The organism is Chitinophaga filiformis, assembly GCF_900102545.1.
Classification (GTDB): Bacteria; Bacteroidota; Bacteroidia; order Chitinophagales; family Chitinophagaceae; genus Chitinophaga; species Chitinophaga filiformis.
Genome location: NZ_FNBN01000001.1, coordinates 544641 through 659983 on the forward strand (window position 1 = coordinate 544641; position 115343 = coordinate 659983).

88 protein-coding genes (1 of these 88 only partly in view) are annotated in these 115343 nt (G+C 44.1%); 51 read left to right on the forward strand and 37 right to left on the reverse strand.

Annotation, left to right across the window (positions count from 1 at the left end; translation table 11 throughout):
• The first annotated feature begins 185 nt into the window (after nucleotides 1-185).
• Together tnpA (BLR32_RS02260) and BLR32_RS02265 are read left to right on the forward strand one after the other, a co-directional pair.
• Nucleotides 186-650 (forward strand): IS200/IS605 family transposase, encoded by a 465-nt coding sequence (tnpA, locus tag BLR32_RS02260; protein WP_089828612.1) that lies wholly within the window; start codon nucleotides 186-188, stop codon nucleotides 648-650.
• 243 nt (nucleotides 651-893) lie between these two features.
• Complete coding sequence (locus BLR32_RS02265) at nucleotides 894-1829, forward strand: NAD(P)H-dependent flavin oxidoreductase (RefSeq protein WP_089828613.1); 936 nt, start codon at nucleotides 894-896, stop codon at nucleotides 1827-1829.
• Nucleotides 1830-1832: 3 nt separating this feature from the next.
• On the opposite strand, the gene BLR32_RS02270 is transcribed toward BLR32_RS02265, so the two are convergent.
• The 6 genes from BLR32_RS02270 to BLR32_RS02295 all read right to left on the reverse strand — a co-directional run bounded on the left by BLR32_RS02270 (nucleotide 1833) and on the right by BLR32_RS02295 (nucleotide 8513).
• Nucleotides 1833-3110: an ABC transporter permease gene (locus BLR32_RS02270; RefSeq protein ID WP_176842135.1), complete on the reverse strand. Its 1278-nt coding sequence runs from the start codon at nucleotides 3108-3110 to the stop codon at nucleotides 1833-1835.
• Between the two features lie 92 nt (nucleotides 3111-3202).
• Complete coding sequence (locus tag BLR32_RS02275) at nucleotides 3203-4156, reverse strand: ABC transporter ATP-binding protein (protein WP_089828615.1); 954 nt, start codon at nucleotides 4154-4156, stop codon at nucleotides 3203-3205.
• A 40-nt stretch (nucleotides 4157-4196) separates the two neighbouring features.
• A complete protein-coding gene (locus BLR32_RS02280; protein ID WP_089828616.1) occupies nucleotides 4197-4889 on the reverse strand; it encodes a LytR/AlgR family response regulator transcription factor in 693 nt (230 codons plus the stop codon).
• A complete protein-coding gene (locus tag BLR32_RS02285; RefSeq protein ID WP_089828617.1) occupies nucleotides 4886-6394 on the reverse strand; it encodes a sensor histidine kinase in 1509 nt (502 codons plus the stop codon). Before BLR32_RS02285 ends, BLR32_RS02280 begins: the two co-directional genes overlap by 4 nt.
• 69 nt (nucleotides 6395-6463) lie before the next feature.
• On the reverse strand, nucleotides 6464-8026 hold the full coding sequence (locus BLR32_RS02290) for an NAD(P)/FAD-dependent oxidoreductase (RefSeq protein WP_089828618.1): 1563 nt from the start codon (nucleotides 8024-8026) through the stop codon (nucleotides 6464-6466).
• 103 nt (nucleotides 8027-8129) lie between these two features.
• Nucleotides 8130-8513, reverse strand: a complete 384-nt coding sequence (locus tag BLR32_RS02295; protein ID WP_089828619.1) for a DUF3127 domain-containing protein — start codon at nucleotides 8511-8513, stop codon at nucleotides 8130-8132.
• 589 nt (nucleotides 8514-9102) lie between these two features.
• Between BLR32_RS02295 and dnaA the strand changes: the two genes are divergently transcribed.
• The 6 genes from dnaA to BLR32_RS02325 all read left to right on the forward strand — a co-directional run bounded on the left by dnaA (nucleotide 9103) and on the right by BLR32_RS02325 (nucleotide 19257).
• Entirely contained in the window at nucleotides 9103-10536 is a 1434-nt protein-coding gene (dnaA, locus tag BLR32_RS02300) for a chromosomal replication initiator protein DnaA (RefSeq protein ID WP_089828620.1), read from the forward strand.
• Nucleotides 10537-10678: 142 nt separating this feature from the next.
• Entirely contained in the window at nucleotides 10679-11227 is a 549-nt protein-coding gene (locus BLR32_RS02305) for an RNA polymerase sigma factor (protein WP_089828621.1), read from the forward strand.
• An 86-nt stretch (nucleotides 11228-11313) separates the two neighbouring features.
• Nucleotides 11314-12273: a FecR family protein gene (locus BLR32_RS02310; protein ID WP_089828622.1), complete on the forward strand. Its 960-nt coding sequence runs from the start codon at nucleotides 11314-11316 to the stop codon at nucleotides 12271-12273.
• Between the two features lie 121 nt (nucleotides 12274-12394).
• Nucleotides 12395-15796 carry a SusC/RagA family TonB-linked outer membrane protein gene (locus tag BLR32_RS02315; RefSeq protein ID WP_089828623.1) on the forward strand — a complete coding sequence of 1134 codons (3402 nt, stop codon included), beginning with the start codon at nucleotides 12395-12397 and terminating at the stop codon, nucleotides 15794-15796.
• A 21-nt stretch (nucleotides 15797-15817) separates the two neighbouring features.
• Nucleotides 15818-17332 (forward strand): RagB/SusD family nutrient uptake outer membrane protein, encoded by a 1515-nt coding sequence (locus tag BLR32_RS02320; RefSeq protein WP_089828624.1) that lies wholly within the window; start codon nucleotides 15818-15820, stop codon nucleotides 17330-17332.
• A gap of 101 nt (nucleotides 17333-17433) precedes the next feature.
• On the forward strand, nucleotides 17434-19257 hold the full coding sequence (locus tag BLR32_RS02325) for an alkaline phosphatase (protein WP_089828625.1): 1824 nt from the start codon (nucleotides 17434-17436) through the stop codon (nucleotides 19255-19257).
• A 646-nt stretch (nucleotides 19258-19903) separates the two neighbouring features.
• On the opposite strand, the gene BLR32_RS02330 is transcribed toward BLR32_RS02325, so the two are convergent.
• From BLR32_RS02330 to BLR32_RS02350, 5 genes are read right to left on the reverse strand one after another with little or no spacing between them, the layout of a single operon-like run.
• Complete coding sequence (locus BLR32_RS02330; protein WP_089828626.1) at nucleotides 19904-20959, reverse strand: DNA topoisomerase subunit B; 1056 nt, start codon at nucleotides 20957-20959, stop codon at nucleotides 19904-19906.
• A gap of 34 nt (nucleotides 20960-20993) precedes the next feature.
• Nucleotides 20994-21653, reverse strand: coding sequence for a response regulator transcription factor (locus tag BLR32_RS02335; protein ID WP_089828627.1), 660 nt, complete (start codon nucleotides 21651-21653; stop codon nucleotides 20994-20996).
• A 16-nt stretch (nucleotides 21654-21669) separates the two neighbouring features.
• On the reverse strand, nucleotides 21670-22455 hold the full coding sequence (locus BLR32_RS02340) for a sensor histidine kinase (protein WP_089828628.1): 786 nt from the start codon (nucleotides 22453-22455) through the stop codon (nucleotides 21670-21672).
• Nucleotides 22410-23084, reverse strand: coding sequence for a hypothetical protein (locus tag BLR32_RS02345; RefSeq protein ID WP_089828629.1), 675 nt, complete (start codon nucleotides 23082-23084; stop codon nucleotides 22410-22412). The genes BLR32_RS02340 and BLR32_RS02345 overlap by 46 nt, the downstream gene beginning before the upstream one ends.
• 6 nt (nucleotides 23085-23090) lie before the next feature.
• A complete protein-coding gene (locus BLR32_RS02350; RefSeq protein WP_089828630.1) occupies nucleotides 23091-23636 on the reverse strand; it encodes a hypothetical protein in 546 nt (181 codons plus the stop codon).
• Nucleotides 23637-24579: 943 nt separating this feature from the next.
• Here BLR32_RS02350 and BLR32_RS02355 point away from each other — a divergent pair.
• From BLR32_RS02355 to BLR32_RS02365, 3 genes are read left to right on the forward strand one after another with little or no spacing between them, the layout of a single operon-like run.
• Nucleotides 24580-25677, forward strand: coding sequence for a caspase family protein (locus BLR32_RS02355; RefSeq protein ID WP_089828631.1), 1098 nt, complete (start codon nucleotides 24580-24582; stop codon nucleotides 25675-25677).
• Nucleotides 25667-27223 (forward strand): hypothetical protein, encoded by a 1557-nt coding sequence (locus tag BLR32_RS02360; RefSeq protein ID WP_089828632.1) that lies wholly within the window; start codon nucleotides 25667-25669, stop codon nucleotides 27221-27223. The genes BLR32_RS02355 and BLR32_RS02360 overlap by 11 nt, the downstream gene beginning before the upstream one ends.
• Complete coding sequence (locus BLR32_RS02365) at nucleotides 27223-28077, forward strand: caspase family protein (RefSeq protein WP_089828633.1); 855 nt, start codon at nucleotides 27223-27225, stop codon at nucleotides 28075-28077. Before BLR32_RS02360 ends, BLR32_RS02365 begins: the two co-directional genes overlap by 1 nt.
• A gap of 90 nt (nucleotides 28078-28167) precedes the next feature.
• Here BLR32_RS02365 and BLR32_RS02370 read toward each other — a convergent pair whose 3' ends face one another.
• Nucleotides 28168-29811 carry a M28 family metallopeptidase gene (locus BLR32_RS02370; RefSeq protein WP_089828634.1) on the reverse strand — a complete coding sequence of 548 codons (1644 nt, stop codon included), beginning with the start codon at nucleotides 29809-29811 and terminating at the stop codon, nucleotides 28168-28170.
• A gap of 214 nt (nucleotides 29812-30025) precedes the next feature.
• Between BLR32_RS02370 and BLR32_RS02375 the strand changes: the two genes are divergently transcribed.
• Nucleotides 30026-31102: an XRE family transcriptional regulator gene (locus tag BLR32_RS02375; RefSeq protein WP_089828635.1), complete on the forward strand. Its 1077-nt coding sequence runs from the start codon at nucleotides 30026-30028 to the stop codon at nucleotides 31100-31102.
• A 342-nt stretch (nucleotides 31103-31444) separates the two neighbouring features.
• On the opposite strand, the gene BLR32_RS02380 is transcribed toward BLR32_RS02375, so the two are convergent.
• Both BLR32_RS02380 and BLR32_RS02385 read right to left on the reverse strand, forming a co-directional pair.
• On the reverse strand, nucleotides 31445-32074 hold the full coding sequence (locus tag BLR32_RS02380) for a hypothetical protein (RefSeq protein WP_089828636.1): 630 nt from the start codon (nucleotides 32072-32074) through the stop codon (nucleotides 31445-31447).
• A gap of 421 nt (nucleotides 32075-32495) precedes the next feature.
• Entirely contained in the window at nucleotides 32496-33791 is a 1296-nt protein-coding gene (locus tag BLR32_RS02385) for a PepSY-associated TM helix domain-containing protein (RefSeq protein ID WP_089828637.1), read from the reverse strand.
• Between the two features lie 208 nt (nucleotides 33792-33999).
• On the opposite strand from BLR32_RS02385, the gene BLR32_RS02390 reads away from it, so the two are divergent.
• Together BLR32_RS02390 and BLR32_RS02395 are read left to right on the forward strand one after the other, a co-directional pair.
• Nucleotides 34000-35004, forward strand: a complete 1005-nt coding sequence (locus BLR32_RS02390) for a helix-turn-helix domain-containing protein (protein WP_089828638.1) — start codon at nucleotides 34000-34002, stop codon at nucleotides 35002-35004.
• A gap of 302 nt (nucleotides 35005-35306) precedes the next feature.
• Entirely contained in the window at nucleotides 35307-37112 is a 1806-nt protein-coding gene (locus BLR32_RS02395) for a glycoside hydrolase family 2 protein (protein WP_089828639.1), read from the forward strand.
• Nucleotides 37113-37167: 55 nt separating this feature from the next.
• Here the strand turns inward: BLR32_RS02395 and BLR32_RS02400 are convergent, their stop codons facing one another.
• The gene (locus BLR32_RS02400) at nucleotides 37168-37512 is read right to left on the reverse strand and encodes a hypothetical protein (protein ID WP_143011333.1); all 345 of its coding nucleotides are present in this window, start codon (nucleotides 37510-37512) and stop codon (nucleotides 37168-37170) included.
• 288 nt (nucleotides 37513-37800) lie between these two features.
• Nucleotides 37801-38142, reverse strand: a complete 342-nt coding sequence (locus BLR32_RS02405; RefSeq protein WP_089828641.1) for a hypothetical protein — start codon at nucleotides 38140-38142, stop codon at nucleotides 37801-37803.
• 326 nt (nucleotides 38143-38468) lie between these two features.
• Here BLR32_RS02405 and BLR32_RS02410 point away from each other — a divergent pair, with 326 nt between their 5' ends.
• From BLR32_RS02410 to BLR32_RS02420, 3 genes are all read left to right on the forward strand, one after another.
• The gene (locus BLR32_RS02410) at nucleotides 38469-40988 is read left to right on the forward strand and encodes an alpha/beta hydrolase family protein (protein ID WP_089828642.1); all 2520 of its coding nucleotides are present in this window, start codon (nucleotides 38469-38471) and stop codon (nucleotides 40986-40988) included.
• Nucleotides 40989-42004: 1016 nt separating this feature from the next.
• Nucleotides 42005-43174: a hypothetical protein gene (locus tag BLR32_RS02415; protein ID WP_143011334.1), complete on the forward strand. Its 1170-nt coding sequence runs from the start codon at nucleotides 42005-42007 to the stop codon at nucleotides 43172-43174.
• Nucleotides 43175-43277: 103 nt separating this feature from the next.
• Nucleotides 43278-45896, forward strand: coding sequence for a CHAT domain-containing protein (locus tag BLR32_RS02420; RefSeq protein WP_089828644.1), 2619 nt, complete (start codon nucleotides 43278-43280; stop codon nucleotides 45894-45896).
• A 166-nt stretch (nucleotides 45897-46062) separates the two neighbouring features.
• Here the strand turns inward: BLR32_RS02420 and BLR32_RS02425 are convergent, their stop codons facing one another.
• The 4 genes from BLR32_RS02425 to BLR32_RS02440 form a co-directional block, all read right to left on the reverse strand.
• Nucleotides 46063-46347 (reverse strand): hypothetical protein, encoded by a 285-nt coding sequence (locus BLR32_RS02425; protein ID WP_089828645.1) that lies wholly within the window; start codon nucleotides 46345-46347, stop codon nucleotides 46063-46065.
• A 17-nt stretch (nucleotides 46348-46364) separates the two neighbouring features.
• The gene (locus BLR32_RS02430) at nucleotides 46365-46862 is read right to left on the reverse strand and encodes a TlpA family protein disulfide reductase (protein WP_089828646.1); all 498 of its coding nucleotides are present in this window, start codon (nucleotides 46860-46862) and stop codon (nucleotides 46365-46367) included.
• Entirely contained in the window at nucleotides 46862-49972 is a 3111-nt protein-coding gene (locus tag BLR32_RS02435; RefSeq protein ID WP_089828647.1) for an NAD(P)/FAD-dependent oxidoreductase, read from the reverse strand. The genes BLR32_RS02430 and BLR32_RS02435 overlap by 1 nt, the downstream gene beginning before the upstream one ends.
• Before the next feature lie 102 nt (nucleotides 49973-50074).
• Entirely contained in the window at nucleotides 50075-51604 is a 1530-nt protein-coding gene (locus tag BLR32_RS02440) for a hypothetical protein (RefSeq protein ID WP_089828648.1), read from the reverse strand.
• A gap of 1830 nt (nucleotides 51605-53434) precedes the next feature.
• Between BLR32_RS02440 and BLR32_RS02450 the strand changes: the two genes are divergently transcribed.
• The 7 genes from BLR32_RS02450 (at nucleotide 53435) to tnpC (ending at nucleotide 66742) form a co-directional block, all read left to right on the forward strand.
• Complete coding sequence (locus tag BLR32_RS02450; protein WP_089828650.1) at nucleotides 53435-55903, forward strand: alpha/beta hydrolase family protein; 2469 nt, start codon at nucleotides 53435-53437, stop codon at nucleotides 55901-55903.
• A gap of 2065 nt (nucleotides 55904-57968) precedes the next feature.
• The gene (locus BLR32_RS02460) at nucleotides 57969-61298 is read left to right on the forward strand and encodes a SusC/RagA family TonB-linked outer membrane protein (protein ID WP_089828652.1); all 3330 of its coding nucleotides are present in this window, start codon (nucleotides 57969-57971) and stop codon (nucleotides 61296-61298) included.
• Between the two features lie 317 nt (nucleotides 61299-61615).
• Nucleotides 61616-63286: a RagB/SusD family nutrient uptake outer membrane protein gene (locus BLR32_RS02465; RefSeq protein ID WP_089828653.1), complete on the forward strand. Its 1671-nt coding sequence runs from the start codon at nucleotides 61616-61618 to the stop codon at nucleotides 63284-63286.
• 296 nt (nucleotides 63287-63582) lie between these two features.
• The gene (locus BLR32_RS02470; protein ID WP_089828654.1) at nucleotides 63583-64176 is read left to right on the forward strand and encodes a tetratricopeptide repeat protein; all 594 of its coding nucleotides are present in this window, start codon (nucleotides 63583-63585) and stop codon (nucleotides 64174-64176) included.
• Nucleotides 64177-64477: 301 nt separating this feature from the next.
• A complete protein-coding gene (tnpA, locus tag BLR32_RS02475; protein ID WP_089828655.1) occupies nucleotides 64478-64825 on the forward strand; it encodes an IS66 family insertion sequence element accessory protein TnpA in 348 nt (115 codons plus the stop codon).
• The gene (gene tnpB / locus BLR32_RS34575) at nucleotides 64822-65184 is read left to right on the forward strand and encodes an IS66 family insertion sequence element accessory protein TnpB (protein ID WP_089828656.1); all 363 of its coding nucleotides are present in this window, start codon (nucleotides 64822-64824) and stop codon (nucleotides 65182-65184) included. Before tnpA (BLR32_RS02475) ends, tnpB begins: the two co-directional genes overlap by 4 nt.
• 46 nt (nucleotides 65185-65230) lie before the next feature.
• On the forward strand, nucleotides 65231-66742 hold the full coding sequence (gene tnpC / locus BLR32_RS02485; protein ID WP_176842137.1) for an IS66 family transposase: 1512 nt from the start codon (nucleotides 65231-65233) through the stop codon (nucleotides 66740-66742).
• Nucleotides 66743-68671: 1929 nt separating this feature from the next.
• Here the strand turns inward: tnpC and BLR32_RS02495 are convergent.
• A complete protein-coding gene (locus BLR32_RS02495; protein WP_089828659.1) occupies nucleotides 68672-69235 on the reverse strand; it encodes an RNA polymerase sigma factor in 564 nt (187 codons plus the stop codon).
• Between the two features lie 558 nt (nucleotides 69236-69793).
• Here BLR32_RS02495 and BLR32_RS02500 point away from each other — a divergent pair.
• From BLR32_RS02500 to BLR32_RS02515, 4 genes are read left to right on the forward strand one after another with little or no spacing between them, the layout of a single operon-like run.
• Nucleotides 69794-70342 carry an RNA polymerase sigma factor gene (locus BLR32_RS02500; protein ID WP_089828660.1) on the forward strand — a complete coding sequence of 183 codons (549 nt, stop codon included), beginning with the start codon at nucleotides 69794-69796 and terminating at the stop codon, nucleotides 70340-70342.
• A 33-nt stretch (nucleotides 70343-70375) separates the two neighbouring features.
• Nucleotides 70376-71506: a FecR family protein gene (locus tag BLR32_RS02505; protein WP_089828661.1), complete on the forward strand. Its 1131-nt coding sequence runs from the start codon at nucleotides 70376-70378 to the stop codon at nucleotides 71504-71506.
• 44 nt (nucleotides 71507-71550) lie between these two features.
• Nucleotides 71551-72099 carry an RNA polymerase sigma factor gene (locus BLR32_RS02510; RefSeq protein WP_089828662.1) on the forward strand — a complete coding sequence of 183 codons (549 nt, stop codon included), beginning with the start codon at nucleotides 71551-71553 and terminating at the stop codon, nucleotides 72097-72099.
• A gap of 37 nt (nucleotides 72100-72136) precedes the next feature.
• Nucleotides 72137-73132, forward strand: a complete 996-nt coding sequence (locus BLR32_RS02515; protein WP_089828663.1) for a helix-turn-helix domain-containing protein — start codon at nucleotides 72137-72139, stop codon at nucleotides 73130-73132.
• Here the strand turns inward: BLR32_RS02515 and BLR32_RS02520 are convergent.
• Nucleotides 73119-73610: a TlpA family protein disulfide reductase gene (locus tag BLR32_RS02520; RefSeq protein WP_089828664.1), complete on the reverse strand. Its 492-nt coding sequence runs from the start codon at nucleotides 73608-73610 to the stop codon at nucleotides 73119-73121. The genes BLR32_RS02515 and BLR32_RS02520 overlap by 14 nt on opposite strands.
• An 80-nt stretch (nucleotides 73611-73690) precedes the next feature.
• Nucleotides 73691-74212 (reverse strand): hypothetical protein, encoded by a 522-nt coding sequence (locus BLR32_RS02525; RefSeq protein WP_143011335.1) that lies wholly within the window; start codon nucleotides 74210-74212, stop codon nucleotides 73691-73693.
• A gap of 198 nt (nucleotides 74213-74410) precedes the next feature.
• On the opposite strand from BLR32_RS02525, the gene BLR32_RS02530 reads away from it, so the two are divergent.
• A complete protein-coding gene (locus BLR32_RS02530) occupies nucleotides 74411-75883 on the forward strand; it encodes a hypothetical protein (RefSeq protein ID WP_089828666.1) in 1473 nt (490 codons plus the stop codon).
• Here BLR32_RS02530 and BLR32_RS02535 read toward each other — a convergent pair whose 3' ends face one another.
• The 3 genes from BLR32_RS02535 to BLR32_RS02545 all read right to left on the reverse strand — a co-directional run bounded on the left by BLR32_RS02535 (nucleotide 75884) and on the right by BLR32_RS02545 (nucleotide 80923).
• On the reverse strand, nucleotides 75884-76222 hold the full coding sequence (locus BLR32_RS02535) for a hypothetical protein (protein WP_089828667.1): 339 nt from the start codon (nucleotides 76220-76222) through the stop codon (nucleotides 75884-75886).
• An 81-nt stretch (nucleotides 76223-76303) separates the two neighbouring features.
• Complete coding sequence (locus tag BLR32_RS02540) at nucleotides 76304-77695, reverse strand: RagB/SusD family nutrient uptake outer membrane protein (RefSeq protein WP_089828668.1); 1392 nt, start codon at nucleotides 77693-77695, stop codon at nucleotides 76304-76306.
• Between the two features lie 6 nt (nucleotides 77696-77701).
• Entirely contained in the window at nucleotides 77702-80923 is a 3222-nt protein-coding gene (locus tag BLR32_RS02545; RefSeq protein WP_089828669.1) for a SusC/RagA family TonB-linked outer membrane protein, read from the reverse strand.
• Between the two features lie 193 nt (nucleotides 80924-81116).
• On the opposite strand from BLR32_RS02545, the gene BLR32_RS02550 reads away from it, so the two are divergent.
• The 4 genes from BLR32_RS02550 to BLR32_RS02565 are packed head-to-tail and all read left to right on the forward strand — an operon-like array spanning nucleotide 81117 to nucleotide 84158.
• Nucleotides 81117-81671, forward strand: coding sequence for an RNA polymerase sigma factor (locus BLR32_RS02550; RefSeq protein ID WP_089828670.1), 555 nt, complete (start codon nucleotides 81117-81119; stop codon nucleotides 81669-81671).
• Nucleotides 81672-81719: 48 nt separating this feature from the next.
• Nucleotides 81720-82877 (forward strand): FecR family protein, encoded by a 1158-nt coding sequence (locus BLR32_RS02555; RefSeq protein ID WP_089828671.1) that lies wholly within the window; start codon nucleotides 81720-81722, stop codon nucleotides 82875-82877.
• Nucleotides 82867-83139: a hypothetical protein gene (locus tag BLR32_RS02560; protein ID WP_089828672.1), complete on the forward strand. Its 273-nt coding sequence runs from the start codon at nucleotides 82867-82869 to the stop codon at nucleotides 83137-83139. Before BLR32_RS02555 ends, BLR32_RS02560 begins: the two co-directional genes overlap by 11 nt.
• Before the next feature lie 26 nt (nucleotides 83140-83165).
• A complete protein-coding gene (locus tag BLR32_RS02565) occupies nucleotides 83166-84158 on the forward strand; it encodes a hypothetical protein (RefSeq protein WP_089828673.1) in 993 nt (330 codons plus the stop codon).
• Here BLR32_RS02565 and BLR32_RS02570 read toward each other — a convergent pair.
• Nucleotides 84155-84553, reverse strand: coding sequence for a hypothetical protein (locus BLR32_RS02570; protein WP_143011337.1), 399 nt, complete (start codon nucleotides 84551-84553; stop codon nucleotides 84155-84157). The two genes, BLR32_RS02565 and BLR32_RS02570, sit on opposite strands and share 4 nt — an antisense overlap.
• 272 nt (nucleotides 84554-84825) lie before the next feature.
• The gene (locus BLR32_RS02575; protein WP_089828675.1) at nucleotides 84826-85389 is read right to left on the reverse strand and encodes a hypothetical protein; all 564 of its coding nucleotides are present in this window, start codon (nucleotides 85387-85389) and stop codon (nucleotides 84826-84828) included.
• A gap of 617 nt (nucleotides 85390-86006) precedes the next feature.
• On the opposite strand from BLR32_RS02575, the gene BLR32_RS02580 reads away from it, so the two are divergent.
• The 3 genes from BLR32_RS02580 to BLR32_RS02590 are packed head-to-tail and all read left to right on the forward strand — an operon-like array spanning nucleotide 86007 to nucleotide 88049.
• The gene (locus BLR32_RS02580; RefSeq protein WP_089828676.1) at nucleotides 86007-86675 is read left to right on the forward strand and encodes a hypothetical protein; all 669 of its coding nucleotides are present in this window, start codon (nucleotides 86007-86009) and stop codon (nucleotides 86673-86675) included.
• Complete coding sequence (locus BLR32_RS02585; RefSeq protein WP_143011338.1) at nucleotides 86638-87282, forward strand: ATPase; 645 nt, start codon at nucleotides 86638-86640, stop codon at nucleotides 87280-87282. The genes BLR32_RS02580 and BLR32_RS02585 overlap by 38 nt, the downstream gene beginning before the upstream one ends.
• Before the next feature lie 26 nt (nucleotides 87283-87308).
• Nucleotides 87309-88049, forward strand: coding sequence for a hypothetical protein (locus tag BLR32_RS02590; RefSeq protein ID WP_089828678.1), 741 nt, complete (start codon nucleotides 87309-87311; stop codon nucleotides 88047-88049).
• Nucleotides 88050-88057: 8 nt separating this feature from the next.
• Here the strand turns inward: BLR32_RS02590 and BLR32_RS02595 are convergent, their stop codons facing one another.
• A complete protein-coding gene (locus tag BLR32_RS02595; RefSeq protein WP_143011339.1) occupies nucleotides 88058-89503 on the reverse strand; it encodes a hypothetical protein in 1446 nt (481 codons plus the stop codon).
• 168 nt (nucleotides 89504-89671) lie between these two features.
• On the opposite strand from BLR32_RS02595, the gene BLR32_RS02600 reads away from it, so the two are divergent.
• Nucleotides 89672-91846, forward strand: a complete 2175-nt coding sequence (locus BLR32_RS02600) for an alpha/beta hydrolase family protein (RefSeq protein WP_089828680.1) — start codon at nucleotides 89672-89674, stop codon at nucleotides 91844-91846.
• Here the strand turns inward: BLR32_RS02600 and BLR32_RS02605 are convergent.
• Genes BLR32_RS02605 through BLR32_RS02615 form a run of 3 tightly spaced genes read right to left on the reverse strand, consistent with a single transcriptional unit; the run spans nucleotide 91840 to nucleotide 96654 of the window.
• Entirely contained in the window at nucleotides 91840-92184 is a 345-nt protein-coding gene (locus BLR32_RS02605; protein WP_089828681.1) for a hypothetical protein, read from the reverse strand. The two genes, BLR32_RS02600 and BLR32_RS02605, sit on opposite strands and share 7 nt — an antisense overlap.
• Before the next feature lie 59 nt (nucleotides 92185-92243).
• Entirely contained in the window at nucleotides 92244-93596 is a 1353-nt protein-coding gene (locus BLR32_RS02610; RefSeq protein ID WP_089828682.1) for a RagB/SusD family nutrient uptake outer membrane protein, read from the reverse strand.
• Between the two features lie 10 nt (nucleotides 93597-93606).
• Nucleotides 93607-96654 carry a SusC/RagA family TonB-linked outer membrane protein gene (locus BLR32_RS02615; RefSeq protein WP_176842139.1) on the reverse strand — a complete coding sequence of 1016 codons (3048 nt, stop codon included), beginning with the start codon at nucleotides 96652-96654 and terminating at the stop codon, nucleotides 93607-93609.
• Nucleotides 96655-96799: 145 nt separating this feature from the next.
• Between BLR32_RS02615 and BLR32_RS02620 the strand changes: the two genes are divergently transcribed.
• From BLR32_RS02620 to BLR32_RS02655, 8 genes are all read left to right on the forward strand, one after another.
• Nucleotides 96800-97348, forward strand: a complete 549-nt coding sequence (locus BLR32_RS02620; protein ID WP_089828684.1) for an RNA polymerase sigma factor — start codon at nucleotides 96800-96802, stop codon at nucleotides 97346-97348.
• Between the two features lie 70 nt (nucleotides 97349-97418).
• Nucleotides 97419-98552 carry a FecR family protein gene (locus BLR32_RS02625; RefSeq protein ID WP_089828685.1) on the forward strand — a complete coding sequence of 378 codons (1134 nt, stop codon included), beginning with the start codon at nucleotides 97419-97421 and terminating at the stop codon, nucleotides 98550-98552.
• A gap of 12 nt (nucleotides 98553-98564) precedes the next feature.
• The gene (locus BLR32_RS02630; RefSeq protein WP_089828686.1) at nucleotides 98565-99554 is read left to right on the forward strand and encodes a helix-turn-helix domain-containing protein; all 990 of its coding nucleotides are present in this window, start codon (nucleotides 98565-98567) and stop codon (nucleotides 99552-99554) included.
• A 130-nt stretch (nucleotides 99555-99684) separates the two neighbouring features.
• On the forward strand, nucleotides 99685-102327 hold the full coding sequence (locus tag BLR32_RS02635; protein ID WP_089828687.1) for a glycoside hydrolase family 2 protein: 2643 nt from the start codon (nucleotides 99685-99687) through the stop codon (nucleotides 102325-102327).
• Nucleotides 102328-102451: 124 nt separating this feature from the next.
• On the forward strand, nucleotides 102452-102991 hold the full coding sequence (locus tag BLR32_RS02640; RefSeq protein ID WP_089828688.1) for a hypothetical protein: 540 nt from the start codon (nucleotides 102452-102454) through the stop codon (nucleotides 102989-102991).
• A 203-nt stretch (nucleotides 102992-103194) separates the two neighbouring features.
• Nucleotides 103195-104196: a helix-turn-helix domain-containing protein gene (locus tag BLR32_RS02645; protein ID WP_089828689.1), complete on the forward strand. Its 1002-nt coding sequence runs from the start codon at nucleotides 103195-103197 to the stop codon at nucleotides 104194-104196.
• A 176-nt stretch (nucleotides 104197-104372) separates the two neighbouring features.
• Complete coding sequence (locus BLR32_RS02650; RefSeq protein WP_089828690.1) at nucleotides 104373-106019, forward strand: NAD(P)/FAD-dependent oxidoreductase; 1647 nt, start codon at nucleotides 104373-104375, stop codon at nucleotides 106017-106019.
• A 359-nt stretch (nucleotides 106020-106378) separates the two neighbouring features.
• Nucleotides 106379-107578: a hypothetical protein gene (locus tag BLR32_RS02655; protein WP_143011340.1), complete on the forward strand. Its 1200-nt coding sequence runs from the start codon at nucleotides 106379-106381 to the stop codon at nucleotides 107576-107578.
• Between the two features lie 15 nt (nucleotides 107579-107593).
• Here the strand turns inward: BLR32_RS02655 and BLR32_RS02660 are convergent, their stop codons facing one another.
• Nucleotides 107594-108838 (reverse strand): DEAD/DEAH box helicase, encoded by a 1245-nt coding sequence (locus BLR32_RS02660; RefSeq protein ID WP_089828692.1) that lies wholly within the window; start codon nucleotides 108836-108838, stop codon nucleotides 107594-107596.
• Nucleotides 108839-108973: 135 nt separating this feature from the next.
• Between BLR32_RS02660 and BLR32_RS02665 the strand changes: the two genes are divergently transcribed.
• Nucleotides 108974-109642, forward strand: coding sequence for a DUF1345 domain-containing protein (locus BLR32_RS02665; protein WP_089828693.1), 669 nt, complete (start codon nucleotides 108974-108976; stop codon nucleotides 109640-109642).
• A gap of 24 nt (nucleotides 109643-109666) precedes the next feature.
• Here BLR32_RS02665 and BLR32_RS02670 read toward each other — a convergent pair whose 3' ends face one another.
• Both BLR32_RS02670 and BLR32_RS02675 read right to left on the reverse strand, forming a co-directional pair.
• Nucleotides 109667-110632 carry an HTTM domain-containing protein gene (locus tag BLR32_RS02670; RefSeq protein ID WP_089828694.1) on the reverse strand — a complete coding sequence of 322 codons (966 nt, stop codon included), beginning with the start codon at nucleotides 110630-110632 and terminating at the stop codon, nucleotides 109667-109669.
• 12 nt (nucleotides 110633-110644) lie between these two features.
• Entirely contained in the window at nucleotides 110645-111142 is a 498-nt protein-coding gene (locus tag BLR32_RS02675; protein WP_089828695.1) for a hypothetical protein, read from the reverse strand.
• A 100-nt stretch (nucleotides 111143-111242) separates the two neighbouring features.
• Between BLR32_RS02675 and BLR32_RS33925 the strand changes: the two genes are divergently transcribed.
• A complete protein-coding gene (locus BLR32_RS33925; protein WP_176842140.1) occupies nucleotides 111243-111407 on the forward strand; it encodes a hypothetical protein in 165 nt (54 codons plus the stop codon).
• 6 nt (nucleotides 111408-111413) lie between these two features.
• On the opposite strand, the gene BLR32_RS02680 is transcribed toward BLR32_RS33925, so the two are convergent.
• Nucleotides 111414-112250, reverse strand: a complete 837-nt coding sequence (locus tag BLR32_RS02680) for a hypothetical protein (RefSeq protein WP_089828696.1) — start codon at nucleotides 112248-112250, stop codon at nucleotides 111414-111416.
• 177 nt (nucleotides 112251-112427) lie between these two features.
• Entirely contained in the window at nucleotides 112428-112691 is a 264-nt protein-coding gene (locus BLR32_RS02685) for a hypothetical protein (protein ID WP_245705336.1), read from the reverse strand.
• Between the two features lie 348 nt (nucleotides 112692-113039).
• Between BLR32_RS02685 and BLR32_RS02690 the strand changes: the two genes are divergently transcribed.
• The 4 genes in view from BLR32_RS02690 to BLR32_RS02705 are tightly spaced (at most 10 nt apart) and all read left to right on the forward strand, a layout consistent with a single transcriptional unit that may run on beyond the window.
• Entirely contained in the window at nucleotides 113040-113717 is a 678-nt protein-coding gene (locus tag BLR32_RS02690; RefSeq protein ID WP_089828697.1) for an NUDIX hydrolase, read from the forward strand.
• Between the two features lie 3 nt (nucleotides 113718-113720).
• The gene (locus BLR32_RS02695; RefSeq protein WP_089828698.1) at nucleotides 113721-114266 is read left to right on the forward strand and encodes an NADAR family protein; all 546 of its coding nucleotides are present in this window, start codon (nucleotides 113721-113723) and stop codon (nucleotides 114264-114266) included.
• Nucleotides 114267-114270: 4 nt separating this feature from the next.
• On the forward strand, nucleotides 114271-114813 hold the full coding sequence (locus tag BLR32_RS02700; RefSeq protein ID WP_089828699.1) for an RNA 2'-phosphotransferase: 543 nt from the start codon (nucleotides 114271-114273) through the stop codon (nucleotides 114811-114813).
• Between the two features lie 10 nt (nucleotides 114814-114823).
• Nucleotides 114824-115343, forward strand: partial view of an ADP-ribosylglycohydrolase family protein gene (locus BLR32_RS02705; RefSeq protein WP_089829889.1) — the 5' portion only. Its footprint extends 410 nt past the window's final position; the window shows 520 of its 930 coding nt (coding positions 1-520); its start codon is at nucleotides 114824-114826; its stop codon lies beyond the right edge, outside the window.

The window sequence follows — 115343 nt, forward strand, 5'->3', positions numbered from 1 at the left end:
ATAGGCTCCGTTAGGAGCCTCGTGTTTGTAGCGCGGGGTGAAACCCCGGGACGCATATGGTCCTCCGGAGGGTCCCCCATGTTATGTTCATTTTGTTCATTTTCATTACACATGTATACGTTCCCGTTTATATCAATACATTTATATCCCAAAATGCTCAAATACTGTTTGCTAACCAACCGTTTATGGCTAATACATATTCACAAATCTATTTGCATTTCGTATTTGCGGTAAAACACAGGGAGAATTTAATCAACCGCAAGCACAAAGAAGAATTACACAAATACATTACATCCCTTGTGCATGCCAGGAACGCTAAAATGCTGGCAGTACATTGTATGCCTGATCATTTACATTTATTTATAGGTTTCAGACCGGATATTCATATTTCGAATTTTGTCAGAGATATTAAATCAAAGACAAATCAGTTTATTAATATGAAAAAATGGGTCAGAGGCAAATTTAGCTGGCAGGAAGGCTATGGTGTATTTTCATATTCTCATTCCCATATTGACAATGTCGTTAAATATGTTTTAAACCAGGAAGATCATCATAAGAAAGTCACATTTCAGGAAGAATATCGTCAGTTCCTGGAAAAGTTTGCAGTTCCATATGAACCTAAATTCATGTTTGAATTTATTGATGGGTAATGATGGGTTCGAGGGGGGCGCCCTGTGTTACAAATACGGGTTGCACCACCGGTTTCCCGGATTGCGTCGCCGATCAGGGGGGTGCATCACCGATCTGGGATCGCATCGCCCGATCCCTGGGGTTACCCTCCTATTCCCGGGGTTGCACCCCGCGCTACAAACACTGAGACTCCTAACGGAGTCTATTGTGTTTTGTTAATTAACATTTGCTCAATTTCAGGGAAACATCCTATTTTCACTTCCATGAACCGCGTCACCCAATTATTCCACATACAATATCCGATTATCCAGGCCGGCATGATCTGGGCCAGTGGCTGGCGATTAGCCAGCGCAGTGAGCAATGCCGGTGGATTGGGCCTGCTTGGTGCTGGCAGCATGTATCCTGACGTATTAAGAGAACACATTCAGAAATGCAAACAGGCGACAACACAACCATTTGGTGTCAATATCCCGCTGTTATATCCGGACATTAATAAACTGATCGATATTGTTATCGAAGAACAGGTTCCTGTTGTATTCACTTCCGCGGGCAATCCTAAAACCTGGACGCCTGCACTGAAGGCCGCAGGTATCACCGTGGTACATGTGGTATCCAGTGCCTTGTTTGCAGCCAAAAGTGAAGCCGCCGGAGTGGATGCAGTAGTAGCAGAAGGCTTCGAAGCTGGTGGACACAACGGCCGCGAAGAAACGACTACTATGGTGTTGATCCCTGCTGTATGTGAGAAGGTCCAGATACCTGTTATTGCTGCAGGCGGTATTGGATCAGGGAAGGCGATGACCGCAGCATTTGCATTGGGAGCGGAAGGCGTGCAGGTAGGTAGCAGGTTCGTTGCCTCTCCGGAGGCCTCTTCTCATCCTCAATTTAAACAAGCCATACTGGATGCGAAAGAGGGAGATACCATGTTGGCTATGAAAAAGCTTACTCCTGTAAGACTGCTGAAGAATACCTTTTTTGAAGCAGTGAAAGCAGCTGAAGATAATGGCGCTGATCCGGAGGTGTTAAAAGCATTGCTGGGACGTGCCCGCGCAAAAACGGGTATGTTTGAAGGCAACCTCGAAGAAGGGGAACTCGAAATCGGGCAGGTAAGTGCATTGATACATACACTTAAACCTGCCGGTGATATCGTTAGAGAAATATGGGATGAGTTTAATGCGACGAGAAGTAAGTTGTGTCTGTAAGGGCTACGCCTTCCTCCCAATCCACTTAATCGCCTCTTTCCACGTAATCTTCTTACCATACAGCAATATACCCGTACGGTATATCTTTCCTGCCATCCATGTAGTAAACAGGAAACCTGCTATCAACAAACCTATTGACAATCCAAGCTGCCAGTAAGGCACTGTGCCGGGTACACCGTAAGGTATCCGTGCCATCATCACCATAGGGGATGTAAACGGAATAATACTGCCCCAGAATGCCAGTGGTCCTGTGGGATTTTGTACCGAGGATATCATCACCATAATACCAATGATGATGGGCAATGTGATCGGAAATGTCAATGCCTGCGCATCTGTAGGATCTTCATTTACGAGACTGCCTACAGCCGCAAATAAAGCGGAATAGAACAGGTATCCACCCAGGAAGTAGAATATGAAACAGGTGATAACAACTGTCCAGTTGATACTACCTACTACGAACTGGATCTTCTCCATTGCTTCCATGGCAGCTGCACTGCTGCTGCTTTGCATCATGGCGCCACCTTCACTTATTGCGCTTACAGTATCGCCGGAGAGGAATAATGGCAATACCAGCTGTACACAAATGATAAGCACGACCCAGATCAGGAATTGTAACAATCCAACTGCAGCAATACCAATGATCTTTCCCATCATCAGCTGGAAAGGTTTCACACTGGAGATCATCACTTCTGCGATACGGCTCACCTTTTCTTCCATCACACCACGCATCACAGACATACCAAAAAACATCAGGATAATATAAATGATAAATCCACTGGCATAGCCGACGCCGTAGGCTACGGCGGAGCTTCCTTTCTTGCCCTCCTCTCCTGTTTTGAAATCAATGCTGATATCAGACTTCACTGCTTTCAGTTGTGCAGCATCTATGTTAGCTTTTTTCAGGCGCTCCTCCTCAATCAGATCATTCACACGGCGGGTAAGGCGACTTTCCACAGCCAGGCCTGGTTGTGCATTGCTGTAGTAAGTGATACCTGCGGGCCGGTCGATGTTCAGTTCAGGAATATATAGCAGTCCGGAATAACCATAGTCAGCATATTTATGCTGGAAGGAATCCACACCGGTATTTAGCAGGTATTTATAGTATACACCTTTATCGTCGGGGAAACGGTTCATGAAAAGATGACTGTCATCTATCACGGCAATACGTTTCTCTTCTTTTGAATTTGTTGCAATCAGGATAGGAATGACCACCATCGCAGCAAAGAACAGCGGCACCAGTAGCGTTACTACCAGGAAAGAGCGCTTTCTTACGCGGGTCATAAATTCTCTCTTTATAATCAGCCAGATTTTGTTCATAGCATTCAGGAATGACGGGTTAGAAATAACGAATTTAACAAGTACGGGAATGAAGATCAGGAATAAACAGGCTGACCTTCATTGGAAGTTTCCACCGTTGCATTCGTCATGGAAGTGACCTGTTGAATAAATACTTCATTGATGGAAGGTAGTATTTCCTGGAAATAGGTTACCGGAATGTCCTGCCTGATGAAATGCATCAGAATATCATTGGTTGTGCTGCCTTCACTGAGCTTGACAGTATAAGCAAGTCCCTCCTGTTTGATGATTGAAAAATGATAGGTAGCCATCTGTGCGAAGTTCGGCATTACACCTACGCCAATGCGGAACAGGTGTTGCTTGAAATCCTGCTTGATCTGTTTCACTTCGCCGTCCAGCAATTTCTTGCCCTGGTTCACCAGTACGATGCGATCACAGATCTCTTCCACCTGTTCCATTCTGTGGGTAGAAAAAATAATAGTGGTACCGCTTTTACTAAGGTCAAATATTTCCTGCTTGATAAGATTGGCGTTGATAGGATCAAGACCTGAAAACGGTTCGTCGAGGATCAGTAACTCCGGACTATGCATAATAGTGGAAATAAACTGCACTTTCTGCTGCATTCCTTTACTCAATTCTTCCACTTTTTTATTATACCAGCTGTTGATCTCGAACTTATCGAACCAGTATTTGATCTTGTCTTTTGCATTCTTCTCCGACATCCCTTTCAGCTGTGCCAGGTATAAAGCCTGCTCTCCCACTTTCATCTTCTTGTACAGTCCTCTTTCTTCCGGCATATAACCGATGGAATGGATATCTGTGTGGGGATTGAATGGACGCTCGTTAAACAATATTTCCCCCTGATCAGGATAAAAGATGCCCGTGATCATACGCAGTAATGTTGTCTTACCCGCGCCATTAGGCCCCAGCAATCCAAATATGCTGCCTTTTGGAATAACAAAACTGATGTCGTCTACTGCCTTGTGAGTGGCATAGTATTTACGCAGATGTTTTATTTCTATGAGGTTCATAGAATAAATGTAAAAAAATAATATGAGAGAAAGGAGGAAATTACCTCAATATGTTCTCTGCTGCGTGGGCGTAAGCGGCGCCGATGCTGACAGGCACCTGGCCGATGTAAAGACAGTTCCTGTCTGCTTTTTCAATTTTGTTGTTGGCTACGATGAATGACCGGTGTACACGGGTAAACTTATCTGGTGGCAGAAGGGCCAGGGCTTCCTGCATGGACAGGCGGGAAAGAATGCGTTTGTCTTTCAACACAAAACTGATATAGTTGCCGGCGCTCTCCAGGTACAGGATATCATCAAACGGCACCTTGTATTGCTCATACCCGCTTTTGATCATGATATGAGCAGGCACATCTGATTTCTGACGTTGTTGTATCAGTTCTTTTAATCCTTTTGCTTTGTTGCATGCTTTGAGGAAACGTTCAAAAGAAAAGGGTTTCAGTAAATAATCCAGCGCATCGAGTTCAAAGCTCTGTACCGCATGCTCAGAATAGGCGGTGGTAAATATCACCATTGGTCCGCCGGGTAAGGTGGTCATCAGTTCCAGTCCGGAGATATCGGGCATACGTATGTCAAGAAATAGCAGGTCTACTTGTTCCTGCTGCAGGTATTCCAGTGCTTTGAAGGGATCAGTGAAATAACCTTTGATTTCCAGGAAGGGGACTTCTGCAGCATGTGTACGTATTACGGACAAAGCCACCTGTTCATCATCTATGGCAATAGCAGTTAACTTCATACTATTTCAATGGTGAGATGTACAAAATATTCTGTAGCTGTTTCCCGGATGTTTAACTCATGCTTGTTGGGATACAACAATGCCAGGCGCTGCCGTACATTATGCAATCCGATACCCATGCTATCCTTTTCTACTTCAACGGCTCTGTTGGCGTGTACAGTATTATAAACATCAAAATAGATCTTGTCTGGTGCACATGATAAAGATATGGTAATACGTGATCTGCTACGCAGACTGATACCATGTTTAAATGCGTTCTCCACGAAAGGGATCAGCAGCATGGGTGCTATTTCATGTTCACAATGTGTATCATTTATATTGACTTCGATCTGTATATCCGATGTTCCCTGTACACGCAGACGTTGTAGTGCGATATAGTTTTCCAGATAAGCTATTTCTTTGGTGAGAGATATACGTTCCAGCAAATTGTCATGCAACATGAAGCGCATCATATCACCCAGTTTCTGAATGCCTTCACTCGTAGAAGATGCTTTTTCCATCAACGCTGTACCATATAAAGTATTCAATGCGTTAAAGAGAAAATGCGGATTGATCTGCCAGCGTAAAAAGTCAAGTCCTGTTTCAGATTTATCAAGCGCTTTACGTAGTCCGAGAATGGTATTATTGCGTGACTGCCGCATACTGAAGATCCATATTGATAACGGCAATATCAGCAGCAGCGCGCCTGCATATAAAGAAAAGCAAAATGCCAGTAGTGCCGGTGGTTCCACATGGTGATCCATGATCCAGAATAGCGGGAGTAATCCTAAAACTGTCAGGCAGACGAATGCTGTATCTCTTATCAGTATACGCATATTCTGATGCAGGCGGTACCGGGGAAGCAGGCGATACTGTAATATGAGGTAAGTACTACCGAAGTACAAACCAACGAAAAACATAAATACACCTTTTTCCATAGTTCTTCTTCCCGGCAATATCAGCGTGATTGCTGCAATGAGAAGCAACATAGTGATCAGCTCAACGATCACCTGGTTGAACCATGGTTTCTTAACGATCTTCGGATGCAGTTGCTGAAAGTATAAATACCTGACAGCATAATACAATGCATATAAAGTGGCATAAAATATTGTAATGATAAAAGCTGATTTTGCGCAATGCATATGTACACCACGCACAGTTTTGTATACACCAAACAAGTAGCCGTTATACCATGTGGAAGCTATCAATATAGTCAGGAACACAACTCCGCAGGTGATCAGTAATAATGGTACTCCTATCTTCCAACGGCCACTCTCAAAAAAAGAAGGAATGATCCAGGTGTTTACACTCAGGAAAGCAAGGTATACAACTGTAATATGCGCAAGCAATGGTAACAGGTAATGTTTATAATAATCAAATACCTGGTCATACCTGGCGAACTTATAACCATACTCATGTTGCAGATCAAATACGTTATAAGAAACACTCTTATATAAAAGAGAGAATATGATCAACAGGAAAAGCCCTGTTGCAACACCTAGTTCTGTTTTTCGTAGCTGGTTCATAAGGATAAAACTTTCAGCAATGATAGTTATCCCTTTTACACTTTTTAAAAAAGTGTGATAAAACGGATATTATGCGTGATAGAAAGCCACGATCCGCTCTGCTACCCGTTCTCCATCCATGGCAGCAGATACGATACCACCAGCATATCCGGCGCCTTCACCGCAAGGGTACAAGCCGCTGATCTGTGGATGTGTGAGTGTATCGTCTTCACGGGGTATACGTACGGGAGAAGAAGTGCGGGACTCAGTGGCTACTAGAATAGCATCGGCAGTATAGTATCCCTTCATTTTACGGCCAAACGCTTTAAAGGCTGCTGCCAGTCTTTGGTGCACACTAACGGGCAGGACTTCACGGAGATCAGCACTGTTTACACCCGGCAGATAAGAGCAGGGAGGCAAGGTTGTGGAAGTCTTATTGTGTACAAAATCCGTCATCCGTTGAGCGGGCGCTACAAATTGTCCGCCCCCGACTGTAAAGGCATCGCGCTCTACCATCTGTTGATAATACATCGCTGCCAAAGGGCCTTTATCTGCAAAAGGAAGGAAGTCTGTTTCATCAACGGTGACTACCATTCCGGAGTTAGCATAAGGGTTATCACGTTTTGAAGGAGACCATCCATTCACCACCAGTTCTCCCGGATCTGTTGACGCTGGCGCAATGATGCCGCCCGGACACATACAGAAAGAGAATACGCCCCGACCTTCTACCTGTTCTACAAGACTGTAGCTGGCTGGGGGTAAATACTCATTTCTCGTCGGGCAATGATATTGTGCACTATCAATTAATGCCTGCGGATGTTCTACGCGAACACCGAGTGCAAATGGTTTGGCAGCGATGAGAATATTTTTCTGATGTAGCAGGCGGAAGATGTCTCTGGCGGAGTGGCCGGTAGCCAGGACTACCTGGGAAGCAGAGAAGGTTTGTCCGCCGGCAGTCTGTACACCTGTTACCTGATTATTCTTAGTTAAAATATCAGTGACTTTCTGTTCAAATAATACCATACCACCACTATTGATGATCTGCTCGCGCATGGCGACAATAATATGTGGTAATTTATTGGTACCTATATGGGGATGTGCATCATACATGATCTTTTCGGTAGCGCCGAAATGAACAAAGATGCTGAGTATGCGGTTGATGTCGCCGCGCTTGTTGGAGCGTGTATATAATTTACCGTCAGAATAAGTACCGGCGCCACCTTCACCAAAGCAGTAGTTGGAGTCAGGATTAACGATACCTGTTTTATTCAATGCGGCCAGATCTCTCCGTCTTGCCCGTACATCCTTGCCACGCTCGAGTACAATGGGTCTGATACCTGATTCGATAAGACGCAGTGCGGCGAACAAGCCTGCCGGGCCTGCACCTACGATAATCGCCTGAGGAGCATCAGCCGGCAATGAGTCATATATCGGTATGATCCGTTCTCTTTCCTGGAATGGTTCATTCACGAACACTTTAATGGTGAGCATGAAATAAACCTGTCTGGAACGTGCGTCAATAGAGCGTTTGAGCAGATGGAAGCCGGTGATGGCGGAAGACTTTATACCAAGAGCAGCAGCTGCCTCCCCGATAATGGTGATGTCGGAAGCCGCCTGGGACGGCAGCAATTTGAGAGAGAGTTGTTGAATCATATGCACAATGGTTAGGTAGTTATCCTAACAATTGAAAACGGATACCCGTATTTCAGGTATCCGTTTCCAGTTATTTTGTTAACGAGTTGTTATTGTCAGGGCATTAAAATGGCAGATCATCAGCCTGACCACCTCCGGAAGATACTTCCTGAGAAGTATTATAATTAGGCATTGAGTCTGTAGAAGATCCGCCTGCCACAACAGATTCCATGCGCCATGCATCAAGGTTTGTGATGTAATTCACCCTGCCGTCTTTTTCCCAGCGGGTTCCTTTGATGTTGAAGTAAACCTTCACGGTTTCTCCTTCGTTGAAGCGATCTACGATAGCAGTTCTGTCCTGCACCGCCTGGAACTTGATGTAGTTATTTATAACGCGGCCATTGATATCATCAGACTTTTCGATAACGAACTCCCTGGTTTTAAAGGTTTCGCTACGCTGCATCGTATTATACTTCACGATCAGTTTTCCGGTTATTTCAAAACTCATATAAAAATTTTTAGCTGTTCAGAGGGCCAAAGATAGGTTTTTTAGCAGAAGTCCGACGCAATAAAATTTAAAACAGGCAGTTATAGAAGAAGCCACCTAACGTGCGGGCGCGTATATAATAATTTTGCATGGTATTTGCTAACCTAAAGGACATTTTTTTAAATGCAATTACTAACATAGTTTTGCACCCCCGCAATGGAATTATCAACATTCGGAGCGATCATTTTTAATGATCAAAATGTAGCTTGTAATTGCGTACAATAGTATTTTATCAGTAAGTACACATATCTATGACAAACAAGTTAATGTCAACTGGAAAAGCCTGTCTATCAAAGCAGTGCAGTACTGACTTTCATCGTATTAAAATGGCAAAAAAACAAGCTCAAAAAAGAGAATAAAAACAGCGAAAAACAGAGTCGGCAAACTGTTATCAGAGAAATAAAAACAAGGGGAGATAAATTTTTTTTTTCAACATTTTCTACTGATATTCGTCGTCCTGTCTGAAAATCTATCAACCCCCCACGTTGATAAGATTTGCAATTCGAGAACAATCCTTAATTTAAGAACAACATTAATTTACAATAGCTCAATGAATAAAACTTGCGAACAAGTTTGGGAAAGGTGTCTTAATATAATTAGGGATATTGTGGAATGGCAGCCATTTAAAACCTGGTTTGAACCAATTAAACCCATCCAGCTTGAAAACAATGTTTTAACCATTCAAGTGCCCAGCCAGTTTTTTTATGAATACCTGGAGGAGCACTATGTGGGGTTGCTGGGAAAAACAATCAAACGCGAACTGGGAAAAGAGGCAAGACTTGAGTATCGTATTGTGGTGGAAAACGGTACTCCACACCAGCATCCGAAAACAGTAAACATGCCTGGACAGTTCACAAACAGCAAGAAGGACAGCGAGGTAGATTTTCCTTTAACTATACAGAACCCTGTAAAGAACCCCTTTGTCATTCCAGGCATCAAGCGCGTACAGATCGATTCACAACTGAACCCTCACTATACGCTGGAATCTTTTATTGAAGGTGACTGCAACCGTGTGGCACGCAGAGCAGGTAAAACTGTATCTGAAAAGCCAGGTGGTACATCATTCAATCCTTTAGTGATATATGGTAGCGTTGGTCTTGGTAAAACACACCTTGCTCAGGCAATAGGTAATGAAGTAAAACGCATTCATCCTAACAAGGCAGTATTATATGTAAGTGCAGAGAAATTCATCAATCAGTTTATTGATCACTCCAAGAATAGTATCATCAATGACTTTATTCACTTCTATCAGTTAATAGATGTATTGATCGTAGATGATATACAATTTTTTGCGCGTGCAGAAAAAACTCAGGATGCATTCTTTGCCATCTTCAACCATCTGCATCAATCCGGTAAACAACTTATCTTAACTTCAGATAAACCACCAAAAGATCTGGACGGTTTACAGGAAAGGCTGCTGAGCCGTTTCCGCTGGGGACTAAGCGCCGACATGCAGATGCCCGACTTTGAAACACGCATGGAAATTCTTGAAATGAAAATGCGTAATGATGGTCTGGAGATGCCAAAAGAAGTAGTGAAGTATGTTGCATATAATATTCAGAACAACGTACGTGAACTGGAAGGCGCACTGATCTCCCTGCTGGCCCAGTCCTCTTTGAACAGAAAAGAGATCGATCTGGAACTGGCAAAACGTGTACTGAAATCTTTCGTAAAGACCTCTTCCAAAGAGATCACCATCGAAAGCATACAGAAAATGGTATGCGAGTATTTCGATGTGCCTTACGATAAGTTATTGCAGAAAACACGTAAACGTGAAATAGTACAGGCACGACAGATCACTATGTACCTGGCTAAATCTTTTACCAAGAATTCGCTTAAGACTATCGGAGAACATTTCGGCGGACGGGATCACACCACTGTTATCCACTCCTGCCAGACTGTAAAAGACCTGATGGATACTGACAATGCATTCCGTGACAATGTAATTGAACTGCAGCAGAAAGTACAACTGGCTGCCATGTAATACTTCCCTATATACAACCTTATTCGTCCCGGGCAGACAGCCCGGGATTTTTTTTATTGTATTACAACCTGTTTAACAATTTCATAATTTAGAGCAGCTACAGGGGTACATAACAACCAATAACTTTGCACCACGTTTTTTTATGTCAAAAGAAGGTAAATACACTTTGTGGAGCTCTATCCGGACAGGTAATGAAACTGCCTTCCGCCAGTTGTTCGAAGAATACTGGGCACCTCTCTTCACCTATGCCTGTAAAATTACCAGGGATCATTCCCTGGCACAGGATAGTGTACAAGCCCTTTTTATCCATCTATGGGAAAAACATGACGCACTGCCTGAAGTAACTGCCATCCTGCCATATCTCCGTAGCGCCCTCAAAAACAGGCTGCTGAACGCCCTCCGCGATGAACATGTTTATCAGAAACATGTCGACATCTTCACCCAGGTACTTGACACCAATGCCCCTTCTTCCTCCGAACAGCTACAGCTTAAAGAAACCGAACAGCAACTGATGCATTCCATCAACCGTCTGCCCGACAAAATGAAAGACGTATTTTATCTCCACCGGATAGAAGACCTCTCCGTTGCCGAGATCGCTGGCAGACTGGGCACTTCCCCCCAAACCATCCGGAACCAGCTCAGTACAGCCATGCAGCGACTGCGGAATGGCTGGAAAACCATCGCCAGCTGATTTTTCATATTACCGAATTGTTAAGACGGATCATCCAATAGTTAAAACTCCCGTTTCCCGTGTCTTATTATAAATCACGGAACAGTTTGGACAAAGGGACACTATTAGCACTACTGGAAAAATTCCGCCAGGGCGGCTGCTCACCGGAAGAAGAAGCACTTTTATCTAAATGGCTGGATGCACTGGAACAGGACGACTCCGTACCTGAACTATCTGCTATTGAAATGCAGCAGATCAAAAAGAATATGCAGCAGCAGATATGGCCCGACCTGACTGTCCGCCCCCGCCGCATAGGCCTGCGCATAGCCAGGGTTGCAGCAGTAGTGGCCCCACTGATCATTGGAGGATATTTCGCACAACAATATTTCAGACATCCGTCCCGGCAGTTATCACACTCCGCCACGGGTTGGGAGACAGTAAAAAATACCAGCAGGCAATTACAGCGCGTCGTGTTACCGGATAATACAGTGGTATTATTAGGTCCGTACAGCACTATTCAATATCCATCTCATTTTCCGGACAATGCAAGGCCTGTTAAACTAACTGAGGGCAAAGCATTCTTTGATGTAATAAAAGACACACGACCATTCAGCGTAGAAGACAACAGCGGTGTACGCACCACTGTACTGGGCACTTCTTTTACGATTGAGGCCAGCAACGCCTTACATATATCAAGAGTAGCAGTCGCTACCGGTAAGGTACAGGTAGAGCGTCAGGGTACTCAGCCAGCTACCCTGGGACCGTCAGAACGAGTAACATTCAGTGAACAATCTGTAAAGCAGGACAGCGTTGCTGCTACCGATCTCCTCGCATGGACAAAAGGAGAGATCATACTACGCAATGCCACTTTACAGGATCTATTACTAACCATAAAAAATCAGTACGGCATTACAGCTACCACAGCATTGGACGTACATCAGGGCAATTACACATTACACATTCCGGCTACAATGACTTTGCAGGAAGTCCTGGACATTATTGAAAAAATCAGTTACAGACCAAAAATTCATTTTAGCATGCAAAACGATCAACTACAAGTCAATTAGGGCAACAGGAATTGACCACTGTGGTTTAATTCTTCATTCTTAATGCCAATCCATTATTCAGCATACTGCTTCCATTCCGGTGGAACAGCCATACTCATGCCTTTACCTTAATCTTTAATATATGCAAAAAAACACTCTACAATTCTCTCTGCGGCTTCGCTCAGTATTCCTCGCAGGACTGGCGTTGCTCGTATTGGCGTCTACCGCCTTCGCCTCGCCTTCCAGCGCGCAGGCACTACAAAAGATCCTGCAGCGTTTCCAGGTACAGCAAGGCAGCCTTTCTGCTGCGTTGAAACAACTGGAATCAAAAGCACAGATCAGCCTTGCTTACGATGAAGCTGCACTGCAGAAGATTCAGGTGCATGCAAACACTTATCAGAAGAAAACAGTGATCAGCATCCTGCAGGACCTGCTTAGCCAGTCTTCGCTGAAGTTTGAAGAAAAGTATAACACCGTATTGATCTATGACAGCGCATCTCTTGCTGCCATTAATACGTTGCAGCCAACAGAAGAAAAGATCACCCTCACCGGTGCAGTGTATGATAATAATGGTCCGCTGATCGGCGCTACCGTGATGATCAAAGGAACCAATATTGGTACAGGTACGGATGCATCCGGACATTTCAAATTGTCTGCAACAGCCAGTGACAACCTTGTACTGGTAGTAAGCATGATTGGTTTTAAAACACAGGAGATCGCAGTTGGTGGACAACGCAATTTTCAGATCGTACTGGCAGAGAACAGTCTTAACCTGAATCAGCTGGTAGTCGTTGGTTACGGTACACAACGTAAAGCCACTGTATCAGGCGCTGTTGCTGATGTGCAACTGGATAAACTGACTTCCCGCTCACTGAACAACGCAGCTGAAGCATTGCAGGGTAAAGCACCCGGTGTGATCATTCAGAACAATGGTGGTGATCCGACCTCCAATCCTACCGTTTACATCCGCGGTTTGGGTGGTATCAATGGCGAATCTGCCCTGTACATCGTTGACGGATCTATCTATAACGGCGGTCCTATCAATCCAAATGACATTGAATCTATCAACGTACTGAAAGATGCGTCTGCCGCTATCTATGGTGCGAGAGCTTCCGGCGGTGTGATCCTGATCACTACCAAAAAAGGCAAGGAAGGTACTGCTACTGTCACCCTGGATGCTAAAACCGGCTGGCAGTTTGCCGCTAAAAAACTCGACCTGCTGAATGCAAAACAATTCGCAGATGTTGAGAACATCGCATATACCGCAGCAGGTGTAGCTCCGGCGGATGCTTTTAATGCTACTAAGTATCCCGACGGACAAGTTACACGTACAGACTGGCAGGACGAGATCTTCCGCACGGGAAAGATCCAGGACTACAACGTAGGTGTAAAAGGTGGTACTGACAAAAGCAGGTATTATATGAGCTTTGGCTACCGTCGTAATGAAGGTATCCTGCTGAATACACATGCTGAACGTTATACTTTCCGCATGAACTCAGATGCTCAGATAAAACCATGGCTGAAAATAGGTGAGAACATGTCATTTACCTACAACAACGGTAATGGCGCAAACACCACCAGCCCTTATACCGGCGCTATCTTCACCGCCCTGGGTTATCCACGTAATATTACGCCATATACTTCTACCGGTGCCTTCAGCGGCATGCCGATCGCATATGCAGGTTCATACGGTGACCTCGCCAACCCTGTGGCGATCCTGACCAGGATGGACAATAAAACACCGGTGAGCAACATTAACATCAACCCTTACGCTGAGGTAAAACTGACAAAAGACCTGGTATTCCGTTCCAACTTCTCATTTACCAAATCTTTCAGCGATCAGAAAAACTTCACCACCCGTGCACTGGAGATCGGTAAGATTAATACCAGCAATGGACTGACTGAAGATGTAAAAAACGGGACCAACATTCTGTCTGAGCAGACATTAACATACACCAAACAAATTGCGGGTGTGCATAACATCACTGCTGTAGCTGGCTATACTTATCAGCACGATGACAACACCTATCTGTCTGTATCTGCCAGCAACTTTGGTGATGAGCGGGATGTTTACCGCTATTTTGATAATGCAGGCGCCTGGGCAAAACCATCCAGCGGCAGAAGCCAGACTGCAATTGAAGCCATGCTGGGCCGTATTAACTACGACTATAAAGGTAAATATCTGCTGACAGTATTGGGTCGCCGTGATGGTAGCTCTATCGTTGCACCACAGAACCGCTATCAGAATTACTACTCTGTTTCCGGTGGATGGGTACTGACAGAAGAAGACTTCCTTCATAAGAATGATGTGCTCAGCTTCATGAAAATCCGTGCCAGCTATGGTCTGTTAGGTAACCTGGCTAGTCTTCCTGCCAACGTTATCAACATTAACCTTAAACCAGTGAATATCTACACCGGCGCTAACGGTACACAAACTACAGGTCTGGCACAAGACGCTTTATCGAATCCCAACCTGACATGGGCCAATTCCCGTCAGCTGAACTTCGGTACAGACCTCGCTTTCTTCAAAAACAGCCTGTCTATCACTGCCGACTACTTCATTAAGACCACTGAGAAGATGCTCATGCAGGTAGATCCGCCAAGTACAGCAGGTGTTAGCTCAGGCATGTACAAGAACATGGGCAAAGCACGTGACAAGGGCATTGAACTGGGCATTAACTACAACGGTAAAATAGGAAAAGACTTCACATTCGGTGTTGGCGCCACAGCTACAGCTATCAAAAATAAACTGATATCGCTGCAATCAGGCCTGAGCGAAGTTGTATCTTCTTCAAACATCAACGTACGTAGTACATTGAACCCGATCGTAACACGTGTAGGTCATGAGATCTATGCTTATAACGTGATCAGAACTGCCGGTATCTTCCAGACACAGGAAGAGATCAATAACTACGTAAACAAAGATGGTCAGCTGATCCAGCCAAATGCAAAACCAGGCGACCGTAAATTCATCGACCAACCTGACGCAAATGGTGTTCGTGATGGTGTGATCAACAACAACGACAGACAAGTGGTAGGTAGCCCATTCCCTGATTTCACTTATGGCCTCAGTCTGAATGCCAGCTACAAAGGTTTTGACCTGAACGTATTTGCACAGGGTGTACAGGGTAATAAACTGTTCAATGCCCTGAAATACACCAACATGAACCCTAGCATCGGTACTAACTACAACATGCTGACCGGTATCCTGAATGCATGGACGCCAACGAATACCAACACAGATGTTACCCGTATCATTTCTACCGATAAGAATGGTAACTACGGTAATACTTCCGACTGGTATATTGAGAATGGTTCTTACCTGCGTATCAAGAATATCACCCTGGGTTATACATTACCAGCCAGCCTGACCAACCAGGCGCATATCGGTGCGGTAAGATTATATGTTACTACTACCAACCTGTTCACCATCACCAAATACACTGGTTACGATCCGGAAGTAGGTATGGACGAACTGGGTATCGACAAAGGCCGTTATCCACAGGCTAAGAATGTGCTGATCGGATTGAACGTTAATTTCTAATACACACAAATGACGATTATAATGAAGCAACTAATAAAAAATATCACCCTCTCCCTGGCAGGTCTTTCCCTGCTGGCGGCCTGCAATAAAAAGCTGGACATTACGCCCGAAGGAGCGCCTACTACTGGTAACTTCTGGCAAACCGAAACAGACGCTATCGCCGGCGCCAATGCTATGTATAACCTGTTTGATGATGAGAACTTCTACGGCCGTGGCTACTGGTGGTTCATCAATGCCAGTGATGATATGGTAACCGGTCGTGTGAAAGCAGAAGGTGATAACATCAAAAACTTCAACAGCAATTTCATTGGTGGTTCTTATACCGAAGGTCAATGGAAAATGAGATACATCGTGATCAAACGCGCTAATGATGTGATCATGCATGTGCCTTCCATTAACATGGATCAAAACCTGAAGAACCGTATTCTCGGTGAAGCATATTTCTTCAGTGGTCTGATGTACTTCGAACTGGCTTACACTTATGGTGACGCCCGTGCGGGTGTGCCTATTGTAAAACGCGACAGCCTCACCGGCGACCAGCCAATTCCGCGTGCTGCGAACGTGAACCTGGTATATGACTACGTAGAAAAGGAATTGCTGAAAGCTACCTCTCTGTTGCCTTATTTCGATGAATACACCAGCGACCTGTATGGCCGTCCGCATAAAACCGCTGCCTATGCATTCCTCAGCAAAATGTTCCTGTACAAAAAGGATTATGCTAATGCTGAGAAATATGCAGATTCAGTGATCCTGAGCGGCAAACATAAACTGCTAGACAACTTCGCAGATGTATTCACCATTGCCAACAACTGGACCAGCGAATATATCTGGTCAGTATACTCCAACTCACAAGGCCCAAGCGGCTGGGGAAGCATCCTGCCAGGCGTAATGCTGGAAAACAAAGGCTGGGGTAAATACAATGGCTGGGGATATTATATGCCTACCAAAGAACTGTATGACTCTTACGAAGCCGGCGATAAAAGAAGGGAAGCCACTATCCTGAAACCAGGCGACGCATTCACCTTCTATGGAGAAGCAAGGACATACGCTTCTACCAACAGCCTTTCAGGCTACCAGTTCCGCAAGTATATGGAGCCATTCTCCTATGCTGCCGGCGCACACCTGAGCCCTAACGGAGACCATCCTACTACTGACCTGAACCTGCCACTGATCCGTTATGCGGAAGTGCTGCTCATCAAAGCGGAAGCAGAATTAATGCAGGGTAAGAATGCGGATAAAGAGATCAATATGATCAGACATCGCGCTGGTCTGACTGATGTGACCAATGCAGACATGACTGAGCTGAAAAAACAACGCCGTTCCGAGCTGGCCGGCGAATGGGCTAACCACCACTTCGACCTGGTACGCTGGGGTGATGCACAGGCTGCATATGCAAAACCATTACATGGTTTCAGCGGCGCTGAAATATGGCCTGCACGTAACTTCAATCCTGCTATCCACAACGTATGGCCGGTGCCAAGAAGTGAAGTGACCAGCAGCAACGGTGTTGTAAAACAGAATGCCGGCTGGGAATAATATCTTTTCAATTTAATAATTAGGAATTAAGAACCAGGAGTATTAATATTCCGGAACTTAATTCCTAATTTTTTGTCTAATGCTTAAATATTCGAGAACACATGCTTAGGTCGACCTTTCTTTCCCTCTCTCTTCTCGTGGCCCTGACCGCGGGAGCGCAGACCAGCGCCTATACCACGCTGAGTGCGCATGCCCACAATGATTATGAGCATCCTATTCCTTTTCTGACAGCTTATTACCGTCATTATGGTTCTATAGAGGCAGATGTTTACGAGCGGAACGGACAATTGCTGGTGGCACATAATGAAGAAGATATCCGTCCGGAACGTACACTGGAGAAGTTATATCTGCAGCCTTTACAGGAGCAGGTCCGTAAAAACGGCGGTACTGCTTTTAAAAATAGTAAGGATACTTTACAGCTGATGATCGATTTTAAGACTGTCGGCGTACCTACAATAAAAGCCCTGGTGAATATACTGGAACGCTATCCTGAGATCACTAAAGCACCGACTATCGTTATCACCATCAGTGGTGATCAGCCGGTTCCTGCGCTGTGGGACCAATATCCTTCTTATATTCATTTTGATGGTAAAAGGGAATTGAAATACACTGCGGCACAGGTAAAACGCATTCCTATGTATAGTGTTGACGTGAAAGTCTTCACTAACTGGAATGGCAAAGGACTGATCGTGAAAGCTGAGCGGGAGAAAATGCAGCACTGGATCGACAGCGCTCACCAGGCTGGCAAGAAAGTGCGTTTCTGGGGCACGGCAGATAATGTGAATACCTGGAAGACGCTGATGAACATGGGCGTTAATTACATCGGTACTGATTTCGTAGAAGATCTGGCTACGTTCCTTACTAACAGGAAAAGTCTCGAATACGATGGCTCTGCTGCTCCGCATACACTTTATCCTGCCCGTTATGTGAATAATGACAGCCTTACCCAGGTGAATAATGTTATTCTCCTGATCGGTGATGGTATGGGACTGGCGCAGATCTATGCTGGATTCACGGGTAACCGCGGTCAGCTGAACCTCTTGCAGATGCGTAATATTGGTTTTTCGAAGACTTATTCTTCTGATAGTTATATCACGGATTCAGCGGCTGGCGGTACTGCCATGGCTACTGGGCAGAAGACTAACAACCGTTACATTGGTGTGGATAATACTGGTGTACGCCTCAATCCTATCCCGGATGTTATTGCGCCTAAGGGTTATAAGAGTGCTCTTATCAGCGCCGGAGATATTACGGATGCTACACCTGCTGCCTTCTATGGCCACGTACCGGAGAGATCCCTGGAAGATACTATTGCTGCCAATTTCCTTTCCAGTCCTGTCAGCATTATGATCGGTGGTGGTGCTAAACATTTCAACCAGCGTAAAGATGGTTTGAATATGCCTGCGCTGCTGCAGGAGAAAGGTTACTTCTTCAGCACGCGACTGGAAGATCTGGATACCTTGCACGCTTCAAAATACCTGGTATTGGATAAACGCGCAGAGCTTCCTATGATGGGTGGCAGGGGGAATTTCCTCGCTCATTCCCTGGAAAAGAGTATTGCTACATTGCGTCAGAAGTTCTTTATCATGGCGGAGGGAGCGCAGATTGATTATGGCGGGCATGTGAATAACCTGCCGTACGTTGCGACTGAAATGATGGATTTTGATGAGGCGATTGGAGCGGCGATGAAATTTGCGGATGAGGATGGGCATACGTTGGTGATCGTGACCGCTGATCATGAGACGGGCGGATTGTCTTTGCTGGATGGGAATATCTCTAAAGGGTATGTTGATGGGCATTTCAGTAGTAATGATCATAGTGCAGTGATGGTGCCGGTGTTTGCTTATGGGCCGCATTCGTTGGATTTCAGAGGGGTGTATGAGAATACGGAGATATTTAAGAAGATAGTTGCGTTGTTGAAATAATTTTTGATGGCGGTTTGGTTGATAGCGGTTTGCCGTGACTTGGTTTGATGGCGGTTTGCCGCGACTTGGTTTGATAGCGGTTTGCCGTGACTTGGTTTGATGGCGGTTTGCCGCGACTTGGTTTGATGGCAGTTTGCCGCGACTTGGTTTGATGGCAGTTTGCCGCGACTTGGTTTGATGGCAGTTTGCCGCGACTTGGTTTGATGGCGGTTTGCCGCGTTTTCAGGTGGGAGTACTGGCTGTAGTTCTTTGAAGTTCCTATGTATGGAGCTTTAGTGGGTCGCATCGGGCATTGGGTTGTTTATTAAACCCCTGTCTGGCGTATCAGCACTTCAAATAACTAAGGCCAGTACTTCCCACCTGAAAACGGCCGCTGCTCGGGACGTACGGTTATAGTTAGCCGTCAATCTTTTTGGGACCTTTCATTAATATTTTCTTGCTGTTGTTGCTGTTAGTGCCGTTTCACCATTCTTATCTTTCCACCTTTTCTACCTTTCCTGCTTTCCCTGCTTTCCCTGCTTTTCCTGCTTTCCCTGTTTTCCCCTGCTTTTCCTGCTTTCCCTGATTTTTTGTCACTTACCTTTTTTGTCTTCCTACCCTTTTTGTTCTCTTACTTCTTATCTTTCTTAATTACTTCTTACATCTCTTAATCCTTCTTGAATCGCTCCAATACTCTTTTCCTGTCTCCTGCGTGCGCTATCAGGTGCTTGTAGACGACCTTTCCGACATATTTACGTACATCACTTTTCAGGGTGGGCATATCCAGTTTGTCTTTGGTGCTGCCGCCGTATTCAAGGGGCTCACCTTTGACGGATGCCATTAAGACCAGTTGCCTGCCTATTTTTTTTCTGGGGGCTTTTAGTTCTACGCCTTCTTTTTCTCCAATTGCCTTAAATGCATCCTGTAGTCCTTTGAAGACACCGTCAACGAGTGAGCCGCCTGCTTTGGTGCTCTCATTGTTGGCGAAAGACCGGATGTAGGGCTCGGGATAATTGGTGTAGATGTAATGATATCTGAAGATGATGTGATAGATGTAACCGTTGATGGCTGTCTTTATTTCCATGGCCAGCCAGGAATCCTTTTTGCCATAATCGTGTTTCTCCAGTACGTTGTTGAATAGTTCCTTTAATCCTTTTTTGTAGTAGAAGACGTTTCGTTGCAGTTCTCCCCTGTTATCTACACTGATGATCTTTAAGCCGGCATTCAGGTAGGCCAGCTGCTGGAACATAATGTTCATGGGTATGTAGGAGACGTGGCTGTCTTTGAATATTTCTTCGTCCAGCTGAAAATCCAGCTTGATGATATTTGTTTCTTCCGGAGAACTGGGGGCTGTGGAGAGCTCATATTTACCCGTTTGGGCGGCCAGTACGTGTCTGTCAGGATTGGCGACTATCCTTAAGAGGAATACATTGCTGAATCCTATCAGTATGCCGACCTTGAAATTTTTAGGGGATGTGACATGATGCAGCAGGGCTATTTCATGCTCCAGCTCGTCTGTTGACAGACCGGATATGACGATACTGATGTGATTGTCAGGGTTAAAGGTAACTTCTATTGTATTGATGCCGGTGACGCTTTCCAGGTATTCTGATATCACGATCTTCAACAGCCGGCGGATACCGTAACTGTTGGTGGTTCCCAGGTACATGACTGGTCGTTTCCTGATTGATTCAATAATACTGAGGCCTGGTCGTCCGTTCATACGTGAGCATTTTCTGCAAATTACTCCAATCGTTTCACAACACCACCAGATTGTTCCTCACAGCATACAATACCAGGCCGACACGCGTGGATACATTCAATTTTTTGAATAGGGCTTCCCTGTAACCATCCACAGTACGCTCGCTTACAAACATTTCTTTTGCAATGACCTGGTAACTTTTTTCGCTACAGGCCAGTCGCATGAATTCCATTTCACGGTCGCTCAGTTTTACAATGGCATTCAATGGCGACTTCTCATCTATCAGGTGATTGATAGATTGCATGACCTTTCTTGTGACCAGCTCATTGTAATAGTAACCCAGGGTGAGTACTTCGTCAAATGCCTGTTTTAACTCGGCTGGTTCCGCGTCTTTGAGGATGTAACCTTTGGCGCCGTGGCGGATCATTTTTATGATCGCGGTCTCTGCGTCCATAGTGCTTAGCGCCAGTACTTTTACATCCGGATAGTTTACCCGCAGCCATTCTGCTGAGGCATAGCCGTCCATATCGGGCATGTTTACGTCCAGTAATACAATGTCGGGTAAGCGGTCTGGATCAATTTTATCGATCAGTTCTTTACCGTTAGCTGCTTCAAATAATACCTCGTAAGCAGGAAAGAGGTTGATCAGGATTGATAGTCCCTTACGGAACATCGTATGATCATCAACAATGGCGATATATTTTGTATCAGGCATGGTGTATGGTTATAATTCAAACATTGGGTATGGTGATGGTAATGATTGTTCCTTTTCCGGTGCTGCTGGTGATATTAGCAAGCCCTCCCAATACGGCGGCTCTACTGGTAATGTGTTGCAACCCTAATCCGTTCTTTCTGCTGAGGGCTTCTTCTACGTTGAAGCCTGTGCCGTTATCGCAGATACTGACATATAGCAGGTCTGTCATGTATTTACAGGTGATAATCACTTCTGCGGCGGCGGCATGTTTGAGAACGTTCTGCAAGGCTTCCTGTATAATTCTGAAGAGGATCAGTTTTCCCTGTGCCTCCATTGGTCTTTCTGTACCTTCCAGCTGAAAAACCACATGCGTGGCTCCGCTCCTGTTGATCCGTTCGGCCTCCTGGTCAATGTTGCCCGCAAGGCTAAACATTTGCACTCTTTCTGTGCTAAGTCCCTTGGCAATGTCCCGCAGGATGGTCATGGCTTGTCCTATTGTATCTTTCACTTCCTGCAGACTGCCCGGTGGCTGTTCTGCGCGCTGCTCCATGATATTTAACTGCACCTTGGCAAGGCTGAGTAGCTGTCCTACATGATCGTGCAATTCCTGGCTGATGTTGTTAAACGTCTCTTCCTGGATCTCTAATGTGGATTGCAGCAGCTGCCTGTCAAAATCGTGTTTCATCTGCAGCTTTTCGACTTCCACCTGTTGCTTCCTGTTGTTATATGCCCAGATCATTATCAGAAATAAAATACCCAGAAACAGCAATACAGCTATTACTGCAATAATGATGATGATGATCTGTTTATTTGCATCCTGCATAAAATAAACGCCAGGCTATAACAGGAATAGAGAATAATATTTACCACAGGCAAAATAGCATGATACAGGCTATCCTTACCGATCACAATATGATAACTTCTGATATATTGCTGCAATCCAAGCAGCACTAAGGTAATGAGGCCAAACAGCAAATTGGCGGCACTGATCCAGAAATAAGGCTCTCTGAATATACTTACCAGCACATCGCCTCTAAAAGCCAATCGCAGTAACACGAAACAAGAGAAAACAATATTAAGGATTTCAATCAAAACAACAGAAATATTGTTGAATTGGTCAGGCCCCTGTAGGAAAATATAGTTCAGGATGATAAACAGCATGGACAGGACGGCAATGATCACATAAACGGGCTTTTCATTTTTTTTGATCTTAAGCATCTGAGCATACAGGTAAAGATTGATGGGGGTTGACAAAATAATATACCAGTTGTACATGCCGTAATTATGCGTCCAGCCGAGTAGCCGGTAGTTATTTCCTACCAGCTCAATGATGTTGGTGAGCAACAGCAGGGGGATGAACAGCACAAGGTTACAGGCGTTAAGCCCCCTGTAGCAGATGATGGCTACCAGGAGGCTTAACAATTGGAAGTACTGAAAGTAGTCTATAGTCATATCTTATTAGGGTTGCAGACCACCGAAGTCATAAACGAAATCGCCAGGGCCGAAGAACATGGCTTTCTCCGCAGATGGAGCCACGGCCCTTAATGCCGGCATTTCTTCATCTACTGGCAGTACATATGGAACAATAAAGACGGTCACCCGCTCTCTCCTCTCATTTTTTTCAGCTTCAGTGAGGCCGATGCGGGAATCATTAAGTAATTCTTCGGTGTAGATACCAAAGATGAGTCTTGTCATTACCGGTCTGCCAGGATGTGAAATCGCAAACGCAGCCCTGGCCTCTTCCAGAAATTCGGTTACCTCTTCCTCGATAAAATCTTCCGAAACGGTTATTTTACGGGAAAGCAACCCGTTGCAGGAGAAAGTCAGGCCGGCCTCAGTTTTGAATCCATGATCTGACATTACGGAAATGTACTTAATAATGCAGTCTTCAGCTAACATATACGGCACCTTTTTGCCCTTACGTAACGCGTTACGTTTTGCCAGGGTTACCCGTGGGAATGCTTCTCTGAAGAAACTGGCGGCAGTAGTAGTTGTTGTTGCCATGTTGTGGGGTTTTAAATTGTGATTGAGGTTATTAACAGGCACAATTTAGAACGCCTCTACGGATTTACAACACGACTATAACAAATACGGGATAAAGAAGTTTTAACACGGGAAAAACACCCGTATATCTTATGTGCGTTACCTCCCGTTGCCTTCAGGATGAACTCCTGTATGTTGCCCCCGTAGGGGTCACGTTGTTTGTTCCCCCCTTTTAACGTTACGGGCCAGGTTCGTATCTGCTTGTTCTCTCCATCTTCTCTGCCTGGTCTCTGCTTGTTCTCTCACGGGTCATGACACCTCCCCGCGTTGCATCGGGGAAATGGTGCGCCCCAACCAACGATGGAAATCACGCCGAACAACGACCGGAATAACGGCGTACGCACCCCAACAACGGTGGGAAACCACCACATCAACAACAATGCGAACAATGATACTCACGATGAACACCGCACCCAAACAACGCCCGGCATGATACCAACGGTGGCAACTGCTTGTTCTCTGCATCTTCTCTGCTTATTCTCTGCTTCTTCTTTGCTTGTTCTCTCCCGGCTTTTCGGTTAAAATACTATTACTTTGATACTTTTTTACGTTGGATTGATCATAACACTTGTTCGACGCTTGTTCGACGCTTGTTCGATGCTTGTTCGAACACTGTCCGAGTAGCGTATGTGCGGGCCACCCCTCACAACTAATTTATTTTCAATACATAAACCACTATAATATGTCAATTAAACTTGTTAACATCATATCAGTAGTTTAATTTTATATTCAGAATACGTACCCCAAAGAAACCGGCATTGAAAGATATATAGACTGACACTTTTTAACAGCACGCTTTTATCAAACATACCCCAGCGTAACGTATATATGACTTTATGCAGACCGTACTGGTATTTCCTCCCATGCGGCGCAACCATTATTCAAATTGTAAAAAAATGACCCCATGAGCCCCAAGCCACTTGTATCCGAAGCACCTTTACCTCCCACCACAGGGCCTTGTGAAGAGGTAACGAACGAGAACCTGATCAAAGGACTACCTGTCAATGAACAGGATTACGCCATCATTGTCGGGGTAAGCCACTATGCGAGCTTAGCTCAGTTAAACGCACCGGTTACTGATGCCTGCCGCTTAAGGAACTGGCTGATCAAAGCAGATGGCGGCAATCTCCATCCGCAGCATGTCTTCTTTATTCCTTCTGCTCCCGGTAGTACCATGCCTGACCAGCTGGCCATCGATAAGGCATTGTCAGACATTATTCAGCTGGCAGAGGCGAAACCTGCCCGCCGTCTATACTTTTATTTCTCCGGTCATGGCTTTGGCTCCAACTGGGAGGTGAACGGTATGTGCCTGCCTATATGGTCGCCCAGCTTTTATAATGCCGCCCTTTCCTCCAAAGCCTACCTGGATCTGCTGGTGGAAAAGGACCTTTTTAAGGAAGTGTATTTCTTCCTGGACTGTTGCCGCGACAGGAAGATAAATACCAAGCCACTGCATTCCATGCTGGGCGGTGCAAGACCCGGAGGCGCCAATACCATGGCAGTGGTCATGTATGCCTCAGAGTATGAAAATCCTGCCTGGGAAGGCATGATGAATGCAAACGGCAATCTGCAGGTACACGGGTACTTCTCCAGAGCCTTACTGGAAGCACTGAATGGTGGTGCTGTGAATAATAGCGGCGATATCACTATTACCAGCTTCCTGGACTATGTACGGGAGAAAACCGAATCCTATGCCAAGGAAAAGAATCAGACACAAACTGTACGGTCTGACATCCGCAATAACAGTTACGGGCTGGATTATGTGATCCATAAAACCGGCAGAACACCCGGTACTGTGTTAACGATACAATTCAAGACTGGTGGCGACATCTCCCTGGACGGTCCCGACCTGAGTAATATCAAATCAGGCCTTGTACAGGCGGGAGAGTCCTGGCTGATCCCGCTGGGCAAAGGTTATCACCAGATAACAGATAAAATCTCCAAAAGGTCTTCATTTATCACCATCGATGGTACCCTTAAAACTATGATTTATGAATTCTAATGCCCCTACCTTTAAACTAACCGTTAGCGCCGTTGGCGTGATGTCGGACTTTGCGCATCTCACGGTGTATAACGGTTTTCTCGAGGATATCGCAAGAGGATACGAGAAACTGGACCTTAACCTGCCGCAGGGGCTCTACAGCATCACGCTCAAGCTGGATGGCAACATCATTAAAGAGCATGTCCGGCTTACGGAAGATACCAACTACGAGATCCCTACGCCTCCGGTATATTCTTCACTGGTGGCCGACCGGTTTGAATCGTCACATGAGTATTATACCCACAACGCACAGCATTGCAGCCTGGAACCTACTGTGCAGACAGGCACTACTGAGGGTGGTGCTATCTTTCTGTTTTTCCGGTATACTGACCTTGACAAACGAAAAGAACTGAACACGGAACAGCATTCACTCGGAAATGGATTCTCATTGCTGGATGCAGACAGGCAGGTATTGTATCGTTTGGAGGGTGACAATATTCGGGAGGACACAGATACCGGCTGGATGGCCTTTCATGCTGTACTGCCCATAGGTACCTATTACCTGCATTATAGTGGGCATAAATTTAACAGTGAGGACGGAGGAGCGAATGATATTCCCCCGAGAGAAATTCCACTGCAGGTATTTAAAAGCAGTGCCAGTCTGCAGGGACTTTCCGATAAATACTGGCAGACACAGGTCTTTCTCACCTTCGGATATGGCCCCATCTTTCCATCCATGAGCGTGTTTATTGCGCCCCGTAAACACGGGTTTATCGACAATGACGAAGGCAATTACCGTATAGACGGACTCCGTCATAAATTCCATAATGGTGTTTATTACCTGCCGGAAAAAGTACTGCTGGAGTTTGAGAAGGGGCAGTGGGCTTCTCCCATGAAAGGACTGCTGGCGGCATATGTTTATTTCAGCAGTCCTGAAACCGACAATGAGCTGTTGTTCAGGAATGTTGCCCAAGACCTTCCCGCTCTACTGGGTGAGGACACGCCCGATGTCAAAGCTTTACAGGTAATGGCGGCGCAGTATTACAAAGACCCTATCCCTGAAGTTACGCTCAGTCAGCCCTGTATGTTCCTGGCAGGCGTGCGGGCGGTGATCAGGGCGTCTATCAAACATCCGGATATTATTGTAGATGATAGTTTACTGGAAGATATCACTGATAAGCTTTATTGTGATATGGTGTGGACCTCCTATTTGCCGGAACCTCTTCCTGCAGCAAAGAAGCAGGTGGAAGAGGCTACTCCGGGGGCCTGGTGGACAGACGGCATCTTCAATGTGGTGGAAAGGATCATTGGCGATGAAACGACGCCTGAAGAAATAGGCGAACGGTTGTTGAAATCCCAGACTGTCAGCACACTATTGTATTACATTGAAAAATTGAATGATGATCTTAATGTGAATGACCTGGCCAGCAGGTTACAGATCCCGCCTAATGTAGTCAGAAAGACCATCAATCATATTCTTGCTTTCTCTGACAGTATCAAAGATGTAAAGAGCAAACCAGATCAGTTTAACATCAGCAATATTAACAAACTAAAAAGCATCCAATAATGACACCCCAAGGCTATGCACTTCATATCGGTTTGAATGCAGTTAACCCCGACAGCTATGAAGGCTGGAACGGAGAACTCTTTGCCTGCGAGAACGACGCGGCAGTTTATAAAGCGATCGCTGAAAAGGCAGGTTTCCAATCCATTTACTCATTGCTGACTAAGGAGGCCACTTCTCAGAATGTACTGCAGCACTTAAAGAATGCAGCCAATCAGTTGCAATCCGGCGATATACTGCTGCTCACCTATTCAGGACATGGCGGTTCTATCATAGACGCCAACCAGGATGAAACCAACAACTTCGGAGAGATGGATGGCTTTGATGAAACCTGGTGCCTGTACGACCGGCAGCTGATTGACGATGAACTGTTTGAATGTTTCAGTAAATTCAAACCTGGTGTACGTATACTGATATTCTCTGATAGTTGTCATTCCGGCTCTGTGGCCAGAGCAGCAGAACCGATTATCGGCGCGGCACTGGATCCTGCTACCTATACCCGTAGCCGTGTAGCGCCCCTGGATGTGCTGATGCGTACCTACAATAAACACAAAAGCGAATATGATGGCATACAGGCGCAGCTCAGTGCGGGTCCGGCAGATATAGCCGCTTATGTTGTGCAGTTTGGGGCCTGCCAGGATGATGAACTGGCCATGGAAGTATGGGGTAACGGCATGTTCACCGCAAAGGTGCAGCAGGTGATGAAGGAGGAGATCAGTAATTATAACGACCTTTTTATTGCTATCAAACGGGGATTTTCTGACAAACAGCATCCTAACCTGTTCCATTATGGGAATAAGACGTATGACTTCCTGGCACAGCCGCCGTTTAGTATACAGCAGCTGATGGGAGCATAAAGCAATCAACGAAATGCATTGTGGTGCAAATAAAAAATCCGGAAGCGTGCTTCAGAGCTGCTTCCGGATTATCCAATTATATATCGGGCTTTAACGTTTCGACTTGAATTCAGAACCTTCCTTCCATTGCGGGAATTTATCTTCGTTCGACAAGGTCACGCCTACATCAAACAGGAAACGAAGATCTTCCACCATACCTGACAATTCCCAGCTTGGATCCATCTGGTCAAAGGGAGAATGATAATGATCCCGTCCGTAGGCGGCGATATGCTCGGGCGCCCAGGCAGAATCGTGCTCCAGGGATTTATTGCCACTACCAGGATACAATGAGGGGATACCCACCTTAGCGAAATTGAAATGGTCGGAGCGAAAGAACCATCCACCGGAAGGATTCGCTTCTGGTATCAGGAAGCGTCCCTGTTTCTCTGCCGCCCTGGCTGCGTAGTCGTCCAGGTCAGACTGCCCCTTGCCGATGATCGTAATGTCTTTGGTACGCCCGAAAAAGTTCAGCACGTCCATGTTGATATCTGCCACAGTTGATTTTATGGGGTAGATGGGATGTGCCGCATAGTATTCAGAACCCAGCAACCCCTGTTCCTCACCTGTTAATGCGAGGAACAATATTGAGCGTTTAGGCGCCTGTTTCAGCTTAGAGAAGGCAGTTGCCAGTTGCAGGAGGCCTGCCACGCCGGAGGCGTTATCCAGCGCCCCATTATAGATAGAATCGCCTTTTACGGCTTCTCCTACCCCCAGGTGATCCCAGTGGGCGGAGTAGATGATATATTCATTTTTCCTGTCTGTACCTGGCAATAGAGCTGCCACGTTGTGAGAAACAGATTTCCGGATGGTGCTCTTCAATGCGAGCGATGCAGCCACATTTAAGGGCACGGGTTTAAAGCCGGGGCGTTTAGCCTGGTTCATGATGCTATCGGATACGCCTGCCAGCTCGAACAGCTTTTTAGCGGATTCCAGGGTCAGCCATCCTTCGATGGTAGCGCGGCTCTTATTATCATCGGGCGTCTGCAGGTCCAGTTTAGGTTTTGACCAGCCGCTGCGTACGACGGTCCAGCCATAGCTGGCGGGTAATACATCATGAATGATCAGGATACCGGAGGCACCCTGCCGGGCTGCTTCTTCAAATTTATAGGTCCAGCGACCGTAATAGGTCATTGTACGGGTCTTGCCTTTGAACAGGGTGCTATCATAAAAGCCGGGATCATTCACCATCACCACTACTGTCTTACCTTTTACGTCTAATCCGGCATAGTCATTCCAGTTATACTCCGGCGCCACGATACCGAAACCGGCAAATACCATTTCTGAATGATTGATGGCTACCCTTTCCTGTACATGTTTGGTACCGGCCACGTATTGGTCGAGGTAGCTGAGTGTCAGCTCACCTTTTTTACCGGAGATACGCAGATCTCCTTCCGGTACGGATTTGATTTCCACCATGGGCACTTCCTGCAGGTAACTGGTATCATTCCCCGGTTGCAATCCTATTTCCTTACACCGTTTTATGAGGTAGGCGAGCGTTTTCTCTTCCCCGATAGTAAAGGGCTTACGGCCCTGGAATTCGTCAGAAGCCAGCACGGTAATATCCTTTGCCAGGCCGGCAGAGTCGATCGCTTTAATAGCAGTAGAGTCCTCGGCTATACCAGCCTTTTGCGCTCCCGAATTACATGCAGCAAGGGCCAGGGCCGTAAATAAGAACAGGTAATGTGGGTTTTTCATCAACAAGTTGTATTTCCTTAAAGATATTCAAATTATTCTCAACCTGTCCTTATTGCATATTCACTGTATAGGATGTTCGCTCTTTGAACAAATAATTATAAGTTTGCCGCCAAACCGGTTAATCGTTCTGTTAGCAAATGACACGTTATAGAGAAACGGCTCCTATGAGCTCCACCCGACAACAATAGATCGATGCCCCCTTAAAATTTAATTTATGCAACATTTCGGAGAGAGATTAAAAGCGGCGCGCAAGATCAAAGGCTGGTCTCTGCAGGAACTCGTTAGCAAGACTTCTCATACGGTAAGCAAGCAGGCCCTAAGCAAATATGAAGCAGGGGTAATGATGCCTTCCCGTAAAATATTACTGCTTCTCTCAGGCGCATTGGGCGTAAAACCCACCTATTTTGAAAGCCAGCCGGTGTTCAACCTACCGGAATTTGAAATTCCCCGCAAAGGCGACTTATCCGCCAAACAGTCGGAGAGCATCAAAGAAAAGGTAAAAGATCTACTGGAGCATTATCTGCAGGCAGAAGCCCTGCTCAATATCCGGTCTAAATTCACCAATCCCATAAAGCCCTTCCCCGTACCTGATGAACAGGCAGCTGCGGATGTTGCCGCCAAACTGCTGAGTAAATGGGGCCTTGGAAATGGCGCTCTTCATAATGTGACCGAAATGCTGGAGGAGAAAGGTGTGCGTGTGATCCAGGTATCATCGCCGGACTATTTTGAGGGCTTGAGTACTTATGTAGGAAAGGTGCCTGTGATAGTACTGCATAAAGACCGTCCTACCGCTATTAAACGGTTTGCAGCGATGTATGAACTGGGGCAGCTCTTACTGAAGATCACTACCGATACAGACAAGCGGAAGATTCCTGTAGATACAGACAGGCATAAGATCTGTGAGATCTTCGCGGCAGCGATGTTGTTACCGGGGAATGCTTTGGAGACACTTTTAGGCAGCAAACGAATGGCTATCGCTCCTGGGGAATTGATCTGTATCAAAGAGCAGTATGGATTACCGTTGCGGGCTATTATGCAACAGGCAGTTTTCAAAGGGATCATTGACCGTAAAAATGCCAATGCGTTTTTTAAATTGCTTGTTGATAATGCTGATGAAACAGATCTGGGGAATTATATAGGTGAGGAGAAGGCGCAGCGCTTTGATAGAATGGTATACAGATTAGTCGCGGAAGGCATCATTGATATAGAGAAGGCGGCTGATCTTGCGAGGATACCGGTAGAGGAATTACAGCAGAAGGTACAGGTGTTTGATACAGTGGTGCAGGATTAATCCATTTACGCTAAGTGGCTTCGGGTTCTTTTACCGCTAAGTAGCTTCGGTTTCAGGTCGGCGCCTCTCTGGAACGTTATTGGTGTTTCACGCTAAGTAGCTTCGGTTTCAGCATGGGATGGCGGTCGGCGCCTCTCCGGATGTCGATTTAGCGTTATCAAGCGAATAGGGGCTGGATATAGATTGGGCAGCACCGGTCGTGTCACCGGAGAGCCGAAGGCCCGCCATTCCCACCTGAAACCTCGTGCTACTTCCGCTGTCGCTATTGATGGTTAGGTGGCTAGCTTCAGAGGAAATAAAAACGGTTGTATCAATGAAGTAATTGATACAACCGTTTTTATTTTAAGGTTGTAGTCCTCCGAAGTCGTAGACGACTGGCGGATCAACTCGTTTGTTGCCACTCTTGGTGTAGGGTACAACGAACACTGTTACTCTGCCGATTTTCTCTTTCTGTTCTTTCTCCGACACTTTTTTGCACAGCGAGTCTGCGCTCTTAAAAAAAGCCTCTGTATAAATTCCCATTCTAAGCTCAGTTACCACATCCGTTGTATCTTCTTTTAATTGACTATGATTTGCCAGCCAACATACCATATTTGTTCCCAGGAATGCTTCCGATCGGGTGATCAGGCGGAATTTAGGCATCAGGCGCCTGGAACGGCTGGTAGTGGTATTTAGTTGACCGGGAAGATTTTCGCGATTCATCCTTACAGAGTCATGCAGGAAACAATATTGATCCAATACTGTGTCGTATTCACGAAAACATAATAGGGCATCGCTATAGTTCCATTCAATCCCTGTATCCTTACTTGATTTCGAAAACTGTTCACAAAGCAGTTTAATCGTCGTTTCGATATCAGGGACAGGGGCTGTTGTCGCTGCGGCATTTTGCGCGGTATTAGCGTGCTGCTGACAAGCTATCAGACCAAAGAAAAATAGTAGGATAATGCTCAATAAATAAGTGCTCTTTTTCATATTGTGGGGGTATTGTGAGGTTATTGATAAGAGCAATATAAATTTCCACTGCCGAATTACAACACATCCATACAAAATATGGGGATTCCTGCTTATCCCCCGGGAAAAATCCCCTCCCTATATCCCTGCTATTTCCCGTTGTAGCGGCCTTGCCACCAAGCTACCTTTGACTTAACACAATGCCCCATACAACAATTCATCACATTCAATCATACTATTATGGACGCAGCATTCATACAAGCATATTTCGACAGGTGCGACAAAAGAGCAGTCAGGAAGATTATCACTACCGCTTTCAATGCTCGGGAGTTGCCTGTCACGATACGGCCTGTCACCCCACGACTTAACCCCAATAAGAACACGAACAAAAGAAAAGCGGCCCGTTAAGGAGCCGCTTTTCATATCGCTATTTTAATAGTTATCAGTTATTCCGGATGGGAGGAATATTTGTCGTTAATCCAACTCCATCGGTCACATAAAGCGTTGTTTCCCCTTGTTTTCTTTTCTGATGATGCAATTTGCTTTTCTTCTCCTGCTTTTTCCCCTTATTCCACCATACCAGGAAGCCGGTAACAGGCAGACTGGCGCAGATCAGGCTCGCAAAGAAAGCCAGGATCTTACCCGGCAGGCCGGCAATGGCACCTACGTGGATATCGTAGTTCATACCGATCAGTTGCTCTCCTGCGTTTCTGTCTTTCGCCGTTTCATGTGCCAGCAGTTTACCTGTGTGCTTGTCAAACTGCAGGTCGTCGCGATTATAATAGGTTTCCTTTCCCCAATAGGCCGACATCCGGATGGTGGCTGTATTGCTATTCCTTGTGGCAAATACGCCTATGCGTTTTGCCTGGGGAAACTGTTGTACGGCAGTGGTATAAGCCACGTCCAACGGATTGCTGCCAGCCAATGGCAGTGCTAAAGTATCTGATTTCACTTCTTTATGCTGAGGAGGTGTAATGCTACGGGAGGCTACCACATAGACGGTAGCCTGGAACCATTTAAAGGCCCATACCATTCCCGTCAGGGCTAATACCAGGGCTATTAACAATGAATAAAAACCGAGTACATTATGGAGATCGTAGTTCACGCGTTTGAAATTGCCAGACCATTTTATCCGGAAGCTTTGTTCACGGGATTTCTTTGTCCATTTCTTCGGCCACCAGAGTATCAGGCCTGTGATCAGGAGGATGACGAAGATGAAAGTAGCCCATCCGACTATTGGCTGACCATATTTTGTATTCAGGAGTAAGCTCCAGTGCAGGTATTTAACGATCACGAAGAAATCAGTTTTCAGATCCCGCACTGCCGTTACATTGCCGGTGTAGGGGTCTACATAGGCAGCTTTATAATAAGCGGTAGATCCGAAGATAGTAAGGGCGTTTTCATTGCCCTCAGCATAGGTCAGGAACTCCCAGGCACGATCAGGGGATCTGTAGGTAAAGACGCTGCGTACAGGGAACTCTTTTCCTAAAGCTGTCTGTGCCTTCTCCTGCAGTACGCTCAGGGGCAGTACAGGCGTATGCCGGGCGGTCACGAACAACTCATCGTGATGTACCCATTCGGTGATCTCTTTCTGGAATACGAAGATGCAACCGGTGATGCTTACGATCAGCACAATGATGCCGGAGGTCAGGCCCAACCACAGGTGCAGCCAGGCGTTCAGTTTCTTTCCCCAGGATTTTCCTTTTTTCTTAGCGTTTGTTTGAATATCGTTCCCCATGGTATCAGAGATTGAAAGTGTAGCCTATGGCAGGGACTGGTTCCTATGAGTTCGCATGGAGTTGCCTTACCGGGCTAATGCGCGAAGGTCGGGATGCTGGAATTGATACCTGAGACAAAAAGGGAAAAGTATTTACGCAAAACGGAAAAAAAAGAAATTATGAGACTGGTAATGCAGTTGCAGTACTGTGTTCTAATTTGGTAGTACGATGACCCTACCATTGTCCATTTCAACCCACATCGGGCAGCCGATCCTGTTTACCCCCGGTATGCCTGACGCCTTTTCCAGCTACGCGCTGCAAGGCACCAAGCCGTTTTATGCGGCGAGTGACAGCTTTGGCTGTATCCTGTTCCAGCAGGTGGCGAATCATAGTTACAATGCATGGGTGAGTCATTATATCATTAATAAACCGACAGCATTCAAAGTAAAAGGAAATGTGGACGATCTGCTGCTGCACCATACATTAAAGGGTAATATGTTTTATGAGCTGAACAGTCACGAGAGTGAGACATTTCAGCACCAGATGAATATAGTGGTAGCTTCAAGGCTCCGTCACGTGGTACGCTTCAAGGCAGCGGGAATATACATTGCTTTGGACATCCAGATCCCGGTGGACGACCTGAAAAGTTACCAGGAAAGTTTCCCGGTTGTACAAGACCTCTTAAAGAAGCTCGACAATGAAAATACCATTACCCTCCTGGATCAGCATATGATTGCCCATGAACGCCTTCGCAATATTATACAGGATATTACCGAACGCCAGTTACCTAAGGCAGCCAGCGAAAAATACAGAGAACAGAAAACCGGAGAACTCATCATTGAATCACTTGATATGCTTTCACGTTACCTTACAGATGCCAACGGCCTGAGTGCGGCCGACCATGAAAGGGGCCAGAAAACGGAGGTTCATTTGCTGAAACATCTGCAGCAACCATCGCCTCCTACCCTCAAACAATTGGCAAGATTTGCCGGTACGAATGAAAAGAAGCTGGAAGAGATCTTCCGGAGCCGCCACGGTATTACCGTATACGACTTCTTCCAGAATGCGCGTATGCGTATCATTTACCGCAAGCTCACCGAGACTGCTGTGCCCCTGCAGGACCTTGCTGAAGAATTCGGGTATACCGATTACTCCAGCTTCTCCTATGCAGTAAAGAAGCGTTTCTCCATGAGTCCGCGTGAACTGAGAAAGAACAGCAGTATTAATTCCTAATTGATATTCTCTCTTTCCAAAGTTCATCATTTAACTCCTAAACACCCCCATTCTATCATGACGTAACTTTAATACAGAAAGAACAATATTATTCGTTTTCGTTGCCATAACGACCTATTATACGACAAGAACATTTAATGGTATATTGAGGAAAACAACGTCCTGGCTTTCTAGCCGGGACCACTTTTCTTACAATGTTACCATTTCCAATATATCGCAACATATACCAATTGTAAAATGCCAATTAATTGTTTTCTCATCACATTATTTGTGTTCCCCATTTAACTTATTAACCCAGGTACATGAAACCGTTTAAAAGCACGCTTTTGTTTGTTACCCTATGCTTCCCCTATTTTCAGATCGCCCTTGCCACTGGTGAGGGCGATTGGTTTTCTGGCAGATGGTCCATGAAGCCTGTCCCTATCCAAACCCGCTGGGCAGCTGATGTTTCTCCCGACAATGTTTTACCGGAATATCCTCGTCCGCAGATGGTGCGTTCTGAATGGCAAAACCTGAACGGATTATGGGAATATGCTATTACCCGTTGGGATGAGGGTATGCCATTACAGTTTGACGGTGAGATACTGGTTCCATTTCCTATCGAGTCGGCGCTTTCCGGTGTGCAGCGGGCGCTGTTACCTACACAGCGGCTTTGGTATAAACGCACTATCAAAAAGCCGGATACGCATGGCGGAAAACGTGTACTGCTGCATTTTGGCGCGGTAGATTGGCGGGCCGCTGTCTTTCTCAATGGTAAACTGTTAGGCAGACATATGGGCGGGTATCAGCATTTCTCTTTTGATGTTACCGCCTCCCTGCAGGAAGGGAATAATGAACTGGTTGTGAGCGTGCTCGATCCTTCCAACCTGGGGCCTAATCCCTGTGGTAAACAAAGCTTACGCCCGCGGAAGATCCTGTATACAGCAGTCAGTGGTATCTGGCAGACGGTCTGGATGGAAACAGTGCCGCCTTCTTATATCACTGACCTCTTTATGACGCCTGATATTGATGCCAACTGCCTCAATCTGCGGGTCAATACTACTGATACTACAGGCAGCGTGGTCGAGGCGATTGCCTATGCAGGCACACAGGCTGTTGCCAGTACTTCCGGTCCGGCAGGCAGGATGCTGGACCTTGGTGTTCCCTTTGCACATCTCTGGAGCCCTGCGGATCCTTTTCTTTATCATATGAAGATCAGGCTACGAAGGCATGGACATGTTGTGGATTCTGTGACCAGTTATTTCGGGATGCGGAAGATAGCAGTACAACAGGATAGTGCAGGTATACCACGCTTGTTCCTCAATAATAAATATACCTTTCAACTGGGCGTACTTGATCAGGGCTACTGGCCGGATGGCTTGTACACCGCTCCCACTGATTCCGCACTGGCCTTTGATATCAGGATGATGAAGGATATGGGATTTAATACTATCCGCAAGCATGTGAAACTGGAACCCGACCGCTGGTATTATCATGCGGATCGCTTAGGTATGTTGGTATGGCAGGATATGGTGCCTTGTGCGGATGAGGACTACTACTCTACTTCCCAGTTTGAACAGGAGAATAATGAGAACCTTTACCAGCTGCACAATTTCCCTTCTATTGTGATGTGGATACTGTTCAACGAGGGATGGGGAAAGTATGATCAGAAACGCCTTACAGAGTGGATGAAACAGGCCGATCCTTCGCGTATCATTAACGGCCATTCGGGAGAGAACCTGGATGTGTACAGCGATACTCCTATTCGCGACCGATGGATCAGCAGTGATGTGACAGATGTGCATTATTATCCTGGTCCGTATATAGCACCGGCATTGCCAGGTAAAGCGCGGGTATTGGGAGAATGGGGCGGTGTACGGGTGATCACTCCCGGGCATCAGTGGGCGCCTAAAACAGGCTGGGGATATGTAGAGGTAAGTCCGGCGAGATTTGCAGAACGATATAAGTATATGATGGGAAGACTGAAATTATATGAGCGACAGGGATTATCTGCCGCAATATATACACAGCCTTATGATGTGGAGGCGGAGGAGAATGGGTTTATGACGTATGACAGGAAGGTGGTGAAGATCAGTGTAGCCGAAATGAGGAAAGTAAATACCTGGTAAGAGTGGGAACTCTCCTGCATTGTTCAATACAGGAAAGTTCCCCGACATACAAGTCTTACATAGCTGTTGTGATATTCGTTATCGTAGTCGTGCACCAATAAAATTGGCGGGTGATTGTTTCCGTTCCGGAAACAGCCTGTAATGTTTTCACGCCGATCGGCTGGCTGGTAACCAGGTAATAAACGTGGGACAGGCTACCGGGATTTGTGGTGATGTACCATGGAGTGGTTGTACATAAACTGCCGGTTGTGTAGTAGATCTTGTTACCAACAGTTTCATATACGATAGAGGTTGGCGTAAAGACCGGCTCTGAGGTGAATCTGCTTATTTTAAAAGCCAGCAGGCCTCCGGTCATGGAGCATACGAGGATAAGTACCAGTAGAATTTTAGCTTTTTTCATAATAAGTGGTTTAGTCATTCTCAATGTGTCTGCTCTTTCCGATTCATAAATGCATCTCTTCCAAATTACTCTTATCTCTTATGGATCACTTTGGAGATACCGCGCAGACTTAGGAGATAGCCTATTGCAATTACTACATCCTGTTTTGGCTCATGTCGACCAACATTCACACAGGGATCATTTTTTACGTTATTGCTCAGGACTATATATGTCCAGGAAAATGCAACTGATCAGTATCATCAAAAAAAAGGAGTCTTACCTTCTCAGATAAGACTCTCATTAATAATACTAAATATCACTCGTTACCTTTGTGTTTATTTGCACACATGGATAAAACAGTAATGTAGTCGTCAACGGACCTGAAGGCCATTGCTTCAACGTGCGTGTTGTTGTCGGCATTGTGAGCAGATGCCAGACTACAGCAGGAGTGCCCACGTCTGAAATCCACAGGTCACCGGTCGTACAAAGATTCCCTGTGGTGTAATACGTAACACCACCTATTGTAACATAAATGATCGTTGTAGGATAAAAGACCTGATCATTGGTAAACCGCATGGCCTTGAATGCCAGCGCTCCACCGGCAATAGCCATCAAGGCGACCAGGGCGAGAATAATTCTGCCTTTTTTCATAAAACAAGGGTTTAATCATTTGCTAAGTGCCTACTCTTTTCGATGGTTTTCGGCGACTCCATTATGCCGGCCGGCAATGACTTATTATAGAAAAGAAAAGTTTGTCTGGGAGTAATTAGCTACGCTTCAATGTTATGTCGGGTGGTCTGGGATGATCAGCAAAATCGGTTAGTCAGAGGGCTTCTCAAACGTTCCACTTTCTCCAAAGTTATCTGTTTCCATAGCAAAAGACTTAGGAGATAGGTATAAATATTGTACCTGGATATTCCTTATCTACTAAGCATTCCATAACATTTATAGCCTATTTTAAAGAGACTCCAAATATTATGAGATACACAATTACCATTCTTTTCTGCTTTTATATTTCACTCGTAAACGCCCAGAAGCCTCCTATCAACAACTTCACTTACAAAGGCTGGGAAATGCTGTTAAACTATCAGATTTCTGACAATGGCAAATATGTCTGGTACACTTATGGATCCGAGCTTACCGGCATGACGCTGGTGGTGCGTTCCATTCATGGCAGCTACTGCAAATTATTCACGGGTGTATGGGAGGCGGTTTTTACGGCGGATAATCAACACCTGGTATTCAATTCACCCAAAGGTCTCGGTGTACTGACATTAGGCACATCGACCATAGATTATACGCAGGGGATCAGCAGTTATACAGTTGCCGGCAATGGTAGATGGCTGGTCGCAAAACTGGCAGATACGCTGCTGCTTAAGAATCTGCATACTAAGGAGGAACATTACTATTCACCTGTTACTACTTATACATTTAATAAAGGGGGAGATGTGTTGGTATATTATACTCAGGATAGCCTGGTGTGGATGGAGCCAGAGAGGGGGCAATCCGGCGTGATCGCTATCAGCCATAAAATTGACAACATTACTTTTAATCATGCAGATACTGCCATTGCCTTTACTGATAGTAGTCATATTCATTATTTCAGGAAAGGAATGGATAGCGCGCAACAAATCCAGCTGGCAGGATTAAGGCATGGAACTTCACTACTCCCCATGCCACTTCAGTTTAGCCAGGATGATAAACTATTATTCCTGAAGGTAACCAAAGAACGGACGCCTCCGGCGAGGGATACTACGCAAATAACAGAGAAGCTCAGCCTCTGGGATTACCGGGATGTCCGCCTGCATTCCCAGGTACCTCCTGATCCCTATGGTCCCTTTTCAGCAGTTGTTCCCGTATCTGGAGGTACTGTTATTCAACTTGAAAATGCGGATACTACCTTATCGGGGCAGCCAGGGAATCAATATGCGCTGGTATCGAACGTGGTGAATGAAGAAGACGGCTTCTGGGATGCGAAGCAGGTGAGAAGTTATGATCTTATCTCGCTGACAAATGGCACACGTAAGCACGTAATACCTTCTCCCCAACAGGTGTTTAGCGTGGCATTATCCCCTGCAGAACACTACGTCAGCTGGTTTGATCTTGCTACTCAACACTATTTTACTTATGAAATCAGTACAGGGAATATTAAAAATATCTCCGTGGATGTTCCTACGATTTTGACCAATACACATATTTGTCGCGATGAGATACGGCCTTATGGAGCCGCCGGCTGGCTGTCGGGCGATCAGCGACTGCTGATCTATGATGAATTTGATATATGGCAGTTAGATCCGGCGGCCAGAACGCCGCCCCAGAATATTAGCGATCATTATGGCCAGCGGTATCAGACAATACTCCGGGTCGTATATGCTGAACAGTTATTGACACTCCGGGAAAATGATCCCCTACTGCTCACTTGTCTCGATAGCAATAAATATAATGGCTTTATGCACATTAAAGCTGGTATTAATCACTCACCCATTCCAACCGTGATGGAACCTGCTGTATATCATTTCCCTGCCCTGGTTGTTTTCGAGCCGCCTGCTCCCCTGAAAGCGAAGAAAGCAGGTATCTATATCCTGCAGCGGCAAACTACCACCCAGGCGCCGAATCTCGTCACTACGACTGATTTTACAACCTTCAAACCACTCTCCGATATTCAACCCCAGCAGGCTTACAACTGGCTGAGGGCGGAACTGGTTCATTGGCCCATGCCCGGAGGTATTACCGGAACCGGCATATTGTACAAACCGGAAGATTTTGACAGCAGCAGGCAATACCCTGTTATATTCAATTACTACGAACGACGAAGTAATGAACTCCATCTCTTTCCGAAGGTAAGGCTGAGTAATGGCAATTTAACCATCGCCTGGTATGTCAGTAACGGATATCTCGTCTTCGTTCCTGACATCTATCGTCCCACTGGTCAGAGTGGGCCAGCTATTCTTAATACCCTCGTCTCGGCAGCCCAATATCTATCTACCCGACCTTATGTGAATACAAAGAAAATGGGCCTGCAGGGACATAGCTTCGGCGGATATGAAACGAACTACATTATTGCACATTCAAATCTCTTTGCTGCGGCACAATCGTCTGCCGGGCCGTCGGAGCTGTTCGGTCTCCATGGTGGACTGGGATTTGGAGGTAGGAGTTACCATTATATATCAGAACTGGGACAGCTGAACCAGGGAGTAGCCCCCTGGGATAATCCCGATCTGTATATGCGGACCTCTCCTATACTATTTGCCCCGCAAATCAGCACGCCTTTATTGATGATGCACAACAAGGAAGACGGTGCGGTACCATTTTCACAATCGGTGGCTTTGTTTACCGCGCTACGGCGACTGAAAAAGCCGGTATGGCTGTTGGAGTATCAGGGAGAAGGGCATGTACTGTTTGATCCGGGATGTCAGCTGGATTTTAGTATTAAGCAGGAGGAGTTCTTTGATTATTATTTGAAAGGCAAACCCATGCCGGGGTGGATGCGGCGCTGACAAACTTTTATCTCTTGCTACTAAGGAATTTATATTAGTCCTAACCGGATACCTAAGGCATTCAAGTAGATTTAGCAGAAAGCTATGAGAAAAGCAAGAATTCTTCTTTTTATGATCACCTTGATGGGGGCTGTTGGAGGCACTTTCGCCTTTAAAGCTTTTAAGTTTAACGCTAACCCGGCATGGAGATATACAAATTCTATTACGATAGGCGGGAGTGTGTATTCGTCAACAGTACCGTTCTGTACATCAACGAATCCGGTGTCTTTTTTTACTACTGAGTGCTTTGAAATAACTACTACATGGATCTCGACGCCACGAGCAGGCGGACCATCTACTATTACGTTAAGGAATACTGCAAATACCAGCTTGACGTATACAATACCTGAGGCGTCTTGTATTGTTGTTACATCGTGTGTAACGGCTATTCTGTAAGTACTGGATAAGTCCTGGGCCAGAAGTACAGGACTTATATTATGAATTTATAACATTTTCAACGAATCGCCCTACACCCTCAATACCATCTGCTTAAAAAATTTCCTTTCTATTATGAGTACTTTTATGATTCTTGCTACGACTATATTAGTGAATCCTAAGCTCATTATCGAGAATTACTGGATCAAAGTGATATTTTCCTATTATATTATATAATAGCGAAGCCGGAACAATACCGCCCTCACTCAGTAAGGATATTGCAACGCTTATGAGGATAGTTTAAAAATCTTATTACGCTGACGTACTAATTGAGATAGTATGCGCTAGAAAGTTATACTTTCCTGAGCTAAATGTGTTAAACTGGATTTTGTAATCCGTCAGTAACCTGTATTAAGTTACTACAAGAAACACCATACAACCCGAAGTATAACTATCCACTCTATCAGCCTCTAATTATTTTCCGTTGGAATTTTCAATTCCAGTGTTACCTTTTTATGTTTACTGCAACCTTCTCCTATTGGGTATATAATATCCATGTCAGCGAGCAACTTTCAATATTAATTCAATCAATATACAACATCATGAATCAAGTAACATTGATGTCCATTCTAATCTTTGTTCTCCTCGCAATTGCGGGACCTGGGAACGCATTTGCTGTACCTGTTTGTAAACATGTTAATTCATATCGAACAGGTGACCAGTCTAATCGTTTTGAAAAATTGACAAATTCGAAAGGGGAAGCAGCTATCGCTGCGCCGAGGGCAGAAGCGCAAAAATCTGACCTCCAGATTAATTTAGCTAATCGGGTAACTGAAATTAGTAGAATTAGCACATTAGTTAGTGCTATTACCGGTATTAAGAGAGATAATAGACGTAGTGAGTGTGTTGAAATTAATCGAATTAGTGGTTGGATTAGTAGAAATAGTAAAGCTAGAGAGATTAATGTAGTTAATGAAAGTAATAAAGTTAGTATAACTAGTGTTTGTACAAGTAAAATTAGTTGGGTTAGGGGGAATAATACAGTTAGTAAACATAGTGAAGTTAGTAGAAGTAGTAAAATTAGTAATTGGGTTAGTGAACTTGATGGAGTTAGAAAGATTAGTATAGTTAATAAAAGCAATGAGGTTAGTAGAATTAGAAATTGGGGTAGTAGAATTAGTAGAGTTAGAGGAAATAGTACGGTAAGTAAACGTAGTGAAGTTAGTAGAATTAAGGATTGGCTTAGTGGAATTGGCAGAGTTAGTGAGATTAGTATAATTAATGAAATTGGGATTAGTAGAAGTAGAGTTAGAAAACATAATCTAATTAATGAAGGTGAAGAAATCTACAGAATTAGTGATTTAGTTAGTGAAACCAGGAGAGTTAGTGAGAATAGTATAGGTAATGAAAATAAGGAAATTAGTAACGTTAGTGATTTAACTAGTAAAAATAATAGCATCAGGAAGGACAATACAGTTATTGAAAGCAAATATCTTAGTAAATATCAATTATCGAGAGTTCCAATTAGGTTAATCAAAGCATCTATTCAAACGAATTTTGAGAATAAACAATCAGCAGTTAGCAATCAAACCGAAGATTATAATTTAAGCCTAAATACTATACTAATAAATAACAATCAGAATAACAAGTCGATAAAAAAAGAGAAAAGCTTTTTTATATTAGCTAAAAGGCAGCCAACTATTAGAGCGAATAAATCAAGGTATCCCATAGTTTGTTATAATACTCGAATAACTTCAATTAAAAGGATTTAAAACCTTTATTAAAGTAGGAATAACCTGTAACACCATTAATATATTAAGTGGTGGGGAGAGACATGCGCTTACCCGAGCAATAAATTCATTAAAAAAAACTGCTATGGCTAATATAATATTAGGCAATATGGAATTGTCAACGCCTGCTAATATAAAATCCCCTGCATTAACCGGCAATAGTTATGCTTCTATTCTTGCAACATTACATAAAAACCAGCCCAACACAATTACTGTTTTTTTTGCTAATGAACCAGAACATATCCCAAGTATAAATTCCCCCATAAACTATGTGAAGGAAATAGCGGTTCAAACAAACACGGTACCGATTGAATTCAAATTTGAAAAAAATGTAATAGCGGCCCTCAGGGAGAACATTAAAGCCCTACATAACACCCCGGTCTTTAAAGCGATCCAGTTACAAGTGACAGCGGCTTGCTGCAGATGTATGGATGCTATTCTAATTAAAGGGAACAAAGCAATCCGTAAAACATATACTTTTAAAGAAGTCAAAGCCGAACTAAAACTGAAAGCTCCATTTAAGGGTGTGGAAATGCAACTTAACCAGGAATTTAGTGATGGCATCCCCCTTCAAGCAAAAAAGGCTATTATAACGATTTTGAAGAAAGCAATAGCCGCAGATAAAGACTTTGATACAAGTATTCTGTCATCTTACAACAAGAATTTACTGCCATCACTCCTCCAAACTGACAGAGATCATATCCAAAAGGTGGAAGATCTTTTGGGTGAAATGTGTGATATTTCAATATCTGTTCTCGAACGCTATCTACATGGCGCAAAAGCTGATTTTACATCAATTATAACAGAGGAGATCCTGCGCCAACTGTATCCTGAAAAATGCGGCATAACTATTTTGGATGAAGTAAAGAAAAGAGCTGAACCTTTCTGGCAAACGGACAGAAAAAATAGCAAAAATGATAAGCAAGGAGGCGATTTCCTGAGACAACTGGAAGATTTCGGAACAAAACATGGTCAAATCAGCATCAATGTAGTGTGTCATTCTGTAGGAGCCATCACAGGTTGCGAATTTATTAAAGCCGTTACCAGGTTAAGATCTGACGTCATCAAAATAGAGAATATTATCTTGCTTGCGCCAGCCTGCACATTTAAACTATTTGAAGATAGTATTATGAAGGTGCGCTCATTACACGACCGTTTTAGAATGTTTACCATGAGAGACCAATATGAGCAAATGGATGTATTTGTTGAAGGAGTGTATACCCAATCTCCTCTTTATCTGATTTCCGGACTGCTGGAGGATAAATATTACCCTGGTGCGCCTATACTTGGATTGGAGCGTATTAGGCGGGCGCCTTCTATTAATCATGCCAACATTACCACGTCTGTCCATTCTTTTTTAGAGGGCTATGGACATTCCGGAAAGGTTGTTTATTCAGTTACTAACAAACGGGATATTCCTACCGGCCATGAATGTACAGCCACGCACCATGAAGATTTCCTCCAGGACCCTGCTACTATTGCATCTATTATCGAAATCATAAACAACGGGATGAAGCCCCCTCCTTTGGCGGCATTTGCAGACGGCAATGGACCAATAAATGATAGCACAAGTGGACTGAACTTCGGAGCATCTGGTGATAAAGGAACCAGCCCGGGGGCCGGCAGCTCGAGGCCACCAGCTTCCAGCTCTAAACGGGATAACTATCTTGAAATAACAGTAACAAAATGGAAAGGCGAATGTGATAAACTAAAGTTCTCTGCTAAATACCGTATTAGTCAGCAAGAAAGTACCATTATAAACTTTAAAACAGTACATCTGCTTACTGACATTCAAGCATATTATTATTCCAGCATATTGGATTTAGGAAAAAGCCCGGATTCCGACAGCTACAAGGAAGAGTACATGCAACGGATGGGAATGCATTATTATGAGGAACTATTCCCACTTGGCCTGAGGAAATTAATCTGGAAACTAAAGAATAAGGTATCTACCCTTATTATTATTGATTCATTTGATGATGTAATTGCCTGGGAATTTTGCAAAATGTGGGGCAAAGACACAAATGGCATCGTCCAGAATGCCCCCTTTTTGTGCGAATCGTTTAATCTTGTCCGATATTCTTTTAATGAATTGAAGGATACGCTTTCCCTGGAGAACACTGCTATTATAACACCGAAGAGCAATTTGCCCTACGCCCAGGTTGAAAAAGGAATATTGTTCCAACTAGCAGAAAAACATAGCCAAATGAATGCTACTGATATAAAAGCCACCATATCTGAAGTGACTGCCATGTTCAAATCAGGAAAATATAATGCCATCATTTTTATCGGCCATGGCAAATCACACGAACAAGCTAATAAGTCTGGAATAAAACTGGAAGATGGAGAAATAACCCCGGAGTATCTGAGTGGTGATACCTCCAACCTCGGTCAAGCGAGTCCTTTTGTTTTCCTTAATTCTTGTTATTCCGGTAAAACCGGCCCCGGACTAACGGCAGTTGGTGGCTGGGCTAGAGCTTTCCTTCGTGCTGGCGCGTCGTGTTTTATCGGTTCTACCTTTGCGATAAATGATGCACAGGCCACAAAATTTGCGGCTCATTTCTACCAGTATCTGTTTGAAAATTATACGGTAGCTGAAGCCGCCAGGTATGCAAGACTGGCTATCAAAAAAACAGGAGACCCGTCCTGGTTATACTATGTTGTATATGCCCATCCTTTTGCAAAATTACAAGGAGGTTCCTGAAATAGCCGCTTAAAGGCTTCCTAACAAAATGATCACATAGACTGACAAAGGGAATAGCCTTAAACTGAATGCCTAAAGCTATTCCCTTAAATGATAACGGGTATTTGAAAAATAAAGTATTCCCGGATGGATGCAGCGATGACAGACTTAAGTAATAAATAACCACCTACATCACTAAGCGCTTACCAAGTTCAATTCCCAAAGGAGTAAGCGAGTATATCTTCATTGGCGTACCATCAGGATTGGTATATTCATGGCTGGAATGTACCATATAAGCATCCCTTTCCAGTAAGGTCAGAAAATGATTAAGAAGATTTACACCATCGGGGTTATTCGCTTCTTCTTCCCCTGTAAAGAAAAAGCCTTTCACTTCAGCATACGGTGCAGGATTATAAGCTTTTCTTTGCCAGAATTCCAATAAAATGTCACCAGGATCAATGAATGGTTTCATACTAAATTTGCGCTTTATTAAGAGTTTATTACCTTCTTCAATGAATCCACCCCTACTCCGCCGACCACAATCTGCTTGAACTCTTTCTTCTTATCATAGATCACCAGGTATGGGAAACCTGGTGCCTTGTAATACGTCACGAAAAAGCCTTTTATGTCTTTTCCAATAGTCACATTCTTGTATTGATCCAACTTAAACAAGGTATCATACATCTGGATTTCCTTAAAGTCTGACATAGTCGCCATGTAAAAGCGCACATCCTTTAACTCATCCATCCGCTTGGTGATCTCCCTTGTCAGCGCCTGACAATAAGGACAATCCGGCCCGAAGAAGAATAACACAACTGTTTTCCCTTTCGGGATATTGGCTGTATTCAATTTGACAGTAGTATCCAGCAGCTGGATATTAAAAGACGGCAGGTCTTTATCTATCCCAGGAGGCAAGGCACGCTTATATCTCGTACAACTGGCTATTCCTATTCCGGCTAATATCAAAACGAACAACAATGATCTCATTACGATTGTATTTTATTATTGGCTGCCTTCCAGATATAATCCAGCAGTAGCAATCCAAAGGAAAAGAATATTAATATCGGGAGCATCTGAAAGCGCAAGGCGATCTGGGATGCGAATACACTAAATCCAAAATTGATGATCCAGAGGCCGAAGGCCAGTAGCAAACCTATTGATAAAGCTCTGTTATGTTTGATGCCATGCAATATCACAAATCCCACCAGGCTGAATAAGAATACTACATTCATTACGCCTACCAGGATAGGATAAAAGCTGAGTATTGTCACCTTCAGATCTTTGAAATGTGTTTTCAGCTTCCTGGATTCATAGCCAAACCACATCTGCCCTATTGGCGCTATACTGTCTTTACCCATGTTGTACGTGTCCAGAAATTCTACTGGTGGGGCATAGTACTTCATGGTGTTAGGCAGTAAATAGTACTGGGCAAATGTGGTAGGATATTGCCTGATCAGGTATGAGCCATATTCGGCGAAAAGCGGTCCTACAGAAGCCCATTTCTTTAGTATATGAGCCGTTGAGTCCTTTTGGAACTTACGATACATGTATTGCTGCAGCGGAGATTTGGGATCCCACATGTACCATGTATTAGCGATCATCATCTCCTGCTGATGCATAAAAATATTCCTGGTAGTATCGAAATAGGTCCGCACCATCTTGTCCAGCTGTTTGAACTTAGCCGGCATTGGAGGTGGCGGTTCGTCTTGCACGAACCTGTACGCATATAAAGCATTATTCGCCATCTGCCAACCGCTGAAAGGCGAGAACTGCCGGATACCGGTTAGGCGGTCATATTGGTTACTGGTATGCCACACAAATCCTGCTATGAGAATGACGCTGGACAAAATGCCCACTACCTTCCTCTTCCATGGCTGACGGCTGATGATAAATGCCAGCGCTGCAACAATTGGATAGAACAGGGCATTATATCTTACAGTGAATGCCAGGAGAATAACAACAGCATGTAGTATGATTAAGGTTTGATTCGGCCTGTGAAGTATCCAGAGTAACAAGGTAAACCATATCAGGCTCAGACTTAAGAATAATGAATCACTGGATACATAGTTCGCCATGTACAAGAATACCGGGTTGAATACCATTCCGACATAGAGCACTCCGAATGTGAGTTTTCCAGGTTTGTAGAAGTATGCCAATGTAAATACAAGGGCCAGGGCACTGGCTTGCAGCAATAAATACTGGAATCCAACCAGTGCGGTGTCTGATATGGTGAACGTACTGAAGAAACGCAGGAATTTAGAATACCCAATAGGATAGGTATTGATACTAAAATTCCCATAAGCAGATTCAAGATATACATAAGAATCCCCATCAATAAACCCTGCTGAAGGATATAAATGTTTGAAGATGAAAAACTGGACAATGACAGCTAATCCTGCGAACCAGACAAGTGCTTTGTTCCAGGGCAGATCCCACAGGAATTCTTTGAATGAAGGCACACGCTTAGGTGCTGCAGCTACAGGCGCCGCATCTGCGGATTTTTCCTCATGGTATTCCTGTTCTGTATTGATGGCCCAGATGTTATCTTTAGTAGTGATACCTTCAATTATATTATCAACCGCTACCATTGCTGTCAGCATGGAATGGTCGGCATTGTTGTATTTATGCATTCCATTACGGCCAACGAGGAACAGATTCTCCAGTTGATCAGTATAAGCCCTTACCTTATCGAAATGAGCATAAGCACCGAAATAAGCCGGATAGGTCTTTTCTACTCTCAGCACCGTGCTATCGAGCACATTCTCTGATGTAGCCAGGCCAATTTTTTCCAGCTCTCTGATGGCTAATGCTGCGATATCTGTATCAGGTAGCTTCCAGAAATCATCTGTTTCATTACAGAAGAACTCCATACCTACCCAGGCGGTATCCGGGTCCTTTACCATATACGGACTCCAGTTGTTGAATAACTGCAACCGTCCCACCTTTACGTCTTTCTCTTGTATATAGATCCAGGTATCTTCCAGTTTCAATGGCTTCCATTCGCCGGTGTGTTTATCCAGGAAAGAAAGCTTACGGAGGAGAATACCCACGGTAATGAAATCCCTGTATTGTAGTTTGGAGGCAATGTCTTTAACCGGTTCTGGCACTTCTCCTACTATTCCTCCAATCAGCTCTTTTACCGGCATGGTGCTAAAGAAATAATCCCCCGTCAGGGATAATTCTTCACCAGTCTGATTGTTAACAGCTGTGATAGCCGTTACTTTATGATCATCCGTATAAATATGCTTTACATCATGATGCATGTGGATAATGCCTCCCATCTCCTGCACCTGGCGGGCTACTTCTTCCCATAATTGCCCGGGGCCAAGTTTTGGATAAAAGAACTGTTCTATCAGGCTGGTTTCTGTATCCTTCTGAGCAACATCCGTTGTTACCTTTTTCTTCTTTTTACTAAGCTCCTGGATGGCGTGCTCTATCGCCTTACGGATACTTACTCCTTTGATACGTTGTGCCCCCCATTCCGCAGGGATTTCATCGCAAGGTACTCCCCACACCTTTTCTGTATAATCCTTGAAAAAGAGATGGTATAAGGTTTTCCCAAAGCGGTTGATCATAAAATCGGCCAGGCTCTTTTCGGGCTTACGAGGGAATAACTGTGCCCAGAGGTAGGAGAACAGGATGGCTATGGTCCTGCCTATTCCTAATTTCCTGAGTGTATCTATCGATAAAGTAATCGGATAAGTAAAGAAGCGGCGTAAGAAGTAGATCCTGGACAAACGCTTACGTACCAGCATTACTTTATCAGGATCATTGCTCTTTAGATTTTCAGGCAGGTCTTTTCTGTTGATATCCCGCGACTTGTTCTGATACTTAATCTTAAAAGACTCCTCACTACCAGCCTGCAAAGGCAGGATATTCAACCACCAGTGCATTACCCGGTCAGACTTCGAAAAGAACCGGTGCCCACCGATATCCATGCGGTTCCCTTTATAATTAATGGTCTTTGAGATACCGCCTATATCTCCGCTTTTCTCTAATATAATGGGGATAATGTCTGTGCGTTGTAACATCTCATAAGCGGCAGTCAATCCTGCGGGGCCCGCTCCGATGATAATGGCATTTCTTTTAGATTCCATAATATGGCATTGAATAATTGTAAACAGGGCGCCTCAAGGGTCGTGGTTAACTGTTCTAAAATACCACAGTATGCGTTCCGAATTGTTAGGAGAAAGCGGATATTATATTGCCGGGTCGGCGACGGGTTCTACGTCCTCTTTTGCAGGTTTAGATTCCTGGAAGCTTTGTCTGATCACAAATTCCAGCAGCAAACCGGCAAAGGCAAGCGTGAAAATGAATGGAAACGCCTGGTACCGCAACACTATCGGTGAAGCGAAAACACTGAACGCCAGGTTACTGAGCCATATTAGCAGCATGATCCATAATACTGTCTTGTAATAAGTGCTGACTTTCGAAAAGCCCCCAAGGACGACAAATCCGATAAATCCAAAGAAGAAGATTACGTTGATCATGGCTAGTAACAGCGGAAATATGGCAGTGATAATGATCAATTTGTTCTTAGAGAAGTGATGAACTTTGTTTGATTTATAACCAAACCAGTTTACTGCGCCGGGATCGACAGTGTCGCTTGCCATATTATACATTCCTAAAAACTCTGTAGGGGGAGAATAGTAATTTATAAAATTAGGCCAGATGTAATAGCGAAGGAATTCGCCTGGATACTGTTTGATTAACCAGGCACCGTATTGGCCGTAAAAATTTGAGACAGATGCCCAACGTTTGAGATAGGGTGTAGTACTGTCTTTTCTGTATTTATCGATTAAATACAACTTTAGAGGAGCTTTATCATCCCATAGGTAATAGATGCCCAGTTCCTGATCGGGCCGTTGTTTGAGTCGGTTGAGGGAATCCATGTGCTTTACGGTAATGGAGTGAATTCTCGCGAACTGTTTTGGGACAGTTCCTCTATTGACTGGCGGAACATGAGCGTACATAAATAGGGCATTGCTTCCCATCTGCCATCCTCCAAAAGGGGAAAATGTGGCGATTCCCAGTCTTTCTTTAAATGTAAGTGTTGTGTAAAGCAAGAACCAGCCAACAGGAACAATAACAATAACTAATTTCAACAACTTTTCTTTAATTGCTCCATTTGCCAGTAGCACTACCAGAATGCTTATAGTGGGATAATATAGGGCATTGTAACGCACAGAGAACACAAATCCCAATACTAATGCATGAAAGATGAACATCTTACCAGTGGGGCGATACAATATCCAAAATAGGCTTGTTATCCATAAAAGGCTGCAAGTTGCAAATAAGGCATCGCTGGAGACAAAGTTGGCGATATAAAGCCAGAGCGGATTTAGGATAAGGGTGGCAAATAATACTCTCATTGTCCACTTGCCTGGCTGTAATAAGTATTTTATTGAGAATAAAAAAAATAGTATTGCCAGCTGTAATAATGAATATTGAACAATAACCAGTCCGGTGTCCGAACGATTAAATACACTAATGAAGCGGAGGAATTTGGAATAACCCACTGGCCACATGTTTATGTTTACATTGTTGTATGCAGCGTCTATGTAAGAGTACGAGTCTGGTAAAAAATTGGGGAAGGGATATAATTTAATTATAACAAACAACAATATCCCGGTCATTAGTACAGATAAAATTAAACAAATCCGGCTTTCTTTGTCGTCCCAAATATTCTTAAAAAAATCCGCAGGGAGTAAAGGGGCTTTAAGTGTCATATATCGCAGGTTAACATAAAAGACTTACGAGCACAATATAAATAGGAATAAAAAATTATAGTTACCAGATAGAGAATATTTAATCATCAGGGGCGATTACAGTTTCACGAGCCAATCTATTGACTATCTATCAAATAGGTAAACATCTTAATAGAGCGTCTTGTTAATCTTAGATCTTCAAAATAAATATTGCAATTCCGAAGAATAGAATACGAAGGTCAGTATCGTTAGCTCGAAGCTAGTTTGATGCCAAAGAAGTTAAATATCTATTAGAACGTAAAGCCATCGAAAACATAACATTAAAAGGGCTTCTCCAGGGGGCATATCAAAGAGAAGACAATGGCGGCAGGTGAATACCTGCCACCATGAAAAATATCGTATTGAATCATGACCTGCGTTGGCTTCCATCATGTGAATATAGGCCAGGACGGTACAATATGACTTATTAGTGTAACTACTATTTGCTTATCTCTCGAAGTTAAATAGTCACATATATTGTAATTAAGGGACATATGGTTGTTGGAATACTTGTAGTAGACAAACGAGTTGTGGTAGAAAATGCCCCAGGAATTACTATTGTCGTATACACCGTAAAAAAAACAACTGTACAATAAGTTCTTACTACCAATGGACCTCCGGGAGTAGTTGTAGTAAGGGTTGTTCCGTTGCTATAAAATACCGCGATAATTCTACTCATTTTAGAGGCAAAAAGGCCACCTATCAGAGCAAAAAAAACTATGGCTAGTAAAATTGATCTTGCTTTACGCATAAACTAAAATTTAGTAGTGAAGAAAAAATAACTAGAATATATGTATTCGCGTTCACAGCCGAACCTCGAAAGGCTATCATTCTATTGGCTATTTTGGCCTTCCCTGCAACAAGTAATGTATTAAAATATCCTGCAAATCAACCTTGGATATCGACGCCTTGTTAGGGTTTATTCGGGATATTCAATTAACAGTGCTTTACCTGAGCCATGCTAGTACAAAAATATAGTTTACGCTATATGCAAAAAAGGGAGAACATAGATACACATTAGAGATGCGGAATCCTTGCTAGTTTATGCGAATAAAAAGAACATCTCGGACTGTAATAAGAGTATTAAATAATAATCAGTCCGAAATCGACGCGACTAAACACACTTATCAACTGGAGAAATTTAAGATAGCTAACGTCACATATTTAAATTTACATCGTTGAATGTATCTACGATGTAGAGATACAATTAGGTAGAAATACAAAAAAGGTATATATTTAAGTATAGCGCACAATAATCCTTCGGTCATTAATACCACACATCAAGCACCTTTTTTTCATTACTGTGCTACTTTTTGGAAGTATCAATGGCTCCTTTAGAGTCATATATCGGAAGCTTAACATGTACAAAGATAGGCTCAACATAATAGGGTAAATAAGGTTTCACGCAACAGATACGGAATATTTATGAACTTCTCACCCAATGTCCCCCAACAATGATCAGCTAACTTATATATTACCAGAGATGAGCAGAAGCCGAGATCGGGTAAAGGGTTGACTACAAACTGCTATGCTTAAGGCTAGTCAGAAAAAAGACGCAACAAGAAATCCGACCAGCGCTAGCGCCCATGTAGTAACATAATGAGCTAAAGTATTCAGGACAGCGTTGGAATGTATATATTTAATCCCATTAGATCAGAATGCCACTTGGTCAACTACCTTCTCATCCGATGTGGTATTTTCTAACTAATTTCAATACTATATAACAAACGAATCAAATCAACATTGCCTTCTAACCGCGAAGCAACATCATCATCTATTGCTATTTTTAATACTAATATCACACATACTTTTATGAAACCAGCGTTCCTTCTACTACTGTTTTACTCATGTACAGCAAGCTACTTATCAGCTCAAAAGCCAGAAATAACTCTTCAAACCTATAAAATGTGGAGCAAGGTAGGTAGATATGAAATTAGCTCTAAAGGCGATTACATCGCTTTCATGACAGAAAACGAGCCGACTACCAATAAAACGCTTACAATTAAACCGACAGACAATAGCTGGGAAAAAAAATATGTTGGAGCTATTTTTTCTGGATTTACTAATCAAGATAGATCCGCACTGATAACAAAATCTGATGGCCAGACAATCGAACTTGACCTTAAAACCCAAAGTGAACTAGGTCTCGTATCGAGAATTCCACAGCACCAACCATTGAAAAACATAAATGTACAGAAGTCAAGAATCAATAATAAAAGGATTATAATCCAATCAATCTTCAATAAAAACTTAGATTCCATTGAGAATGTGATAAATTTTACATTATCGGCAACCGGAAATGCACTTATATTGAATATTGAGGCCACTCACAATCAACCCGTACTTTATTGGTATGATCTTAAAACAAGTACGAGGAAAAAAATATGGGAAGGTCTTAAAGATCAACAAATAGAATTTGTCCCCCCTATGGAAAATTGTAACCACAATCTTTTTAAAAAGCTAGAGCCAGCACCTGCAATTAATCAGACATTAGCAGAAGTTGATGTATGGAGTTATAAGGATGCCAACTATCCAAACCCCTATCTTTCGAAAAATAGGATAAATGAATCATTGTTCTCTATCAGTACTACAGGGGAACATGTGATAACAAATCTAACTGAAAAAAGCGAACGTTTAGTGTCAGCTGAAGGAGACTTTGCTTTGATTGAATACCGTGCCGGACAATTCCTGTGGGAAGCTACATGGAATAAAAATGCCAGAGCCACACTTTATTGCATTTCAATGAAAACTGGAGAAAAAAAACTAGTTGATAAACAGATCGGGGGAAAGTCATTGGAAGCAAAAATGTCTCCTGATGGTAGATACATTATAATAGCCGACAATAACATAAATTGTTATAAATCTTACAACACTAATAATGGTGAAACCAAAATCATTTCGAAAAACGGGCAAATTACTTTTACAACTCTAGATGAAGGTATTGAAATCCTTCCGTTCGATATATTCTGGCTCGAAGGGAACTCCTTTATTATTAGAGATGATTATGACTTATGGGAACTCGATGCCAGTGGGAAAGCCCCCGCGGTCAATTTGACAAAAGGATTCGGAAGAGAAAATAAGCTTGTATATAATATAATACCAGTTAAATATAAAGAAGGGCATTTGCTACTGAATACTTTTAATGAAAAAAATAAGGAATGGGGGTTTTATAGCCTAGATCTTTCGAAAAACGAAGTTCCAAGTAAACTCAATATGGGAAGATATTACTATGGCGGAGACCATCCAATAATTACGAAAGCAACAAATTCAAATACATATATACTGACCCGAGAAACTAACAATGAATCTCCCAATCTATTTGCAACCAATGATTTCAAAACGTTCACCAAGCTATCCAATGCACACCCTGAGAATAATTATAACTGGATGACTGCAGAATTAATTACGTGGGAAGGCCCTGATAGAAGAAGTTGTAGTGGTATATTATACAAACCTGAAGATTTTGATCCTAATAAACAATACCCTTTGATGGTAAACGTATATAATTCGTGCTCAGATCAGATCAACTCTTTTATGGAACCAGCAGAAAGTAGTGTAAAAAATGGCTTTTTTAATTGGCTGCCTGCTGCGTGGCTAGTGAGCAACAGATATCTTGTATTTGTACCGGATGTGAATTATAGAAAACCTCATTCAAACTTGCAAAGCTCACTTCAAATTGTAGTCTCGGGCATTAAAAAATTATTAGAAACGTGCAAGTATATTAACGGAGATAAAATTGGCGTGCAAGGTTCTAGTTGGGGGGGGGAACAAGTCAATTACATAGTGACTCACACCAACATTTTCGCCGCCGCCTTCACAGGTTCCGGATTTTCTGATCAAATAAGCAGAGCTGGTTTCTCTGATAGAATTTCAGATAATTATAACCTTCCAAGTGTAGAATCACAAGAAGGCGGTTTATTGACCGAAGTGCCGGAAAGGTATATAAATGAATCGCCTTTGTTCGCTGCCAACAATATAACTGCACCGTTATTAATCAAGCATAATTTGGACGATGGAGCCGTCCCGTTTTACCAAGGTCTTCAGTTCTTTAGGTTACTACGAAGACTCAATAAGAGAGTGTGGCTGTTACAATATGATGGGGGTGGGCATGGGATAAATCCAGGCAAAAACCTTGATGATTTCAACCTACGACTAGCTCAATTTTTTGACTACTATTTAAGAAATTCACTACCACCTAAATGGATGACAGTTGGAATTCCGCCCGAGATGAAACAAATGAATACCGGTTTGGAGTTAGACAGTAGCAATAGTAGACCTTAAATACTAACACTAATACTGTATTATCCTGTATTAAATTTATTGCCGAATATAGCAATGTCATTGAATGCTCAGGAATTAACACCTGTTCGCGAAATTCATTCTTATTATAAGCGCGAATACATGTAATATAGGACATATTCGAATAGTAAGTTTGTTGATTAAACGTAGCTTTCTTAATGTATTAGCCATGCGAATAGATGTTGTTTAAAATTGACAAGGAACATATATTAGTGCTTGGTAGACAACTTATATATATAAACACAGCACTGCTTCTAATAAATGAGTAAAGCTGCGGGGAACTTACGTCTCCGCAGCAATATGGATTAAGTACTAATTGACAATAGTATTTTCTATCCTATTAAATCAATTAATGGTCGACTTAACCAATATCCTTCGATTACTTAATTGGTTCTATAAATCGTAATCTGAGGACATGTTGTAGTTGGAATGCTCGTGGTTGACCAAGTTGTAGTCGTTGAAAACGCTAAAGGTAGTACTCTTGTAGTGTATGTCGTCTGAAACTCAACGGTACAATAGGTTTGTTCTACCAATGGTCCTCCAAGAACTGTGGTTGTAAGCGTTGTTCCATTACTAAAGAACGTATTTGAAACTCGTGCAGCTTTAAAAGCTAACGCGCCCCCAATTAATGCGAATAGGGCTACACCTGATAATATAACTTTGGCTTTTGTCATAAAGAAATTGCCTTTGTAAATTAAAAGGCTAAATTTTAGTTAACAAATGATATGCCTACTCTCTTTTAATGGTTTTCGGCTACCCCATGCCAGTAATTGCTTGCAAGTCAACACAGGCTTTTACTATATAGCAGTTATTTATTCTGGCATCACCAGTGTTCATCTGCTTAATGCACAGCTGTTAGTCTTCTATTAAAGTGATAACAGCCATATCCATACATCTCGAAAAAAGGGAATCTGATTGTTATCATTAATACTCTGTGTTAGCCATCTCAAGCTTCAAGGCGGCCCTTTTTTTGATGATCTTGCTTATTGCACTGCAGTGCGCCCTGTTATTGCAGTGGAAATTCCCTCATGGCAACTAGCAGCATAATACAATTCTATTTAATTATTATCTCTTCATCATTTCTGAGTTACAAGCTCAGAAATTCAAGACACTGGCACATTATAAGTTACATATAACGTTATATATTTCATCTTAATTATAAAGAGCTTCTTAGAAGCCGACTAGTCATTGCGTCATTTTGTCAAGGTTTAAAATCACCAGAATAACATGATTTATGAAATAGGGTGAGCCTACTAATTATATAATTAACGCTGTGGTCCATTAACCTTTCATAGTGCATTGAATCATCTTCCATAAAAGTAACTAAAACAATATATCTAGCATATAGTATCATCAGGTATTAAAATAGTACATAGAGAATTTGTTCAGATTTCATTTTACCTGGGCGACTGAATTACGATCACCAATGCAATCACATGCCACTGTGAGTTACCGGCAAAATTGTACATTCCTATGTAAAATCTTCCCATTGAACAATCTTTAATATGCAGAGGTATTTTCGCTCATATTTCCCAGGCAACCTAGGAGAGAAGATTGGCACCTTGGATTTGATAACAGCTAAAGAGTAATTGGTATAAAACTTTAAATAGCTCCGCTTACAAGCAAAGTTATCCAATTCCAGCTCCTCTTAAGAAGCTCGCATCCTTATTGATATTTTTAGTTTTCCGATCAATCAGGTTGTGGGGTAAATAACTAGAGGTCATGCTCAAGGCTTTCGTTGATTTTATTGGTAATCTATTAATTCCCTCATAGATGAACCGATTCCAATTGCCAGCTTCGTCGCAAGGCAATGCGCCTACAGAATGTTAATACCAAGTTAACAAACCGAATAACGTTGTTAAGTTGAACAATTTCTTATCTCAAGTAGTGGTACATAAGACATCAAATCGATACTATAATAATATAGTGATTGTCTAGGTATACTTAACATCTAATCGAATCTCAAGAAACTATACCTTATAGACGGGAGTATACACTATATAATAAATTATACCATAAATACTATAACCAACCAAAATCGAATGCGATGAGATTGCCATTATTTCTTTTCTTTTTCCTACCTTACTTACAGGTAGCTACATATTGCTTGGGAAAGACACAGGCCGATCAGAAAATCACACTTTCCGGCACTTATACGCTACATATCATTTTTCAGAAAATAGAACAACAAACAGGTAAAAGAATCTATTACACGAACTCAATAGTAAACGACGAAGAAAAAATTCCAGTTAATCTTAAGGCCGCCTCGATTCACCAAGCTTTAGAGCAGATCCTTGGTAATAAAAATTTGGAGTGGTCAGTTGAAGAGACATATATATCGATTCGAAAAAGCAAAAAAGCTACTCTATTAACAGAATCAGATAAGCCAGACAGTACGATATCTGTTAACGGTAGGGTAATCAATGAAAAAGGTGAACCAATTGCAGGCGCCACCGTTTTGGTAAAAGGGACTCGGATAGGCAGTACGACGCAATCGGACGGATACTTTACACTAAATAGTGTGCGCCCTAGCTCTTATTTGCTTATCAGTAATGTTGCATTTCTGACAAAAGAATTACCCGTACAGGGAAGAAGCTCTATCGGGATTATTGAGCTCGAAAGATATATAGGAGTACTTGATGAAACACAAATAATAGCATACGGTCAAAGTTCTCGCAGAAAAGGTACAGGTAACGTAAGCACGATAAAGGCAAGTGATATTGAAAAGTCTCCCGTCTCTAATCCTCTCTTGGCCATGTCGGGAAGAATCCCGGGTGTATTTATTCAGCAATCCGCAGGAGTGCCAGGAAGTGGAGTGAAAATTATTATTCAAGGTCAAAACAGCATCAATAGCGGTAATGATCCCTTCTATGTTATTGATGGAGTACCCTACACATCCCAGCTTCTACCAGGTTTGACTGATGAATTAGGTGATTCTGGGCCCGGAGCTGCTGGAACTTCACCTGGCACTAGAGGCAATCCATTAAATTTCATCAATCCCCAGGATATCGAAAGCATAAATGTATTAAAGGATGCGGATGCCACGTCAATATATGGAAGTCGGGCGGCCAACGGAGCAATTATAATAACAACTAAGAAAGGGAAACCAGGCAGAACATCTGTGAATGTAAACATTCAAAACGGATGGGGAAAAGTTTCTAAGAAGGTGAAACTTCTCAATACTCCCCAATACCTGGAAATGCGAAAAGAGGCGTTTGCCAATGATGGGATCACAACATATCCCGATTATGAATTCGACATTAATGGCGTATGGGATCAAAATAGATACACCGATTGGCAAAATGAGTTTCTTGGTGGAACTGCTAAATATCTAAATGCATATTCAACTATTTCTGGAGGTACAGAAACCAGTCAATATTTATTTGGCGGCGGGTTTCAACAAGAAGGAACAGTAACCCCACTAAACTTTTCTGACAAAAAAGCATCACTTCATTTAAATCTGAACTCCACTTCCGAAAACAAAAAGTTTAAGTTCTCGTTTTCAGGGAACTATGTTTCCGACAATAACCAACTAGGTGGTACTTCCGTACTTGCCACAGCCGCCTACACTTTGGCTCCTAATGCTCCCAAACTGTACAATACTGATGGAAGCCTAAACTATGAATACTACAATGGTGAAATTACGTTCTTGAATCCATTATATTTAGCTAGTCAAATTTATTCAAACAAAACCAAAAACCTAGTAGCAAATGCGACAATCGGCTATGAAATCATCAATGGACTTGAGTTAAAAAGTAGTTTTGGCTATAATCAACTTCAATCAAATGAGATCTATGCAATTCCAACTAACGCATTACCGCCCTCTATAATGCCATATGTCCCTCGCACTGCAAACTTCAATACAGCTGAAATTAGCAACTGGATAATAGAGCCTCAAGCGACCTATAAAAAAAATATCGGCTCGGGTGAATTAAACATCCTTATAGGTAGCTCAATCCAGCAGCAAAACAAAGATCGACAAAATCTAAAGGCAGAGGGATTTTCTTCAGACGAGGCAATTTTCAATATCAAATCAGCGTCATCAATAATAGTTGACGATGCTCAAGATGCTGTTATCTTATCGAACTATAAATATGGCGCCGTCTTTGGGCGTCTAAACTACGAATATAATAGTAAATACATGCTGTCTGCGTCAGTAAGAAGGGATGGATCTAGTAGATTCGGTAGAAAAAACAGGTTTCATAGCTTTGGCTCTATTGCTGCCTCATGGGTGTTCAGTAATGAAAAATTTCTAAAACCATTTTCACGTATTTTAAGCTTCGGAAAGATAAGGGCCAGTTATGGGGCGACTGGAAATGATCAGATAGGGGACTACAGTTACTTAAACTTATATCAAAATACAACCACACTTGGCACAAATTACCAAGGCATAATAGGATTGGAGCCATTCTCCAACTTCCCTAATCCATATCTTCAATGGGAAACAACACGTAAACTCTCCACAACTCTTGATTTGGGCATATCAAATGACATTTTATTTATAAGCTTAACATATTATAGAAATAGATCTTCAAATCAATTGTCCACACAAGCACTACTTTCAATTACTGGCGGATCTGGAATTCGAACTAATTTACCAGCTACAATTCAAAATACAGGATTTGAAATAAGTTTAAATACGACTAACGTAAAAAACAAAAATATTACGTGGACTAGTTCATTTAATTTAACAATACCAAGAAATAAGTTACTTGGCTACAAGGGGATAGATGTTGCCGTAAAAGACGAATTTGTTGGCAAACCACTCGGTGTAATAAAAGTTTACCATCTTTTAGGTGTCGACAAAAATACTGGATTATATACTGTCGCAGACAGAAATGGGAAAGCGACTTCCATGCCAGATGCGAGCCTAGATAAGACCGTTTATATTGACCAAAACCCGAAATATTATGGGGGGGTACAAAACAGCTTTGTATATAAAAGAATTAGCCTAGACTTCCTTTTCCAGTTTGTAAAGCAGCTTGCCGGAAACGGCATATTTGGGAACTACTTACCAGGTGCAACCCCTTCGAATGAAGTAACATCTGTTTTAGATCGTTGGCAAAAAAAAGGAGATGATAAACCAATTCAAAAATTTAGCACAGACCCTTCACTTTCATCAAAATGGCAATTGGCGAATCAAAGTGACAAAGCTTATTCGAATGCATCCTATGTTAGACTGAAAAATATTTCTATATCATATCAATTGCCAACATTGCTAATTTCCAAAGCGAAACTTCAAACTGCTAGAATTTACTTGCAATCGCAAAATTTGCTGACAATTACTAAATATATTGGAGGCGATCCCGAAAATAGGTCTTTGAGAGGAATACCACCGTTAAAAATGATAACAGTCGGAATTCAAGTTGGTTTGTAATTCAGCTCTTTCGCCTTTAAGCAGCTTCTTTAAATGAAGCTCAAAGAGCACTCAAGTTTTCTTTTTTAATGCACCAAATATTAGTGCTACTATCTGTACATCCTTCATACTTGTCCCTTTAGTCCCGCTAGGAAACCGTAAATATCGGCGACAGATCTGTATGAAGTGATCTAAAGATATGTTATATATCTGGGCATTCCGATCGGATATATATACCACTTTGATAATTTGTTCCTACATCTGCTGTCGCCCAGCAGATATGACAACGAGAGAATGCTGAGTCGGCAAAATAAAATGAAACAATTAAAAAAAATAAAATGAAGTACACTATAAAACAAATAAATAAATGCATCATCCACCTATTGTTAGGAAGAAGGCACAAGTCGGACAAAATAGTACAACAAACGCCAACAAAAGTGATAGTAAATGCCTACTGTACTCTTAAGCTACCGGCCCGACGTAAACAAAATAATTATGCTAGCAACCTGGGCACCTATGACAGCAATATATCAGGAACGAGAACGGTTACGAAGACAAAGATAAAACATGATATGTCGTATCTATTTCTTATCCTCTTTTTCGCGATAAACCTAAACTGTACTAAATTGTTGGATGTCGATTCGCCAATTACGAACACTAACGGTGAAAATGTTTTCGACGAAAATAGCAGTGCCATTGCTGTACTTACAGGAATTTATACAAACATGAGTAAGTCGGATATAAATACCGGTACGGGATGGCTAACAAACATTTCTTTTACTACTGGTTTAACAAGTGACGAACTTGAGTTATTTGACAAAAGCATCAGTTATTATGTTCAATATTATGCAAATAATATATCGCCAGAAGAGAATACCTGGGCATATATATACAAAATGATATTCATTAGTAATTCAGCAATTGAACATATACCCGCGGGAAAATTGTTGTCACCGCAAATAAGAAGCCAATTATTAGGAGAGGCAAAGTTTATTAGGGCACTCTGTTATTTTTACTTAACGAATATATATGGGGACGTTCCTCTTGCTATAACATCTGATTATAAAACAAATAGCCTTTTACCTAGATCATCAATTACTGAAATTTATACTCAAATAATTAAAGATTTACAAGATGCAAAAGCGCTACTAAGTGAAAACTATATTGCAAATGATGGAGTGAGTGAAACGGATGAGCGAATTAGGCCTAATAAGTCAGCTGCAAGTGCTTTACTGGCACGCGTATATCTTTTTCGAGAGAAGTATGCTGAGGCAGAATTAGAATCCTCATCACTAATAGACAATCATAATCTTTATGAGCTTGTGGAAATTGGTTCAGTTTTTTTAATGAACAATAGAGAAGCAATTTGGCAATTGCAGCCCGTGGGCACAGCTGCAAACAAAACTGCAAATACAAGAGATGGACAAGTATTCAAATTGTTGCCATCATGGCCACAGATAGGAGTTCCTGTCAGCTTAAGTGAAAGATTAGCTAGTAGCTTTGAAGCACATGATTTAAGAAAAATTAATTGGATTGACAGTATCATTGTAAATGGAAAAACTTTTTATTATCCATACAAATATAAGATCGGGTTGGAAAATGAGCCAACGAAGGAATATGCAACGGTTCTAAGGTTAGGCGAGCAATATCTAATTAGGGCAGAGGCACGAATTCAGTTGGGAAAGATAAGTGAGGGAATTTCCGATTTAAACATTATTCGTAAACGATCAACTGATCTGAGTGCCGTACCTGCAGAACAATTTACCCAACTTTCGTTATCCCTATCGAAAGCTGCAGCACTGTTGGCGGTTGAAAATGAAAGACGACACGAGCTATTCACTGAATGGGGCCATCGGTGGTTTGATCTTAAAAGAACTGGGCGGGCTGATCAAGTGTTGGGTATTATTAAACCAGGTTGGCAATCTACCGACCAATTATTCCCTCTACCAGCAAATGAAATTATCGGCAATCCGAATCTTGTAGGTCATCAGAATCCAGGATATAATTAAGCTTCTTGTTCAAACATTTGCAAGAGAACTGATATCCAGCACTTTGCGAAGAACAAAGTAGATATAGTACGACCCAAGGAATCATAATACTGTCGCGGCTGGCTTTCGTTCAAATGACTACATAAGTATATAATGGAAAATTCTCCCATATATATTGAAGTGCTTATGGCATGTGTTATGCAGAACAGGTCCTTTAAACTTTGATTATAAAGCGCTCTATTTAAAGATCAACACAGGTAAGAAGCCATCTGAGAACAAGACAGAACAATCATTCATAAACAATTAAACTTTTTACTATGCTTCTAAGGAAAACTACATTTGCTATATTGATTTCTGTGCCTCTTTGGGCGAATGCACAAGAAATAACATTAAACCAAGATTCGATTAATCAGATCAGAACGGTAGTCACGAAAGAACTAATTGCACCTGCACTTGAAGATAAAAACACAACACCGGACTGGAATAAAATTGAGAGAAATGCAAAAAAAAAATATGGCCTTATAGGCGAGGAAAAAATATATGGAGCTAGGATGATATACCACTATGAAAAAAAAGATTGGGAGAATTTCGGAAAATACTATGCGCTATACTACAAAACTGCATATAGTCGTAGTGAATACCATATCAACAATCTTTCATGGCCGATATTCGAACATATTACTGACCGCTCTATCTTAAATGTGGCAATCAACACAATGAAATATTCTATCGAACATTTTGATCAAACTAATTATCAAGCTTATGATACATACGCCAACCTTCTTTACAAAACTGGGAACAAACAAAAAGCTATTGAGTGGCAAGAAAAAGCAGTAAAAGCGCTCCCTGATCACAAGGAGATAGCTAATAATCTAGAAAAAATGAAAAAGAACGAACCAACCTGGAATTAAGCCAATACTTCTTCTGCGCCTCCGGAGGCATCGAGACAATCTCGTCATTCTGCGGATATAGACGATATGCCTCCGGAGCACGCCTTATATCATCTTCCATTTCTACCTAGGTTTCCTCGCCGCGTATCCCTCCGGGCAAGTACCTCTTGTTAAAGATTCAGTCAGATATAGATTTGTAACTGCCGTCAAAGTGGATTTTGCTTTTTTTGCATATGGTATTTATCTTCGTATCTCTCCGAGCAATTACATCTTGTTATAGATTTCAGCCAGATATAGATTTGCCTGAAAAGTAATTCACATCATGTCGATTTCCCCCACGACGCCTGTGAAGCATCGCAGGTCTATCAATGAAAAAAAGAAGTTGCTCATGGATTGGCAACAAAGTAATCTCACCATGAAGGCATTTTGTCTCGAAAAGCAAATCCCCTTATCTGGCCTCAGAACATGGATAAAACAGTTTGACATGGGGCGTAAGCGCCCTCCCAGGAGAAAGGTCACCAACCAGTTCATCTCAATTATTCCAGATCAGGCAGTAAGTATGAGTGTGCCCTTTGTCGAGTATCTGTTACCTGACAATAGCCGCCTGGTCATTCATCACCCCGTAACGGCCGCATTTCTGAATGAACTGCTACACATTGACAAGAAATGATTGCACTTAATCCCGATTGCAGATACTTCCTTTACAGAGTACCGGTCAATATCAATAAGAGTTTCTATAGTCTTGCTGCAATTGTCAAAGAACAGATGCAAACGGATCCATTATTAAGAGATGTATTTATCTTCCTCAATAATAGATGTACCCAAATCAAGATCCTGGTTTGGCAGGGAGATGGATTTGCCATTTTCCACAAAAGACTGGAGGCAGGTACTTTCGAGCTACCTGTTTTTCTTCATGATCAAAGGCATATAGTAATCAACTATAGTCAGTTAGTATTGATCCTACAAGGCATAGGTCTGAGTAAAGTCCACTATAGAAAGCGCTATCGCAAAGAAAATGTGTTTCATTAACATCCTGCTAACATCTAATTGCAGTTGGATTGTTATTATTGCAATGATGAACACCCCAATAGAGAATAACGACTACAGGAACTTGTATCTGACCTCTCAGAAGGAGAATGAGCTGCTCAATTTTAAACTACAGCAGCTTCAGCATGAATTGCAGCAACTAAAGAAGATGATATTCGGCAGTCGTCAGGAGAAGTTTGTTCCCAAGGGTAATACGTCAGGACAGTTATCACTGGATATGGCAGTAGATCAGACAGCCAATGCAACAGTCACATCCCGAAAGATTGAATATATCCATACCAATATTGTTACTACACCGGTAGTTCATCCCGGACGAGCCAAACTTCCCGAACATCTGCGCAGGGAAGAAATTATTCTTGAGCCGGACAACATTCCGGAGGGAAGTAAAAAAATCGGCCAGTTGGAAACAGAACAACTGGAATGTATCCCCGCTGAATTATATGTGAAGAAATACATTCGGCCCAAATATTTATTACCGGGTGGTAGCGAAACAGAATGTGATATCATCATCGCAGATCTTCCACCACAGCCAATTGACAAATGTATAGCCGGACCGGGGTTATTATCACAGCTGATTATAGACAAATATGTTGATCATCTGCCTTTGCATCGCCAGATGCAGCGTTTTGAAAGAGCTGGTGTAAAGCTTCCTTATTCTACAATAAGTGATTGGGTGGCTGGCGCCAGTAGCTTAATCAGGCCATTGTATGATGCGCTGGTTAAACAAACGCTTGACAGCGGGTATCTGCAAGCAGATGAAACGCCATGCCCGGTGTTGGATAAGGAGAAAAAAGGAAAAACTCACCGCGGCTATTATTGGCTCTACCAGGACTGCATTAACAGACTTGTTGTCTTTGACTATCAGGAAGGGCGCAATAAAGAAGGCCCTTCAACAATGCTTGAAAACTTCAAGGGTATTCTCCAAACTGACGGCTTTGGCGTGTATGACGACATTGCCGAAAGCAAAGGCATTAGTTTGATCCATTGTATGGCACATGCCCGCCGTTATTTTATCGAAGCGATGGATAGCGATAAAAATCGTGCTGAACATGCCCTGAATCTGATCCAGCAACTCTATATTATAGAAAGGAATTGTACAGAACAGCAACTGTCTGTTGCCATGCGTACCGAAGTCAGGCAAGAACAATCTGTACCAATCCTGCAGCTAATGAAGGAATGGATGAGGCATGAGTATGAACAAGTGCTACCCAAAAGCCCAATTGCCAAAGCACTAGCTTACAACCTGAAACGCTGGGATAAATTAAGTGCTTATACTGCAGACGGGAAATTACTGATAGACAACAATGCGATTGAAAATAGTGTACGTCCTGTTGCCATAGGCCGTAAAAACTACCTGTTCTCCGGATCTCATGAAGCTGCCAGAAAGTCTGCGATGTTATACAGCTTGCTAGGAACCTGTAAACTTCACAAAATTAACCCATCCACATGGCTCAAGGATGTATTGTCACGCATATCTTCCTATCCTAATAAAGACCTTTCTAAATTACTGCCTCATAACTGGATACTGCAGCAAAATTAATTATTGCCCCGACCTTCAACAATATGCACTTGCTCGGAGGGATACTTATCTTCGACTCAAAAGGTAAAATTTGTAACAAATAAATAAAACCTACCTACGCTTTTCTAACGGCTTGCGCGCACCCCATTTTGATCACTTATGCATGGGACCGTTGCGGCGCAGTAGGCATTTACCACATTATAGAGTTGCATAGACTACCATCGTGCAGGGACATGTTGATAAAATGCTTGTGGTATGCCAGCAGGTTGTTTTAGAAAACACAAAGGGCCTTGGCTGTGTTGTGTACGCAGTTGCAAACGGCACCGTGCAATACGTCATGGTTACGAGCGGTCCACCTAAAACAGTCGTAGTTAAAGTCGTTCCGTTGCTATAAAAGAAATTTGAAATTCTATTTATTTTCAAAGCCAGAACTCCTCCTACTAATGCTAATATTGCCACAGTCGTCAAGATTGTTTTTGCTTTATACATATTTATTTGCCTTTTCTCTTAAAAAGGGCGAAACTTATTAATAAAATAATAGGCTTACTCTTGCCTATAACCACACTACAAGGTGGTAAGCAGTAACCTTGTGTGATGTATCCGATCGGATAATTTTATTCTAATAGACGATATTCCCTTAAGGAAAAATACTTTTTTCAAGTATGTCATTGTTAACAAATGGTAATTATTAAGCAACAGATCGATTCAGCTATTTAGCTTTTCTCCGTAAAAAAGCAATTTTAGCGGGCTATAGACTACTGATCAACTTTCCTTCTGAGATCTTATTGTCGGGACATAAATTCAGCCAAGACGAAAAATGTTTTTCGGTTGCCCATTTGCTTAAATCTGTGCTTGGTTCAGATAATATCCAAGCCATGCAATATGACTGAACCCATATATTCCATCATGCACCACGCCACGCGTCTTCATTAGAAATTTTGGAATATTATATCTGGATGGTTTTGGCTTTTTTTGGATGTATATTCTCGATCAACAGTATCCAATAATTCTTCATTGCTTAATAATTCCAGTACTTTCAACTGACTTTTTAAAATTGTCGTAAATATGATTGTCGTTTCTTATACAAAGGTAACTAATTGTGCAAATCCTTACTTAGTCTTTATATTGCAAAGTTTGGAGAAAAAGCATTTTTTATTGCGATTGGGCTTTTAGGCAACACTTGTTTATATTCATACCTCATCCACTTCATGGTAAGATTACTTTGTGCCATTTTGTGAACAGCTTCTTCTTTTCATTGATAGACATGCGATGCTATACTGTTGCCGGAGAGAGGAAATCGGACATGATATGATACTTTTCAGGCAAATCTATATCTGACTGAAATCTTTAACAAGATGTACTTGCCATGACGAATACGCATCAACTACCAGAAAGTAGCGATATTACCATCTGATAATCTTTATTAAGCAGCATTTCTTGTACTCGACATAATAATGATTAGGTTACTACACTCCCTTGTTTCTGCTTCTGCCCTATGATTATTACTAACATAGTTAAACAGCGAGAAGGTCTACAATATTATAACACAGAAATTATAAATGCCAAATTGGAGATTATTAAAATGTTGAGGATACAGTAAATGTAGATTCTATGCAATTTTTTGGGTTACATTGAAACAACCAGGCATATGTACAATGTAAAGGCATCTTCATAGCGAAGTCTTTTAAAGAAGTGAGAACTATTACGGGTTTGATTTGGCATCAACTTGAAATAATGTCCCCAACATTAACATATAACATGATACTACTATAACTCTTTATTATATAAAGAAAAATAAGGTTAAATAAAAATATCATATCGATTATAAAATTTGCTTTCAATGCCATTCAAGTCCATACTATGGTGGTTATTTAGTAATGGACAGCCATAGCCGACTATAAAAATTCCTTTTGTCAAATTTGGGAAAATCAAGGTATTGGATAATTATAATTATGACATAGAACATTCTTGTTGAAATAAATTTCTAAATTTCCCAAGTGAGCGCTCAAGGTGAGAATTTAATGTATTCTTCTTTATATTCATTTCTGCAGCTGCTTGCTTATAGCTTTTATCTTCCTCAAAAATTTTCTTAATAGCTTCTCTTTGATTGTGCGACAGCTGTTGCCAACCCATTTTCAATAGGTTTAATTTGCTACTCAAAAGTGAGTCATCGCTCGAAAAAGAAAAGTCAGCTTGTTCTGTCAATAAAATATCATAGGCATATTTTCGCATTCTCGATTCAACTCTGCGCTGTTTATTAAGTAGGCTCCAACATCTATAATGTATCCCCATCATAAGGTAGGCCTCAATTGAGTTTCCTTTTATTTCGACATTCTTTCGTTCCCACAATGTCATAAACAGATCCTGTACTACATCCTCTGATTTTGCCAAATCATTGAGCATGATTCTGGCCTTCATAAGCAATGATTTAAAAGTACTTTTGTAAACCTGTTCAAAAGGCAACTCTTGGCCCTTGAAAAGAATTATGGCAATATTTGGAGATTCCCCTGACATACGTATAACGACCAATTAAGTGGAAGATGTTATTTAATCAAGAAGTATATAAAACACATATTGGCGCAATTGAAAATAATAATACTCACTGCCGATCAGGTTATTTTCAGGCATGAAAATGCATCTCATAACGCTTAATTATTTTTTTAAAGTAGCTTTGAGCATCCTTAAGAGACAGACGTAAACATAATTTTTACCACAAGACATAATTCAGTGAATGAATCAGTCAAAAAACGAATATGGTTGGCTCTTTATTTAAGCATTCCCATATCTCCGTTACAATGGTTAAACGTCCTTATTAGCTAATCTGAAATGAGTCAGTTTCCAGTAGTGGGTCGACGTGAATTCTAAAAAGTACCCAAAAAAAAATTAACAAAAACTTAAATCCTCATTTGTAGAAAAAATCTGTCGCCATTAACACCGTATTAACTTCCGGCAAATTGAGATTCAGTAGCTTAGCAAGCGTATAATGTACGTTCATTGTTCTCCCCCAGATGTCTGTTTATTATCCCTTGAGGTCCCAAAAAGCTCATTGTATAACTATATTTCTGTTGGTGTATGCATCTAGACGGTTACAACGACGAACAACTCTTCAAGCTGCTGCAGGACGGTAGCGAAACAGCCTTCAATGCCATCTTTAACCGCTATAGCAAACGTTTATATGTAGAAGCCTATAATCGTTTACAGGACGCTGATGAAGGGAATGATATTGTGCAGGAAGTGTTCTTCTGGTTATGGGAAAGAAAGAACTCCCTGGAAGTACCACAGTGTCTGAAAGCTTATCTGGTACAGGTGGTCCGGAATAAATGCGTAGACCTGATCCGTAAAAAGACCAGTACACGCGATAAAAAACAACAATATACCTGGCTGGCCGACACCTATACCACCACCTCCCACATAGAAAATAAAGAACTCGGCAGGCAGCTGGCGGCAGCTATTAACAGCATTACGCCCGCCAGCAGGCAGGCCTTCGAACAGCTATACCTGTACAAAAAAAGCCTGAAAGAAATTGCCACCGAAATGGACATCAATGTCCAATCTGTAAAGAACCACATCCACCGCGCGCTGAAAGTGCTGCGCGAAAACCTGAAACATAGTCTGTCATAAGTACCTTTCACCAGTTTTCACGACTAAGGTATCATGCAGATAGATGAAACCCAAATCGAACAACTGGTGCTGGACGAATTGGGGGGAATCATTACCCCTGAAGACAGCGCCACCCTCAAAAAACTGCTCGAAGAGGAGCCGGAAGCACTTATTATCCGAAACGCCATCTACGAACAGTTTTCGGGACCTGAGGAACAGGCCTTCTTAGCCCTGTCACCCGAACAAATGCCCATTGAAGAAGTATGGGCCAGGATCCGTAAAAGGAAATGGATCAGGGTCATTGTACGCTCATCGCTCAGCCTTGCATTTATGGCCTCAGTGGCCTCCGGCATCTATATATCTTTTAAGCCAACAAAGCCTAGCCAGCCTAAGGCAGTTGTCCATGGATTGTCTCCCCTGAAAACTGTTGCTCTGCAGCTGCCCAATGGTGAAGTAGTAAACCTGGGCAGCACGCAGCAACACGTTACCGTCGGAGATGTGACACTCAATGCAACACAAAAACAGGTATCCCTCAAAGGGAAGCGTAATGAGGGCATGGCAATGATCTCCGTACCCGCCGGACAAGACTATAAGATCAAACTCCCCGATGGCACCGAAGTACAGTTAAACGCCGCCTCAAAGATGGCATTCCCCGTAGCGTTCACAGGCAATACCCGTGAAGTGACTATACAGGGAGAAGCTTACCTGAAAGTAGCCGAAAATCCGAAAAAGCCCTTTATTGTACACCTGCCCAACAGCACCGTACAGGTGCTCGGCACAGAGTTCAACGTAAACACCTACGACAATGCCCACGAACAAATCGCACTCGTAAAAGGCTCCATCAAACTGAAAGCTGATGACACCACGATCATGCTGAAACCAGGATTTGCAATACGATACCAGAAAGGTCAACGTATGCAGGCGACACGTTTTGACGCCGAAGAATTATTAGCATGGAGAGACAGGGCTTACATTTTTCATGCCGCAACCATCGATGAAATGTGCGGTGTTCTGAGAAGATGGTATGGTATGAAAGTTATTAATAACAATACCTGCACTAGTCAACGTCGCTTTACAGGTTATATAGACAAATCAAGGCCCATTCAGTATTTCCTCGATGCATTAAAATTTACAGGACACTTTGATTATCATGTTGATAATGACAGTGTCCTACACATACGTTAACGTTATTGTTTTTTAAAATTTTGTCATGCAGTTTTGAATGTAAAATGATGTTATTTCAGGAAGAAGAACTATTATTGTCAGTGAAAAAAGGCGATGCAACAGCTTTTTCTACGCTCTACAAACAATTCGGTCCGCAACTTATAGTGGAAGCATATCAGAAGATACGTAACCAACAGGAAGCGGAAGATATAGTACAGGAGATTTTCACTTCTTTATGGCAGCGGCGTAGGGATCTTACTATTAGTATATCCCTTAAACATTATCTGTATAGGGCAGTACATTTGCAATATGCCTACAAATGCCGGCGCAATGAGGTAGCCCGCAGGTTTGTATCACATACCTACTATACCTCCCCGGAAAGTGCAGTGCCCCGCAACCTGGAAAATAAAGAACTGGGACAACAGATCCGGGAAGCAGCCAGACACGTATCCGCTCCTGCATGCAGGAAAGTATTCGAACTACTGTATCTGCAGGACTGGAGCCATAAAGAAATTGCACAGGACCTAAACATCCAGCCACAGGTAGTAAAAAACCAGGTGAGCCGTGCGTTGAAAGTGATCCGTACCCGTTTACGCGAAGTGGAAGTTGTATAAAGCATCCCGCCTATTTGCATACATTAAATAACCATCCATGAATACTTCACCATACAGCGTAAATAAACTGCTGCTCCTTGAAAAACTAAATCCCAGTTACATTGCTCCTGCAGATATCCCGGAGGAATGTCAGTCACTCATCATCCCTGCAGCTGGTCACTGTTACCGTGATGATGCAGAAGCAGAGATCCTATCCCAGCATATTGACTTCGGACCATTCTCATTATGGATACATGATATCTGGGCGAAGAAAAACTTTGTATTATGCCCCTGCATTCCTTCACATATGTGGAGCTTACATGGTATATATGAAGATAGCCTCCACCTCGAAGATCCAACAGCGCCCAGTTACTTATTGGAGGAAAAGGAATTCAATTTCTTCAACCTGCCTAAAGGACTACACCGTATTCCCATTGCCGAAGGAAAGAAGATACTCTCCATTCATATCAATATTGAACAGGATGTATTAAAGAACATGGTAGAAGAATTCCCAAGCCTGGAGATTCTGGCAAATAAAGTACCTACGGGAGTTGGCCCCATCAATGCACATCCATACCAAAGCAACCTGGTATGCGACTTCCTCTTAGAGAAAATACTTTCCTGCAGGTATGAACCCAAAAGAGCATATCCTTTCCTGTTCCGTGCCTGTATAGACCTGTTGAGAAACATCGCCGCCCAGGAATCCATGGCCAATCAGCCATTGATGTCGCAGAGTGTTTTGAATGCGGGTAAAATACACCGCTTATTCAACTACCTCCAGGCACATCCTTTTGTAAAACATACGCTTGTTCAATTAGGATATATATTCAAAGCCAGCGGTAAACAATTGGCATTTGAATTCAAGCAGCATTTTGCGTTAACCATCCATGAATACATGCACATGTGCAGGATGATGCACATATATGACCTGCTGCAGAAAGCCAATACGCCTGCAGAAGAAATAGCCAGCATCAGCGAATATCCGAATGTAACGAATATGCTCATGCAGTTAAGAGATTACTATGCCTGTATCAGAAGTGCTACTTATCAATGATCGCACGGACGGTATCCAATGGTAGTGAGCCATAGTTTGCCCTTTTGATCTGTTTATTCTTATCATAGAATACCAATAAGGGATATGCCTGCCCACCATAGAATCTGAAAAAGGCATTATTATAATCTAATCCCAGTTTCACATTCGGGAACTTTTCGAAATTATATTTCTCCTGGTAGATCTTCACATCATGAAAGCTGCCCGCACTGATGAAAAGGATATTGATATCTTTCAGGGTATCCATTGCAGCCGCCATTTTCTGCGACATCGTATCACATGGCTTACAGCCCGGACCATAAAAGTATAACATAGTAGGACGCCCTTTGGCAAGACTGTCTGTACTGAACTTCGATACAGTATCTCCCTTCAGCAATACAATGGGTGGTAATGCTTTCGGATCCGTTGGCATATTGTCGGCATGAGGAGCTTGGGTACAGCTGGCCAGACCCAGGGCAAACAAAAGGAGTAGCTGTTTCATATCGTATAGATGGTTAACACAAGTAATATAACCTGTTTAACCGGGATAATACTTAGGAGATAGCGTATTACTATATGCTATTACTCCAGCAGATGTGTCACACCAAATATGAGTCCCGCCAACAGCAGAATGCAAACAATCGGTACCACCACCTCATAAAGAAAGGCTCTTAATTTCGCTTCGCGCTTCTTTTTTATTTGAAGCAACAAATGCTGCACGCGCTGATCACGTGCCAGCTTATCCTGTCTTTGTCTCCAGGTCTTGAGTGTGATCTGCGCCAACGGTTCATTATCAAAAATTTCCTTATTAGGAGCAATACTGGCATATTCCTCCAATTCCGAGATCAACTCATCATTACTTAATTCATAGTAGATACCTGACGGCGTCTCATGTTTAAGAATGAAATCGTTCATCAGCAATAGCTGGATAGTGCCAGCGCTTAAATACTCCATCATCGTGTCGTGGTCCACAGCAGTGCTCTGCGAGTCTGCTATCAATAGTTTCTCCAGTACATAACGTACCGACAACCGGTCCTGGTACGAGGTTATTTTTTGCAGCAGGTCTTTATACAAACCGACCTTAGCATTAGGGATGTTCAACATATTCATCATAATTCATACCCCGGTCGGATAAATAACTACGTTGGTACTCATCAATCCATCATTGTTTAACAGATTTTAACACAGACATCATGCACATTTCAACGCAGTACAGAAACACAAATTCTCTCTATCTCCTAACTATTCCTCCCGATATACCGCATATCTTTAAAAAACCCGTTAACCACAATCAAGCTCCCCATGAGTAACCCGAGCCTCAAAGAATATATTTTCAAAGACCCCAATAACCGCCCTTACGTATGGACAGCCATTATCGGGATCATTCTCCAGTTAATGTTCTTCAAATACCTCTATCCATTTGCCAGTTACATTAACGGAGATTCCTATGCATACATGGAAACGGCGCACCAGAACTTATCCATCAATACCTACCCGGTAGGATACTCTATGTTCATACGCCTCTTCAGCGTATTTACACATTCAGATACCGCCCTGGTAGTATTCCAATATTTAATGCTGCAGGCAAGCCTGCTATCCCTGGTATTTACATTGTTCTATTTCTATGATCCACACCGGTATACCAGGATAGGATTATTCGGCTTTATGTTGTTCAATCCTGTGTTTCTCTACCTGGCTAATTATGTATCCAGCGATACATTGTTCCTCTCTTTGAGCATTACCTGGTTTACTATATTGCTCTGGATCATATACCGGCCGTCCCGCAAGCTGATGATCTACCATGCCCTGGTACTATTCCTGGCATTCACAGTAAGATATAATGCACTTTATTATCCATTGATCGCGGGCATCGCATTTTTGCTTTCTAAACAAAGCATCCTACGAAAGGTACTGGGATTAGCGATCTGTATCATATTAATAGGAAGCTTCATTGAATATAACAAAGCCAAGTACTACGATCTATGCAAGAAGCGGATCTTCACGCCATTTACCGGTTGGCAGATGGCCAACAATGCCATGTATGCCTACAAGTTCGTGCCTAAAGACCAACGGAAGCCTGTACCTAAAAAGTACCAGGTACTGGATAAAATGATTACGCAATATTTTGACAGTACGTTCAATAATCCTAAATACCCATTTGAAATGATGATGGCCAGCACTGTCTACATGTGGACACCCGGCCTGCCATTGCGTAAATACATGCATGATCAGTTCAAGAAAGACTCCACGGCTCCTGAGCTTAAGCGCTGGGCCAGTGTATCGCCTTTCTATGAAGAATACGGGAAATACATCATCAAGCAATATCCGATGGCCTTCGCCAAATACTATCTCTGGCCGAATGCACTGAAGTATTATGCCCCGCCCATTGAGTTCCTGGAATATTACAGTACTGGCGTGGATAGTGTATCTCCTATCGCCCAGATGTGGTTTGAATATAAAAGCAATAAGATCACCACGAAGTTCAAGGACTTCAAGGTAGATATATTGAACTTCTATCCCATCCTGGTGGGTACGATGAATGTGATCTTTTTCCTGGGAATGCTCGGGTTTCTCTTACTACAAGGTTACAAACAGCGGCCGCTGATGGGTAAAGGCTTATTGCTCGTGGTCTGCCTCTGGCTAACAAACTTCGGGTTCAGTATATTTGCCTCGCCCATCGCTTTACGGTTTCAACTATTCCCTATATTGGTGATGACTTCCTTCGCTTTCCTGTTCATGGAATACCTCATAAAAGAAGCGACCAAAAAAGAATGATCATTGACCTTCATCGTCATATACCAGGGTGCTCGTCCAGGGCAGCCCTGAAGGCGCATCATAAGTATATGGTACGCCGCCTATGGTTACCCAGGTCAATGTTACACTGGTGTACAACGGCCTGCCAGCATTCACCGTAGGCTGTGTGGCAGTGGTCGCAAAATTCCGGTAGGGTGACGTAGTAGCCATCGTGATCAAGCGACTTGCCATATTAATAGTCACACGCGTACTTACCGTCATGTACAAATTATTCAATCCCCGCAGGGATTTAGATGCGGTGATGCCTGCCGTTACCGCCGACAGTACAATGATGAACAGAATTGTCCTTGCCCGTTTCATAGCTGTAAATTTTAAGCTAAAATTATAGCTAGAATAGACAAACCTGTATACTAGAAGCCGGCTCAACTTTAGAGATCAATGCTAATATCCGTCATTCTGCTTCAGTGAAGGATTTAACATGATGTCTCCATAAGGGATGGGAAATAATTGTTTATAAGCGGCCCAGGTAGTTCCTTTTTCGGAGGCTGCTGCAGACATCACTTCTGCTGCTCTTTCATAACGCTTCAGATCCAGCCAGCGGTGCCCCCATTCAGTAAAAAGCTCTGCTCGTCTCTCTTGTTCAATAGCCTTTAACAAGGCCTGACGGTTTGTTGCTACGACATACCCTAGTCCCGCCCTCCGCCGTAATACATTCAGGTCATTCCTGGCGCCGGCAAAGTCATTCATATATACTTTAGCCTCTGCCCTGATCAGCAAAACCTCTGCTAATCGCAACACCACCACGTAAGGTGTAGTAGCTTGTCCATCTTCCGCTAACCTATATTTATGTGGGTAATAATAAATACTGTCGCCTGTGCTGTCTATCCCTATCCATGTTGCCAGGCGTTGGTCTCCCCGCTCAAAAGTCTTCAGCAGGTGTTTATTCACAAACAAAGGATGTTGTTCCCTGTCTGGACCATCCTGCAATACGAGCAGCGCAGCATCTTCGTTCACACCGGTAGCATTCGTATTTTCCAAAGCCCAGATCAATTCACTGCTGTGTGGCCTGAAAGCCTCCGTTAGTGTAGGAATGGCATACAGCCTGCTACGTGCAATGATATTCGTGGCCTCCCGTTCCGCCGCTACCCATTTCTTCCTATACAGGTATACCCGGGCCAGCAATGCAACCGCAGCCCATTTATTAGGGCGCAGCCGTTCATTGACAATCGTCTGTGCATCCCCATCCAGGTATTCTTCCCTTAACAGGGATATAGCATTCCCCAGGTCGTCTTCGATCTGGTCATATACACGTTCAATACTGCTACGACCTGCGGTGGTATTGGTATTAAGATCCGTAGTGGTTAGCAGGGGCACATCGCCAAAGAAATTGACGAGGTAGAAATAACAGAATGCCCGGATGAACTTCGCCTCTCCGGTGAGTTGTTGTTTTATAGCGGATGTTAATGCGTTTGTCCCATCGAGACCTTTGAGCAACATATTGCAATGCTGGATGCATTTATAGAGGGGCGCCCAGAATGGGCTATCATCAGCGGATAATGTATTCTCATAACAGCGCTGGAATTCCTGGTTCCCTTCCATTAAGCCCAGTTCATCACAGTACAATCCACAGAAAACAGAGATCCCCTTTCCACCTGCCGACAGTTCATTGCTATTGATAATGGAATAGATACCCGCCATCACGGCAATCGCTCCACTATCTGAACTGTATACTTCTTCTGCCACTATTTTATCTGATGGCTCCCCGATATTGACAATTTTACTACATGACAAACAGGTATAAGACAACAGGCAACATAAAAACAGTACTCGCATGTGGTGTTATTTAAAATAATATTGAAAACCTATTTTAAAGATGCGCATAAAGGGTAAAACTGTTCTGCTGAGGGTCTCCGGGTCCAGAGATTTGTAATTGGTAAGCGTAAGAAGATTGCTGACATTACAATAGATGCGGTATTGCCTGAACTGCCAGGCAACAGTCAGGTTATTCATACGTAGATACCACACATTGGTAAACATAGCTGTGCTGTTCACATACTTTTTGTAGTCCGCCTCAGCGGAAGATGCCTGTGTGGCCTTTTGCACCAGTGTATTATCGCCTATCATCCTCCAACGACTATCGACATAGACATTCTGATTCCACATAGTGCCTGGTATATGCACCTTGTCAATGATGGCATTTTCGGCTGTACGCACCATATATTGCCCGGAACAAGCCAGCTCAAAACCATAGAAAGCCATGTTAACACCAAAGCCGCCATAAAGCCGGGGAGATGTATTGATAGCCACCGTCCGGTCATTTTCAGTCAGTGCCGTCGCGTTCACCGTGTGGCCTTCTTTATTCATGTACAGGTACTCCCCATTCCTCGGATCAACACCGTAGAAGCCGTAATAAAACAGCTCTCTTAATGGACGTTTTAACTGCGTCTGCCCCGAGGGCGCAGCCGTCATACCTGGGAAAGAAAGCAGGGTATTGGTACCTACAGAGGCATTCAACCGTATGCCCATACCCCAGTGCTTACGTTGTACCAGCTTTGCATTCAGCGTCAACTCTACGCCATTGTTCTGGATAGCTACCGGCATATTCCGCTGAATGGTTCCGCCACCCGCCATATCAGGCAACGGATATTCTACCAGCTGATGTCTTGACCGGTTATGATAATAGGCAGCTTCCATCTCCCATTTGTTGTCGAGGAAACCAAGATTGACAGTGAGGTCTTTCTTGTAGGTCATTCCACCTGTTAAAGCGCTGTTCTGCTGTTTGGCTGCCGTCAGTCCTTCTACAGACTGATAGCTACCAGCTGGCTGATAACTGCCCGCATACTGGTAATCTTCTATCTGATCATTTCCCGTAGCTGAACATCCCAACTGTACTTTGCCATAACTGAGGCCCGGCATCGCATGCTGTATAAAGGCCTCCCGCCCAAACTCCCAGCCAACCGCGCCACCACCGAATAAGTTCACCTGCTCATCTTTCCCAAAACGGCTGCTGCCATCTAAGCGTAAGATCAGCTCCAGTGTATATCGCTCTTTCCAGCCGTAATTCAGATGAGCATGCGCGCCTGCATATTTGTAACGATTAAAGGACGGCGTCAGCTTTACGTTTTTTATTGTCTCATAATGCAGGATATCCCTATCACGCAGGTAGCCGCTGGCATCGATCGTTGTATTGCCCGCATAGATGCTGTTATAAGCTGCTCCCAGGTTCAACACCACTTTATGAGAGTCATAGCGGAGGTCAAGCTGGGCCGAAGGTTCCACCACAAAAGTCCGGGAGAGGTAACGGTTCTCCGTTGAAGATGCTGTTAAGTTACCCTGCCCTTCTCTTCCTCTCTTTGCAATAGTCATGATTGAGGTAGTATGTGCTCCCATGCGGTGATACCCCGCCATTAGCATAAAACTCAATTGGCTATTAACATGATAATTGATATTGGTAGTTGTAAGTATATTGGATATGCTGCCTTTAAAATCCGGTTGGGAGACAACGGAACTACCCGATTCATAATTGATCTTTCCGTTCTTGAACAATGGGGGCGCATTAGGAGGTAGTGAAATACCTGTGGTGCGGTCAGCACCCGGCAGACTGGTTTCATTCATATTGGCCAGCCCTGTTACCGTGACAAGGAGGCGGTTCTTCAGCAGTTTCATATTGGCGCTGCCATGCAGGCCATACTTACGATCACCATACTGGCTGCCCTCCTCCATAAATGGAGTTGAATTCACCCGGTAATTTCCACTTACCCTATACTGAACAGCAGCCTTTTCTCCTGAAACAGTAAGGATAGCATCCTTGTATTGAGCAGTATTACCTATTAACTCCTTCTGCCAGTCAGTATACTGATGCTGATCCCAATTCAGTATGTCTGGCGCCTTCTTGCTTGTTGGTTGCAGGCCGTCATTGTTCAATGCATCCCAACGCAATTGAATATACCCTTCTGTATTTAATAAAGGCTCCCGACGTGCTATCTTGCCAAAACTATAAGAGATATCTGCCATCACATGTGTCTTGTCTGTATGGCTGGCTCTTTTAGTAAAGATCAGCACTACGCCATTAGCGCCCCGTGCTCCGTACAAGGCAGTAGCAATGGCACTTTTCAAGACTATAATTTTGTCTATGTCTGCGGTGGAAAGATAAGACAGTGTGGAACTGTATTGACTCATAGTACCCTCTCCCCCTTTGAAATCCGGCGTGATGATTACGCCATCGATAATATATAAAGCCTGGCTGTTCCTGTTTAAACTGGTAGGGCCTCTTATCTCCATACTCCTGGCGCCAGCAGACCGGCCACTACTCCGCTGCAACAACACGCCCGGTATCTTTCCGCTAAGGTCATCTACCATATTGGATTGTGCGCCCATGGTGATATCTTTCATGCCCGGGAAATGATATGTACTATCCACCCGACGACGCCTCTTTGGCTTATTCTCTGTTACCTCAACTGGCTTTACAATGTTTGTTTGTTCTTCCAGCGTGATATTTAATATATTATTTGCGGGTACCGTGGTATCATGAGTAATGCTACCTACACAACTTATACTGATAGCGGTACCGATCTTTACATTAAACAATGAGAAATCTCCATTGACATCTGTTGTTGTCCCACTTTTGGCATTATTCAGCCGTATAGACGCCTTATCTATGGGCCGTCCGTTTTTATCAGTGACCGTCCCATACAGTATGCGGATGACATCTGATTTAGTGGGTACCAGCATTTTAGCATTGAGTCCAACATACCATCCCTGGATCGTGTACTTAACCTGTTTATCTTTAAACCATATTGCCAAAAGTTGGCGGACAGGTATGTTCTTATATCTCACAGGCACGATCTGCTTAAGATTGATATTATTACGTTCGAAAACATAATCTGTCCGTTGTTCTATCGAATCAATCGCTTCCCCCAACATCATACTATCCTTTGAAAATGTTACAATAGAGTCCTGCTCCGGTGCCTGGGCACTTGCGGTGCCAACAGCACAGAAACACATCAGACCTACGACAATGCCTCCAAAAAGCTGGCTGCAGGTATGGGAGATCTTATTCATAGTTTTCCTCTTAGAGGTTTTATAATTGTAACCGTTCAATTATTCCCCGCCACTTATATAGTCTCACAAACTGCATTTTTCTTCATGCCCGTTTTACTATTTTTTTTGTTAACTACTCATTAACCTACTGCTCGCGATCCATTTAATAATTTGCCGTTTAACCAATCATTTTTTATTCTCAAACAGCAACAAAATGCCCCTAAATGAAAATTCAGATGATCAGGACCTGATCATCCGGTTAAGAGAGGGTGGAATAAAAACTCTCGCCGAACTACACACACTCTACTACAAAACCATGCTTTATCATGCGCGTATGTTATTACCGAGCAGGGAGGATGCAGAAGATGTAGTCAATGAGCTCTTCCTGTCGCTATTGAAGAAGGAGGAAGCCATGAATATTACCAAAAACGTAAAGGGATATTTACTTAATGCGGTAAAGTACCGATGCATTACATTTAACACTAAAGCGAAACGAGAGGAAGAGGTACTCAAAGCATATGGACTGACGCTAAGGGATTTTGTGCCTGCTGTCAACCGGATGGAAGAAGCAGAGAACCAGGGGGAACTAATGGAAGCCATCAACTCCCTGCCTCCTCAATTGAAAACGGCTATCATACTTTGTTACCTGAAGGAAATGGAAAAGAAAGAGATCGCGCTGAAAATGGGGGTATCTCCCACGACTGTAACAAAATATATCTCGGAGGCGCTCAAACGCCTGGCGAAGTTCTATTCGCTTAAAATGTTCTGATCATACTTTTTTCTGATAAGGAAGCTTTACATATAATACCCGGTGCCATTGGACAAAGAACAGATAACACAGTTGGTGATTGATGAGCTGGTGGGCAATATCACACCGGAAGATGCTGCTGTGCTCCGGCAAATCCTGCAGGACAATCCTGCGGCCGTCATTCATCGTGCCAACGTTATCAAACTGCTTACGGAAGGAGACATGAAAGGAGTGCGGGAAGAAGAAGTATCGATAGAGCGGTCACTGACCAAACTGAAAAAGCAGCAAATAAAAAGAAAGATCCGTTCGCTCCGTAGCCCCGGGGCTACGATACTTTTGTTCCTTTTAACCACCTTGGGGGCATTTCTTTACAAATACCGGCAGCAGGCAAATGAGTCGAAGGATACTATGGTGCTGGAAGCTGCTATGTATAAATATCCGTTACTGTTGTTTGCAGACGGCAGCTTCATTCGGCTTGATACAATAAGCGGGAACAGGATACCTCATCTGTCATCGGATAAGCAACACAGGAGATTCTCTATTAGTGGCCCCATCAATGGCTTTCCTGAAGCCAGATTCGTTACCCCAAGAGGAGAAACTTACCAACTCATCTTACCTGAAAAGAGCAGCGTGTACGTTGACGGTAAAACATCTGTAACGTTTCGCCTGGATCCTAAAATAAGTCTTCGCGAAATTGCCATCAGCGGACAAGCTTTTATAACCGTAGCTCCTGATCCAACACGGCCATTTATTGTTGAATTACCACAAAAGAGCAGAGTGAGGGTGCTGGGTACCTCGTTTAATATCAACACAGAGGAACAGGGAAGTATACAGGCAGCGTTGAAAACCGGTAAAATTCAGGTAGAAAACGAAGCCGGATCTATCACGATGGAGCCAGATTCTGTTGCCAGCTGGCGAAAGGGAACAGCTATCAGTAAGGCAAAATTCAACCCGGATATAATATTTTCCTGGCAACGGGGTAAGTATATCTGCACCGAGGCTACATTAAGAAACCTGGCCCGCGTAATGGAACGTTGTTTCCCTTATCAGGTCAAAGTGGATGTTCCCCAGGCACAAGACCAGATAGATCTTGTCAAAAGGACAATGCTCAGAGGTTCTCTCATTACTCACTTTCTTAATTCTACTGTGCTAATTGAGTCAGACAGGTTTAAATATTCTTTTGACAAGGATAGCATATTACATATTACCTTAAATGATGTCCCATAAATTAAGCATCGCGGAAGAACGACTGCTACTAAGCAGGATCCGGAAAGGCGATATAGAAGCATTGGAAATATTGTTTATATCTTATCGCCAGCGTGTATTCCTGGACGCTTACCTGCGTCTGAAAGACAAGGCAGCGGCATGGTCAGTCACAACCGAGATCTATTCCTGGCTTTGGCAACACAAGCCCGGCCTTTCTCCTTTTACCTCTATCAAATTAATGTTGCAGGAAGAGGTAAAAAAACGAACTATTGTTAAACCCTGACTGTTATACTCCAAACCCCCATTAAAATGTCACCCTTATCGCAAGGAGATGCCAAACTGCTACCGTTAGAAGGTAAGCGTACCTCAGATACCAATGCGGCACGGATACCGGAAGAATATCTTCAGTTAATATTACCCTTTGCGGGGATTCACAGCTGGCAACAGGCGAACGTTCATATTCTCTCCCAGCACCTGCAGCTGGGAAAATTTTCCCTGTGGGTACATGATATCATGTCCTACCAGGACCAGGTAATCTGTCCATTTGTGCCCTTCCCGTTGTATACGCTGCACTATCTGTTTGAAAGTAGTCTCAGTATCAGGATGCCACATTCGATTCCCTTCCAGCTCGAAGAAGACACCTGCAATCTTTTTCATCTGAGGCCCGGCGTAAGCTATCTTCCACTGGAAGCCGGTACTAAAGCGGTGTCCTTCCACCTTAACATACTACCTGAACATATGCATCAACTGGCAAAGAGCTACCCGGTCATGCATCAACGGCTCCTTGAAATGGCTTCCGGCAACCGGGTTATTAACAAACACCCATATGTTATAAATGCTGTCAGTCACCTGCTGATCACAAAAATATTGACCTGTCGCTATCTCCGGCAGGAGGCAGCGGTATACCTGGAACGCTGCTGTACCGATCTGTTCAACATCTTCTGCCGCCAGTATACCATAGAAGATAAGTCATTGTTTGTTGACGATGTAGACACCTATGACGTCTACCACAAGATATTCGAATACCTGAAGGCAAATAAAAACATCTATCACGATATCCGGAAAATATCCTGGATGTATGAGATTTCCGAAAGAGAACTGACAACTGGCTTCCTGAACACATTCGCCATCACCATAGAAGACTGTGTTCACATGCTGAAAATGATGCATGCATTCGACCTGTTAATGCAACAGGACCAGGACTTCAGCGAAATAGCTACTGCCGTTGCCCTGGATACAGAGACCATGATCTCCAGTGTAGAGAAGTATTACAATTTTAAGATATCCGTCCAGCGGAATTAATTCTCCCCCTCATTATCTTCATCAGACAATAAGCGTTTTACCTTGTTCCATGCGGCCTTCACTTCCTCATCGTCCATTTCCATACCGGGCATTGCTTCGTCATTCACTCCTTCTGCGCCCTCCTTTCTCCTCACATAGAAAAAAAGCAGCAGCAACAGTGTGGCACTACCCACAGGAATCAATTCATCTTTTACAGCTACGTTGATCGTCAGTGGTGGCGTATCCACACCGGCACTCCGCTGCTTCTCAAAAATAATCCGGATCGTTCCCTGCAGACTCGGCACCGGCTTATGCAGGAAAGGGATAAGCAATAACATGATTATCAATAGTGTATTCGAGGCGCCATGTTGGGTCCGCTTGTTTCTCTTAGAACCAGGGTTCAGTTTCATTTTCATATGCGTGGTCGGTTTATTGTCCCTTCCTTAACATAGTCTACATTTCGAGGTCAAATGAGATGAAAAGAGAAGAAATTTTTTTTTGAAAACTATTGGATGGGGTAATGTCGGGGTCGCCGTCTTCTGACAAATGGGATATCTAATCTTCTGGATGGCATTATCCAGTCCAGACTTTTGTCGAAGGTAACTCAAATTGAAATCATTGCTATTACACAACAAAGATCCCCTGCAAATGCAGGGGATCTTCAGTCCGAATAATAAAGACTGTTTAACTACAGCACTACTTCCTTCGGTGTCTCATTACCGGGAGTATCTACTGCAGTAGCAGTGATCACAGTACCGGCCAATGCGGCATTTTCGGCAGTAGCGGTATACAACCAGTCGAGGGCGTTAGACTGCAGGACAGCATTGCCTTCTTCTACGATTGCACCAGCAGCTGTACGGATGGAGACAGTAACAGCGGTGACTTTAAAGTCATCCAATGCTCTGATGAGCAAAGTGTCACCTACCTCACCGTGGTAGCTTTTAGTAGTGATGCTTTCAACCACAGGTGGTTTAAAGAAATCCTTTACGGCCATGTTGTACGCGCTTTGATCAGGTCCGGCAAACGCCTGGTAGGCTGCTTTAACAACAGGGTCCAGAATTGCCGCTTTTGCATACTGCATTGCGCGTTTAAATTTGCGCTGGACATCCAGTTGCAGCTCGGATGGGGGAATGGAACTTTCGCCCCTTTTCTTTCCAAGAATAATGGCACCGGAGCGCCTCTTTGTTAAAGTGAGCATATCAGCGATAGTACCTGATGCATCTTTCAATACGAAGTTTGTTGATTTTGCCATAATGTTTAAAGTTTTAAAAGTTTAGAACTGATTTGACACCTCGCTTGTTCGACGCTTCTTCGACGCTTCTTCGACGCTTGTTCGACCAAAGAGGTCTCTGTCTTTCGCCAACCTACCAGTTTGAGTGGAACAAAAGGCGTCTCTCTCTTGTCCCGGACGCGGCCTCAATTACCAGCGGTTGACGACACAATGTTACGCCACTTGAAACCCGCCACCACACAGTTTTAGACGGCATTCGAACAACACATATCTGCGATGCGGTGAAAATTTGATGAACGGTTACGAATAATCTTTTTGAAAAAAATTTTATCAAAATGAGTTTTTGAATTTATTTTTTTACTTAACTTAGTAGTACATAGAGCATTACTTGCTTTACATCATGCAGAAGTATAATACACATACAATCCAATCAGTTCTAAGAGCTCGTCTACAGCTAGGACTACGACTACGACTAGGTCTTCTATAAGACATCAGTCGCATAGGGGACCTGCACCCACACATACCATACGATTTTCCTGCCCAAATCAATTTTCACAAGAACAAATTCGGAATCCTGAACGTCTATGCGGATGTTAGCATTCCAAACATTCATAAACCATGAAATTCCTAATTCATAAATGAATTATATCACACATCTTAATTCATTCTTTGAGAAAGCCGATAACCAGGACTGGCTTACTCCACATCATCAAAGCTTATATCTTACACTGTTCAGGATCTGGAATCAGACGATGTTCAGGCAAACATTTACGATCTATCGTGAGCAGGTCATGGAGAAGGCGAAGATCGGCTCCAAGTCTACCTATTATCGATGTTTGCGCGAACTTGACAACGCTGGATATTTCAAATATCATCCACCACGAACGAAGTACGAAGCAGCGTCAATTACAATGACTTCCTTCTCCAGTACCAGAAATGGGACTATACAAGTCCCGGATATGAACCCCGACAGTCCCACATCCGGGACACATACAGCCCCAGAAGTGGGACACATTCCTAAACAGGACTCTAAAAACTTTTTAAACTCCAATTCAAACGCACGGTCAATACCTACTCAGGAAGAAGTCAATCAATTCTTCCGTGAGCATCAATATCCGCTCTTTAAGGCTGTCTGTTTCTGGTATCAGTATGAAAGTAAGGACTGGTATGCTGGTGGTACGCCTATTAGGGACTGGCAGGCACTTGCACACAAATGGATGGCAGATAAAAATCCGGTAAATCCTACAACTAACAAAAATGCATCCCCGGGTGACAACACAAACCAGGACTATCAGAAGCCTTTTTGATTATCGCCAGATATTGCAACAACTGCAGCAGAAAGGAAAGCAACTTTTTGGCGATCACTTCATGCTCTATAAGGAAGATCTATCCGTACTGATCCCTATCATAGCATGGATGCTGCGCGACGAAGATGTGGCCGCACAATGCGGCGTAGATCTGAAGAAAGGAATTTTTCTCTCCGGCCCCATCGGCGCAGGAAAAACACAGATCATGCAATTGATGCGCTATCTCACCTCTCCCGCCGAAGACTATAAAATGATTAGCTGCACAAAGCTGGCACTGGAATTTGGCAGAAAAGGAACGGACATCATACACGATTACACCTACGGTAATTTCAACCCCGACGGGACCCCGCAAACTTACTGCTTCGATAACCTGGGTAAGGAGATCATCGTCAAACACTACGGAACATCCTGTCAGATCATGCAACAGATCATCCTTGCCCGGTACGAGCTTTTTATTCAATACAGGATGATCACGCATGCTACTTCCAGTCTGCATGCCCTGCAGATCGAAGAACGCTATGGCGCCGAAATAATAAGCTGCCTGCGGGAAATGTTCAACAGGATAGGCTTTAGTAATGGAGCTGCAGACAAAAGAAGAACTAACTGAAATTTTATAACTAAACTATAATCTTTATGAAAAAGAACAAAACGAGCAGACACAAGCTCAAACGCCTTCGTGGCCATTCATCTGAACGCCTCCACAATGATCCTTCATTTGAGAACGTTCGCAAAAACTGGCAGGACTTTACAACGGCTGCCAGATCAGCAAAACTGCTGCGCACTGTAATGGAAAACATTATGGAGCCGGTACATGACAGAAGTCGCCAATGGCGGCTCACCAAAGCAATGTCGCAGGTACTCCGATCCGACAAATCAAATCCCCGGGGAGAGTGCAAGCCTGCTGATGGTGACCTCAAATTGCTGATAAATGTCGAGTTGAATACAGGGATTCCATTTCATGAGATATTTCCTGAGACCCTGGTTCATTTCAGGATAGACAAAAAGAAGGTCAAGATGAATTTGTGGCCTATCATTCAGGAATCTCCGGAGCCACATCCATTGGCAGCTACTGCTACCGACCTGGAAATCAGGTTAGCTGTTGCTAATATTAATTTCTCACAACAGTCATTTAACATCAAATGGGCATCTTCCGGCATGTTGCCTTTTTCTGATCCCGGAATAGAAAATAAACAGCTGACAGTAAAGCTGGATAAGGGAAGCAAATTGCCGTTATTTATATTTCTTGCTATTAACTTTTATAACGAAGGCTTTAAAGAGAGGATAAATGCGATAAAGCTTGTGGATGTATACACCGCTGAAGATGATTGCGAAGACAGTGAATCAACGCCCCAAAAAAAAGAAGAGCAGCTATAATTGTACCATTACATCTGTTGCCTGCGTTTATCCGCTCGCAACACCACTTCCCATAACAACACGCCAAACACCACGCCCAATATCATATTAAACAATTGATATCGTAACACCACCGGTGAAGCCAATACGCTGAACCCATAGTGTACGATCCAGTAAAAGGTGCCTATCCTTAGCGCACTACGGAATTTTATGTCCGCAAACGAAGGACCGGACACCCGGTAATATGCAATCCATCCGGAAATGAATAACAGGATAATGAAAACCATGAGTACAGGATAATAATCGAAAATGATCAGTTCCCGTTTATTGGAAACGGTATAGATCTTATTGGAAGGATAATGGAACCAGGTCTGGGCAATAGGCCATACGGTGTCACGCCCGTCATTGTACAAGGCCAGGTTCTCTACCGGAGGATATGCATACTGGAAAAAATTCGGCAGTAGAAAATACCGGAAATATGGTACAGGGTATTGGCTGATCAGGTATTTGCCGTAGTCATTGTACAATGGCGCCACAGCCGCCATTTGCCGGAGATGAACGGCATTGTCTGCAATGTTTACAGCACCAGGTGAAGGTTGCAAAGGAGAAGTGGCATCCCATAGATAAAAAGCCATCAGTGGGCCATCAGGACGTTGGGACATAGGAATATGTTGCAGCGAATCTATGTATGCATTCACCTTATTATGTACTGCCGCAAATTCTGGTGGCACCTGTAAAGGAGGGCGCTTCGGCATATGCGCATAGGCATGTACGGCATTATTAGCCATCTGCCATCCGCTGAAGGCGGAGAACTGCCGCGTGGCCATCACCTTTTCAGATTGATAGGTTGTGTATAACATAAAGCCGCCGATCATGCCCGCCATGATCAGTCCACTGGCTATTTTAACACGGACGGTAAAAGCACAAAACACGATGACGGTAATACTGACGATGGGATAGATCAAGGCATGATACCGGACGGTATAAGCCAGCAGCAGCACCAGCAAATGGACAGCTAACAACCACTTTGAAGGTTGATACACCAGTCTGAACAACTGGGATATCCATATAAGGCTGATACCGATAAAGTAAACATCACTGGTTACATAATTGCTCAGGTAAAGGATGGCAGGATTTAAGAACAGGAAAGCAAAGATCAATCTGCGGGGCCATTTCCCAACTGTTGTCAGGTCAAGTACGGTATAAAAGAAATACAGTGCGCAGACATGATAAAAGCAGAATTGTGCGAAGACCAACGCTGTATCCCAATGGGTGAACAAACCAACAAAGCGGATCAGTTTTGCATAGCCTACCGGCCACATATTGGCATCTGCGTTGGTATAAGCGCTGCGTAGATAATTGTAGGAATCCTGCATGAAATTGGGGAATGGATAAAAGTATTTGAAGACAATAAACTGCAGCAGCATGGTGAACATCGCCAGGTATACATATCTCGTAAAACGCATTCTCATCATATGCAGGAATTTAAAGGGCCGGGCCGATAGCTAAGTTTGGAGATAGAGAATATTTTTGAAAGTGCTTAAAATTACTGGTTAAATGCTAATTTAAATAGCGTTTAAAGCACCTCCGTGTTAACCACCACAAGAATATCGCTCCCTTTCCTACTCTGCTGCTGCTATTTAATGGCGTGGTCTCAAAAACCGCTGATCACTAATGATAGTTATCGTACCTGGACAAGGCTGTCCCCTGCTTACGGCATACGGGACGATGGGCAGTATGTATGGTACCAGTATGGCTCGCCGGCTACAGGAGATATATTGGTATTACACAAGACGGATAATACATCCCACAGGGAATTCCCCCGTGGATTCAATCCGACCTTTTCGGATAAGCGTTTTTTATTCCAACTACCGGGCGATACCCTGGCTGTCTTTGCATCAGATAGTGTGACTTATTGGCCGGAGGTAAGTTCCTATGCTGTTGAGAAACAGCAGCTCATCCTGCAAAAATCCGATGCACTTGTCTGGACAGACCTCAATACCGGTCATAGTAAAACGGTCTATGAAGGCTCTGTCAGCCAGGCGGCATTCAATGGGCAACAGCTGGCGTTTATCACTGATCGTACACTCAGGTATTATCAGCGGGATATGGATTCAACCAGGATACTACACGATAGCTGCACGGGTCCTTTACAGCTTTCCCGTGATGGACAACGGATCACCTGCCAGTTATTGCCTGCTAAACTACCTGCTCCGGATGCCATCAGGATCTGGCATTACCTGAATTACTATCTGCAAAGACCTCCACCTGTTCAAACTACAGTCTCCATCCGGCTGGAAGATGCACAGCTGTGTACTGTCAATACACCCGGTACACAAATCGCCTACCAGGATGGAGGACGGTATATCATTACACAAAACTGTCTCAACTACCAGGAATATTACTGGAACAAAACGGTGATCGCTACTCTTTATCTCGTGGATAGGGAAACGGGTACGCAGAAAATGATTGCGGCAAACAAGGAAAAACTATTGATACCAATAGGTATTTCACCCGGGGAAAGATTTATGACCTGGTACGATCTTTCCAGCCGATATATCCGCTGTTATGAGATTACTACGGGCCATACACGCGATTTACTAAAGGGTATTGGCATTGCACAATGGACGGACGGCGATAGTGCCGTTTTTATTCATACTACAGATGATGTTTGGCAGGTAGATCCAAGAGGCATTAAACCCGCGGTGAACCTGACGCGGGGCAAACAGCAACATACCATCTTCCGGTACTTATTCCCCGGTATCTTCCTGGCATTTGATACAAAAACAAAAGAAAATGGTTTCGGGAGATGGTACAACAACAATGTAGTGCCCTGCACAATGGATGCCTGCTTATATTACTGGCCACAATATCCGCTGGATCAATATAAACCCCTTAAAGCAAAAGATACCACTGTTTACCTGCTGCAGCGGATGCAGGCTACAGCTTCACCCAATCTGCTGCTGACGGATGATTTTATTCACTTTACACCTGTTACCAATATCCGGCCAGAGGCAGACTATAACTGGCTGACAGTAGAACTAACCAAAGAAGGACTGTTATACAAACCCGCGAATTTCAATCCGCAGCAAAAATACCCTGTCATCTTTCATTACTATGAGCGGAGTAAGGATTACCTGCACAGGTACCTGCCACCGGCATTAAGTGAAGGCCCGTTGAATATAGCGTCTTATGTCAGCAATGGATATATCGTATTCGTTCCGGACATCCGGACAAAGAGAGGCCATCCCGGCAAAAGCGCGGCTAAAGCGGTATTACGGGCAGCAAAGTACCTGTCGGCCTTCCCCTGGGCAGACAAGCAGAGAATGGGATTGCAGGGGCATAGTTTCGGTGGATATATCACCAACTACATCATCACACACAGTAATTTGTTTGCCGCAGCACAGGCAAGTGCCGGCCCGGTTAACTTTTTCAGCGGGTATGGAGCCATCAGGAAGATCACAGGCACTGCCATGCAGCAGCTATACGAGCAAGGACAAAATAATATGGGCGTTCCCCCCTGGAACAGACCCGGACTATACATCAGAAACTCCCCCGTAATCAGTGCCAACAAAGTACATACTCCCCTCCTGTTGATGCATAACGACAACGATAATGCTGTCCCCTTTGCGCAAAGTATAGAGCTGTTCACTGCCTTAAGACGGCTGCAAAGGCCAGTATGGCTGATCCAGTATAAGGACGAAGGACATCAGTTATTCCGCGACCCACAGAAACTGGATTTCAGCATCCGGCAACAACAGTTCTTCGATCACTATCTGAAAGGTAAACCGGCGCCGGACTGGATGACAGCTCACTGACCGTTATCGTCATAGATACCCAGCCAGGTTGGCCATGGAGAACCCGTTACTACCGTAATAAAGTAAAAAGCCCCACCAATAGTAGTGGTAGACTGGGTAGTGCCTGTATACACAGGCTTACCAGGATTCACCGCCAGCTCCCAGGTATCCGTTTGGAAAGTACGATAGGGAGCTTCTCCGGCATAGGTAAGCACCCTTGAGGCGCCATTCTGAGAGAAAACACCTGTAGTGCGGTAAAACAGGTTACTGAGCTGCCGCCTTTGGGCTCTGAATGACATTGTCGCCATCCAAATGGCAGACAGGGCGATCAACGCCAAAATAATTCTGGCCTTTTTCATAACATATTGTTTGAACTAAAGGTAGATGACTAAAATGGAAAACAATTTGGAGACAGCGTCTATTCTGGGTATCCCTCGTTCTGCGTAAGATTGGGGTTTAACAATATCTCGCTCCGGGGAATGGGATACCATTGCTGATAAGCTTTCCAGTCGCCACCTTTGGCAGCAGTAGCGGCCTTCATCACTGTGTTGATCTTATGGGTACGTTTGAGGTCTAACCAACGGTGGCCCCATTCAGCGAATAATTCCACCTGTTTTTCATGTTGTATGGCATCGTCCAGCGGGCCTGTGCCGTTAATATTGAGCCTGGGTAAACCTGCCCTTCTCCTTACCACCATCAGGTCTTCCAGTCCACCTGCCTTGTCGCCCGTATGTAATCTTGCTTCTGCCCTGATCAGGTATTGCTCTGCCAGGCGCAACACCATCAGGTATTCCGTTGGCGGCGCCGCAGGATCTGCGGCTTTGTATTTGTAGGGATAATAACCGTCTTCTCCCAGCCAGTATTGTTTACGCAAATCTTCTTTTTCCAATGTCTGCAGGAAGGTCGGTGCGGCAACAACAGGGCGTTGTTGTATAAACAGCAATGCATCTCCTGTAGCCGTTCCGTTCACGGGTTGTAGCTGCCAGATAGCCTCTTTGCTGTCTTTCAGGAATACCCTGGATAAAGGCACGGTATCATATACCGCATTGTTGTCTATAAGCGCTGATGCCGCAATGATAGCCGCCCGCCAGTTGTTCTGGTACAGCTGCACCCGGGCCAGTAAAGCAGTAGCCGCCCATTTGTTGGGCCGTACCCGATCGGACGTAATGGATATCATATCTGCCCGCAGGTAGTCCGTCCGCAGCAGGGATGCGGCAGCTTCCAGGTCTTGTACGATCAGCTCATATACTTTCACTACCGGTGTACGGCGCATGGTAGCATTGACCTTGTAATCAGTACCGGTCACCAATGGCACTTCGTCAAACAGGTTCACCAGGTAGAAGTAACAGAAGGCCCTGACGAATCTGGCTTCTCCGATCAATTGCTGCCTGATAGCCGGTGTAAGACGGCTGGATGCTGTCAATCCTTCAATAGCGGCATTGGCCTGGTAGATGTACTTGTACAGCCAGCTCCATACCGGTATATTGTCGGGCCTCGGTTGGTTTTTATACATGGATACAGACAGTTCATCCTCCTGCTGCAACAGGAACTCGTCGGCAGAGAGACCGGAGAGATAGGAAATACCTTCTCCTCCCATGAATGTTCCATCGTTGCTCATGTTATAGAACAATCCAGTCAGTACGGCAGCAGCGCTGGCGTCAGACTGATATATAGTGCCCGAATTGCCGCCATCTACCGGGTCTCCGGGGTCCAGCAGTTTACGACAACCTCCGCAAAACAGCAGGCAGATTAACAATATTGTCCATCGCATTCCAAACAGTTTATAGCGATATTTTCAGTCCGGCAGATAACACCCTCAGGGGAGGAATGGCTGTCCGTGACTGCGTTTCAGGGTCAAGGCCCTTGTAGCTGGTAAGGGTAAACAGGTTCTGTGCCTGTATATACACCCTGCTGTCATGCAGGTGCAGGCGCTGTTGCATACCTTTTGGCAATAACCAGGCGGCCTCCAAATAGCGACAGCGGATGAAGGAGGCATTCTCATATCCCAGGTCACTCATGATGGCTTTCTTATAGCCTTCCTTTAAACCGGGACTCTGGGTATACCGTTGGCGGTCGGTAATATCGCCCGGCTTTTGCCACCTGGATAATACTACGGCATATTGATTTTGCGGATATCCCGGCATAACGCTGGGGTCAAATGTGGTATTGATCCCCGTCTGCTTTGTAAACTGCAGCAGCACTTCCAGCTCGAACCGTCCTATCCGCAGGCTGTTTTGCCAGCCGCCGAAGAAAACGGGATAGCTGTTCACCGACAAACTTTCTACTGCATCTTCTGCCGGCACCGGGTGATTGTTGGCATCTGCAAAAAGGTAAGCCCCTGTTGCAGGATCTACTCCCATAGCCGTAGCCACATAGAGCTGCGACAATGGTTTCCCTTCCACAAATCCCGATGTACCAGGTATGGCGATCGTAGGATCGGGGTAATACACGAGTTTATTACGGCCAAAGGAAATATTGAATGAGGAGGCCCATTCAAACGTCTTCGTCCGGAATTGCCGGGCAGTCAGTACGAATTCCCAGCCGGCGTTCCTGATCACAGCGGGCAGGTTGCCAATAATGCTGCCAGCGCCGGTGATATCCGGTAAAGGATAAGCAACCAGCTGATTGGAAGACCGGTAGATAAAATGACTGGCGGTGAACAGGAGCCTGTCTTTCAGGAAGCCCAGTTCCAGGCCGGCTTCCGACTTCTGTGTCAGTTCCCAGGCAAAATCAGCATTGAACAAACGACTGGGTTGCAGTCCCACCACACCCTGGTAAGTGCCGTCCACGTTACTGTACTGGTCCAGGTACTGGTAGTCGCCTATCTGATCGTTGCCGGTAGTACCATAGCTCAGTCTCAGCTTACCGAAACTCAGCACACGCCGTAAGTGGCACATAAATGGCTCCTCAGAAAAGATCCATCCTGCGCCGGCAGCGGCGAAGGTGGCGTACTGTTTCCTGGGGCCAAAGCGACTGCTGCCGTCCCGGCGCAGGCTGAGGTTCAGCAGGTAGCGGTTCTTCCAGTTCAGACCTGCTCTGCCAAACAGGGCTGCATAACGATACGATGCACCTTCTGTTTTACTATATACCGTGTCTGCATAACTGATATCCCGGATCAGGAGATCGTTTTTGAAACCATCTCCATTGATATTCTTCCGCGTTTCATTATAGCCCTGTATAGTACCTCCAAGCACCATTTCCAGGCGCAATGCGCCCGCCTGGTATACATAGTTCAACTGGGGCTCGATAATGCGGGAAATAGCCTTATAATCGTAATTATGCAAAGAGCCTGTTTTGCTATCCCTCGTGGGAGGTGCGTACATGGCAAGCGGCAGGATGGTCTGCGAGTGGCCGCTCAGCCAGTTATAGCCCAAGGTGGTCCTGGCAACAAGACCGGGCAGCAACCGGTATTGCAGGCTGGCGTTCCCCAGCACATTTTTCACATAGGCATCGAAAAGAGGTCCTGCCAGCGCAATGTAGGGATTGAGCCAGGAATAATTCAGGCTACCGTCTTCCAGGTACGCAGGAGGCGCGTTTGGTGGCAGCATGATCTTGCTGGTGAAATCAATGCCGGGCAAGGTGGTTTTGTCTGCCAGGAAACTGCCGCTAAAGGCAGCTTTGAAGCGCTGGTTGGCCGAGGCGCCGCTGGTGCTGAAATACGCCCCTCCGCGGGTATCGCCGAACTTACCCGGGAGGACGGTGCCTTCCTGCCGGTAATGACCGCTCAGCAGGTATTGAATACTTTTATTACCACCGGATGCAGAGGCCTGGACATTGGTCACTGATGCGGTACCTCCTGTTAATTCCTTTTGCCAGTCGGTATACCGGCTGGTATCCCATTTCAGCAGGTCAGTGGCATTCCTTTCCGTGGGAATCACACCGTCGTTCAGAAACGCCTCCCGGCGCATGGCAATGTATTGCTGTGTATTCAGCAGTTTCACTTTCCGGGATGTTTGTCCGAAGCCACGACTTACATTCACCGTCAGCTGCGTTTTCCCTGGCTGGCCCTTGCGCGTGGTGATAAGCACTACGCCGTTAGCGCCGCGGGAACCGTAAATGGCAGTAGCATCAGCGTCTTTCAGTACATCGATGCTTTCCACATCTTCCGCGTTGATAAAGTTGAAGGCAGACGCCTTATCGCCCCAGATCTGCGAACCCAGTCCGCCGGTCAGGATGGGGTTATAAGGAATCCCATTCACAACAAAGAGCGGTTGTGTACCATTCACCAGGCTGTTTTGTCCGCGGATCTGCACTTTCATGGCCATACCCGGCACACCGCCCGTTTGGGTGATGAGCATACCGGGTACCCTGCCCTGTAGGGCCATTAACACGTTGGTACCCGATTGACCGGCAATGAAGTTGCCTTTAACAGTGGTAACGTTCCCGGTATTGAACCGCTGGGTGGTGGTACCATAGCCGATAATGACTGTTTCGTCCAGCACCTTGCCCATGATCAGTTTAGGCGTATCGGGCATCTCTAATGGTGAAGGCTTCGGGGCCATTACCAAGGGAGCTCTCCAAACATTGATGGAGCGGTCGTCGAGCTTCCAGGCATAAGTGCCTTTGAGAACGGTATTGAGCACGTCCTGCAAGGCAGCTTTCCTGAAGCGGACATCCAGGGTACGGTTTACGTCCACTTCCGCGGGATTATAGCTGAAATAGTAGTGAGTCTGTGCTTCTATTTGGGAAAAGATATCCTTAAGGGAAACCTGCCGGCCTACAATAGTCACTTTTTGAGAGGGATAGACCTGCCCCTCTACCTGGTACCAAAAGCAGGCATGCAATAACAGGAGGAGTGGGAAGAATATAGTTGGTTTGGGCATCCCCATAAAACAATGTTGGGCAATTATCATATTAGTAGCAGTAAATGACAAAAAGTACTCATGCCGATAATTTTTAGCCTTTAACAAGCTATTAACTCATGCTCATTTCAAAATCGATACATTTACTCACAATGAAAATAGAGTCTTTGCTATGAATCAATTGAATAATAACCATTCAGAAGAAGAACTATTTCTACTCATCCGGCAGGGAAGTGAGGCTGCCTTTTCATGCTTATACCAACGTTATCTTGATCTGTTGTTCTCCCGGGCTTACACCTTACTGCACAATGAAGATGAAGCCAAAGATGTAGTCCAGGAAGTACTGATCTGGCTGTGGAACCATCGGGCATCTGTTCAGATCAATACCACCCTGAAGGCCTATCTGCTCGGAGCCGTGCAACAACGCTGTGCAGACCAGATCAGGAAGAAAGTTAACCGTAACAATCGTCAGCAGATCTATGCCTCCCTCAGCACCACTATCACCGGTGCTTCTCCTTTAGAGACGAAGGAACTCAGTAACCAGCTGCAGGCAGCGATGGCCCTGGTTAGCCCGACGAGCAGGAAAGTGTTCATCATGTCGTATATCGAAAAAAAGCAATTGAAAGAGATTGCGGCCACCATGAATATGAAAGTACAGACTGCGAAAAACCATGTGCAGCAGGCGCTGAAGATCCTCCGCCAACACCTCCGAAAAAATTAATGTGATTCCCCCAGTACTTTTTTGACACCGGCGACTACTAAATAGTGAATCAGACTTTCACTGGATTATCATGCCGGTAGATACCGAATATATCGAACAACTGGTACTGGAAGAAATAACAGGGGTCATTTCACCTGAAGACAGTATCACCCTCAAAAAATTGCTGGAACAAGAGCCGGAAGCGTATGCCATCTGGCAGCGGATGCACCGTGAACTGACAGGCGCTTATGTACAGTCTGTGCGTAAGAGTCTGCAGGACGAGCTTCCTGTGGAACAGGTATTTGCTATTGCCAGGCGGCGTAAACGACGCAAAGTATTCATAGGAACTAGCCTGGGTATAGCAGCTTCGCTGCTGGTAGGCTCAGTAGTCTACAAGATAATGTTGCCGGTGCACGAACCCGTTCAGCCGGCCCCTATCTCAATGTTCGCCCTCAATTCTGTTGCGCTGCAGCTGCCCGATGGGCAATTGCTTCATCTGGGCAGCCGGCAGCAGCAGAAAGTGAATGGGATCATTTTCCGGGAAGAAGACGGGAAATTGTCCTGGTCGGGCGGCAATAGTTCAGACATGGCCCGCCTGATGGTGCCTCCTGGGAAAGACTATGCCGTTCACCTGCCCGATGGCACAGATGTATTGCTCAATGCAGCCACCACACTGCAGATGCCGCTTGCATTCGACGACAACCGGGAAGTGACCGTGGATGGGGAAGCCTATTTCACTGTTGCTAAAGACGAGGAAAAACCCTTCCGGGTACATCTGCCGAAGAGTACCGTACAGGTACTGGGCACTTCGTTCAACGTAAACACCTATGATAGCGGCCAGGTAAAAGTAGCCCTGGAATCGGGCGCTGTGAAGCTGCTCACGAATGATGGTGATGTGTCATTGAAGCCGGGGCTGGCGGTTCACTACCAGCCGGGAGTAAGACCGACAGCAGCAGCCTTTGACACCCGTGCAGTACTTGCCTGGAAGAGCGGCTATTATGTATTTGAGAACACGCCTATTTCCGTTATCGGTGACGTCATTGCACGTACTTATCGTGTGAAGGTAGTCATAGATTCAAAGGCCACAGCAGAGAAGACATACTCCTCCCGCTTAGAGAAAGGGGCGCCGCTCAAACAATTCCTGGAACGATTAAAAACATTAAATAACATTGACTACCAATTTAAAAACGGAGACACCATTTTGCATTTATCAAACCGACCGTAAACAAACTTTGCTATGCGATCCATATTATTTAAAGCTAACAAACTCCTATTGATCGAAAAGGAAAGACAGTCTTATATTTCTGCCAACAACCTGCCACTTGAGTACCTGAAACTCATCATTCCCTATGCAGGTCTGTATTTCAGGGAAGACGAGGAATGTGAAATACTCTCCCAGCACATTAGCACCGGCCCGTTCTCTTTGTGGATGCACGACGTTTTTGCAAAGGACAGGATCACATTGTTGCCATATACGCCCTATCACATCTGGACACTGCATTTTATGTATGAGGACAGTCTGGTAATTGAAGGGCTTGGGAATCCCCCTTATCTGCTCGAAGAACGGGAGTGCAACCTGTTCAACCTGCACCCAGGGTTACATCCTATACCAATGGAAGCCAACAGGAAAGTACTGTCTGTACATGTCAACATCCGCCCTGAGTTCTTCCCAAAACTCATGAGGAAGTATCCTGTACTTAGTCCGCTGTTGAGTCGCCCGGCACCGGCAACAAGCAGTGTGCTCAACGATCATCCGCATCCTATCAGTGCTGTTTGTGATCTGCTTATACAGCGGATCCTGACCTGCCAGTATACAGGAAGGAAGGCGCATACTTTTATCCATCGTTGCATCCTGGACCTATTGCTGAATTATGCACAACAGGAAGCGCATGCACATGAGCCATTCCTGTTCAGCAGTCTCGAGCACCGGGAAACTTACAGGCAGATCTTCAAATTGCTGATAGAGCGCTCACACAAGCAATATTCGCTTGCGAACTTATCCAGGATGTTCCACTTACCTGCGGCAGAATTATCCCAGGGTTTTCTGCAGCATTATGCTATTTCTATTGAAGATTTCAGTCACATGATGCGCATGATGACGGCCTTTCATCTATTGCATAGAAAGAACTACTCGCTGTCTGTGACAGCAGACGCTACTGGGTATAAAGACACTGCTGAGCTGGTGAAACACCTGGAGGCATATTATGAGTGCAAAGTGAGAAAATAAGGATCAATATCCGGTTAAGCTGTTACCATTCTTCTCTGAATGCAACTTGTTATGTTCTACGGCCTGCATTTGTCAGACTAGCGAGGCCGTATTCATGCATAATAACTAAGTACAGCTTAACCAACCAACCATGAACAAATTAAATGTAGCAGCTGCTGCCATTGCATTGTTGTGTGCATCGCATGGATATATCTACGCGCAGGCGCCAATTAACTCCCAATCCTCCTGGCAGATGCAACCTGTCAGTATTCAAACAAGATGGGCGAAAGATGTAAATCCCCAAAACGTGCTGCCGGAGTATCCAAGACCTCAGATGGTCAGGAACGAATGGCAGAACTTGAATGGCTTATGGCAGTATGCCATCACGCCCAAAGACGCAGCCAAACCTACACAGTTCGACGGACAGATCCTGGTACCGTTTCCACTGGAATCGGCTCTGTCTGGTGTAAAAAAGGCATTGCAGCCTACGCAGCGTCTTTGGTATAAACGCACTATTACTAAACCAGATATTACCGGCGATAAACGCGTATTGCTGCATTTCGGCGCTGTAGACTGGCAGGCTACTGTTTATATCAATGGTAAAGAAATAGGCGGCCATACCGGCGGCTATCAGAACTTTTCTTTTGACATCACTAATGCATTGAAGGATGGTAACAACGAACTGGAAGTATCTGTATTTGACCCCACTGATCAGGGTATCAATCCTCATGGCAAGCAGGTATTGAACCCGCAGAATATAATGTATACTGCTAGTAGCGGTATCTGGCAGACGGTATGGATGGAAACCGTACCGGCTGCTTATATTAACAACATCCGTATAACTCCCGATATTGACAAAGGCAATCTGAAACTGGAAGTGATCACCGCTGGTAAAGAAGGTGATTATTCTGTGGAAGCCACTGCATCCAATGGTAAAAAAGTAAAAGGTAAGCCGAATACGCAGCTGCTGTTACCAGTGCCTAATGCAAAGCTTTGGAGCCCTGATCAGCCATATTTGTATAATCTGAATGTAAAGCTGCTGTATAAAGGCAAAGTAGTAGATACTATTGGCAGTTATTTCGGCATGCGTAAAATAGAAGTGAAGAAAGATGAGAAGGGAGTGGGACGCCTCTTCCTGAATAACAAGTACACCTATCATTTGGGCGTATTAGACCAGGGTTTCTGGCCGGAAGGATTATATACTGCGCCGACAGATGAAGCCCTGAAATTTGATATCATGGCGATCAGGAATATGGGATTTAATACCATCCGTAAGCATATCAAATTAGAACCTGCACGTTGGTATTATCATGCGGATAGAGCAGGTATGCTGGTATGGCAGGATATGGTTACTTGTGCAAACAACAAACCAGAAGCGAGGAATGAATTTGAAAAAGAGAACAAGGAAATTATTGCCCAACTCTATAACTACCCAAGCATTGTTACCTGGGTACTGTTTAATGAAGGCTGGGAGCGTTATGATCAACAACGTCTGACGGAATGGATGAAAGAGACAGATCCATCCCGTATAGTGAACGGGCATACAGGTGAGAACTACGATCGTGGCGCCCCATCAGAACCTTCTCAGAAATGGGCAAGCAGTGATCTGACAGATATCCATGATTATCCTGGTCCCGGTATTCCACCAGCATTACCAGGTAAAGCACAAGTGCTCGGTGAGTGGGGAGGTGTAAGGGTTGCCACTTTAAAACATCAATGGAATGACATGGAAGGCTGGGGTTATATAACGGTACCAGCAGGTGCATTTAAAGCAAAATACGATTCCATGGTAAAAAGCTTAAAGGCGCTTGAAGAAAAAGGTTTATCCGGTTCCATCTATACAGAACCATTTGATGTAGAGACAGAAGAAAATGGAATGATGACGTATGACAGGGAAGTGATCAAAATAGCTGATGAAGATCTCCGGAAGATTCATAGCCAGATTTTAGCACAGGCAGAAAACTATGCAGCGACTCCCGGTGTTTTCCATGCCAAGGTGGCTGACACCGCTAATCCCGACCTGCAATATGCATCTCTGTTACAGCAGTTCCATAATGGCAAAAAAGATCCGGAGTTTGTGAGAGATTTGACATTGATGGCAATACGTGTGAATGATAAGAAAAGTATTCCGGAACTAAGCACAGCCTATATTAATAGCATGTCCGATCCTTTTACATTCAGAAATATGACATTTATCCAGCGTTTTACCAGATCTACAAAAGACCCTGGCTTCGATATTATGTTTAAAAACCAGCAAAAGGCAGGAGAATTAATTGGGGATAATAACGTAAGGGATAAAATAATGTCTGCCATATTCAATGGTGAGATCAAGGCATCTGTTACAGGCGCCAACGCAACACCAGATTGGAATGAAATGGAAAAGAAGATTGTGCCACAATATGGTTCCCCTGGCGAGGAAATCCTGTTACGCTCCAAGGCAATTCATTTTATAAATAATAAGGATTGGCACAATTTTGTTCCCGCAGCATCCAGCCTTATAGAAAAATACAGATCTGGCGTGTCAAATGACATGTTAAATAATTTCGCATGGGCTGTATTTGAAAATGTATCAGATACTACCGCACTGAAATCGGCATTGCTGTGGAGCAAGTATAGTCTGGAAGAGAAACAGGAGCCGATAATGATGGACACTTATGCAAACTTATTGCATAAATTAGGTAATCAGCAGGAAGCAATAAAATGGGAACAAAAAGCATTGGATGCACAACCACAAGAGGGTGCATTCAAAGAGGCCCTCGAAAAAATGAAGAAAGGTGAAAAAACCTGGAACTAACATAACCCATGCCAGCGGCGCATCTCCATGGAGATGCGCCGCTATTACACATTAACTTCATATTAACTTCTTTTTACTTTTCATTTGTTAGCTTAGCAGTGAACCAACTTTTACCATCCCTCTCATGATAACTCACTATACCGAACTACTCGATACTTTTGATAAAGCACCTATTGAAGACTGGGCAGCCTACTTCCATGACAATGCAGAAAGAATTGATACGTTAATCAAGTTTTATGAAGCATATAATAAACATGTCATGAATGCACAGGCAAAACGCATTCATGAGATCAAAAAAAGTATCTGTCAAATTACCGGAGATAATCGTTGGTCAGATCTTGAAGGATTGGAATTAAGTTATGATGAGTTTGAACCACGTATATATATCCGGGGAAGTTTTAATTCGACAGCGGAAGATCCAATAGCGACCTTCAATATTCACATTCTCGCCCCTACGGTACAAGCCTGGAATCATTATGAAAACCAGCTGCTTAGCCGTTATACGGCACAGGAACCCTTAATAGCAGGTAACAAGACAATATTACAGGTATTTACTGCTCCCGGACAGCAGGAAAAACAGATCCTGGAAGCCTTGCAGGAAGTGTATTTGTTCGTATCCAGCCTCACTTTGAAGAATTTTTTGCATCCGTTAACATCTCATTAACGAACTTAACTTTCCAATTTACTAGCTTAGCTAAAGTATAGCGATTGTCGTTCTTCGATTCCCGATGGAATATACCAACGAAACCGGCTTAACGATAAAGCATTGTTCCCGTATCACCAGCCCCCATGCAAACCAATAGCGGATTGCTGCCTGGTTTAATTATAGTTCATGTGTTGATCAAAATAGACCGTTAAAACGCGATTATGTACCCTACATTATTTGAAGAGAACAAATTATTGTTGATTGATCGCCTCGACCAGGCCTATTTTCCTGCTGCGAACATACCATCCGAGTATCTGCCCCTTATCATACCCTTTGCTGGCTTATATTATGAGCAGGATGACGATTACAATGTACTGACACAGCATATACAACTAGGGCCATTCTCTTTATGGCTCCATGATGTATTTGCCAGTAAGGATATTGTGCTGCGCCCTTATACGCCCTTCCATATATGGGCGCTGCACTTTATGTATGAAGACACCCTGCGTGCAGAGTTAGTTAAAACGAATACTTTTACCCTGGAGGAAAGACAGTGTAACCTGTTTAACCTCTACTCTCACATGCCCCGTGTGCCCATGCAAGGGGGGAAGAAAATTCTTTCATTCCATATCAATATACTGCCATCAGACCTGATGGTGCTCGTACAACAGTATCCCGGTCTTTTTTACCTCGCCAACAAAAGGGTGCAAAGGAAGTCCAGCGTTATTAACGAAAAGCCTTACCGTATTAATGCTGTTTGTAATATGCTGATCCAGAGCGTCCTGTCATGCCGGTACATAGAGGCCCCCGCGGTATACTTCCTGCAACGCTGCTGCCTGGATCTATTCCTCAACTTCTCCCAGCAGGATGCCATCTCCGACGAGATCAGGCCTCCTACTGAGGCGCAAACGGCCCTTTTCAACCAGATATTCACTTACCTGACTGAGCATCCGCACATTAACCATACCGTGCAGGAAGTGGCTAAAATGTTCGATATGCCGGGTGTGAAACTGGCGCAGGGGTTCCGGGCGCATTTCAGTGTGGGTATCACACCATTTCTGCACATGCTGAAAATGATGATGATCTACCACACACTCATGCAGAAAGCATGTACCCTGCGGGACCTTGCCCTTATCGGCGGCTATACGCGGATAGAAGACATGGTGAGAGACGTGGAAAAGCACTACGGCTGCAATCTGGCTGCATTACGCAGAAGCATGTAAATTTCATTTTGCATTGTTTACTACAAAGCTCCGTCAGGAGCTTTTTTTATGCCCCCTATACCCGTCCCTCCAAAGTTTTTCTCCTCATCTCCTAAGTTCTCTTCTCCCCGGCACGCCTACCTTTGGAAAGAACGAAAACTGCGTACTACCATTTAATAGACTCCAAAAGTTAGCCCATGGATCAACCCATTTTAATACCACAAACAGATAGCCAGGTTCCCGTAAAAAGAAAAGCAATCATTATAGGAGCTGGCCCCGCCGGATTAACGGCCGCATACGAATTATTGAAGAGATCCGACATCATTCCGGTGATACTGGAAAAGTCAGGAGATATTGGTGGTATCTCAAAGACCATTAATTATAAAGGTAACCGCATGGACATCGGCGGTCACCGCTTCTTTTCGAAATCAGACCGTGTAATGAACTGGTGGCTGAACATACTCCCCGCCCAGGAAACAGGCGCCGAAAAGTTCACCATCAGCTATCAGAATAAATCCAGGCAGGTAGCACCCGGTGAAAGTGTTACCTCCGGCAACAGCGACAAAGTAATGCTGGTGAGAGAACGTCTCTCCCGCATCTACTTCCTGCGCAAATTCTTTACTTACCCGATACAGCTTTCTATCGATACACTAAGGAAACTGGGAATAGGCACCACCATCTCTATCCTGGTTTCCTACCTTCAGGCCCAGCTATCGCCCCGTAAACCGGAGAATAGCCTGGAAGACTTTATGATCAACCGCTTTGGCAAAACACTGTACAAACTATTCTTCAGAGACTATACTGAAAAAGTATGGGGAGTACCCTGCCACGAAATTCCGGCAGAATGGGGTGCACAACGTATCAAAGGCGTGAGCATCCGCAAGGCTATTCAACATGCTATTCAGTCGGCCGTTAAAAAGAAAAAGAAGACACCGGGAGACATTGCCCAGAAAGATACCGAAACCAGCCTGATAGAGCAGTTCCTCTACCCTAAACTCGGCCCCGGCCAGTTGTGGGAAGAAGTGGCCCGCCAGGTACAGGAAATGGGCGGTACGATCCTGATGCACCACGACGTGATCTCTGTCAATACACAAGACGGTAAAGTAACCGCCGTAGAGGCCTTTAACAAACAAGACCTCCAGACCGTAGAACTAAAAGGGGACTATTTCTTCAGCACCATGCCGATAAAAGAGCTCATTGCCAGCATGGATGCAGACATACCGCAGAATGTGCGGGAAGTAGCAGCCGGACTGCAATACCGTGATTTCATCACCGTAGGCATCCTGCTCAAAAACCTATCTGAACAGGATAAAAGGACTGGTAAATGGAAGCCCTTACAGCTAAAGGATACCTGGATCTACATACAGGAAAAAGATGTAAAAGTGGGCCGCCTGCAGTTGTTCAACAACTGGAGTCCTTACCTGGTGAAAGACCCTAATACAGCCTGGGTAGGCATGGAATTCTTCTGTAATGAAACAGACGATTTCTGGAAACTGCCTGATGAGAAGATCGCCGCACTTGCCATCCGTGAGCTGCAGAAAATAGGATTGGCCAATACCAGCGATGTGCTGGATTCTACCGTACTACGTGTAGAGAAAACCTATCCTGCTTATTTCGGTGCCTATGAGCGTTTTGATGAAGTGAAACATTATGTGAACACCTTTCCAAACCTCTTCCTGGTAGGAAGAAATGGTATGCACAAGTACAACAACGCTGACCACTCTATGCTCACAGCGATGGTGGCAGTAGACAATATCATTGCTGGTGAAACGGGGAAGGATAACATCTGGTCCATTAATACGGAACAGGAGTATCATGAAGAAAAAACGGGACAGCATGCCTGATCAGCTATACATGAAATTAGCCGGACAGGAGTGCCCGGCTACATGTATACAGACTAAAAAATTCAATCAGGATGCAATGATACACCTTTCAACATTGAAATAAGTTAATGCGAGGTTAACAGAATTAAATTTCCCTTTTGTAACCGCAAAGTTCATCCGGCGCTTCATGCCACTGTTTCCTCAGCGTCGCGATTACGCTGATCGTTGACCCGGCTGTAGGAATATTGGCCTGGTAGCGGTAACACCACACCCGGGCCATTTTCCTGCAAACAGCAAGATATGGCGGATCAGGAATAATACTGAAATCGTAGACGTCATTCCTGGTTGTAGATTTCTAAATCCCTAATTTATTTTTTACCATGCGAACGCCATTGTTACCGCTGCAACAGCTGTTGGACAGCATGCAGCACCCACCACGTCTGAATGATCCATCCGCTTATGAAATGGCCAGTACCATGCATAAACAATCCCTGGCTGCCATAGAGGATATTACGCTTGCATTTGAAGAGTGCCTGGCGGCTGGTGTTAGTGAACAAACCCTTCATAAATATGTGAGCACCTGCCAGGAGAAGCTTACCGCACTTTGCAACGACGTGCCTTTCAGCTGGCTGGAAGTGGAAACATCCGCCCCTGTAGAATACGACGAATGGCGCTACCTCTGTAATGATATCTGTCATCAGCTGGAAGATCTCATTCTTTACCTCATGTTTACCTATGCCAGGTTTTATAACAAAATGGCGGTCACGCCAAATGTATACCGGGAACTGATGCGGCAACGCATCGCTCCCGGTCTTTCTGTGATCCGCAGCTGGTTCAATGAGACAGATGAAACTTGTCGTGAGTTGCAAATGATGATCCTCGGTCTGTATGATGCTTTCCTGCCAGAAGTGCCTAATAAGATGAACTACTATCAACTGGACTTCCTCCGGGAACTGCAACAGGCGCTGCTCAAATACTGGTCGCAGGAAGACAATACACTGGAGCATGGGTTACTACAGCAATTGCTCTTTTCCCTCAACTTCAACAGCACGGACTATTATCATTATTGTACTTCCTATATCAGTCAGCAGTTGGCAGAACTGCCAGACACGCACACTCAGCTGGACCTACTATCCTTTATCCATAAAACACTCTGCCAGATACCCGTCAAACAAGGACTGGCCTATAGTCATGATGCGCCATCCATTATCGCGTTATTGAAGGAATGGTTGCAGGTAGAGAGTAAATACCTGCAGTCAAGAATGAAACGTCATTCATCCAAGAGTGTGAAGAAGTTCAAAACCCTGCCGGAAAATTTCAAACTGCAAACCAGTATGACACTGCCTGAGCTGGCAGCATTTTTCAGGATCTTAAAAGAAGCAGGCATTATAGAAAACAGGAATATGCAGGATGTATTCCGCCTGTTGGCTCTCTGCTTTTCTGTGCAGAAAAAGGAAGCATTCGAAGGAAGTTTGTTCCAGTCAAATTACTACCATATTTCAGGGGAGACATTAAAAAAGATGGAGGATCTGGCGCATTCATTGGTCAGGAAAACCCATCAGCTAAAGAAAGGATTGTAAGCCACTACGCATGGCTTACTTTTTCTTTTTCTTCTTTTTCTTCAGCATTTCCTGCTGCTTATTATGCTCATCCAGCAGCAGCTGCCAGTTATCATTCGGGATATCTTCAGAGAAACTAATCGTTTCCCGGTAATCATTCTTGTCTATTTTCATGACGGTGATCTCCTTACCAATGTAAGCCTGGATCGCTTCCAGCACCGGCTTTTCTTCCTCGCTGCAGAAAGAGACTGCCTGTCCTTTTTTAACGCCACGGCCTGTACGTCCCACACGGTGTACATAGTTTTCCGGCACGTCCGGCAGGTCATAATTCACCACGTAATCCACATCCGGGATATCAATACCACGGGCATTCACATCTGTGGTGATCAGGAGTTTGATATCGCCCTTCTTGAATTCGTCCATTATCTGCAGCCGGTTATCCTGCTCCTTACCGCCATGCATGGCCAGGGATTTGATACCTACACGCTCCATGGCAGCTACCACCCTTTCTACGCGCACTTTCGTACGTGCAAACACCAGAATCTTACTCTCAGGGAATTCTTTCACCAGTCTTTCCAGGAAGAAACGCTTGTCGTCCATCTCCACATAGGCTACGGCATGCTGTACGTTCTTAGACACGGGATCCTGCGGAGAGATCTGGATCCTGATAGGGTTCCTTACTACGGAATAGGCCAGGTCTTTGATCTCTTCATCGATGGTAGCAGAGAAGAACAGGGTCTGGTGCTTACGGGGCAGATGTTTCAGCACATCCCGGATATCCCGGATGAACCCGAGGGCCAGCATATGGTCTGCCTCGTCCAGGATCAGGATCTCTGCCTGGCTGAGGTCAATAAAGCCCTGGCTGATCAGGTCAAACATACGGCCTGGTGTTGCCACCAGCACATCCACACCCTGGGCCAGCTTCTTCAGCTGTGGTGCCTGGTCCACGCCCCCATGCAGCCCTAATATGTTCAGTTTCGTGTATTTAGCAACTTTCTCAAACACTTCCGAGATCTGGACGGCCAGTTCACGGGTGGGTACCATTACCACACATCTCACTTCACCCTTCGACTTCCGGGGATGGTATCTTTGCAGCATATGCAGCACAGGGATAGCAAAAGCGGCTGTTTTACCGGTTCCTGTCTGCGCAATGGCCAATACGTCATCCCCCTTGAGGATGGAAGGAATTGCCTTAAATTGAATATCCGTAGGACGTCTAAAACCCAACTCGGCTAAACTTCTCTTAATCTCTTCGGAAATATGGTACTGCTCAAACTTCATGCGGCAAAGATAAGGCTAGCAACTGACATTGGCGAGAAGAGGGGATACAGGGGGCAGACCGACTGATTCAGCGTCAGTAGCACCAGCCCTTGGCATACAACATGTAATAGCTATATTTAAAGATAATTCAATTCCATGAGAGGCAGATTCTTCGTCAGATTGCATCCGATACACCGCATATTGATCAGTGCCGGCATCGCAGGCCTGGTATTCCTGCTTACACAGGCAGCGTCTTTAACCCCGCTTATCAAAATAGTGTTATTATGGGATGTATTTGTGCTGACATATAACATCACCTGCTGGATCGTGTTTTTTAACCGCAGCGTGGAGGAGATCCGGAAATATGCCAGGAAGGAGGACGGCAGCCGGATATTCGTGTTCGTCGTGATCCTGCTGGCCTGTTTTGCCAGTATGCTGATGGTATTGCTGCTGATGATCTCCGACGAGTCTAAAGAAGCAGACAAACTGCTCTATATACCGGTCGCCATATTCGGCATCCTGTTTTCCTGGGCCATGGTGCATACGATGTTTGCCTTCCACTATGCCCATATCTACTATGACGACGATGAGGAGAAAGTGGAAAAACAGGCAGGAGGCCTGGAATTCCCGGAAGAACCAGAGCCAGACTACCTGGATTTTGCCTATTTCTCCTTTGTGATCGGGATGACCTTCCAGGTATCAGACGTGGAGATCAGCGCCCGTAAACTACGTCGTATAGCGCTACTGCATGGCCTTCTGGCCTTTCTGCTGAACACTTTCGTGGTAGCGCTGACGATCAACCTGGTGGCAGGACTAAGGGGTTAACGGACTCCAATGAACGCAGGCCTGTTATTCATACTGGTGCCAGAATGCCTGTGTAGCCAGTTGTCCGGCTCTTTGCAGGCGTTTCCTTTCCCGCAGGGGTTGTACAATGGCACGGTTGGCATGCTGCAAATAAGGCCAGCCAAAGGCCGCAGTATTGAAAATGATCATGATAGAAGAGAATAGTTGCAGTCCCATGAAGACGGCAATGCCCATATGCATCAGCACAATAGCCAGATAGCCATAAGGGCGGGTGCGGCGCCACCAGATAAAGAAAGGATAACCTATCTCCAGCAACAGCGTGGTCCATCCGATCACTTTGGCCAGCAATGGGAAACTGGCCATCCAACGCATATCAAAACGGGCAAACTGTCCCTGCATCAGGGTCTGCCAGATGGCTTCCCCATTCCACCATTGAATACCCATCGCTTTTTCGACACCGGAAGCAATGTAGACTACACACAGGTGTAACTGTAACACCCGGATCGACAAGGTATTCCATTCATTGGCTGCAGGCTGGGTATGACGGGAAAAATTATTCCAGGAGTATACATCCCCTACTGGCATCAGGATACAATAGAACAGGGCGATATGCATAAACGTTTCTACGCCATATGCGGCCATAAAACCGGTGTTAATAAACGTAAACTGTAATGCCCATGCAATAAAAGCGGCGTACCGGGTGAATTTGCCCAATAAGAGGAGGACAAGACTACACAGGTAAACACCCATCAGCACATATACCCAGGTATCTGCAGCAATGCCTGTCACATCTACCAATGGTTGCAGCCAGGATAACTGGGGCATATAAGGATCCACAATACCACTACTGATAGACCAGGGTACGAGTCCGTTGGCGCCGTACAACAGGGTAATACTCCCTGCCAGCCAACCGCCCTGCACTAAACCTAACAGGGCAATCGCTATTCTGAAAAATGCCAGTGGCTCGCCCGTGGAAGGAGCCAGGAAGAAGCGTTTAAGATGGGTAAGCATAGTGGGAACGTTTTAAATCTTTGCGGGTGTTTTTCTGAAATCTTTTACCAGGAATGGCTCCCACTTCGGCACAGCGCCAGCGCGGTAGGCGGCCATCTCCGGGACCTTCTTGCCGATGACGGTCACCCGTACCATCTGGCTGGAAGGATTTTGACGTAACATATAAGCAGCACAGCTCTTTGCCAGTAAGGACTGGGCTTCGTCAATGCTGAAAAAATTATAGATGGTTTGTATGCGGCGGTTGCACTCCGTATTGCTGCTTTCCAGCCGGGTTACCCGCTGTTCTGTACCATCTGCAAGCGTGTATACCACTGCTATTTCATTACCGATATGTGGTGCGAAAAAGCTGAAGATATTTCCGCTGCCGGTATAGTCGCCATAGGCGGTGATCTGTTTCAGCCACCAGGATTTGTGTGTTGTCCATTCTTCCAGGTGAGCGGCGTGTAAGGCAGCTACCGTGAGGTGGAAGATGGCGAGCCCTATCCAGCAGAAATGTTTTGTTGATATCATGATTAGATATTGTTTATCTAATGATAAATATGATGCATTGTTGTCCCCCGGTTAACACGGCTGCAAACACGACGCCTCTGACAGAGTAATGCTGCCCCTGATGAATGTTCCGTCTGTTGTGATATCCGTACCTGGTCCGCTGACAGTGATTGCGTACAGGGTACTGACTACACTTTTGGGGAAATCAGTTGAATCATACATCAGTATCAGCAATAGCACCGGGGAAATCGCTCCCCGGATGCTATTACTGGTGAACCGTGTGTGAAAAAGCTTAGAATCCAATTACGGCGCCACCAGCTACTTCTTCGACATTCAGTTTTTCGAAGCGGGTATCCAGGCGGGCGAAATTGGCGCGGATATCTTTCAGGATTTCAGGATCGAAACAACCGATCAGGTTGGGGAACCTTTTTCTGAGGATATCTTCCCATTTCAGGCCAGTGTAGATAGTCAGACGGGCTCCGGCGGTAGGTACCTGAGTAATATCAGCAGTGCCATAAAAACCACGGGTAAAGTAAGGCAGTGTACCGGCTGGGATTGACAGGCGGAATTTTGACAGCGTTGCCTGTCCGATTACTTTCTGATCTACTGCATCGGGCACTAAACGTGCACCGGCAGCCAGGAAAGATTTGGTAGCAAGCAGTTGTTGTCCTTTACCGACTTCAAATACTCCCAGATCAAAGAACTGTTTTGGGTCCACTTTCTGTGCCAGTGCTGCTGCACGGGAGGCAACATCCAGGATGGGGATCATGGTAGGACAGGTTTTGATCCAGATCTTCCGGAAGGGGATCTTTTCATAACCGATCTTCGCCAGTTCAGGGAATGGCGGACGACCACCGGGACCAAAGAACTGTGTTTCTTCGGACAGGCTGCCATAACGGGCTTTGGTAATGTAGTTGTTAGCTGGTAATCCTTCGAAGGCCAACAGGTAGGTATCCGGTGAAAGGTCTTTCAGGATTGCATCCAGTTCATCAGTGCCATCCAGTCTGGCGCCGGTTTCAGTCGTGGAACCAATAGACGATTGTGGGGTTGCCTGCTGGTCTTTCTTGCAGGAAAACAGTGACAGGGCAGCGATTGCAGCCACACCTGTAAACAGGAGATGTTTGCGCATTTTCTTTTGGGGTTTGGGGTGAATAATTAATCGATGACACAAAATTCAATCAATTCACCCTGCCCGACAAGTGCAAAAACTCCTGTTTTACTACGTATAAATACGTAAACAATGGAAAAATCAACAGATGGGCTACAGCAAGCAGCCCATCTGTTTCATAATTTCATTCAACTGTTCTTATCTCAGGAACAGGATCTTGCCGGCCTCACTTGGTTTGTAGGTGCCGGTAGCGCTGTCAAATGTATAAGTACAGGTACCGAAATGGTCCCATGCACATACATAGTCATAATCCTTGATGCCTGCTACAGCAAACTCGCCCGTACTGGTTTTGTAGTACTTGGTTTCAGCACGTTCAGCCTTGTTTTGCAGACTGGTAGCTACTGCTGTACCGGCGGCAAGGGTAACGGCTACCGCCATTAATGCGAATCTTACATTTTTCATTTTGTGGTCTGATTTTGTAGGTGAACGGGGGTAACAACAGGATGACATTGTTAACAGCATTGCCGCTGTTAATATATTAATATCGGTTTCCTTGCGATGTTCTTATGTGCTTATCGAAGTTTGCCAGTGGTAACAATGAACGTTTTACTTTTTTCCGTTTCATGGGTTTACATTTTGTGTCGTGACGGGGTTAACTTAATAGGGTACTGAAATTTTCATGGATGATAAAAGGCCGTCTTTCCTTCATTGATGACACGAAGATATAATAGTCTGCTGCTACATCACAGCAGTTATGAAATTGATATTGGAATATTTACTATCTTTGCGTCGAATTAACACAAATAGTAAATGAAACCCTTTCACAGTTATCAGAACCCCTCCCTTGCAGTGGATTTGGTTGTATTTGGTTACAGTAAGCAGCAGCTGTCCGTTTTACTTCTGAACAGAAAGGAAGAGCCCTTTAAAGACCGCTGGGTGCTTCCCGGCGCCTTCCTGCAAATGGAAGAACGCTTCAAGGATGCCTGTTCAAGGGTGCTGAAAACCAAACTGGGAATGGATGACGTCTACCTGGAGCAATTATACTCTTTTGATGAACCAGACCGCGATCCTCGTGGCCGGGCGATATCAGTGGCACACTATGCACTTGTCAACCCTTCCAAAGTAGCGGTTGCTGCGGGTAGTATGGCGAATGATGTCAGCTGGTTTAATATTAACGAGTTACCTGCACTGGGGTTTGATCATGATATCATCTTCCAGCAGGCACTCCAGCGCCTGCGCTCCAAGATCACTTATTTCCCGGTGGGATTTGAGTTGCTGGATGATCTGTTCACTATGCCGGAGTTGCATGAGCTATATGAGTGTATACTGGATACGACGATTGACCGCCGCAATTTCAGGAGGAAGATCCTTGACTCGGAATATATTATTAACACCGGGAAGAAAAGAGAAGGGTCGCAGAACAGGCATCCTGATTTATATAAATTCAATAAGAAGTTAAAGAAGAACGGCTTCCAGATAAATGTCTGAACTATGAAATACAATAATGAATGGCTGATCAAACGATATAAGGCCAAGGAAAAGTTAACCTACACTTTCTTCTGGGGACATAAAGGAGAACCCGGCAACGTCACTAAAAGCTGTTTCAGTCAGTGGTGGCCAGCTGCTTTTAAAGATGAACAACATGTTTACCCTACAGCAGAACATTGGATGATGAGTGAAAAGGCAAGGTTGTTCAACGATGCTGCCGCAGAAGAAAAAATCCTCAAGGCCCCGACACCGGCAGATGCCAAAAAGCTGGGCAGGCTTGTACAACATTTTGATCCCGCTACCTGGGATGCAAAAAAATTCAACATCGTAGTGAACGGTAATCTGCTGAAATTCTCTCAGTACCCAAAAATGAAAGAATTCCTGATCAATACCGGCGATACGATCATCGTAGAAGCAAGTCCGCTGGACCGCATCTGGGGGATAGGTATGGGCGCCAATCATGAACATGCGGAGAATCCACTCCTCTGGCGGGGAAGTAATCTCCTGGGATATGCCCTGATGGAAGTCAGGGACCAATTAAAACAATAATAAAATGAACGAACAACAAAAGAAAAGTGTCAGCAAATTTCTGAGCCTGATACTAAGACATCAGCCGGAAGTTATCGGCATCACACTTGACGAAAACGGCTGGACTGACGTAGATGAACTGATCGCTAAAATGAATACCAGTGGGCATCGTATTTCTTTCGATGAACTGGAAGAAGTGGTAGAGACTAACGATAAACAACGTTTCGCTTTCAGTGACGATTATAATAAAATACGCGCCAGCCAGGGCCATTCTGTGAATATCTCCCTGGGCCTGGATCCGCAGGAACCACCGGAATATCTTTATCATGGAACAGTAGCAAAGTTCCTGGACAGCATTCGTAAAGAAGGACTACAAAGGATGAGCCGTCAACACCTGCACCTTAGCCGTGACAGGGAAACTGCTATGAAAGTCGGTAGTCGCCGGGGCATTCCGGTGATCCTCAATATCAACACCGGGGCAATGCATCAGGATGGTTTTCTGTTTTACCTATCGGACAACGGCGTCTGGCTGACGGATCATGTACCGGCGAAGTATATCAATTTCTAAAATGAGCCCTATGTCCAACAGAAACTTTATTAAAGACGCTTTATTAGGCGTAGCTACAGGTGATGCATTGGGAGTGCCGGTAGAATTCCGCTCCAGAAGTTTGCTACTCCGGGAGCCTGTCACGGGAATGAGAGAATATGGTACACATCATCAGCCAGCGGGTACCTGGTCTGATGATAGTGCTCTTACCTTTTGTCTTGCAGAGATGTTGTGCAACGGATACGATCTGCAAGATCTGGCGAACCGTTTTGTTAACTGGAAAAATTACGGTTACTGGACACCCCATGGTGATGTATTTGACATGGGTATCGCCACAGCGGGAGCTATTACACGTTTGCAAATGGGCACCGCTCCTGTCCTTGCCGGAGGCACTACAGAAGGCAGCAATGGCAATGGATCGCTGATGCGCATCCTGCCATTACTCTTCTATATAAAAGATATGACTATAGAAGAACGCTTCAAACATGTACAGGAAGTTTCGTCTCTTACGCATGCGCATCTGCGGTCTGTCAATGCCTGCTTTATTTACC

Excerpts from the sequence above, each read along its gene's own strand:
- tnpA (WP_089828612.1), top strand. The coding sequence starts at position 186 with ATGGCTAATACATATTCACAAATCTATTTGCATTTCGTATTTGCGGTA.
- BLR32_RS02265 (WP_089828613.1), top strand. The coding sequence starts at position 894 with ATGAACCGCGTCACCCAATTATTCCACATACAATATCCGATTATCCAG.
- BLR32_RS02270 (WP_176842135.1), bottom strand. The coding sequence starts at position 3,110 with ATGACCCGCGTAAGAAAGCGCTCTTTCCTGGTAGTAACGCTACTGGTG.
- BLR32_RS02275 (WP_089828615.1), bottom strand. The coding sequence starts at position 4,156 with ATGAACCTCATAGAAATAAAACATCTGCGTAAATACTATGCCACTCAC.
- BLR32_RS02280 (WP_089828616.1), bottom strand. The coding sequence starts at position 4,889 with ATGAAGTTAACTGCTATTGCCATAGATGATGAACAGGTGGCTTTGTCC.
- BLR32_RS02285 (WP_089828617.1), bottom strand. The coding sequence starts at position 6,394 with ATGAACCAGCTACGAAAAACAGAACTAGGTGTTGCAACAGGGCTTTTC.
- BLR32_RS02290 (WP_089828618.1), bottom strand. The coding sequence starts at position 8,026 with ATGATTCAACAACTCTCTCTCAAATTGCTGCCGTCCCAGGCGGCTTCC.
- BLR32_RS02295 (WP_089828619.1), bottom strand. The coding sequence starts at position 8,513 with ATGAGTTTTGAAATAACCGGAAAACTGATCGTGAAGTATAATACGATG.
- dnaA (WP_089828620.1), top strand. The coding sequence starts at position 9,103 with ATGAATAAAACTTGCGAACAAGTTTGGGAAAGGTGTCTTAATATAATT.
- BLR32_RS02305 (WP_089828621.1), top strand. The coding sequence starts at position 10,679 with ATGTCAAAAGAAGGTAAATACACTTTGTGGAGCTCTATCCGGACAGGT.
- BLR32_RS02315 (WP_089828623.1), top strand. The coding sequence starts at position 12,395 with ATGCAAAAAAACACTCTACAATTCTCTCTGCGGCTTCGCTCAGTATTC.
- BLR32_RS02320 (WP_089828624.1), top strand. The coding sequence starts at position 15,818 with ATGAAGCAACTAATAAAAAATATCACCCTCTCCCTGGCAGGTCTTTCC.
- BLR32_RS02325 (WP_089828625.1), top strand. The coding sequence starts at position 17,434 with ATGCTTAGGTCGACCTTTCTTTCCCTCTCTCTTCTCGTGGCCCTGACC.
- BLR32_RS02330 (WP_089828626.1), bottom strand. The coding sequence starts at position 20,959 with ATGAACGGACGACCAGGCCTCAGTATTATTGAATCAATCAGGAAACGA.
- BLR32_RS02335 (WP_089828627.1), bottom strand. The coding sequence starts at position 21,653 with ATGCCTGATACAAAATATATCGCCATTGTTGATGATCATACGATGTTC.
- BLR32_RS02340 (WP_089828628.1), bottom strand. The coding sequence starts at position 22,455 with ATGCAGGATGCAAATAAACAGATCATCATCATCATTATTGCAGTAATA.
- BLR32_RS02345 (WP_089828629.1), bottom strand. The coding sequence starts at position 23,084 with ATGACTATAGACTACTTTCAGTACTTCCAATTGTTAAGCCTCCTGGTA.
- BLR32_RS02350 (WP_089828630.1), bottom strand. The coding sequence starts at position 23,636 with ATGGCAACAACAACTACTACTGCCGCCAGTTTCTTCAGAGAAGCATTC.
- BLR32_RS02355 (WP_089828631.1), top strand. The coding sequence starts at position 24,580 with ATGAGCCCCAAGCCACTTGTATCCGAAGCACCTTTACCTCCCACCACA.
- BLR32_RS02360 (WP_089828632.1), top strand. The coding sequence starts at position 25,667 with ATGAATTCTAATGCCCCTACCTTTAAACTAACCGTTAGCGCCGTTGGC.
- BLR32_RS02365 (WP_089828633.1), top strand. The coding sequence starts at position 27,223 with ATGACACCCCAAGGCTATGCACTTCATATCGGTTTGAATGCAGTTAAC.
- BLR32_RS02370 (WP_089828634.1), bottom strand. The coding sequence starts at position 29,811 with ATGAAAAACCCACATTACCTGTTCTTATTTACGGCCCTGGCCCTTGCT.
- BLR32_RS02375 (WP_089828635.1), top strand. The coding sequence starts at position 30,026 with ATGCAACATTTCGGAGAGAGATTAAAAGCGGCGCGCAAGATCAAAGGC.
- BLR32_RS02380 (WP_089828636.1), bottom strand. The coding sequence starts at position 32,074 with ATGAAAAAGAGCACTTATTTATTGAGCATTATCCTACTATTTTTCTTT.
- BLR32_RS02385 (WP_089828637.1), bottom strand. The coding sequence starts at position 33,791 with ATGGGGAACGATATTCAAACAAACGCTAAGAAAAAAGGAAAATCCTGG.
- BLR32_RS02390 (WP_089828638.1), top strand. The coding sequence starts at position 34,000 with ATGACCCTACCATTGTCCATTTCAACCCACATCGGGCAGCCGATCCTG.
- BLR32_RS02395 (WP_089828639.1), top strand. The coding sequence starts at position 35,307 with ATGAAACCGTTTAAAAGCACGCTTTTGTTTGTTACCCTATGCTTCCCC.
- BLR32_RS02400 (WP_143011333.1), bottom strand. The coding sequence starts at position 37,512 with ATGAAAAAAGCTAAAATTCTACTGGTACTTATCCTCGTATGCTCCATG.
- BLR32_RS02405 (WP_089828641.1), bottom strand. The coding sequence starts at position 38,142 with ATGAAAAAAGGCAGAATTATTCTCGCCCTGGTCGCCTTGATGGCTATT.
- BLR32_RS02410 (WP_089828642.1), top strand. The coding sequence starts at position 38,469 with ATGAGATACACAATTACCATTCTTTTCTGCTTTTATATTTCACTCGTA.
- BLR32_RS02415 (WP_143011334.1), top strand. The coding sequence starts at position 42,005 with ATGAATCAAGTAACATTGATGTCCATTCTAATCTTTGTTCTCCTCGCA.
- BLR32_RS02420 (WP_089828644.1), top strand. The coding sequence starts at position 43,278 with ATGGCTAATATAATATTAGGCAATATGGAATTGTCAACGCCTGCTAAT.
- BLR32_RS02425 (WP_089828645.1), bottom strand. The coding sequence starts at position 46,347 with ATGAAACCATTCATTGATCCTGGTGACATTTTATTGGAATTCTGGCAA.
- BLR32_RS02430 (WP_089828646.1), bottom strand. The coding sequence starts at position 46,862 with ATGAGATCATTGTTGTTCGTTTTGATATTAGCCGGAATAGGAATAGCC.
- BLR32_RS02435 (WP_089828647.1), bottom strand. The coding sequence starts at position 49,972 with ATGGAATCTAAAAGAAATGCCATTATCATCGGAGCGGGCCCCGCAGGA.
- BLR32_RS02440 (WP_089828648.1), bottom strand. The coding sequence starts at position 51,604 with ATGACACTTAAAGCCCCTTTACTCCCTGCGGATTTTTTTAAGAATATT.
- BLR32_RS02450 (WP_089828650.1), top strand. The coding sequence starts at position 53,435 with ATGAAACCAGCGTTCCTTCTACTACTGTTTTACTCATGTACAGCAAGC.
- BLR32_RS02460 (WP_089828652.1), top strand. The coding sequence starts at position 57,969 with ATGAGATTGCCATTATTTCTTTTCTTTTTCCTACCTTACTTACAGGTA.
- BLR32_RS02465 (WP_089828653.1), top strand. The coding sequence starts at position 61,616 with ATGAAGTACACTATAAAACAAATAAATAAATGCATCATCCACCTATTG.
- BLR32_RS02470 (WP_089828654.1), top strand. The coding sequence starts at position 63,583 with ATGCTTCTAAGGAAAACTACATTTGCTATATTGATTTCTGTGCCTCTT.
- tnpA (WP_089828655.1), top strand. The coding sequence starts at position 64,478 with ATGTCGATTTCCCCCACGACGCCTGTGAAGCATCGCAGGTCTATCAAT.
- tnpB (WP_089828656.1), top strand. The coding sequence starts at position 64,822 with ATGATTGCACTTAATCCCGATTGCAGATACTTCCTTTACAGAGTACCG.
- tnpC (WP_176842137.1), top strand. The coding sequence starts at position 65,231 with ATGAACACCCCAATAGAGAATAACGACTACAGGAACTTGTATCTGACC.
- BLR32_RS02495 (WP_089828659.1), bottom strand. The coding sequence starts at position 69,235 with ATGTCAGGGGAATCTCCAAATATTGCCATAATTCTTTTCAAGGGCCAA.
- BLR32_RS02500 (WP_089828660.1), top strand. The coding sequence starts at position 69,794 with ATGCATCTAGACGGTTACAACGACGAACAACTCTTCAAGCTGCTGCAG.
- BLR32_RS02505 (WP_089828661.1), top strand. The coding sequence starts at position 70,376 with ATGCAGATAGATGAAACCCAAATCGAACAACTGGTGCTGGACGAATTG.
- BLR32_RS02510 (WP_089828662.1), top strand. The coding sequence starts at position 71,551 with ATGATGTTATTTCAGGAAGAAGAACTATTATTGTCAGTGAAAAAAGGC.
- BLR32_RS02515 (WP_089828663.1), top strand. The coding sequence starts at position 72,137 with ATGAATACTTCACCATACAGCGTAAATAAACTGCTGCTCCTTGAAAAA.
- BLR32_RS02520 (WP_089828664.1), bottom strand. The coding sequence starts at position 73,610 with ATGAAACAGCTACTCCTTTTGTTTGCCCTGGGTCTGGCCAGCTGTACC.
- BLR32_RS02525 (WP_143011335.1), bottom strand. The coding sequence starts at position 74,212 with ATGTTGAACATCCCTAATGCTAAGGTCGGTTTGTATAAAGACCTGCTG.
- BLR32_RS02530 (WP_089828666.1), top strand. The coding sequence starts at position 74,411 with ATGAGTAACCCGAGCCTCAAAGAATATATTTTCAAAGACCCCAATAAC.
- BLR32_RS02535 (WP_089828667.1), bottom strand. The coding sequence starts at position 76,222 with ATGAAACGGGCAAGGACAATTCTGTTCATCATTGTACTGTCGGCGGTA.
- BLR32_RS02540 (WP_089828668.1), bottom strand. The coding sequence starts at position 77,695 with ATGCGAGTACTGTTTTTATGTTGCCTGTTGTCTTATACCTGTTTGTCA.
- BLR32_RS02545 (WP_089828669.1), bottom strand. The coding sequence starts at position 80,923 with ATGAATAAGATCTCCCATACCTGCAGCCAGCTTTTTGGAGGCATTGTC.
- BLR32_RS02550 (WP_089828670.1), top strand. The coding sequence starts at position 81,117 with ATGCCCCTAAATGAAAATTCAGATGATCAGGACCTGATCATCCGGTTA.
- BLR32_RS02560 (WP_089828672.1), top strand. The coding sequence starts at position 82,867 with ATGTCCCATAAATTAAGCATCGCGGAAGAACGACTGCTACTAAGCAGG.
- BLR32_RS02565 (WP_089828673.1), top strand. The coding sequence starts at position 83,166 with ATGTCACCCTTATCGCAAGGAGATGCCAAACTGCTACCGTTAGAAGGT.
- BLR32_RS02570 (WP_143011337.1), bottom strand. The coding sequence starts at position 84,553 with ATGAAAATGAAACTGAACCCTGGTTCTAAGAGAAACAAGCGGACCCAA.
- BLR32_RS02575 (WP_089828675.1), bottom strand. The coding sequence starts at position 85,389 with ATGGCAAAATCAACAAACTTCGTATTGAAAGATGCATCAGGTACTATC.
- BLR32_RS02580 (WP_089828676.1), top strand. The coding sequence starts at position 86,007 with ATGAATTATATCACACATCTTAATTCATTCTTTGAGAAAGCCGATAAC.
- BLR32_RS02590 (WP_089828678.1), top strand. The coding sequence starts at position 87,309 with ATGAAAAAGAACAAAACGAGCAGACACAAGCTCAAACGCCTTCGTGGC.
- BLR32_RS02595 (WP_143011339.1), bottom strand. The coding sequence starts at position 89,503 with ATGATGAGAATGCGTTTTACGAGATATGTATACCTGGCGATGTTCACC.
- BLR32_RS02600 (WP_089828680.1), top strand. The coding sequence starts at position 89,672 with ATGGCGTGGTCTCAAAAACCGCTGATCACTAATGATAGTTATCGTACC.
- BLR32_RS02605 (WP_089828681.1), bottom strand. The coding sequence starts at position 92,184 with ATGAAAAAGGCCAGAATTATTTTGGCGTTGATCGCCCTGTCTGCCATT.
- BLR32_RS02610 (WP_089828682.1), bottom strand. The coding sequence starts at position 93,596 with ATGCGATGGACAATATTGTTAATCTGCCTGCTGTTTTGCGGAGGTTGT.
- BLR32_RS02615 (WP_176842139.1), bottom strand. The coding sequence starts at position 96,654 with ATGGGGATGCCCAAACCAACTATATTCTTCCCACTCCTCCTGTTATTG.
- BLR32_RS02620 (WP_089828684.1), top strand. The coding sequence starts at position 96,800 with ATGAATCAATTGAATAATAACCATTCAGAAGAAGAACTATTTCTACTC.
- BLR32_RS02625 (WP_089828685.1), top strand. The coding sequence starts at position 97,419 with ATGCCGGTAGATACCGAATATATCGAACAACTGGTACTGGAAGAAATA.
- BLR32_RS02630 (WP_089828686.1), top strand. The coding sequence starts at position 98,565 with ATGCGATCCATATTATTTAAAGCTAACAAACTCCTATTGATCGAAAAG.
- BLR32_RS02635 (WP_089828687.1), top strand. The coding sequence starts at position 99,685 with ATGAACAAATTAAATGTAGCAGCTGCTGCCATTGCATTGTTGTGTGCA.
- BLR32_RS02640 (WP_089828688.1), top strand. The coding sequence starts at position 102,452 with ATGATAACTCACTATACCGAACTACTCGATACTTTTGATAAAGCACCT.
- BLR32_RS02645 (WP_089828689.1), top strand. The coding sequence starts at position 103,195 with ATGTACCCTACATTATTTGAAGAGAACAAATTATTGTTGATTGATCGC.
- BLR32_RS02650 (WP_089828690.1), top strand. The coding sequence starts at position 104,373 with ATGGATCAACCCATTTTAATACCACAAACAGATAGCCAGGTTCCCGTA.
- BLR32_RS02655 (WP_143011340.1), top strand. The coding sequence starts at position 106,379 with ATGCGAACGCCATTGTTACCGCTGCAACAGCTGTTGGACAGCATGCAG.
- BLR32_RS02660 (WP_089828692.1), bottom strand. The coding sequence starts at position 108,838 with ATGAAGTTTGAGCAGTACCATATTTCCGAAGAGATTAAGAGAAGTTTA.
- BLR32_RS02665 (WP_089828693.1), top strand. The coding sequence starts at position 108,974 with ATGAGAGGCAGATTCTTCGTCAGATTGCATCCGATACACCGCATATTG.
- BLR32_RS02670 (WP_089828694.1), bottom strand. The coding sequence starts at position 110,632 with ATGCTTACCCATCTTAAACGCTTCTTCCTGGCTCCTTCCACGGGCGAG.
- BLR32_RS02675 (WP_089828695.1), bottom strand. The coding sequence starts at position 111,142 with ATGATATCAACAAAACATTTCTGCTGGATAGGGCTCGCCATCTTCCAC.
- BLR32_RS33925 (WP_176842140.1), top strand. The coding sequence starts at position 111,243 with ATGAATGTTCCGTCTGTTGTGATATCCGTACCTGGTCCGCTGACAGTG.
- BLR32_RS02680 (WP_089828696.1), bottom strand. The coding sequence starts at position 112,250 with ATGCGCAAACATCTCCTGTTTACAGGTGTGGCTGCAATCGCTGCCCTG.
- BLR32_RS02685 (WP_245705336.1), bottom strand. The coding sequence starts at position 112,691 with ATGAAAAATGTAAGATTCGCATTAATGGCGGTAGCCGTTACCCTTGCC.
- BLR32_RS02690 (WP_089828697.1), top strand. The coding sequence starts at position 113,040 with ATGAAACCCTTTCACAGTTATCAGAACCCCTCCCTTGCAGTGGATTTG.
- BLR32_RS02695 (WP_089828698.1), top strand. The coding sequence starts at position 113,721 with ATGAAATACAATAATGAATGGCTGATCAAACGATATAAGGCCAAGGAA.
- BLR32_RS02700 (WP_089828699.1), top strand. The coding sequence starts at position 114,271 with ATGAACGAACAACAAAAGAAAAGTGTCAGCAAATTTCTGAGCCTGATA.